The 101,541-nt window shown below is 58.5% G+C and carries 88 protein-coding genes, 4 tRNA genes and 1 CRISPR repeat array; of the genes, 45 read left to right on the plus strand and 47 right to left on the minus strand.

Annotated elements, in window-relative coordinates; all coding sequences use genetic code 11:
- Positions 1–151 precede the first annotated feature (151 nt).
- Both Q0U90_RS03685 and Q0U90_RS03690 read right to left on the minus strand, forming a co-directional pair.
- Positions 152–227, minus strand: a tRNA-Arg gene (locus tag Q0U90_RS03685).
- Between the two features lie 3 nt (positions 228–230).
- Positions 231–322, minus strand: a tRNA-Ser gene (locus Q0U90_RS03690).
- Positions 323–556: 234 nt separating this feature from the next.
- Here Q0U90_RS03690 and Q0U90_RS03695 point away from each other — a divergent pair.
- On the plus strand, positions 557–1,705 hold the full coding sequence (locus Q0U90_RS03695) for a histidinol-phosphate transaminase (RefSeq protein WP_297451805.1): 1,149 nt from the start codon (positions 557–559) through the stop codon (positions 1,703–1,705).
- 3 nt (positions 1,706–1,708) lie between these two features.
- Here the strand turns inward: Q0U90_RS03695 and Q0U90_RS03700 are convergent, their stop codons facing one another.
- The 5 genes from Q0U90_RS03700 to Q0U90_RS03720 form a co-directional block, all read right to left on the minus strand.
- Positions 1,709–2,608, minus strand: a complete 900-nt coding sequence (locus tag Q0U90_RS03700) for a hypothetical protein (RefSeq protein ID WP_297451808.1) — start codon at positions 2,606–2,608, stop codon at positions 1,709–1,711.
- The gene (locus Q0U90_RS03705; protein ID WP_297451811.1) at positions 2,601–3,347 is read right to left on the minus strand and encodes a hypothetical protein; all 747 of its coding nucleotides are present in this window, start codon (positions 3,345–3,347) and stop codon (positions 2,601–2,603) included. Before Q0U90_RS03705 ends, Q0U90_RS03700 begins: the two co-directional genes overlap by 8 nt.
- 255 nt (positions 3,348–3,602) lie before the next feature.
- On the minus strand, positions 3,603–4,331 hold the full coding sequence (locus Q0U90_RS03710; RefSeq protein ID WP_297451814.1) for a hypothetical protein: 729 nt from the start codon (positions 4,329–4,331) through the stop codon (positions 3,603–3,605).
- A 61-nt stretch (positions 4,332–4,392) separates the two neighbouring features.
- Positions 4,393–5,178, minus strand: coding sequence for a hypothetical protein (locus Q0U90_RS03715; RefSeq protein WP_297451817.1), 786 nt, complete (start codon positions 5,176–5,178; stop codon positions 4,393–4,395).
- Positions 5,179–5,711: 533 nt separating this feature from the next.
- Positions 5,712–5,796: transfer RNA gene (locus Q0U90_RS03720), tRNA-Ser, on the minus strand.
- 199 nt (positions 5,797–5,995) lie between these two features.
- Here Q0U90_RS03720 and Q0U90_RS03725 point away from each other — a divergent pair.
- A complete protein-coding gene (locus tag Q0U90_RS03725; RefSeq protein WP_297451820.1) occupies positions 5,996–6,964 on the plus strand; it encodes an NAD(P)H-quinone oxidoreductase in 969 nt (322 codons plus the stop codon).
- Between the two features lie 28 nt (positions 6,965–6,992).
- Here Q0U90_RS03725 and Q0U90_RS03730 read toward each other — a convergent pair whose 3' ends face one another.
- Positions 6,993–8,261, minus strand: a complete 1,269-nt coding sequence (locus tag Q0U90_RS03730) for an aminotransferase class V-fold PLP-dependent enzyme (protein ID WP_297451823.1) — start codon at positions 8,259–8,261, stop codon at positions 6,993–6,995.
- Between the two features lie 359 nt (positions 8,262–8,620).
- Between Q0U90_RS03730 and Q0U90_RS03735 the strand changes: the two genes are divergently transcribed.
- From Q0U90_RS03735 to Q0U90_RS03750, 4 genes are all read left to right on the plus strand, one after another.
- On the plus strand, positions 8,621–9,625 hold the full coding sequence (locus Q0U90_RS03735; RefSeq protein WP_297451825.1) for an ABC transporter permease: 1,005 nt from the start codon (positions 8,621–8,623) through the stop codon (positions 9,623–9,625).
- 46 nt (positions 9,626–9,671) lie between these two features.
- Positions 9,672–10,454, plus strand: a complete 783-nt coding sequence (locus Q0U90_RS03740) for an ABC transporter ATP-binding protein (RefSeq protein WP_297451828.1) — start codon at positions 9,672–9,674, stop codon at positions 10,452–10,454.
- A 198-nt stretch (positions 10,455–10,652) separates the two neighbouring features.
- Positions 10,653–11,756 (plus strand): glycosyltransferase family 2 protein, encoded by a 1,104-nt coding sequence (locus tag Q0U90_RS03745; protein WP_297451831.1) that lies wholly within the window; start codon positions 10,653–10,655, stop codon positions 11,754–11,756.
- Between the two features lie 217 nt (positions 11,757–11,973).
- A complete protein-coding gene (locus Q0U90_RS03750; RefSeq protein WP_297451834.1) occupies positions 11,974–12,225 on the plus strand; it encodes a hypothetical protein in 252 nt (83 codons plus the stop codon).
- Here Q0U90_RS03750 and Q0U90_RS03755 read toward each other — a convergent pair.
- Complete coding sequence (locus Q0U90_RS03755; RefSeq protein WP_297451837.1) at positions 12,208–12,624, minus strand: hypothetical protein; 417 nt, start codon at positions 12,622–12,624, stop codon at positions 12,208–12,210. The genes Q0U90_RS03750 and Q0U90_RS03755 overlap by 18 nt on opposite strands.
- A gap of 331 nt (positions 12,625–12,955) precedes the next feature.
- On the opposite strand from Q0U90_RS03755, the gene Q0U90_RS11615 reads away from it, so the two are divergent.
- Positions 12,956–13,192, plus strand: a complete 237-nt coding sequence (locus Q0U90_RS11615) for a ribbon-helix-helix protein, CopG family (protein WP_366516622.1) — start codon at positions 12,956–12,958, stop codon at positions 13,190–13,192.
- Positions 13,176–13,439, plus strand: a complete 264-nt coding sequence (locus Q0U90_RS03760; RefSeq protein WP_297451840.1) for a type II toxin-antitoxin system RelE/ParE family toxin — start codon at positions 13,176–13,178, stop codon at positions 13,437–13,439. The genes Q0U90_RS11615 and Q0U90_RS03760 overlap by 17 nt, the downstream gene beginning before the upstream one ends.
- A gap of 354 nt (positions 13,440–13,793) precedes the next feature.
- On the opposite strand, the gene Q0U90_RS03765 is transcribed toward Q0U90_RS03760, so the two are convergent.
- The 5 genes from Q0U90_RS03765 to Q0U90_RS03785 form a co-directional block, all read right to left on the minus strand.
- On the minus strand, positions 13,794–14,435 hold the full coding sequence (locus tag Q0U90_RS03765) for a hypothetical protein (protein WP_297451842.1): 642 nt from the start codon (positions 14,433–14,435) through the stop codon (positions 13,794–13,796).
- A gap of 10 nt (positions 14,436–14,445) precedes the next feature.
- On the minus strand, positions 14,446–16,368 hold the full coding sequence (locus Q0U90_RS03770; protein WP_297451845.1) for a glycosyltransferase: 1,923 nt from the start codon (positions 16,366–16,368) through the stop codon (positions 14,446–14,448).
- Between the two features lie 18 nt (positions 16,369–16,386).
- Positions 16,387–16,935, minus strand: a complete 549-nt coding sequence (locus Q0U90_RS03775) for a GtrA family protein (protein ID WP_297451848.1) — start codon at positions 16,933–16,935, stop codon at positions 16,387–16,389.
- A 79-nt stretch (positions 16,936–17,014) separates the two neighbouring features.
- The gene (locus Q0U90_RS03780; RefSeq protein WP_297451851.1) at positions 17,015–17,998 is read right to left on the minus strand and encodes a hypothetical protein; all 984 of its coding nucleotides are present in this window, start codon (positions 17,996–17,998) and stop codon (positions 17,015–17,017) included.
- 51 nt (positions 17,999–18,049) lie between these two features.
- Positions 18,050–18,670 (minus strand): hypothetical protein, encoded by a 621-nt coding sequence (locus Q0U90_RS03785; protein WP_297451854.1) that lies wholly within the window; start codon positions 18,668–18,670, stop codon positions 18,050–18,052.
- A gap of 19 nt (positions 18,671–18,689) precedes the next feature.
- On the opposite strand from Q0U90_RS03785, the gene Q0U90_RS03790 reads away from it, so the two are divergent.
- From Q0U90_RS03790 to Q0U90_RS03815, 6 genes are all read left to right on the plus strand, one after another.
- A complete protein-coding gene (locus Q0U90_RS03790; RefSeq protein WP_048761551.1) occupies positions 18,690–18,917 on the plus strand; it encodes a hypothetical protein in 228 nt (75 codons plus the stop codon).
- Positions 18,918–19,030: 113 nt separating this feature from the next.
- Positions 19,031–20,500 carry an FAD-binding oxidoreductase gene (locus Q0U90_RS03795; RefSeq protein ID WP_297451864.1) on the plus strand — a complete coding sequence of 490 codons (1,470 nt, stop codon included), beginning with the start codon at positions 19,031–19,033 and terminating at the stop codon, positions 20,498–20,500.
- Positions 20,501–20,525: 25 nt separating this feature from the next.
- The gene (locus Q0U90_RS03800; RefSeq protein ID WP_070642719.1) at positions 20,526–21,287 is read left to right on the plus strand and encodes a decaprenylphospho-beta-D-erythro-pentofuranosid-2-ulose 2-reductase; all 762 of its coding nucleotides are present in this window, start codon (positions 20,526–20,528) and stop codon (positions 21,285–21,287) included.
- 53 nt (positions 21,288–21,340) lie between these two features.
- Entirely contained in the window at positions 21,341–23,332 is a 1,992-nt protein-coding gene (locus Q0U90_RS03805) for a galactan 5-O-arabinofuranosyltransferase (protein ID WP_297451868.1), read from the plus strand.
- 131 nt (positions 23,333–23,463) lie between these two features.
- Entirely contained in the window at positions 23,464–26,862 is a 3,399-nt protein-coding gene (locus Q0U90_RS03810; RefSeq protein ID WP_297451871.1) for an arabinosyltransferase domain-containing protein, read from the plus strand.
- Between the two features lie 41 nt (positions 26,863–26,903).
- A complete protein-coding gene (locus Q0U90_RS03815; protein ID WP_297451874.1) occupies positions 26,904–27,932 on the plus strand; it encodes a TIGR00730 family Rossman fold protein in 1,029 nt (342 codons plus the stop codon).
- Positions 27,933–27,961: 29 nt separating this feature from the next.
- On the opposite strand, the gene Q0U90_RS03820 is transcribed toward Q0U90_RS03815, so the two are convergent.
- Positions 27,962–28,861, minus strand: a complete 900-nt coding sequence (locus Q0U90_RS03820) for a glycoside hydrolase family 25 protein (RefSeq protein ID WP_297451876.1) — start codon at positions 28,859–28,861, stop codon at positions 27,962–27,964.
- A 106-nt stretch (positions 28,862–28,967) separates the two neighbouring features.
- Between Q0U90_RS03820 and Q0U90_RS03825 the strand changes: the two genes are divergently transcribed.
- From Q0U90_RS03825 to Q0U90_RS03835, 3 genes are all read left to right on the plus strand, one after another.
- Positions 28,968–31,019, plus strand: coding sequence for a M13-type metalloendopeptidase (locus tag Q0U90_RS03825; RefSeq protein WP_297451879.1), 2,052 nt, complete (start codon positions 28,968–28,970; stop codon positions 31,017–31,019).
- A 207-nt stretch (positions 31,020–31,226) separates the two neighbouring features.
- The gene (locus Q0U90_RS03830; RefSeq protein ID WP_297451881.1) at positions 31,227–32,237 is read left to right on the plus strand and encodes a sugar-binding transcriptional regulator; all 1,011 of its coding nucleotides are present in this window, start codon (positions 31,227–31,229) and stop codon (positions 32,235–32,237) included.
- Positions 32,238–32,391: 154 nt separating this feature from the next.
- Complete coding sequence (locus Q0U90_RS03835) at positions 32,392–33,585, plus strand: YihY/virulence factor BrkB family protein (RefSeq protein ID WP_297451883.1); 1,194 nt, start codon at positions 32,392–32,394, stop codon at positions 33,583–33,585.
- Between the two features lie 45 nt (positions 33,586–33,630).
- On the opposite strand, the gene Q0U90_RS03840 is transcribed toward Q0U90_RS03835, so the two are convergent.
- Together Q0U90_RS03840 and Q0U90_RS03845 are read right to left on the minus strand one after the other, a co-directional pair.
- Entirely contained in the window at positions 33,631–34,848 is a 1,218-nt protein-coding gene (locus Q0U90_RS03840) for a nucleoside transporter C-terminal domain-containing protein (protein ID WP_297451885.1), read from the minus strand.
- 44 nt (positions 34,849–34,892) lie between these two features.
- The gene (locus Q0U90_RS03845) at positions 34,893–35,312 is read right to left on the minus strand and encodes a cytidine deaminase (protein ID WP_297451887.1); all 420 of its coding nucleotides are present in this window, start codon (positions 35,310–35,312) and stop codon (positions 34,893–34,895) included.
- A 170-nt stretch (positions 35,313–35,482) separates the two neighbouring features.
- Here Q0U90_RS03845 and Q0U90_RS03850 point away from each other — a divergent pair, with 170 nt between their 5' ends.
- The 5 genes from Q0U90_RS03850 (at position 35,483) to Q0U90_RS03870 (ending at position 41,649) form a co-directional block, all read left to right on the plus strand.
- Complete coding sequence (locus Q0U90_RS03850) at positions 35,483–36,769, plus strand: thymidine phosphorylase (protein ID WP_297451888.1); 1,287 nt, start codon at positions 35,483–35,485, stop codon at positions 36,767–36,769.
- Between the two features lie 117 nt (positions 36,770–36,886).
- The gene (gene deoC, locus Q0U90_RS03855; RefSeq protein WP_297451891.1) at positions 36,887–37,537 is read left to right on the plus strand and encodes a deoxyribose-phosphate aldolase; all 651 of its coding nucleotides are present in this window, start codon (positions 36,887–36,889) and stop codon (positions 37,535–37,537) included.
- A gap of 10 nt (positions 37,538–37,547) precedes the next feature.
- A complete protein-coding gene (locus Q0U90_RS03860) occupies positions 37,548–39,347 on the plus strand; it encodes a phospho-sugar mutase (protein ID WP_297451892.1) in 1,800 nt (599 codons plus the stop codon).
- 221 nt (positions 39,348–39,568) lie between these two features.
- Positions 39,569–40,765 carry an isocitrate/isopropylmalate family dehydrogenase gene (locus Q0U90_RS03865; RefSeq protein ID WP_297451894.1) on the plus strand — a complete coding sequence of 399 codons (1,197 nt, stop codon included), beginning with the start codon at positions 39,569–39,571 and terminating at the stop codon, positions 40,763–40,765.
- A 119-nt stretch (positions 40,766–40,884) separates the two neighbouring features.
- Entirely contained in the window at positions 40,885–41,649 is a 765-nt protein-coding gene (locus Q0U90_RS03870) for an NYN domain-containing protein (protein ID WP_297451896.1), read from the plus strand.
- A 3-nt stretch (positions 41,650–41,652) separates the two neighbouring features.
- Here the strand turns inward: Q0U90_RS03870 and Q0U90_RS03875 are convergent, their stop codons facing one another.
- Positions 41,653–42,534: a VOC family protein gene (locus Q0U90_RS03875; protein ID WP_297451898.1), complete on the minus strand. Its 882-nt coding sequence runs from the start codon at positions 42,532–42,534 to the stop codon at positions 41,653–41,655.
- Between the two features lie 3 nt (positions 42,535–42,537).
- Entirely contained in the window at positions 42,538–42,831 is a 294-nt protein-coding gene (locus Q0U90_RS03880; RefSeq protein WP_005510922.1) for an RNA-binding S4 domain-containing protein, read from the minus strand.
- 200 nt (positions 42,832–43,031) lie between these two features.
- Between Q0U90_RS03880 and Q0U90_RS03885 the strand changes: the two genes are divergently transcribed.
- The gene (locus Q0U90_RS03885) at positions 43,032–43,559 is read left to right on the plus strand and encodes an HPP family protein (protein ID WP_297451906.1); all 528 of its coding nucleotides are present in this window, start codon (positions 43,032–43,034) and stop codon (positions 43,557–43,559) included.
- A gap of 26 nt (positions 43,560–43,585) precedes the next feature.
- Here Q0U90_RS03885 and Q0U90_RS03890 read toward each other — a convergent pair whose 3' ends face one another.
- The 7 genes from Q0U90_RS03890 to Q0U90_RS03920 form a co-directional block, all read right to left on the minus strand.
- A complete protein-coding gene (locus tag Q0U90_RS03890; RefSeq protein ID WP_297451908.1) occupies positions 43,586–44,962 on the minus strand; it encodes a hypothetical protein in 1,377 nt (458 codons plus the stop codon).
- 96 nt (positions 44,963–45,058) lie between these two features.
- Positions 45,059–47,293, minus strand: coding sequence for an O-antigen polysaccharide polymerase Wzy family protein (locus Q0U90_RS03895; protein ID WP_297451910.1), 2,235 nt, complete (start codon positions 47,291–47,293; stop codon positions 45,059–45,061).
- Positions 47,286–49,184 (minus strand): sugar transferase, encoded by a 1,899-nt coding sequence (locus tag Q0U90_RS03900; protein ID WP_297451912.1) that lies wholly within the window; start codon positions 49,182–49,184, stop codon positions 47,286–47,288. The genes Q0U90_RS03895 and Q0U90_RS03900 overlap by 8 nt, the downstream gene beginning before the upstream one ends.
- 36 nt (positions 49,185–49,220) lie before the next feature.
- Positions 49,221–50,129 carry an NAD(P)-dependent oxidoreductase gene (locus Q0U90_RS03905; protein WP_297451914.1) on the minus strand — a complete coding sequence of 303 codons (909 nt, stop codon included), beginning with the start codon at positions 50,127–50,129 and terminating at the stop codon, positions 49,221–49,223.
- Positions 50,130–50,162: 33 nt separating this feature from the next.
- Positions 50,163–51,359 (minus strand): ATP-grasp domain-containing protein, encoded by a 1,197-nt coding sequence (locus tag Q0U90_RS03910; protein WP_297451917.1) that lies wholly within the window; start codon positions 51,357–51,359, stop codon positions 50,163–50,165.
- On the minus strand, positions 51,356–52,582 hold the full coding sequence (locus Q0U90_RS03915; protein ID WP_297451918.1) for a DegT/DnrJ/EryC1/StrS aminotransferase family protein: 1,227 nt from the start codon (positions 52,580–52,582) through the stop codon (positions 51,356–51,358). Before Q0U90_RS03915 ends, Q0U90_RS03910 begins: the two co-directional genes overlap by 4 nt.
- Entirely contained in the window at positions 52,582–54,426 is a 1,845-nt protein-coding gene (locus tag Q0U90_RS03920) for a polysaccharide biosynthesis protein (protein WP_297451920.1), read from the minus strand. The genes Q0U90_RS03915 and Q0U90_RS03920 overlap by 1 nt, the downstream gene beginning before the upstream one ends.
- A 360-nt stretch (positions 54,427–54,786) precedes the next feature.
- Between Q0U90_RS03920 and Q0U90_RS03925 the strand changes: the two genes are divergently transcribed.
- Positions 54,787–55,776 carry an LCP family protein gene (locus Q0U90_RS03925; protein ID WP_297451922.1) on the plus strand — a complete coding sequence of 330 codons (990 nt, stop codon included), beginning with the start codon at positions 54,787–54,789 and terminating at the stop codon, positions 55,774–55,776.
- Between the two features lie 25 nt (positions 55,777–55,801).
- On the opposite strand, the gene Q0U90_RS03930 is transcribed toward Q0U90_RS03925, so the two are convergent.
- Both Q0U90_RS03930 and gltB read right to left on the minus strand, forming a co-directional pair.
- Positions 55,802–57,343: a glutamate synthase subunit beta gene (locus tag Q0U90_RS03930; RefSeq protein ID WP_297451924.1), complete on the minus strand. Its 1,542-nt coding sequence runs from the start codon at positions 57,341–57,343 to the stop codon at positions 55,802–55,804.
- A complete protein-coding gene (gene gltB, locus Q0U90_RS03935) occupies positions 57,336–61,958 on the minus strand; it encodes a glutamate synthase large subunit (RefSeq protein ID WP_297452003.1) in 4,623 nt (1,540 codons plus the stop codon). The genes Q0U90_RS03930 and gltB overlap by 8 nt, the downstream gene beginning before the upstream one ends.
- Before the next feature lie 326 nt (positions 61,959–62,284).
- On the opposite strand from gltB, the gene Q0U90_RS03940 reads away from it, so the two are divergent.
- Positions 62,285–63,136, plus strand: coding sequence for a DUF1524 domain-containing protein (locus tag Q0U90_RS03940; RefSeq protein ID WP_297451926.1), 852 nt, complete (start codon positions 62,285–62,287; stop codon positions 63,134–63,136).
- A 538-nt stretch (positions 63,137–63,674) separates the two neighbouring features.
- Positions 63,675–65,372 carry an AMP-binding protein gene (locus Q0U90_RS03945; RefSeq protein WP_297451928.1) on the plus strand — a complete coding sequence of 566 codons (1,698 nt, stop codon included), beginning with the start codon at positions 63,675–63,677 and terminating at the stop codon, positions 65,370–65,372.
- A 15-nt stretch (positions 65,373–65,387) separates the two neighbouring features.
- On the opposite strand, the gene Q0U90_RS03950 is transcribed toward Q0U90_RS03945, so the two are convergent.
- A complete protein-coding gene (locus tag Q0U90_RS03950; protein WP_297451930.1) occupies positions 65,388–66,119 on the minus strand; it encodes an SDR family oxidoreductase in 732 nt (243 codons plus the stop codon).
- A 16-nt stretch (positions 66,120–66,135) separates the two neighbouring features.
- Positions 66,136–66,897 carry an SDR family oxidoreductase gene (locus Q0U90_RS03955; protein WP_297451932.1) on the minus strand — a complete coding sequence of 254 codons (762 nt, stop codon included), beginning with the start codon at positions 66,895–66,897 and terminating at the stop codon, positions 66,136–66,138.
- Between the two features lie 183 nt (positions 66,898–67,080).
- Here Q0U90_RS03955 and Q0U90_RS03960 point away from each other — a divergent pair, with 183 nt between their 5' ends.
- The gene (locus tag Q0U90_RS03960) at positions 67,081–69,141 is read left to right on the plus strand and encodes an NADPH-dependent 2,4-dienoyl-CoA reductase (protein ID WP_297451934.1); all 2,061 of its coding nucleotides are present in this window, start codon (positions 67,081–67,083) and stop codon (positions 69,139–69,141) included.
- Positions 69,142–69,158: 17 nt separating this feature from the next.
- Here the strand turns inward: Q0U90_RS03960 and Q0U90_RS03965 are convergent, their stop codons facing one another.
- From Q0U90_RS03965 to Q0U90_RS03980, 4 genes are all read right to left on the minus strand, one after another.
- Entirely contained in the window at positions 69,159–69,821 is a 663-nt protein-coding gene (locus Q0U90_RS03965) for a nitroreductase family protein (protein WP_297451936.1), read from the minus strand.
- 3 nt (positions 69,822–69,824) lie between these two features.
- A complete protein-coding gene (locus tag Q0U90_RS03970) occupies positions 69,825–70,325 on the minus strand; it encodes a methylated-DNA--[protein]-cysteine S-methyltransferase (protein ID WP_297451939.1) in 501 nt (166 codons plus the stop codon).
- Positions 70,326–70,339: 14 nt separating this feature from the next.
- On the minus strand, positions 70,340–71,287 hold the full coding sequence (locus Q0U90_RS03975; protein ID WP_297451941.1) for an alpha/beta fold hydrolase: 948 nt from the start codon (positions 71,285–71,287) through the stop codon (positions 70,340–70,342).
- A gap of 166 nt (positions 71,288–71,453) precedes the next feature.
- Positions 71,454–72,347 carry a cation diffusion facilitator family transporter gene (locus Q0U90_RS03980; RefSeq protein ID WP_297451943.1) on the minus strand — a complete coding sequence of 298 codons (894 nt, stop codon included), beginning with the start codon at positions 72,345–72,347 and terminating at the stop codon, positions 71,454–71,456.
- Positions 72,348–72,390: 43 nt separating this feature from the next.
- On the opposite strand from Q0U90_RS03980, the gene Q0U90_RS03985 reads away from it, so the two are divergent.
- Entirely contained in the window at positions 72,391–74,808 is a 2,418-nt protein-coding gene (locus tag Q0U90_RS03985; RefSeq protein WP_297451945.1) for an ATP-dependent RNA helicase, read from the plus strand.
- Here the strand turns inward: Q0U90_RS03985 and Q0U90_RS03990 are convergent.
- Entirely contained in the window at positions 74,780–75,991 is a 1,212-nt protein-coding gene (locus Q0U90_RS03990; RefSeq protein WP_297451947.1) for a glycosyltransferase 87 family protein, read from the minus strand. The genes Q0U90_RS03985 and Q0U90_RS03990 overlap by 29 nt on opposite strands.
- A 51-nt stretch (positions 75,992–76,042) precedes the next feature.
- Between Q0U90_RS03990 and Q0U90_RS03995 the strand changes: the two genes are divergently transcribed.
- Together Q0U90_RS03995 and Q0U90_RS04000 are read left to right on the plus strand one after the other, a co-directional pair.
- Positions 76,043–76,765: a YggS family pyridoxal phosphate-dependent enzyme gene (locus Q0U90_RS03995; RefSeq protein WP_297451949.1), complete on the plus strand. Its 723-nt coding sequence runs from the start codon at positions 76,043–76,045 to the stop codon at positions 76,763–76,765.
- A 30-nt stretch (positions 76,766–76,795) separates the two neighbouring features.
- Entirely contained in the window at positions 76,796–77,182 is a 387-nt protein-coding gene (locus Q0U90_RS04000) for a Rieske (2Fe-2S) protein (protein ID WP_297451951.1), read from the plus strand.
- 14 nt (positions 77,183–77,196) lie between these two features.
- Here Q0U90_RS04000 and Q0U90_RS04005 read toward each other — a convergent pair whose 3' ends face one another.
- Positions 77,197–78,411 (minus strand): Fic family protein, encoded by a 1,215-nt coding sequence (locus Q0U90_RS04005; protein ID WP_297451953.1) that lies wholly within the window; start codon positions 78,409–78,411, stop codon positions 77,197–77,199.
- Positions 78,412–78,595: 184 nt separating this feature from the next.
- Positions 78,596–79,804: an MFS transporter gene (locus tag Q0U90_RS04010; RefSeq protein ID WP_297451955.1), complete on the minus strand. Its 1,209-nt coding sequence runs from the start codon at positions 79,802–79,804 to the stop codon at positions 78,596–78,598.
- A 106-nt stretch (positions 79,805–79,910) separates the two neighbouring features.
- On the opposite strand from Q0U90_RS04010, the gene Q0U90_RS04015 reads away from it, so the two are divergent.
- Positions 79,911–81,128, plus strand: coding sequence for a saccharopine dehydrogenase NADP-binding domain-containing protein (locus Q0U90_RS04015; protein ID WP_297451957.1), 1,218 nt, complete (start codon positions 79,911–79,913; stop codon positions 81,126–81,128).
- Entirely contained in the window at positions 81,125–81,976 is an 852-nt protein-coding gene (locus Q0U90_RS04020; protein WP_297451959.1) for an SDR family NAD(P)-dependent oxidoreductase, read from the plus strand. Before Q0U90_RS04015 ends, Q0U90_RS04020 begins: the two co-directional genes overlap by 4 nt.
- 13 nt (positions 81,977–81,989) lie before the next feature.
- Here the strand turns inward: Q0U90_RS04020 and Q0U90_RS04025 are convergent, their stop codons facing one another.
- Positions 81,990–82,325 carry a YciI family protein gene (locus tag Q0U90_RS04025; protein ID WP_297451961.1) on the minus strand — a complete coding sequence of 112 codons (336 nt, stop codon included), beginning with the start codon at positions 82,323–82,325 and terminating at the stop codon, positions 81,990–81,992.
- Between the two features lie 304 nt (positions 82,326–82,629).
- Between Q0U90_RS04025 and Q0U90_RS04030 the strand changes: the two genes are divergently transcribed.
- Positions 82,630–82,965 carry a type II toxin-antitoxin system HicB family antitoxin gene (locus Q0U90_RS04030; protein WP_297451963.1) on the plus strand — a complete coding sequence of 112 codons (336 nt, stop codon included), beginning with the start codon at positions 82,630–82,632 and terminating at the stop codon, positions 82,963–82,965.
- A gap of 556 nt (positions 82,966–83,521) precedes the next feature.
- On the opposite strand, the gene Q0U90_RS04035 is transcribed toward Q0U90_RS04030, so the two are convergent.
- From Q0U90_RS04035 to Q0U90_RS04045, 3 genes are all read right to left on the minus strand, one after another.
- Positions 83,522–83,869 (minus strand): hypothetical protein, encoded by a 348-nt coding sequence (locus Q0U90_RS04035; protein ID WP_297451965.1) that lies wholly within the window; start codon positions 83,867–83,869, stop codon positions 83,522–83,524.
- 183 nt (positions 83,870–84,052) lie between these two features.
- The gene (locus tag Q0U90_RS04040; protein WP_255467764.1) at positions 84,053–84,298 is read right to left on the minus strand and encodes a hypothetical protein; all 246 of its coding nucleotides are present in this window, start codon (positions 84,296–84,298) and stop codon (positions 84,053–84,055) included.
- A complete protein-coding gene (locus Q0U90_RS04045; protein WP_297451969.1) occupies positions 84,298–84,444 on the minus strand; it encodes a hypothetical protein in 147 nt (48 codons plus the stop codon). Before Q0U90_RS04045 ends, Q0U90_RS04040 begins: the two co-directional genes overlap by 1 nt.
- Before the next feature lie 66 nt (positions 84,445–84,510).
- Positions 84,511–84,782: a CRISPR direct-repeat array (repeat unit 28 nt; unit sequence GGAACATCCCCGCTTACGCGGGGAAAAC).
- Positions 84,783–84,872: 90 nt separating this feature from the next.
- Here Q0U90_RS04045 and Q0U90_RS04050 point away from each other — a divergent pair.
- From Q0U90_RS04050 to Q0U90_RS04060, 3 genes are all read left to right on the plus strand, one after another.
- Positions 84,873–85,910: an aldo/keto reductase gene (locus tag Q0U90_RS04050; protein WP_297451971.1), complete on the plus strand. Its 1,038-nt coding sequence runs from the start codon at positions 84,873–84,875 to the stop codon at positions 85,908–85,910.
- Positions 85,911–86,002: 92 nt separating this feature from the next.
- Positions 86,003–86,401, plus strand: a complete 399-nt coding sequence (locus tag Q0U90_RS04055; RefSeq protein WP_297451973.1) for a helix-turn-helix domain-containing protein — start codon at positions 86,003–86,005, stop codon at positions 86,399–86,401.
- A 116-nt stretch (positions 86,402–86,517) separates the two neighbouring features.
- Complete coding sequence (locus Q0U90_RS04060; RefSeq protein WP_297451975.1) at positions 86,518–87,048, plus strand: PIN domain-containing protein; 531 nt, start codon at positions 86,518–86,520, stop codon at positions 87,046–87,048.
- A 7-nt stretch (positions 87,049–87,055) separates the two neighbouring features.
- Here Q0U90_RS04060 and Q0U90_RS04065 read toward each other — a convergent pair whose 3' ends face one another.
- The gene (locus Q0U90_RS04065) at positions 87,056–88,039 is read right to left on the minus strand and encodes an LLM class oxidoreductase (RefSeq protein ID WP_297451977.1); all 984 of its coding nucleotides are present in this window, start codon (positions 88,037–88,039) and stop codon (positions 87,056–87,058) included.
- 74 nt (positions 88,040–88,113) lie between these two features.
- Here Q0U90_RS04065 and Q0U90_RS04070 point away from each other — a divergent pair, with 74 nt between their 5' ends.
- Positions 88,114–88,983: an alpha/beta fold hydrolase gene (locus Q0U90_RS04070; protein WP_297451978.1), complete on the plus strand. Its 870-nt coding sequence runs from the start codon at positions 88,114–88,116 to the stop codon at positions 88,981–88,983.
- An 18-nt stretch (positions 88,984–89,001) separates the two neighbouring features.
- Here Q0U90_RS04070 and Q0U90_RS04075 read toward each other — a convergent pair whose 3' ends face one another.
- Positions 89,002–90,429 (minus strand): NAD(P)/FAD-dependent oxidoreductase, encoded by a 1,428-nt coding sequence (locus Q0U90_RS04075; protein WP_297451980.1) that lies wholly within the window; start codon positions 90,427–90,429, stop codon positions 89,002–89,004.
- Positions 90,430–90,599: 170 nt separating this feature from the next.
- Here Q0U90_RS04075 and Q0U90_RS04080 point away from each other — a divergent pair, with 170 nt between their 5' ends.
- On the plus strand, positions 90,600–91,553 hold the full coding sequence (locus Q0U90_RS04080; RefSeq protein WP_297451982.1) for an NAD(P)-binding domain-containing protein: 954 nt from the start codon (positions 90,600–90,602) through the stop codon (positions 91,551–91,553).
- Here the strand turns inward: Q0U90_RS04080 and Q0U90_RS04085 are convergent.
- Positions 91,510–92,031 (minus strand): GNAT family N-acetyltransferase, encoded by a 522-nt coding sequence (locus Q0U90_RS04085; RefSeq protein WP_297451984.1) that lies wholly within the window; start codon positions 92,029–92,031, stop codon positions 91,510–91,512. The two genes, Q0U90_RS04080 and Q0U90_RS04085, sit on opposite strands and share 44 nt — an antisense overlap.
- A 297-nt stretch (positions 92,032–92,328) precedes the next feature.
- Here Q0U90_RS04085 and Q0U90_RS04090 point away from each other — a divergent pair, with 297 nt between their 5' ends.
- From Q0U90_RS04090 to Q0U90_RS04100, 3 genes are read left to right on the plus strand one after another with little or no spacing between them, the layout of a single operon-like run.
- Entirely contained in the window at positions 92,329–93,558 is a 1,230-nt protein-coding gene (locus Q0U90_RS04090) for an HNH endonuclease signature motif containing protein (RefSeq protein WP_297451986.1), read from the plus strand.
- Positions 93,559–93,600: 42 nt separating this feature from the next.
- Positions 93,601–94,614: a phosphatase domain-containing protein gene (locus Q0U90_RS04095; RefSeq protein ID WP_297451988.1), complete on the plus strand. Its 1,014-nt coding sequence runs from the start codon at positions 93,601–93,603 to the stop codon at positions 94,612–94,614.
- The gene (locus Q0U90_RS04100) at positions 94,611–95,291 is read left to right on the plus strand and encodes an AAA family ATPase (protein ID WP_297451990.1); all 681 of its coding nucleotides are present in this window, start codon (positions 94,611–94,613) and stop codon (positions 95,289–95,291) included. Before Q0U90_RS04095 ends, Q0U90_RS04100 begins: the two co-directional genes overlap by 4 nt.
- On the opposite strand, the gene Q0U90_RS04105 is transcribed toward Q0U90_RS04100, so the two are convergent.
- Positions 95,275–96,657 carry a DHA2 family efflux MFS transporter permease subunit gene (locus Q0U90_RS04105; RefSeq protein WP_297451992.1) on the minus strand — a complete coding sequence of 461 codons (1,383 nt, stop codon included), beginning with the start codon at positions 96,655–96,657 and terminating at the stop codon, positions 95,275–95,277. The two genes, Q0U90_RS04100 and Q0U90_RS04105, sit on opposite strands and share 17 nt — an antisense overlap.
- Positions 96,658–96,665: 8 nt before the next feature.
- Between Q0U90_RS04105 and Q0U90_RS04110 the strand changes: the two genes are divergently transcribed.
- Complete coding sequence (locus Q0U90_RS04110; RefSeq protein ID WP_297451994.1) at positions 96,666–96,917, plus strand: hypothetical protein; 252 nt, start codon at positions 96,666–96,668, stop codon at positions 96,915–96,917.
- Between the two features lie 38 nt (positions 96,918–96,955).
- Here Q0U90_RS04110 and Q0U90_RS04115 read toward each other — a convergent pair whose 3' ends face one another.
- Complete coding sequence (locus Q0U90_RS04115; RefSeq protein WP_297451996.1) at positions 96,956–97,831, minus strand: hypothetical protein; 876 nt, start codon at positions 97,829–97,831, stop codon at positions 96,956–96,958.
- A 571-nt stretch (positions 97,832–98,402) separates the two neighbouring features.
- Positions 98,403–98,486: transfer RNA gene (locus Q0U90_RS04120), tRNA-Leu, on the minus strand.
- A 285-nt stretch (positions 98,487–98,771) separates the two neighbouring features.
- On the opposite strand from Q0U90_RS04120, the gene Q0U90_RS04125 reads away from it, so the two are divergent.
- From Q0U90_RS04125 to Q0U90_RS04135, 3 genes are all read left to right on the plus strand, one after another.
- Positions 98,772–99,671: a DUF3662 and FHA domain-containing protein gene (locus tag Q0U90_RS04125; RefSeq protein WP_297451998.1), complete on the plus strand. Its 900-nt coding sequence runs from the start codon at positions 98,772–98,774 to the stop codon at positions 99,669–99,671.
- Between the two features lie 136 nt (positions 99,672–99,807).
- Positions 99,808–100,269 (plus strand): FHA domain-containing protein, encoded by a 462-nt coding sequence (locus Q0U90_RS04130; RefSeq protein WP_297452000.1) that lies wholly within the window; start codon positions 99,808–99,810, stop codon positions 100,267–100,269.
- On the plus strand, positions 100,266–101,541 hold a 1,276-nt coding region (locus tag Q0U90_RS04135; RefSeq protein ID WP_297452001.1), incomplete at its 3' end, for a PP2C family serine/threonine-protein phosphatase. The genes Q0U90_RS04130 and Q0U90_RS04135, both read left to right, overlap by 4 nt.

Raw genomic sequence — 101,541 nt, forward strand, 5'->3', positions numbered from 1 at the left:
GTCTTATCGATGCATAGTTCACCCATCGATTCGCTATAGCCTGGCCACAAGTGAAGGACCGCGCTGCCCCGCCCCCGCAATGCCTCGGCTCGCGCTGCGCTGCCAGGTAATAAAAACAAAAAGACCCGCACCTACAAGGTGCGGGTCTGCATGGTGCGCCCGAAGGGATTCGAACCCCTAACCTTCTGATCCGTAGTCAGATGCTCTATCCGTTGAGCTACGGGCGCGTGTGGCGGAGGCGAGAGGATTCGAACCTCCGGCCCGTCGCAAGACAGGCAACTCCTTAGCAGGGAGCCCCATTCGGCCGCTCTGGCACGCCTCCAAAACCACTGGCATCGATCCCGCTTCAGCAAGGCTGCCCGCCATTGCATGAGCATTGCGTTCGCCATTGCGTGGACGAGACCAAATAACCGCAGCCAATCCTACAGAACACAAGAATTGAAAAGCAAAACACCCGCGAAGCCACCAAATACGGCACCACAAATAGCGACCACACCTTGGGATTTCGCCGGGATTCTGCACTGACCAATCCGGGTCATGTTCTACAGTTAGGCCTATGACCAACGATGCATCTTCAGTTCAGCCCCAAACCCGCGCCGACCTCGAACAGGTTCCTGCCTATGTCCCGGGCAAGGCAGTGCCCGGCGCGCTGAAGATTGCGTCCAATGAAATGACTCAGCCGCCGCTGCCCTCGGTGGTGAAGGCCATCTCGCAGACCATCTCTGACCCGGCTACCAGCCCGAACCGTTACCCGGACATGGGTGCGGTTGACCTGCGCACTAAGCTCGGCGAGCACCTGGGGCTGCCCATGGAGCAGGTCGCGGTCGGCTGCGGCTCCTCCGCTCTGTGCCTGCAGCTCGTGCAGGCTACCTGCGCAGATGGGGATGAGGTCGTTTTCCCGTGGCGCAGCTTCGAGGCCTACCCCATTCTCGCTCGCGTCGCCGGGGCCACTCCAGTGCCGGTGCCGCTGGATGCGCAGGGTCGCAATGATCTCTCAGCTATGGCCGCTGCTATCACCGACCGCACACGCCTGATTTTTGTATGTAACCCCAACAATCCAACGGGCACGACCGTCACTCGCGAGGCATTCGCGGAGTTCATGGCGCAGGTTCCGGGCGATGTTGTGGTTGCTCTCGACGAGGCCTACATCGAGCTGGTGGACGAGGCCACTCACGCCACTACCCCGTTGGCGCATGAGCTGCTGGATACCTACCCCAACCTGGTCGGTTTGCGCACGTTCTCCAAGGTCTACGGTCTGGCCGGCCTCCGCGTGGGCTACATGTTCGGCCCGGCGAAACTTGTGGAGGCCGTGAATAAGGTCGCCATCCCCTTCTCGGTAAACACTCTCGCGCAGATTGCCGCGCTCACGTCGCTGGACGCACAGGAGGAGCTCGCCGCCCGCATCGCTGAGGTCCGTGCGCAGCGCGTCGCCGTCACCGAGGCCATCAACGCCGCCACCGGCCGCGAGACAGTGCTGCCGAACTCGCAGGCCAACTTCATTTGGATCGGTGAGGATCGGATTGCGGATCTCTCTTCGCTTGACGACGTCTCGGTGACCACCACCACGGATCTCGGTGACTTCCTGGCAAAGCGCAACATTCTTATCCGCTGCTTTGCCGGTGAAGGCGCTCGCATCACCATCACCACCGAGGAAGAGACCTCGCAGCTCCTGACGGCTCTGGGAATCGCGCCCTTAAACAGCTAACAGCTAGCACGCGCCAGCGCGACCGTTGGTCGCGCCTCCGCTGTGCTCAATTGCGCGTGCGATGCGGTTAAGCATTTGCTGGCCGGTCTCATAGGTGCCGTCGTCCGGCTGGGCTGCGATAGCGACACCAACGAAGGTACCCGGCTTTTTACCCGGCAAGTAGCCGAACTGTCGCACGAGGTAGACACCCTCATCGTCGGGGCCCCAACCTCCCTTGAAGTGCGCTCCGGGAAGGCGTCCAAGGCCGTAGGACTGCTCGTCGGCAACTTTCCCCATAAGGTCAGCAACCTGTGGACCCGCCTTTATGCACTGCAAATTAGCACCGAAAGTCGCCTGGTCACGAAGATCCCACTGGGTCTGCCCGAACACTGTGTATTCCGCACGAATGCGGTCAGTGCCCATGACAGTGCGAGTGTCGTGGCCCTCTCGGAGAATCTCGTTAGTATTCGCACCTGCGGTCACATCATCGCCCAGTGAGTACCACATGGCCTCAGCCGCATCGTTGTCGGAAACGGTGATTGCGGCCTCTACCTGAGCGTCGACACCGAATTGGCGCACGTAGGCTACGGCGATTGGCACCTTGGAGGTCGACCAGGCCGGGCCAGTTTTAAAGTCACCCGTGGAGACCACCTGGGAGTCCTTATTCGGTGTGGCTAGTGCGGCACCGGCCAATCCACCGAATTCCTGCTGCGCGGACGTGACGGCCTCGACAACTTCGCGGGGCATCTCACCGGGCACAACTTTCCCATCGGGGGATGCGCCGCTGGGGCCGTCGTCAAGCGGGTTGGCAAGCGTTGGCGACGGCATGGCCGAGGAGTCGGAGTCCGTGTCGATGGTGCAGGCGCTGAGACCAAGCGTGACGACGGTAGTTGCGGCCAGGGCTACTCGGAGGCGCTTAGACAATATGCACCGTCGCATTCGTACCGCCGGTGCAGGTGACCACGTCGCCGTTGTCGCGGCAGGTCATGGTGTACGTCTTACCGGTCTTCGGACTATTGGCGGTGACGGTACCGTTGAGCTTCTTGGTGACTTGGTAGTGCTCAACAAAAGCATTGCGCACATTAGTGGCAAACGGGCAGGTCGTGATGTTGCCACCGACATTTTCTGCGTAGACCAGGTTCAAATCCCCTGGATCGCCAGAGCCGGAGCAAAGCTGCCAATTGGACGGCGGAGTGAAATCCTCAGCGCGACGCTTCTGCTCAGAGGTCGACGTCGTAGAGGTTTCCTCACTTGTCGTGGACTGCACCTGTTGGGATTCCGATGAGGTACCGCTGGCTGAATTCACGCCTTGAGAATTAGAGAAGTAGAAATAGGCCATCGCGCCTACGAGAAGCGCGACGGCAATGATTGCCAGGACGATGACAGCGATGGTCAGCCCTTTATTGTCATTGCTCGGCGCGGCAGCCGGACCAGCTTGCGGGGCGGGAACATAGGAAGCGGGTCGGTACGGCTCAGGCTGCTGCGGCACCTGCTGCGGCTGGAAGCTCTGCGTTTGGTACCCAGACGCGCCCACTCGAGATTCATCCACGGCGCTCCATGCATTTGCCGGGGTATCTGCAGAAGGCTGAGTGTCTGACTCGGACGGATCTACACTCCACTCGCCGAACGAGTCGTCCGAGTGGTTACTCCGATTCGTTGTCATTTCTCGACCTTTTCCCTCGATACCGTTCACCAGTTTGTCGCTGAATGTGTGTCACAGCAAATCCGAGCTTACCGGTTTTGGCAACTTCTCAATGCCGATTTGGGCGATAGCACGCATGGGGACCGGTCCATATAACGCATGGGGGCCAGTCCATGTAAACGACAAACTGCGGATTCACGGATACGCCTAACCCCCGGCCGCACGCGGCCGGGGGCGCATCTTCACCTCACCTGTTAGCGGTGGGGCGCTTATTCGTTAAAACGGCCACCACGACGGCTTTGCAGCCTTTTTCACGACTACCTTTTCGCCGCCGACAACCCAGTTTTCATTCGGATTAAGAACGGAGCCCACGTAGGCGTAGCCACCGTTATCGAACTCGCCCTCGTAGTCCGGTGCCTTGTAGGTGAAGTCCACGGCGACGGACTTGGAATTATTGACGGTCGGGTTGTCCTGGAAGTATCCGAGGAAGCCACCTTCCTTCCAGGACAGGCGCACCTGGCGATTGCCGTTGCGCTCGGTGTCTTCGTACTCCCCCTCCTTCAGCGTGTAAATACCGCCGCCGAGGACGTTGTCCTGCGACTGGCGAGTCACACGAACGAGCTTAAAATCAGCCGGGATGTTGTGACCGATCCCGCGCAGCTTGGCGTTGCCGTTGACACCGACGACCTCAATACGGATGGTGACCTCGTCACCCGGGCGGACCTCCTTGCCGCGGATGATCTGCGAGTACACATCGGCAGACCATGCCGGGCCACCGATGGTGCCGAGCTTCACCTTTGGAGCGCTCGATTCCGGCAGCTTCAGGCCAGGCGAGTTCAGACCTGGCGAGTTCAGACCCGGCGAGGAGAATCCCGGGGACTGAGCCATGGCCGGAGCGCCGAACCCGAAGGTAAGGCCAGCAGCGAGGGTTACCGCCGCAATGGCGGTGCGAGAACGGCGACGAGAACGAGGGGCCTTGACGTCGTGGGCGCGCATATTGTGCATGATTGAGAAGCTTTCTGTGAGAACCCGAGGTTTAGCGAACGTGGGCGAGAGCTGGAATTACTTACCGGTTAGCGCCCGGGGACTTCAGCCCCGGCGACTGGAGACCCAGGGAACCCGGCGACTGGAGCCCCGGGGACCCCAGCGAGCCACCCGGAACACCCGGAATGTCCGGAATGCCCGGAGCCGGAGCTTCCCGCTTCACGAAGAGCTTCGGCCCCATGTCATGCAGCTTCTCAATCTTGTTGCCCGGGTTGAAGTGGATTTCAGTTCCGGTATTCAACGAACCGTCGGCAATCTCATCGGTGACGCGGTACTGCCATGTGAAGCTCACAGACGAAATGGTTGGGGAACCCCATGCCTGGTCGATGCGGCCGGCCTTGAACTCCACCGCGCCGTTATTGACGAGCCCTATCCACTTGTCGGACTCGTTCGGGCTCGCCCAGTCCCCGTCGCCGACCTTGTATGTCGCCGAGTTGGCCACGTACTGCAGGCCATCCGGAATGACATCGGTCATACGCTGAATGTAGGACTTAAACAGCTTCGGATTGTTGTCCGTGTAGGTCAGGGTAAAGGTCACGACATCGCCAGGCTTGACGACGGCACCCGCGACACCATTAACCTCAACGGATCGCGTCACATTGGACTTCTTCCAGCTGTGCGTTGCGCTGGAGACAACAGTGGCGGAAGTTTCATCGATGGCATCGGTGACGGTCTTGACAATTGCGTCAGCACCCGGAAGTTCCTGAGCATGCGCAGTGGCGCCAAACCCTGCGAAGGTCATACCTGCGGCAAGGGAAAGCGCAGCGATGCGGGTAAGACTGCGATTACGAGAGATACGAGTTGCCATGAGTCATGGGCTCCTTTTAAACGATAAGGGCGGGAAAGCCTTGCGGCAGGAGAAGGCCAACGTAGCCTTCAGTTGCAATCGGAGTGCAATACGCTTGAAGCTAATTAATGCTTGAAGCTAATTAATACAGTGTTTATTAACGGTGGCAACCAGGAACTATTTTTCAGACAGCGACAAAATTAACGGAAATCACAACGACACAATAGTCACATCAGTCACACGCTCCTACATGTGTCACCGGCGCACAGCGGCCGGAATACTTTTAAACATAGAAATACCCAACGCCGTGAAGTGGCGCTTCTCTATCCCCACCTGAAACTGACACCCTTTCCCCTCCGCGAAGAACCACCCCTGTAACGCCATTGCAGGGCATCGCATTAACCCAATTACACACCCATTTTGACTACCCCATTCCGGGGTATCAATAAGAAGCTCCTGAGATCTCGCCGTTTTACCCTGAAAGCGCACACATCCAGCTTTAAAGAAAGATAAGGAAAACCCCCGGTAGAACAACTACCGAGGGTTCCCAACTGCGGAAGCAGGGGGATTTGAACCCCCGGAGGTGTGACCCTCGCTGGTTTTCAAGACCAGTGCATTCGGCCGCTCTGCCATACTTCCAGTGCCAACATCATAACCGCATACCGTCGCCAAGCGACAAACGCCCTCCACAACGGCTCGCGCCAGAGCCTTTCACCTACGCTCCGGCCCCGACACCCGCCCTCAATATCCGCCTCTGCGGACATAACTATTTTTGCTATTTACAAAAGAGTCGGAAATCCCGCGTGCGCAACCAGGTTTTGCATTACCTTTGAAAACTATGAAGGCAATCATTCAGACTGATCTTTCCAACCCCCGAGCCTTGGAATGGGCCGAAGCTCCGGATCCGACTCTCGAGGATGGGCAGGTACTGGTCAAGGTCAAGGCCGCTGGTGTAAATCGCGCTGACCTGCTACAGGCTGCCGGCCACTACCCGCCGCCGAAGGGCGTGACTGAGACTCTCGGTCTGGAGTGCGCGGGCGTGATTGAAGAGGTCAAGGGCGACTCCCAGGGCTGGAAGGTCGGCGACGAGGTCTGCTGTCTACTCTCCGGTGGCGCATACGCCGAAAAGGTCGCGGTTCCGGCTGGTCAGATTCTTCCACTGCCGGAGGGCTACTCCTTCACTGAGGCCGCGTCGATCGTCGAGGTTGCCTGCACGGTGTTCTCCAATGTCGTGATGATTGCAGGCCTGAAGGAAGACGATCTTCTGCTGGTCCACGGCGGTGCGGGCGGCATCGGCACCTTCGCTATTCAGATGGCCAAGCAGCTCGGCGCTCGCGTCGCCGTCACCGCCGGTTCGGCGGAGAAGCTGGCCAAGTGTAAGGAACTCGGCGCTGACATCCTTATCAACTACAAGGAAGATACCTTCGAGGACATCATCGCGGCTGAGGGCGGCGCCAATGTCATCCTGGACATCATGGGTGCAAAGTACCTCGACCGAAACGTCAAGGCTCTCGCTAAAGATGGCCACCTGGTCATCATCGGCATGCAGGGCGGCGTAAAGGGCGAGCTCAACATCGGTCGCCTGCTGAGCAAGCGCGGTTCAATTACCGCCACCGGTCTGCGTTACCGCGATTTCGCGGACAAGGCGCGCATTGTCAACGCCACCGAGGACACCGTCTGGCCAATGCTTGCCGACGGCTCCATCACCCCTCAAATTCATGAGGTCATGGAGATGCGCGACGCAGCCAAGGCCCATGAGCTGCTCGACAGCGGTGCGGTCAGCGGCAAGATCATCCTGACCGTCTAGTAATGACCGTCTAGCTACGGCCGCCTAGTTAACCGAGCGAGGCCACCGCGCGCACTAGCTGATCAATGTCGTGTGGTGTGTTGAACGGCTGCAAGCCCACACCCACGGCACCGCCGGCCTCATCGATTCCCATGGCATCCAGCAGGGGCGACTCATAGGCATCCACAATGCTGGTCACCAGGCCATTGTCCAACAGCCTGTCCACGACCACCTTCGCCGAAACACCGTCGACCAGGAAGCTAATGCGCGGAATGTGCTGTGCCCGCGACACGCTCGAGAAAGAATCATCTTCGGTATCCACACCGATGATGTACACCCGCGGTAGATTCATCAGCGCCGCAATGAGGCGCTCCGACAGCGTCGTCAAGTAGCGGGAGACCTGCGGCATTGCCGTTTCAATGCGATGCCTGCGCGACCCCCGCGCCGAGGCATCCAGCGATGCCAGGTGCAATACGGACTCCGACACACCGCCGAGCAGTGCCGGCGACACCGGAGAAACTTCGATTCGCTCGACCCCGCGCGCATTCGGCACATAGCTTAACGACGTCATACGCTCAAACATCTCAGTGTCCCGGAAAACCAGCGCGGAGACCTCGGGCCCTCCCAGCACCGACGCGTCAACCAACATGATGTCCGCGCCCAGCTTGTTCATCGACACATCGCGGTAGGCGGCAATATCCGATGCGTCGACGAGAACCCAGGCCTCAGACTTTGCATGTACGCGACGTGATATCTCGGCGACCGGTGCAATGGTGCCGACAAACGGATCCGCGGCCGGGACGACGACGAGACGAGTGTGCTCATCTACAAGATCGTCGAACTGCCAGGATGGCAATGCTCCCGTGGACAAGTCAGCCTCGGCGATGCGGACCTTTGCACCGTAGAGATCTGCAGCCCGGCGCAGGGGCGCGTGCACAACCTGCGAACCGATACGGGAAATCACCAGGTTGGAACCGAGCGTCAGCCGCCGATTCATAGCGGAGCTGAACTGCTGCATAAGTACCTCACGCGATGCACCCAGCACAACGCCAGCGACCGGACCGCCGGTGAGATCTGCGAAAGCCCGGCGCGCGCTGGTGGTCAGCTCAGCTGCAGCTGGAACACCCGAACTGCGAGACTGCCCATGAGCACCCACCCCGGCCTCACCTGGAAGGGATTTCGGTGCGCTGCGGAAGGAAGAACTCATCCCAGACAACACGCGTTCGGGCACTTGGGTACGTTTACCCGCGTTGAGGTATGTCCACCCGTCGGAAAGCGACGAGTATGCGCCCCTGGTTGTCGGCACATCGAAGGCCATGCGAACCCTTTCCCGGTTTCAAATTCACGCTGCGATATCTGTTTTCAGGATTAATTGTGCAATTAGCTGTACATCAAACCGTGCAATCACCCACGCATCTAACTGTGCGTCGATTGCCCATCTTAGTTACAGCGGCGATTGTATGTAAGTTTCTTGAGGTCGCATAACTGGTCGTGAAACCCGCCGCATAAACGATCGTATAACCCACCTCGGAAGCACTGTGCCCCACTGGCCCCACAGTTCGCGCCCAAGTTCCGAACCCTTTTTGTGGCCACCATTCGCCGCCACAGCGTGGAAGAATGGCTCGCCCGGCACTGTCGGTATTCAATCCAATCCGCCCTAGCTAGTAGTTTGGAGACGTGACTAACGCAGAAAATGATCGCCAACCCGCAGATGCAGTCGACCAGTCTGCCGATGCTGCGCGTAATGGCCTCAACGGCGACACAGGTCGCACTGACCGCACTGGTCTCACTGGCCGCACGGAGGAGACTCTCCGCCACGACATCGCGCGGATGATTGACGCGACGGGTGAGGCACCGGCCATCAAGTCACGCTCACGCACAATGAGCGCCGCCTGGCGGGATCTGGTGACAGGCTTTGGCCAGCGCGAACTGTGGCTGCAGCTGGGCTGGCAGGACATCAAGCAGCGATACCGCCGCTCTACGCTCGGCCCGCTGTGGATCACCATCGCCACCGGCGCCATGGCCCTGGCCCTCGGTCTGCTGTACTCCCTGCTGTTCCAGCAGGACCTGGCGTTCTTCCTGCCGCACGTGACCGTTGGTCTGATTATCTGGGGTTTCATCTCCGGCTGCGTACGTGAAGGCGCAACCGTCTTCATTGAAAATGAAGGTCTCATCAAACAGTTGCCCAGTGCGCTGAGCGTCCATGTCTACAGGTTGGTGTGGCGCCAACTGCTCTTCCTGGCCCACAACATGGTGATTTGGCTGATTCTCATTCTGGTCTTCCGGCCAGATTTGGGCTGGAATTTCTTCCTGGTCATCCCGGCATTGGCACTACTGGTGGTCAATGGTGTGTGGGTGACGATGTTCTTCGGCATCATCGCTACGCGCTACCGCGACGTAGCCCCCCTACTGGACTCCCTGATTCAGCTGGTGTTTTACATGACTCCGATTGTCTGGACCACGAAGACGCTGGAGGAACAGGGCGGTGCCGTGGCCGAGCGGGCACGCATCGCGGAAATCAACCCGCTGTTCCACTACCTCGAAATCATCCGCGCCCCACTGACCGGCCAGCCGGTGGATACCTACCACTGGTGGGTTGTCCTCGCCTGCACCGCAGTTGGCCTGCTGCTGGCACTCGGGGCCATGAAGCTGTGGCGCTCCCGCGTGAGCTACTGGGTTTAGGCCGCAAGGGCCGTCGTAAAGCGAATAGAACTAGCAAGGGATAAGCATGGTCAGCATTGATACTTACAACGCGTGCGTTGACTTCCCCATTTTCGACGCCAAATCGCGGTCGATGAAGAAGGCGTTTCTCGGCGCCGCGGGTGGTGCGATTGGCCGCAATGATTCCAACGTCGTGGTCATCGAGGCGCTGAAGGACATCAACATCCACCTGCGTGAAGGCGACCGCGTTGGCCTGGTCGGACACAACGGCGCGGGAAAGTCCACGCTGCTGCGGCTGCTGTCGGGCATTTATGAGCCCACGCGCGGTGCCGCCGATGTGCGTGGACGCGTGGCACCCGTGTTCGACCTCGGTGTCGGCATGGACCCGGAAATCTCGGGCATGGAGAACATCATCATCCGAGGCCTGTTCCTCGGACAGACTCGCAAGCAGATGAAATCCAAGCTCGACGAAATCGCGGAATTCACCGAACTCGGCGACTACCTACACATGCCACTGCGCACCTACTCCACTGGTATGCGCGTGCGCCTGGCGCTCGGCGTAGTCACATCCATTGAGCCGGAGATTCTGCTTCTCGACGAAGGCATCGGCGCCGTCGACGCCGCATTCATGGCGAAGGCCCGAACGAAGCTGACCGAATTGGTCGATCGCTCCGGTCTGCTGGTGTTCGCTTCGCACTCGAATGAGTTCCTGGCGCAGCTGTGCGACACCGCTCTGTGGATTGATCACGGAACGGTTCGACAGGCCGGGCTTGTCGACGAAGTGGTCGAAGCCTACGAAGGTAAAGAGGCCGCCGACCAGGTGCGCCACGTGCTGGCGCAGCGGCGGTAGTGGCCAAGCGGGAGTCTTGGCCGGGGTGCAGCTGAGAACTTGGCGGGGAATCGGTTGCGGTTCAGTAGTGGCCGGGCGAACGGCACGCGGGTAGCTCGGGTGGTCCGCGAATTGCCCACTCGAGGCAACATGGCAAGATAGACAGCAATAAAAACAGCGATAAACGGTATTTCCCCGTTGGAGAACGAAGTGAGCGAAGTGAGCGAAAAATCGGCTGCCCGCCCAAAGCACGATGAGGCGGCAACGGCCACAACGGCCGCAATCGTGGTAACTCACAACCGCATCGAGGACCTGCGTCAATCGCTTCCCATCGTTGCCGGCCAAACCCACATGCCGAAGTGGATCATCATTGTCGACAACGGCAACGACCCAAAGGTCAAAGAGCTCGCTGATGCGGTGGCGGCGCGGCAGTCGTCGGCAAGCGGATCGGCACCGGAGATTCACTACATCGGCTCCAAGACGAACCTCGGTGGTGCCGGTGGCTTCGCGCTGGGCATGCTGACCGCGCTGTCGCTGGGTGCCGAGTGGATTTGGTGCGCCGACGACGACGGCCGGCCGGAGGACTCCTACGTGCTGCAGGCGCTGCACAGCTGTGCGCGACGCCACCAGCTCGACGCTGTCTCGCCGGTGGTCTGCGATATCAAGGCCCCGAACAAGCTGGCATTCCCCCTGCGCCGCGGGCTGGTGTGGCGTCGTCAGCGCGAGGAGCTTTTCGAAAGCGGCATCAACCCCAAGCTCCCAGCCGTGCACGATGCCGAGGGCACGAAGTGGTTCACCAACTTCGCAGACCAGAAAGCTGCGACGGGGCTCGAACTGCCGAGCGACCTCGAAACCATCGACGGCAACCACGACCTCCTGCCCGGCATCGCATCCCTGTTCAACGGCGCGCTGTTTAGTGCCCACTCGCTGGAGCAGCTCGGCGTTCCCGACTACCGCCTATTCATCCGGGGCGACGAAGTCGAGTTCCACCGCCGTCTCGCCCGTTCCGGTCTCCGTTTCGGCACATGCTTGACGACGGCCTACCTGCACCCCTCCGGCTCGGGAGAATTTGTGCCCATTCTCGGTGGCAAGATGCACACGCAGTACCCGACCGATGACTTCAAGCGCTACTTCACCTACCGCAACCGCGGCTACCTGATGAGCCAGCCCGGCATGCGCAAGCTCATGCCACAGGAGTTCCTGCGCTTCGGCTGGTTCTTCCTGGTCCAGCGTCGCGATGTCCGTGGCTTCTACCGTTGGTTCAAGCTGCTGAAGCAGGGCCGTGCGGAGAATTTCGAGCGCTTCGACCCGAAGTCGAAGTAGTTCGCGCTTGTTACAGCTCGAGCTGGGGCTGGTGAGGCTGGGGCTGGCCTGCATATTTGACCTCGCTCGGGTCGTGTAGTCCGCATTTCGAGTTCTCAGTGCGCAAAAGTGTTAACTAAGCCCCTGGTTCCCTTCTCCTCCACTGACATGTCGATGAGGTATTCACTCATCGATGCGCTACAGCCTGCGCATAAGTGGATAGTCCTACGATAAGTGCGTGGGCCAGGCCAACAGCATGGCCATAAGTCCTGAAAAGTCATCGACAAGTGGCGGAAAGTCGGCCATAAGTGAGCACTACGGACAAAAAGCGTCGATGAGTCTTGAAAAACCGTCGATGAGTGAGGTGAAACTGGCCATAAGTCGCTGGAAATCCGAGCCAATCCGCTCGAAATCGTTCTTCGAAATCGTTCCAAGTCTTGTCAGCGCAATCGCAACAGATCAGCAGCTGAACTTAGCTGGCTTCGCGTGAGGTCGATGCGTTTTCCAAGAGCTGCAAACGCTGCTTACGCTGCTGGATTCTGGACTCACGGAGCTGCCGATCTTTGTACGGGACAGTGGCTTGATGAAAACGCCCAACCTCGGACGAAAATACCAACCCACCTGCCTGAATACGCTGACTCTGCCGAATAGCGAACTGTCGCAAGACCTCCACGCAGTCCCCATTAATGACCTGTGACCATTGGAAGCGGAGTACATCTAAGTGGAGGTTCCTCAGACGCTTCTCGCGAGCTTGCTCTTTCAGAAGTACAGTTTCCGTAGCTGCTACCCCGCCACCGGAATACTTAGTCAGCCCATCGAACTCGATGATCAAATTCAGATGAGGCACATAAAAATCGACGCGCCCATCCGCCGCGAAATTACTATGCAAATGCAGGGATTTGCCCTTAACTAGCCACAAGCTTTCAAAGTCCTTCACTTACATCTATAGATTTCAGGTGTTTTGGTGCATTTTTACATTTAGACGAGATGCATAAAACACATACCCCATTAAACAATCACGGGCAGCCGCACTGAGAACTTCGTGTAGTTCTACCTGCGGGTTTCTAGATTAACCAAGAAATGAAAGACGCCCTGTAAGCGTGATAAGTGCGTTCTCCACCATGTGCACGGAAGGGGGACACTCTTAGCATGGTGGATTTTATTTTGAATAACGGCGTTATAGGTGGACAAATCGCTCTACCTCATGTAAACATGTTTACATGAGTGGATCGGTAATTAGCTTGCGTGTTAATGCCCAGCAAAAGGAGCGCCTTGATGCGCTTGCTTCTCGAACAGGGCGATCTGGGGCGTTTTATCTTCGTAAGGCTCTTGATTCCTATTTAGATCAACTTGAGTACGTATACATACTTGAGGCAGAAGCTGAGGCAGCTCGACGCGGCGAGCTAGAGACAATTTCGCTCCAGGAACTAGAGGACGAGTGTGGCTTGGTCGATTAGGTTTACTCCGCGTGCTGCAAAATCTTTCCGGAAGCTTGATAAGCCAGTACAAAAACACATCGGTAAGTTTCTCCGTGAGGTAGCAGAGTTAGACGATCCTCGCGTGCGCGGTAAGGGACTCGTTGGAGACAAGTCTGGCTTGTGGCGGTGGAGAGTAGGAGACTACCGGGTAATTTCCTCTATTTACGAAGATGTCGTAGTCATTAACGTCATCGATGTTGGCCACCGGCGCAATATTTACCTGTAGGCATACCACTAACCACCGTCGCCCCTGACATATGTCTTTCCATATGGCGGGACATATGTCTCTCAGAAAGCAGTATCACCTGTACTTTCGGCGGCAACCAAATCTATTGATTTGGGCGGCAGCCCAACGAGCCGTAAGGCGAGGCGGGAGCATAAACCGTAACCCACATTGAACAGTTTTGTTGATTGATTGGCTAGGGATATAGATCTACAGGTATATAGATATAAGCCACCTGGGAAAATAAAGAAACCCGCAGGTAAACCCCTGTGGATAACTAGCCCTGTCATGTCTCATGACTTTTTGGACTCCATGTCCAAAATGTTCATGGACATAACAAGTGCAAGCTAGTTCAGGCTAATTCCTCGGCGCACTTTCGAGAACAATTCCAGAAGGAACTCCCGGGTCCGATGGCCAATAGTATTCATCATCGGCGAAGGTAATTGTTGTGTGCTCACCATCGTTGTGCAGAGCCGGGTTGACTACGGCTTTCTCAATCTCGCGCGTATCCAGGTCACCTCGCCCCGCGAGCCGCGCCGTAACCTTGGTCGGCTGATCCAAGATCAGGATTGCATACGGTCCTTTATCCTGCGCACCAGGATTCGGCTCTTGTCGCTGTTCATAGGCAAGAACCTCAGCTCTGGTCTGGAACACTTTCACAGTTCCCGTAATCGAGTTGGTTCCAGACGCTGTATCCGCGGGTTCCGAGCTTGAACTTGCGCTCGAGCGCGAACTCGAAGTCTCCGACGACCCCGATGCCGGCTGCCCCGCCGTCGGATTCGGGCCACCGTCGTCCCCAGCACCGGCATTGCTTTGGCTTGACGACGACTCCCCTCCCCCGGCAACCCCCACGTCGCTGTTTCGATCCCCGGAAACCTGGAGGAAAAGGAACAGAGCCAACGCCACAATGATGACCGTCAGCAGCACCACGATGGTGATGAGCTGTTTGCGCGTTTTGTCACCTGCGTTAGTGGAAGGCGTAGGCGTGGGTGTTGTCATGATTGAAAAGTTACTCTCCCTGGAAGAATTTATCCCAGTTCTCCTCGCTGGTCAGAGACGGCACTGCTGCACGCCACTGCTCAGCGATGTCATCCCACTTGGAGGACAGCTCACGCATGAGGCTGATGGTCTCAGCGCGCATGGACTTTTCCTTATCCAGGTTGCGGACCAGGTGACGCACACCGTTCTGGGAGGCGTCGGTGACCCAGACATCGTCGAAGGTGGAAATGTGCCACCAGAAGGAGTCCTCGAAGGCCACAGCCACCGGACCCGGGCGCTTCTTGCCCATCTGGGTGTACGCAAGCCGCTTTGCCAAGGTCTTGTTTTCGCTGGAAATTTCGTGTGACGGCGGGCGAACTGGGCTCAGTCCTCCCGGCATCTCGTGCATCGGCAGCAGCTCAGTCTCCGGGAAGTTCTTTCGACCAGCAGAAATGCGGGCAAAGTCACCTTGCGATGCGTTGCTCAGCACCTCCGGGCCACGCAGCAGATCGCGCACGGCTTCCATCTGCGTCCAGGCCAAGCCGTAGCGCATGGAGACCAGGTTCGAGAGGATTCGTCGTGAAGCGACGTTGACCATGTCCTTCGCGGAGACATCACCGTGCATAGAGGCGGCGATGAGGGAGTTGCGCAGGCCGAAGTACTGGGCGGCGTTTTCGATGTCCTTCCAGTAGAAATCGGCGTGCCAGACGGCTGCGCCCGGAAGAGTGTCTGTCGGGTAGCCGGCCTTAGCTGCGCGGAAGCCGTAGTCGATGTCGTCGTACTGGAAAAACAGCGGCAGTGCCAAGCCGATTTCCTTAATGACCTCCGACGGCACCAGGCAGGTCCACCAAGCGTTGTAGTCAACACCCAGGCGGCGCAACTGGTGGTATTCGCGCACGTCAACATCGGCGTGGCCGAACTTGGGGTCGTTCTCCTCGACGGTCAGAGTCTTCCAGTTGTAGGTTTCTCCGGTACGGAAAAGGCTGGTCGGGTTGAACAGGAAAAGCATCTGCGCGCCGAGCAACATCGGCTTTTCTGCACACACGGCCAGAGCGGACAGGCGCAGGGTGGTTTCGGGTTCGGGGCGGATATCGTCGTCGGTGAGCAGCACCATGCAGTCGCCTGCAGCGGTGGCGTCGCGCATACCGCGGGAGAAACCGCCTGCGCCGCCGAGGTTCGGCTGGTGGACAACGTTCAGGCGCTCGCCGAGGATTTCCTTCGCCTGGATGAAATCGGCCTCGTCAGCTGGGTGCTGTTCGCCCTGGTCAACGACGCGGATAGTGCGGACGCGTTCCAGTGCCGGCAAATCCTCAGCCAGCGTGGCGACGGTTCGAGCACAGTCAACCGGCCGGTTGTAGGAGCAGATGACCAGGTCGGTCGGAATATCGCGCTTGATAGCCGACTTGGGCACGACATAGCGGACATCGGAAATCTTTGCACCTGCGTCCTCGGTGTCGAAGCGCAGGTGAATGGCACCGCCGTCGGCGAAGCGATCCAGCGGAACAGTCAGACGTACCTCTTCATTTGCGGAGCCGGACATCGGCGAGTGCTCCCCGGTCCAGTTGCCATCGGCATCTGCGCCACCGGCTGCCCAGGAATCCTCAAGGCGGAGGTGTCCACCAATGTCCTCGGTGTAGGCCAACACACGCGCGGAACCGACCACGCGCGCACGGATTTCGACCTGCTTAATCGAGGTCCAGCGCTGCCAGTACGAAGCCCGGAAGCGACCGAAGTAGGTGTCGGTGCGCACCACGGTGTGGCGGCCCATCGTGATCGAGTTACGGGTGGCCTGCACGGAGCTGTCGTAGGCGCCAGCACCTTCGACTCGGTAGTACAAATCCGGCTCCACCCAGTCTGCGGGCGGAGCAAACAGCACGCGCTGAATAGTCAGCATGTCAACATCGGTTTCGGCGGTCAGCTGAGTGGATTCCTTATTAGAAGCAGTCGAAGTCACGCCCTCCAGCGTATCGCGCTACTTCACACGGAAGATGAATACACGCTGAATGATGAAGTTAATTACCGTCGCAACGCCCTGCGCGACAACGAATGCGCCGAACTGTGCCCACTGCGCATTCCAATCCCAGGTCTCCACAAGCCAGGGCTGCAACACGTTAAAGATGCCGACCTGTGTGGCGTACGTAATCAGGTACAGCACCGCAACTGCCAGCACCTTCTTCGCCGAGGACTTCGACTTGAATGTCCAGCGGCTGTTGATGATGTACGCCGTAATCGTGCCGAAGATCCAGCCGACCGTCTTGCCCCAGAAGTTGGTCGCCCCGAAGACGTTGAGCATGATGAACGTCAGGCCGAAGTCCACCACAGCCGCGATAACGCCGGAGATAATAAAGCGCATCATTTGCACTTTCAGACCGTGCTCGTCCTTGACATCCGTCGCCATCGGCACCGCGGCCGAATCCTCTACGACAAATCCGGTTTCGTAGGAGCCGGTTTCACCGTTGGGGGTTTCGCCGTTGGGGGTTTCGCCGTTGGCGTTCTCTTTTGCTGATTCATTTGCTGACACGCTTTGAAATTCTATGCCACCGGTCAATTCACAAACAGCCGGCGCAGGCACTATGAGGGCATCGAGGGAGGCAAGAGAGCTAGCGCCGCAGTGCCTCGCGCAGCAGGTCCAGTCGCTCCACCGGCGAGAGCGCATCCTCCCCGGCCAGCCCCAGCGCGCACATCTCCGCCCAGCTGGCCGCTGCCAATTCTTCGACGTCCTCACCGGACAGCGGAATGCCCTCATCGCTTTCCCAGCCGAGGCGCTCCATCACATGCGCCGCCACATCATGCCGCAAATCGTCCGAGGTCAGCGCCGCCAAACACAGCAGCTCCACCAACGCCGCATCGTGCCCGGCTGGGTTTGCCTCGGCATCCTCTACCGGCAGTGCACGCAATCGCTTGACGACGCTCTCCCCCACCTCCCCGTTCAACTCCAGCGTGGTTGATTCCGACCTCTGCAGGTCCAGAGCCTGTAGCAGGGGTACGAATTCAAACACCCCTGACCTCTCGATGATGTCGACAACATCGGCACGGGCGGTGGCCAACGTGCTTCGGATACATTCCTGCCCGGTCAATTCCCTATTGATTGCGGCGATGTCGACCGATTCCTCCGCGTCCACGTCCCCCAGTGCGCGAATGGTGCCCGAGCCACCGATGCACAGGGCATCCGGGGTGGCCTCATCGCGTGCAAATGCTTCTCTGACCTGCAGCGTATGTTCCCACAGACCCCATTGCCAGATAAGAGTATCGCCGGGGCTTTGCAGCACCTCGGCAACTGTGGTGGACAGGGGAACGTCAACGACTCCGGCCGCTGCGGGTTTGCCGCTGGTCGCAAATTGCGCCGCTGCCTCTACTGAGGAGCCGGGCAGGTGAAACTTCGTCGGCACGCTTTCATCACCCCACCCAAAAATCACCGCCAAGACATGGGACAGGCTCCGCAAATCCATCTGGTCATTAACACCGAAAACGCGGTGGGCACTGCACGGTTCTTCCTCCAAAGAGGCACCGATAATGAGCGTGGCCGGTTCCGTGGCCACGCGAACGCCTGGGAAGGCGATAACGTTATCGGTCTGTGCTGCCATACCCCACAGCGTACGCAGGAAAAATAAGGTGGGCTGGAGCGCGAAAACTCGCTACAATGCGGGCGTTTTTACCAACGGAATCTGGCGCGGCTCCGCACCCCAGGGCTCGGCCAAGTACTTGCGGCGCAGGCGCTGCGACTCTACGGCCATCCACTGCGCCACCAGCTCCTCCACACCACGAGCGAGCCCCAGTACCGGGCCAGCGACCTCTTCACCCACATGTGGAAAGTCAATGACCTCCACGTCGTTGACCTTGGGAAACCGCGGCTCCGTCAGATTTCCCTTGCCCGGCTTGGCCTTCTCTTCCTTCGCGGCAGCGCGCAGCTGCCCGATGTGCTCACGAATGCCGGCCACGGATGCCGACAGGTCCACCACCGTGGCACCCGCCTGCTCAATCGCCTGCGACAGCAGCTCCGCCCCCTCGCCACCTTCCTCCCCTGTCACCAGCGCAACAAAGCAACCGGTGAGCAGATTGGTGGCGGTCTCCAGGGCTCCGTCGTCAAGCGGACCCACCAGCCATGCCCCCGACAACCTCTCGCCGGCAAAGGACGGGGAGAGCTCCACATGCCAAATGACAACGGGCGATGTGGAACTACATACAGCAAGGGTCTGCGGCGTGGCAGCGGGCGTGGACGTCATGAGGTTGATGGTATCGCGGGTGGCGGATCCCACGCGGGGTAGCCTGTATCGCATGTTCGACTTTTTCAAGAAGAAGCCGCGCGAAACCATCAACATGGCCGCCGAGTACACCAACACCCCGCTGTCGAACCAGATGGTCATGCTGTTCGCCGAGGAACTGCCCATCCTCGACAGCGCAGAGCGCGCCCAGGTCTACCGCGCCCTCGAAGCTTACGATGGCCCGCAGATTACCTCGCAGGAAATGCTGCCGGAAGAGATCCGAAAAATTATGGATCTATAGCCTTTCGGCACATTTCGCTCGCTTGCCGACGGCTCGTGTGCCGCCCCAAGCGTGACCAACACCTCGGAGCGTCACAGGCGACGGGGCCCGTACAAAGGGGTAGCCTAGCCTTGATGTCCACTAACACTAACGGCAAGTCCAGCACCGATGCTTCGAACGGTGCCTACGGAGCCGTACACACAGAAGCCAGGACCCTAACCGGTTGGGGTCGTACCGCCCCCGCTAAGTCCCAGGTGCTGTCGACGCCGGACTTGGATGAAATTGTTAACGCCGTCAAGGCTGTCGCAGATCAGAACTCCGACAAGCCTGCCCACCTGCGCCGCGGTGTGATTGCCCGCGGTATGGGCCGCTCCTACGGCGACCCCGCTCAGAACTCGGGCGGCCTTGTCATCGACATGCAGAAGCTCAACCAGATCCACTCCATTGACCAGGAGTCGGCGATTGTTGATGTCGACGGCGGTGTCACGCTGGACCAGCTGATGAAGGCCGCACTGCCCTACGGCCTGTGGGTGCCGGTGCTGCCGGGTACTCGCCAGGTCACCATCGGTGGTGCCATTGGCCCGGATATTCACGGTAAGAACCACCACTCCGCAGGTTCCTTCGGCGACCATGTGCTGTCGATGGAGCTGCTAGTCGCCGATGGTCGTATCCTGCACCTCGAGCCGGAGGGCTCCGCGGATGACCCGGACGGCAAGCTGTTCTGGGCAACTGTCGGTGGCATGGGACTGACCGGCATTATTGTCCGCGCTCGGATCAAGATGACGAAGACCGAGACGGCGTACTTCATCGCCGATGGCGACATGACCCACACTCTGGACGAGACCATCGAGTTCCACTCCGATGGCTCCGAGGAGAACTTCACTTACTCCTCCGCGTGGTTCGATGCCATCTCGCCGGAGCCGAAGCTGGGACGCGCCGCAATCTCCCGCGGTTCGCTGGCAACCCTGGCTCAGCTGGAGGAATACGCCCCGAAGCTGGCCAAGGACCCGCTGAAGTTCAACGCTCCGCAGCTGGTGACCGTGCCGGATATCTTCCCGTCCTTCACCATGAACAAGCTGACCATGATCAGCATTGGTGAGCTGTGGTGGCTGAAGTCCGGTACCTACCGGAACCAGGTGCAGAACCTCACGCAGTTCTACCAGCCGCTGGATCTCATCGGTGAGTGGAACCGCGGCTATGGCTCCAAGGGCTTCCTGCAGTACCAGTTCGTTGTTCCGCGCGAGGCCGTCGAGCCGTTCAAGGAGATTGTCCGCGATATTCAGCGCTCCGGCCACTACTCGGCACTGAATGTGTTCAAGCTGTTCGGCGAGGGTAACCGCGCTCCGCTGTCCTACCCAATGCCGGGTTGGAACGTCTGCGTGGACTTCCCGATTAAGCCGGGTCTCGGCCAGTTCCTGGACGACCTCGACCGCCGCGTCATGGAGTTCGGCGGCCGCCTCTACTTAGCTAAGGAGTCGCGTACTTCCGCCGCTAACTTCCACCAGATGTACCCCGAGATGCAGAGCTGGCTGGACACCCGCAATGAGATCGACCCGCACGGTGTCTTCGCCTCTGACATGTCGCGTCGACTGGAACTGCACTAAGACAACCGAGAGGATTTAAGCCCCAATGATTAATGCTGTAGGCGCTGCCCAGTCCATCCTGCTGCTCGGCGGCACCAGTGAAATCGGTCTGGCGATCACCGCCGAGTTCCTGAAGAAGGGCTCGGCCAAGGTCATCCTGGCTTCCCTGCCAAACGACCCCCTGCGCGAAGCCTCCGCCGAGAAGATGAAGGCCGCCGGCGCTTCCGAGGTGGTCACCCTCGACTTCGACGCAACGGACTTCGACTCCCACCCGGAGGTCGTCGATAAGGCATTTGCCGACGGCGACGTGGACATCTGCATCGTCGCGTTCGGCATGCTTGGCGACGCCGAGGAGCTCTGGCAGAACCAGCGCAAGGCCGTCCTGGCTGCAAACATCAACTACACCGGCGCGGTGTCTATGGGTGTTCTGGTTGGTCAGAAGTTCAAGGCGCAGGGCCACGGCCAGTTCATTGCCATGTCCTCCGTCGCTGGTGAGCGCGTGCGCCGCTCCAACTTTGTCTACGGTTCCACCAAGGCCGGCCTGGACGGCTTCTACCTGAACCTGGGCGAGGCCCTGGAAGAGTACGGCGTGAAGACCCTGGTTATCCGCCCGGGTCAGGTCCGTACCCGCATGTCCGCGGACGTAGACGAGGCGCCACTGACTGTAAACAAGGAAGATGTTGCCAAGCTCGCAGTAAAGTCCGTCGAGGCCGGTAAGACCCTGGTTTGGGCTCCGCCAGCGTTCCAGCTGGTGATGATGGTGCTGAAGCACATCCCGCGCCCGATTTTCAAGAAGCTGCCGATTTAACAACGGGTTGAGTCGGTTCGTCGGAGTCCGGTTCCTGTGCGAAACTTGAGGGCATGGTAGACAAGCAGGCCGAAACCCCGAGCGCTGACACCACGGGCGCACGAACCTACAGTGGGCTGGTCGACGAAGACCGTTATGAGATCTTCAATGACGACCAGCTCTCCCTCAAGGCTGCCTTGATTTACCTGGTCGCAGCGCTTGTGGGCGGTTCAGTTATTGCCCTGGTGTCCTGGTTCGCCTTCCACCGCCTGTCGCTACCGGCCTTCGGTGGCTCGCAGCTGACCAGGGCAGTTGCGACAGCGCTGATTGTCATCACGCTGACACTCACCACCGTCCTGCTGTATTTCTTCGCCATCAAGGGCAAAGACAATCGCCCCCGGTGGCTAACGTGGCCAACCTACCTGATGGCCTACATGTCACCGGCCATTCTGGTGGTCTCTGCCGTCGGCCTGCCGCTGGGCTCGACCAAACTATGGCTGGACGGCCTTTCTGTCGACCAGGAATTCCGCACCGAATACCTCACCAGGATGGCCGCGGAGCCGGGCCTACACGACATGTCGTACATCGACATCCCGTCCTTCTACCCGGCCGGCTGGTTCTTCCTGGGCGGACGCCTGGCCAATATCCTGGGTATCCCGGGCTGGGAGGTCTTCCAGCCGTGGGCGTTGATAACACTGGCCGCTGCTGGCTGCGTTCTCGTTCCGGTGTGGCAGCGTCTGAGTGGTTCCCTGCCCGTGGCGGCTGGCATTGCACTGACAACCACAGCAGTCGCCCTGGCCACCGTCGCCGATGAGCCCTACGCCGCAGTCGTGGCTATGGGGCTTCCGGCCATGACTGTGATGGCCTGGCGCGGTCTCACCGGTGCCTGGTCCGCCATGTTTGGAGTGCTCGTCTTCCTGGGCATTTCTGCGACTTTCTACACTCTTTACACTGCCGTAGGCGCGCTTATTGTGGTCGTGTTGGCCGTGGTCGCGTGGACGTCGTCAAGCTCGTGGCTGCCCGCGATGCGCCTGCTCATCATGGGCGGCGGGTCGATGCTGATTGCGGCGACGGTGTGGGCTCCGTACCTGCTGGCAGTTGCAACGGGCGCGCCACGTTCGGGCGCGACGGCGACGCATTACCTACCACCGGAGGGTGCGCAGCTGCCGTTGCCGATGTTTGCCGCCAGCGTGATTGGTGTGCTGTGTTTCATCGGCGTTGTGCGCATGTTGGTCAGCGCGACGGAGCCGGATGCCCGCGCGCTCGGCCTGGGCACGCTGGTGCTCTACGGCTGGGTGGTGGCGTCGATGGTGGCAACACTGCTTGGGCGCACGCTGCTGGGGTTCCGTCTGACCGCACCGATTACGTTTATGCTGATCGCGGCTGGCGTGGTCGCGCTTGCCGACGCCCGTCTCAACGGAATCGAGAAGTACTGGCCGCAGGCGACACCACCTCATATCGCCAAGCGCGTCTCCGCGGTCATGGCGGCGGTTCTGCTGCTGGCTGGCATTGGCTACGCGCAGTCGATTCCGAATAAGCTGCATGGCGCTATCGACTTGGCGCATACCGACACCGACGGCAATGGCGAGCGCGCAGACCGCTTCCCGCCGAATGCCGGGGCCTGGTACTCGGCGGTGGATCATACGTTGAAGGATGCCGGCCTCGAACCGTCTCAGACAGTGGTGCTGTCGGATGAAAAGAACTTCCAGGCACTCTATCCCTGGTACGGATTCCAGGCGATGACGAGCCATTACGCCAATCCTTTGGGGGAGTTTGACCGTCGTAATCAGGCGTTGGAGGCATGGTCGGAGATCCGCGATCCCGACGAGCTTGTTCGCGCGATGGATGAGACACCGTGGCAGGGACCGGATGCCATTGTGCTACGTGGCACTGTGGAAAATTCCGGCGACGAGGATGCCACGCCACTGACGCTGGACATTGCGGATGATATCTATCCGAACAATCCGAATGTGGTCTTCCGGAGCTTGAATTTTTCCCGCTCTGCATTTGAGAAACACTGGGAGCTAAACCAGGTCGGACCGTTCGTGGTGGCGGTTCGGAAGTAGATATTGGGCAGTAGATATTGGGCGCTTATTTTCCTTGAAAAAGTGATTCCTGTTACTAATGAGAAAACTGCTATGTAACTTTCGCGTTGCAAACTCAAAGAAAAACGCCAATTACCGTAGTATTTTCCCTTGTGACTGCCGAAACTACAGAAATCAAGGGAAACGTCGATGCTTCACCTGACGTGACCATCGACCGCGTGGAGAGTCCGCCCATGGACGGGCCCTCTCCCACGGCGCTGACTCGCTGGACAGCAATCATCGCGGGAATCGTCGGTTTCATTTGCTTTGTCGTCGCACCGTTCCTCCCGGTGGTGAATACTCAGTCGTCGCTGTCCTGGCCACAGAACGGCTCACTGAACTCAGTGGACGCACCGCTTATGGCGCAGGCACCGCTGGATCTGAATATCGATCTGCCCCTGTCGCTGACAGAAGAGCTTTCCGGGAAGCGGACTACCCTGCTGTCGACTGTTCCTCCCACCGCGGAGAAGCCGACAGAGCGGGCCCTGATGGTGCGCGCCGGCGAGGACGGCCTTGACGTTATCCTGCGCGACAGCGTCGAACTGAGTCTGGATAAGAAGGAGCTTGCCGCTAACACGGACAAGGTTCTGAAGATCCGCTCCACCGAGGACAAGACCACCATCGGCATCGATGGCGCTAAGAGCTCGGATGGTGAAAAACTCGCCACCACGTTGGAAAACGACGTCCGTCCACAGGTCACCGGTATCTACACCGACTTGCCTGTCGACGGCGACGCAGCCAAGGCCGTGGCTGACGGGCTCAAGGTCGAGATGAACATCGACTCGCGCTACACCTCGCACCCCACGGTAGTGAAGTACATCGTCATGTACTTGGGCCTGCTTCTAACGCTGGCTTCTTTGGTTGCGCTTGCGCGCATTGACCACATCGACGGCTCTTCCCGCACCCCGCTGTTCAAGCGCGGTACGTGGAAGCCAACCCCGCTGGACTGGCTGGTTGGCGCAATTCTGGTCGTATGGCACTTCATGGGCGGCAACACCTCTGACGACGGCTATATCTTCACCATGGCGCGGGTGTCTGAGGGCTCGGGTTACATGGCGAACTACTACCGCTGGTTCGGTGCCCCTGAGTCACCGTTCGGCAGCCCCTACTACGACCTCCTGTCGCTGATGGTGAAGGTGTCCACCTCATCTGTGTGGATGCGCTTGCCCGCACTGGTGTCTGCACTGCTGGTGTGGTTCATCATTTCCCGCATGGTTATCCCAAGGCTCGGTGACAAGATCGCTCAGCGCCGGGTGGCCTACTGGTCTGCTGCTGGCGTATTGCTGGCCTTCTGGCTGCCGTACAACAACGGCCTGCGTCCGGAGCCGGTCATCGCCCTGGGCTCCCTGCTCACCTGGATCTTCATTGAGCGCGCAATTCTGACCCGACGTCTCCTGCCGGCAGCAGTAGCCGTCATTATTGCAACGCTGGCTCTCGGCTCAGGTCCGACCGGCCTGATGGCAGTTGCCGCCCTGCTCGCTGGTTTGCCGATGCTGGTGCGCATTGTCGTCGAGCGGCATAAGGCTCTCGGTGGTGGTTGGCAGGCCCCACTGATGCAGATTGCACCGTTCCTGGCAGCGGGCACCGCTATCTTGGTGGGCGTCTTCGGCGACCAGACGCTGGCCACAGTACGCGAGTCCATTCGTGTCCGTAGCATCATTGGCCCGTCGGAACCGTGGTACAACGAGTACGTCCGCTACTACTGGCTGGTGCTGCAGTCTGTCGACGGTGCCTTCCCGCGTCGCTTCCCGGTCCTTATTGCACTGGCGTGCTTGAGCATCACGATTGCCGCTCTGCTTCGCTACCGCACTGTCCCGGGGGCTCTGGCGGGTCCGTCGGCACGCCTGGTATTCATGTACATCGGCACCATGTTCTTCATGACCTTCACCCCGACGAAGTGGACTCACCACTTCGGTGTCTACGCGGGTATCGCAGCCTCTCTGGCAGCGTTGGCCGCCATGGCAATCAGCCACTGGGTCGTGGGCAATCCACGCAACCAGCTGTTTTTCGCCGGTGCCTTCACCTTCATCCTGGCGTTCTCCCTGATGGGAATTAACGGCTGGTGGTACGTGTCGTCCTACGGAGTGCCGTGGTTCGACAAGACCATTCAGTTCCGCGGTCACCAGCTGGGATCCCTCATTATGGTGCTGGCTCTTCTGTTGCTGCTGGCGGGTGCGGTGATGAATTTCGTCCAGGAATTCCGCACGAAGTCGGAGCCGCAGAAGCCATCGTCACGCATGCGCCGCATAAACGCGTTCGCGTCCTCCCCAATTGCAGTGACCACGCTCCTGGTGACGCTGTTCTCGGTCGCTTCACTGGGCAAGGGCGCCGTGTCCCAGTACCCGGCATACTCAATTGCTATGGGTAATCTGCGCTCCTTGACTGGTCAGACCTGTAATCTGGCGAGCGACGTGCTGATGGAAACCGACCCGAACAACGGCTTCTTAAACACCGTCGACGGCACCCCGCTGGAGAATTCCCTACAGGGCAATGACAAGGCCCGCGGCTTTGATCCGAACGGTGTGCCGTCCGATATGAAGGCCGAAGCTGTGAGCACCAGCCAGAGCCAGGCAAGTACTGCCGACAACGAAGAGTCGACTTCGGATTCCTCCATCACTGTTGAGGACAGTTCCACGTCCGGCACCTCTGGCGGCCAGCGCGCTGAAAAGGGTGTTAACGGCTCGCAGGTCGAGCTGCCATTTGGCCTGGACCCGGACAAGGTGCCGGTGCTCGGCTCCTACTCCAAGGACATTCAGCGTCCGGCGTACCTGGAAACATCCTGGTTCCAGCTGCCAGAGATTGATGATGATCACCCACTGCTCATCGTGTCGGCAGCCGGCCGTATTTTCCACCACGACTTCAACGGTGTGGCTCAGCAGGGCCGCAAACTCGTGGCGCAGTACGGGCGCACGGGCGGTGACGAGGACGGATTCGAGGTACTCGCTGAGGCAGAGCCAATCGATATTGGCCCCGCTCCGACCTGGCGTAATCTACGGTTCGTCACCGATGAAATTCCGGAGGGCGCTACCGCTGTGCGCCTGGTCGCTGAGGACAATGATGTCTCCGAGGACCAGTGGTTGGCGCTGACCCCGCCGCGCCTGGCGGAGCTGGAGTCTATGAACGATGTCATCTCACCGGAGACTCCGACCCTGCCGGACTGGCCGGTTGCTTTCCAGTTCCCGTGCCAGCGTCCGTTTGACCACTTTGCCGGTGTCGCGGAGCTTCCGAAGTACCGCATCACCCCGGACCGCGGCCTCAAGGTTGTCGGTGCGGATATCTGGATGCATGCCGACGGCGGTGGTCCGCTAGGATTCACCGAAGCCATCAATGAGATTACGGTTGTACCGGCTTACCTCAAGAACGATTGGCGCCGTGACTGGGGTTCCGTCGAGAAGCTCACGCCACGTCTGAATCAGGACGATGTGAAGCCGGATCTTGCCGAAATCCAGTATGAAGAAGTTACTCACTCGGGTCTATACTCGCCCGGAGAAATGTTCGTGAAGGAGCCCTAGGCGAAAGAGTCTCGGCGCTTCCCTCGCTTAAGGAGTTCCGAGTGATTGCACAAACCCGTTCCATCGTCGTCGCCGCAATGGTTGTGACTGACCCGGTGGGGCGGGTTTTGTGCGTCCGCAAGCGGGGTACGGACACGTTCATGCTGCCCGGCGGCAAGTTCGAGCCGGGCGAATCCGTCGATGCCCCGGAGGTCACTGCCGCCCGTGAGGTCTCCGAGGAGCTCGGCGTGGACATTGATCTGTCGCTGTTGCGACCGTGGAACGTCGCCCGTGCCGCCGCCGCCAACGAGGCGGGTTTCGAGGTCGTCGGCCATCATGTGCGCTATGTCGGCGAGTTCACCGACGAATTGGCGAATGTTCAGCCGCACGCCGAAATCGAGGAGGTTCGCTGGCTCGACCCCTGGCTGCCGACCGGAAAAATCGCTCCGATGCTGGCTGAAACCACGCTGCCGAAACTCCGTGAAGAGCTTACCGAGCTCGCCGCCCGTCGTGAACAGCCACAGCGCACACTGTCATCGCTGACCGTCTTCTGTGGCTCTGGTTTCGGCAACGACCCCGCTTGGCGCGTCACCGCCGAACACCTGGGCCAGACACTCGCGGAAAATCGGGTGGAGCTCGTCTACGGTGGCGCGGCGATCGGTCTTATGGGCACGGTTGCTAACGCGTCGCTTGACGACGGCGGCAGCGTCACCGGTGTCATCCCGGAGGTCCTGGTCAAGAAGGAAATTTCCCATCCGCGGCTGACTCACCTGGAAACTGTCGCGACGATGGCCGACCGAAAGTCGCGGATGTATGAGCTCGGGGATGCTTTTGTTGCACTCCCCGGAGGTGCGGGCACACTGGAGGAATTCTTCGAAGTGTGGACCCAGCAGCACCTGGGGATTCACTCCAAGCCGGTGGCACTTTTGGGGCCCGCGGGCTTCTGGGAGCCGCTGTTGGCGCTACTTCGCAGTGTTGTGGATGCGGGCTTTGTGCGGCCTGAGCTTCTCGATGCGCTTATTGTCGTCGACGACGTCGACAAGCTCCTGCCTGCGTTGATTCAGTGGCGTGCGGGGCGGACGAAGTTTTAGCCCGCCCCCCACAACGCGCTAGTGCGCAACTAGTGCGCAGCAGCCAGCTGCTGCAGCTCTGCTTCGGTGCCGTTGAAGACATCCTCATCGACGACGGTTGGAATGCCGTCGATGCGGCCGGTGGAGGAACGCTGCCAGAAGGTCATGCTCTTCCAGCCGCCCGGAAGCGAGGTCGGGGCATTGTTTTCGTATGCGGCCAGCCAGAGCGGGTAGTCGGTGAAGTCGGTGGAGTTACCCATCGGGTTCTGCCAGAACCAGCGGTAGGTGTAAATCATTGGGGTTTCGCCGGTCTTTTCCTCGACGCGCTCGAGGAAATCCTTGGTCCACTTCTGCAGTTGGGCCGGGTTGAGACCGTTGTCCAACTCGATGTCCAGAACCGGCGGCAGGGTTTTATCCGTGGAGACCTGCTCGTCGCGCTGCTGCAGTGCTTCCACATACTGGTCGGCCTGCGCAATCGCGGAGCGATCCGGGTGAGCCTTGTGGTAACTGCCCACGTACAGGCCGGCCTTCGCTGCTGCGATGGAGTCCTCAAGGAAGTATTTCTGGTGTCCCTCGACGCCGTCAGTGGCCTTGATGAAAGCGAACTTCTGGCCGCTGGCTGCAACCTTTTCCCAGTTCAGCGCGACGCCACCTGGACGCTGCCACTTGGAGACGTCCACGCCGTTCGGCCCCATGTAGAAACCGGTGCGCGCTGCTACCGACGAGCTCTCGGAGGATTGGGCCTCAGAGGATTGAGACTCAGAGCTGGGCACCCAGCCAATCGAGGATTCAGTGGACGGGCTGGAGTAGGAGGATCCATCCTGTGGTTGCGCTGCTGCCGGCGTAACAACACCCAAGGTGAGCGGGGCAACGGCCACGATGCCTGCCAGAGCAGCGAGACCCCGACGTCGCTTCGGCACCGCAGTCGCGGAAAGTGGAAGAAATTTCATGGTTTGCACCTTACCCCCGAAATCACTTCAGTCCCATTTGTAAGACTAAATACATTCCACCCCTCCAGTTACAGTCTCAATCCGGCCTTGCCCCTAGACTGGCGGCATGACAAATAGCACTAATACGGAACCCCAGTCCGCAACGTCCCCATCCTCAACGACGCCTCGCCCGCAGGATGACCTCTACTTGGCCACCAACGGCCAGTGGATTAGCAATCACGTCATTCCGGCTGACCGCCCTATCGATGGCGCTTTTTACAAGCTGAGGGATGAGGCCGAGGAAAACGTCCGCGAGCTCATCACCACTGCCGCCGACGCAGATCCGAATTCCCGCGTCGCTCGCTTGTACAACTCTTTTATGGACGAAGCCGCTATTAATGACGCCGGCGCTGCTCCGCTCGCGCAGGATTTAGAATTGATTGCCTCCGCCGAGAACGCGCATGAGCTGGCGTTGGCACTCGGCCGCCTCGACCGCCTTGGTGTCGGCGGCGCGCTCGGGTACTGGGTGGAGAAGGATTCCGGCTCGGATCTGGATGCTCTCTACCTGCTGCAGTCGGGCCTCGGTCTCCCGGATGAGGCTTACTACCGCGAGTCTGGTCACGCCGACACGCTTGCCGCCTATGAGCAGCATGTTGCCACTATGTTGAAGCTCCTCTCCTCGCGTGACGACGGCACGGGGGACCTCTCCACCGCCCTTTCTGCATTCGAGTTGGTGGACCCGGCCGCTGCGGCGGCGCGCATCGTGGCTTTTGAAAAGCGCATTGCCGCTGGTCACTGGAATGTGGTCGATACTCGCGACGCGCTGAAGACCTATAACAAGACAGCTATTGCAGACCTCCCCACCGGCTTCCCGGTCGCGGAATGGCTCGCGGCTACCGGCGTGAATGAGACGAACCAGACTGCCATCGACACCATCGTGGTGATGATGCCGTCGTACTTCGAGCACTTGAGCAAGCTGTGGCAGGACACTGACCTGGCAGATCTGCGCCTGTGGGCGCTGTGGCGCGTTCTCCACCAGCGTGCTGCCTACCTGTCGGATGACTTCTCTGCGGAGAATTTCAACTTCTATGGCCGCACCCTGCAGGGTTCGACCGAGCAGCGTGCACGCTGGAAGCGTGGAGTTGCCTTTGCGGACGGGGCGGTTGGACATGACGTCGGCAAGCTGTATGTGGAAAAGCACTTCCCGCCGGAGTACAAGGAACAGGTCCTGGAACTGGTGGACTACCTGCTGGCGGCATACCGAGAGCGTATTTCGAAGCTGCCGTGGATGACGAAGGCGACGCAGGAACGGGCGCTGGAGAAGCTGTCGTTGTTTAAGGCCAAAATTGGCTACCCGGAGCGCTGGCGTGATTACTCGGCGATGGAGCTCGGGGATTCGTTGATGGACAATGCCCGTGCTGCCAGCGCTTTTGCGCACGATTATGAGGTCGCAAAGCTGGGCACGCCGGCCAATCGCGATGAGTGGCATGGCACTCCGCAGACGGTCAATGCGTTCTACAATCCGGTGGTCAATGACATCACTTTCCCAGCTGCGATTTTGCAGTCGCCGTTCTTCTCGCCGGATGCTTCCCCGGCGGAGAACTTCGGCGGCATCGGCGCGGTTATTGGTCACGAGATTGGGCATGGTTTCGATGACCAGGGCTCACAGTATGACGGCCACGGCAACCTCCACCAGTGGTGGACCGATGAGGATCGCGCAGCGTTTGAGAAGCTGACCTCCGCACTGGTGGATCAGTACGAGGGGCTGGTGCCGCAGGCTCTGCGCGAGCAGGCTGAGGAGCGCGAAGAGCGCAAGAAGGACGCTGACCTGCCCGGTGTCAATGGCCGCTTCACCCTGGGCGAGAACATCGGTGACTTGGGTGGCCTCGGCATTGCCGTCGTCGCTTTCCGACGGTTCCTCGCTGCCCGCGGTGACGAACTCGGCCTGGAGGACACCCCGGAGACCTACCGTGACCTGTTCAAGCAGTGGGCGCTGGTCTGGCGTTCTAAGATTCGTCCGGAGTTCGCGCGCCAGCTGCTTGCGATTGACCCGCACTCACCGGCGGAGTTCCGCTGCAACGTCATTGCCAGCAATATCGATGAGTTCCACGAGGCCTTCGGTACCTCGGCGGGCGATGGCATGTGGCGGGAGCCGAGTGAGCGCGTGAATATCTGGTAGCGCTCCTAGGAAACCCAACGTCTCACCGTTTACTACAAATGCAAAAGCTCACTTTTTGTTTTTGCAAACGTGGAACTAAAATCACAGGTGAGGCGCACACTTTCCCGATGCCGCAGTCGGGCAGAGCCAGAGTCGGGCAGGAGTCCCATCAACCGGGTCTTCTTTCGTCAGTGCGCTTGCTCAGTGCACTCGATGGAGGAAGCCGCCGTGGACAATCGCGACATTCAAGCCCTCACCGCTGTCAAACTCTATTACGGCGAGGGGCTCACGCAGTCTCAGGTTGCGGAAGAGCTCGGAGTTTCCCGCCCAACGGTCTCTAAGCTGCTCAATCTCGGCCGCGAACGCGGATATGTGCGCATTGAAATCCACGATCCGCGCGAAGAAGCCTCAGAGACCGCCACACAGATGCGGGATCGTTACAAGCTCAACGATGTCCGCTTGGCGCAACCGGCACGCGCTGGCAATGCCGTGCTGCTCCGCGAGCTGGGGCGTGTGGGCGCCGAGCTTCTCGACGAGCTGGTGGTAGACGGTACCCTTCTCGGTGTTTCGTGGGGAAAGACCATGTACTCCGTATCCACGCAGCTGAAGCCCAAGGATGTCTCGGGCGTGGAAATTGTGCAGCTCAAGGGTGGCATGAGTCATTCCGATAAGTCCACGAATGATATCCGCACGATTGGCGCTTTCTGCCATGCCTTCCACGCCTACGCCCGTACGCTGCCGCTACCGGTGATTTTCGATTCGGTTGAGACGAAGCGCATCGTGGAACAAGATCGGTTCATCGCCAGCGTGTTGGCGCTCGGTCGGACGGTAGACATTGCAGTTTTCACTGTCGGTGCCGTTGACCAGGATTCGCTGGCCTTGAATTTGGGGCAGTTGTCGGAAGTCGAAAAGGAATTGCTTGTCGAGCGCGCAGTAGGCGATGCCTGTTCGCGGTTCTATCGCCCTGACGGCGGTATCGCCCTGCCTGAGGTCGATGCCCGCACGGTGGGAATCAGTCTTACGGATCTACGCCGGATTCCAACGCGTGTACTCATCGCCGGTGGCGCGCACAAGGCCGAGGCCATCGATGTGGCACTCCGAACGAACTTGGCTACTCACCTGGTCATCGATGACGCGACCGCAGAACGGCTGCTTGCGCTGGAGTCACCGGCTGCACCGGCTGCACCAGGCTCGCCAGACTCCCCTGATAGCTCCACCCCTCTTACTGCCACGGAATAACCGTCCCGGGACGCATCAGTACAAAGGACTGACACCCGGGCCCGAGAAGCGTCTTTGTCCTCTTCGACCGTTAGACTTAAGCGAGCCTGCATGTCAGTGCATATTCCGCACACGTACCGCAGCCGCTGCCCGGTCGGAGAGGACAATTCTTTAGGTGTCACCAGCACAGCAGATTAAGCACACGCTCCAGGCCTACGAGTCTGCGGACGCATCGTTTGCTCAGTCCGCGAAGAAGTTGCCGCCCGTGGGGTGGAAAGGGGCTCTTTACGCCCTCAAGCGTGCGGGTATCGAATTTTTCTTGGAGCTCGGTTTCGACGCGGCCGCGAAGTTGACCTACTACACGGTGCTGACCTTCGCACCGGCGCTGTTGGCGATTTACTCGATTGCCACACTGATGTTGGCCGGTTATACCGACGATCTCAACCGTCTGACTGAGGACTTCATCACCAGCTATGTCCCGGCTGAGTATGCCGATACAATCCGCAATGTCATTTCTACGATTATCGGCTCCGCCACCGGCGGTCTTGTCGCACTGACTATCGGTATTGTCCTTGCTCTGATTTCCTCGTCGGCGTATACGCGCGCTTTTTCGCGCACGGCTAATTCCATCTATGGCGTATCGGAAGGCCGCACACTGGTTCGTTACCACCTGCTTATGATCGCCATTACGCTGTTACTGCTAATTGGCACGGTGGTGCTGCTCATTTCGATCATTGTCAATGACCAGCTGGTTATCACCATCGTGGAGCCGATTGCCAGGCCCTTAGGTATTGAGTCAACCACGCGCCAGATTATTGATTTCTCCATCTCCGTCTGGAGCTGGGTACGGTGGCCCGTCATTATCTTGATGTCGATGATTCTGATTGGCTCACTGTACTACTTCACGCCGAACGTGCGGATGCGCAAATTCCGCTGGTTGAGCGCCGGTTCGGCACTGGCGATTATCAGCTCGCTGATTATTGGCAAAGCGCTGCAGCTGTACCTGTTTAACTTTGCGGCTTCGAACCCTTACGGCGCCATGGGTGCGGTTATCGCGCTGATGACCGCACTCTGGAGCATTAATGTGGTCGTGGTCTTCGGCTTCAAACTGGATGCTGAAATTGAGCGGATGCGCCAACTGCGCGCAGGCCTGCCCGCGGAGCGATACATCCTGCTGCCACCTCGGGCTATCGCGGCTGCTGAGGGCGAGCAGAAGATCCACCAGAACCTAGAAAACCAGGCGGCCGAGTTCCGAACTGAGGAACCCGACAGCCTGGATACACTGCCCGCAGAAGCGACCGATGAGCTTTCCTCGCAGCCTACTGCTGAGACCGACCCTCCTACCGATCCCTTCAAGAAGATTGACTAGCAGGGCCGTTACGTGGGGTTAAGTACCTAACCGCACGGCGTCTAGCTACAGCGCAATCACGCCCACAATCGCAGCGTTGAGCAGGTTGGTGCACAGACCCGCAATCAGCGCCAGCGGACCATTCTTGGCAATCTCACCGCGACGCTCCGGCGACAGCGCGCCGAAGGAACCAATCTGAATCGCAATCGACGACAGGTTGGCGAAGCCAGCCAGAGCGAAGGTTGCCAGCATGATGGACTTCGGATCCAGCGAATCGACATGCTCAGAGAACGAGGTGTAACCGACGAACTCGTTCAGAATCGTCTTCTCACCGATGAAGCTACCGACCAGCCCTGCGTTCTCCCATGGCACACCAATCAGCCAGGCAATCGGCGCGAAGATCAGACCAAACAGCCCCTCCAGTGACCAGTTGTCCTGACCGAACCAACCGCCAATGCCACCAATCATCGCCGACAGCATCGCAATGACAGCGATAAACGCAATCAGCAGACAGGCCACGACCACAGCGATCCGGCCACCGGCCAGCGCACCCGATCCGAGCGCATCAATGACATTCTTCGACTCGGTATCGCGGACATCCTTCACCGACGCATCCAGGTCGGATTCTTCGGTCTCCGGCCAGAAGGTCTTCGCAATCAGCAGAGAGCCCGGCGCGTTCATCACCGATGCCGCCAGCAGGTACTCCAGCGGCGCGCCGAGCAGGGAGTAACCAATCAACGTCGATCCGGCCACCGACGCAAAACCGCCCGACATACATGCGAATAGCTCCGACTTGGTCAGTTTCGGAATATACGGCTTGACGACGAGCGGAGCCTCCGACTGCCCGAGGAAAATCACCGTGGAAGCGAAGACGGACTCCACCTTCGATGTCCCCATAATGAACTTCAGCGCGGAACCGACATATTCGACGAAGTACTGCACTACCCGCAGGTAGTAGAGGGCACCGAGGACGGCGCCCAGGAAGATAATCACTGGCAACACGTTGAGCACGAAGACGAAGTTCTTACCCGTGCCGTCGAAAAGATTACCGAAGACAAATGAGGTGCCCTCATTTGTAAAGTCGATCATCTTCTCAATGGCACCGGCCACACTCTTCAGCGCCTGGAAGCCAGGTTCCCACTTCAGCACTACCAGCGCGAATACCGCTTGCAGCAGCAAGCCAACGCCGAGTGTGCGCCAGTTAATGGCCTTCTTGTTCTTTGAGATAGCAATGGCAAATCCGATGATGAGGATGATGCCCAGTAAGCCTTGCAATCTATCCATGGCTTAGGTCTTCTTTCTGATAAAAGAGGCTGTGGTGACGGTGCCTACAGGTCTTCGGGACCAAAGGCGTAGGGGAGAATTTTTTCGAAGTCAATGCTGATCGGAGCGCCCAAGCCGGCACCTGCAGGACGCTCGGACTCCACTATGACGCGCTTGCACCCGAACTCGTGCAGGGCCTGCCGGCAGGCACCGCATGGATGGCAGGGGGCCGCCTTTCGCCCGACAATGGCGCAGGCCGCAATCGTGTGGTTGCCACCGCGCTCCGCGACCATGCGGAACACCGCTGTGCGCTCTGCGCAGTTGGTCAACCCATAGGACGCATTTTCCACGTTGCAGCCGGTGACCACCGTGCCGTCGTCAAGCAAAAGTGCGGCACCGACGGGAAAACCTGAATAGGGGACATACGAGTTTTCCGTGGCAGCGTAGGCCTTGGCCAGCAGTTCTTCGTCTGAGATGTGGGACATTGTGCCCTCCCTCCCCGAGACTATTCGAGGTGTTTTATGCAAACATAATTATGTAGGTACAAATGGAAAGTTAGCTATTGACATTTGTTCTACAGCTGATGATAATCGGAATCAGCAGAGTTCACAAGACCAATATCGCTAAGCACAATCGCTAATAAAAGGAGCGAACAATGGCTGAAAAGTTCGATGTAGTTGACGTCATCAGAGTAAAGCGAGATGGCGGTGAACTCAGCCCGGAAGAGATCGCTTGGGTCATCGATGCCTACACTCGTGGTGTCGTGGGCGATGAGCAGATGGCGGCGCTGAACATGGCCATATTCATCCGCGGTATGAACCGCCGGGAGATTGTGGATTGGACGCAGGCGATGATTGACTCGGGCGAGACCATGAGTTTCGCATCGCTGAGCAAGCCCACCACGGACAAGCACTCCACCGGCGGTGTCGGCGACAAAATCACGCTGCCACTGGGCCCACTGGTGTCCTCCTACGGCGTGGCTGTCCCACAGCTGTCCGGCCGCGGCCTCGGTCACACTGGCGGCACCCTGGACAAGCTGGAGTCGATCCCGGGCTGGCAGGCAGATGTTTCAAATGACCGGTTGATGCAGATTCTGGAGGATTCCGGCGCTGTCGTCGCAGCAGCCGGGGCGGGCCTGGCACCTGCGGATAAGAAGATTTACGCGCTGCGTGACATCACCTCTACGGTGGACTGCATTCCGCTGATCGCCTCGTCGATCATGTCCAAGAAGATTGCGGAAGGCACCTCCAGCCTGGTGTTGGATGTCAAGGTCGGTTCGGGCGCGTTCATGAAGGACCTGGATCAGGCCCGTGAGCTGGCTCGCACCATGGTTGACTTGGGCAATGACGCGGGCGTGAACACCCGCGCGCTGCTCACCGACATGTCTACACCGCTGGGCCTGACCATCGGCAATGCCCTCGAAGTCCGCGAGTCGGTGGAGGTTCTCGCCGGCGGCGGCCCCGCAGACGTCGTGGAGCTGACCTGCGAGCTGGCCCGAAACATGCTGGAGCTGGCTGGTGTGCACGACGCCGACGTGGCGCAGGCTCTGAAGGACGGCCGCGCTATGGATTCGTGGAAGAAGATGATCCGCGCTCAGGGCGGCGACCCGGATGCCGCGCTGCCGGTGGCACCTCACACGCACGACGTGGTTGCGCAGGCCGACGGTTACCTGACCAAGTTGGATGCGCTGGCACTCGGCGTTGGTTCCTGGCGCTTGGGCGCGGGACGTGCCCGCAAGGACGATCCGGTGCAGGCCACGGCTGGTATTGAGATCTTCGCTAAGCCGGGCGACAAGGTGGTCAAGGGCCAGAAGCTGCTGACGCTGCACACTGAAACTCCGGATAAGTTCGAGCGCGCCCTAGAGTCCATCGAGCCGGGCATTGAAATCGGCGACAATGCGCCGACTGGCGAGCGTGAGATTATCCTCGATCGCGTGTCCTAAAAAAATTACTGGCGGGCCCCGGGGCTCCCCCTCGAATTCACCTCGAGCCCGCCGCCTATTTCCGCTACTCCCCCTTTAGTTTTTCTCTCAAACCTCCGAAAGGACTTGATTTCCCCCATGACTTCCCGCGCTGATGTTGCCAAGATGATTGACCACACCCTGCTCAAGCCAGAGGCCACCCCGGACCAGGTCAGGGCTCTTATCGACGAAGCCGCGAAGCTTGGCACCTACTCCATCTGCATCTCCCCCTCGCAGCTGCCGGTCGAGGTCCCGGAGGGTCTGCACGTCGCCACTGTCGTCGGCTTCCCCTCCGGTGCGGTGAAGGCCGAGGTCAAGGCCACCGAGGCCGCCCGCGCTGTAGTCGATGGCGCTGAAGAAATCGACATGGTCATCAACATCGCTTTGGCCAAGGAACATCGCTTCGACGACCTCGAGGCCGAAATCAAGACTGTTCGCGATTCCATTCCGGGCAAGATCCTGAAGGTCATCATCGAATCCGCCGCTCTGACTGATGAGGAAATCATCGCCGCCTGTAAGGCTTCCGAGGCCGCAGGCGCAGACTTCGTCAAGACCTCCACAGGCTTCCACCCGGCCGGCGGAGCTTCCGCTCACGCGGTGAAGCTCATGCGCGAAACTGTAGGCGACCGCCTGGGAGTCAAAGCCTCCGGTGGCATCCGCGATGCCGCAGCCGCCGAGGAAATGATCGCCGCCGGCGCCTCCCGCCTGGGCCTTTCCTCCACCGCCGCCGTCCTCGACGGTCTGAAGTAGGCGCACCCCCATGCTCTCCGAACAACTACAAGCCACCATCACCGACTGGATTGCCCACGACCCGGACGAGGCCGCCGCCGCCGAGCTCTCCTCGCTTTACGACGAAGCCAAGGCTACCAACCCCGATGCGATTGCCGAGTTGGAAAGCCGCTTTGCCGGTCCACTCAAATTCGGTACCGCAGGGCTCCGCGGTGTCGTTGCCGCTGGCCAGTCCCGCATGAACCGCGCCACGGTCATCCGTGCCACCGCTGGCCTGGTTGCGCATCTAAAGAACATTGTGGGCGACGACTTCACCGTGGTCATCGGCTGCGATGCCCGCCACGGCTCCGCTGATTTCCACCGCGATGCCGCAGCCGTTGTCGCCGCTGCCGGCGGCAAGGCCCTGGCCCTGCCACAGCAGTTGCCGACTCCGGTGACCGCCTTCGCCGTGCGCCACCTAAACGCGGATGCCGGCATTATGGTCACAGCCAGCCACAATCCACCGAAGGACAATGGCTACAAGGTCTACCTCGGTGGCCGCGCAGTTGAGTCGGACTCCCGCCGCGGTGTCCAGATCATTGCTCCTCATGACAAGCAAATTGCGGAAGCCATCGCCGCTGCCCCACCAGCTGATGAGGTCCCGCGCAACTTCGATGCCGTCGAGCAGGTTGGCCCGGAACTGCTGGATGCCTATGTGAAACGGGCGGCTGCGCTCGCAACGACGTCGTCAAGCGAAGAAAATCAGTCGGCGAAGATTGTCCTCACCCCGATGCATGGTGTCGGCGGCGAAACCATCGTGCGCACACTGAACGCGGCAGGTTTCTCGAATGTCCACGTGGTCGAGAAGCAGTTCGCACCGGATCCGGAGTTCCCGACAGTGTCGTTTCCAAACCCGGAGGAGGCCGGCGCGTTGGATCTTGCGTTTGAGCTGGCGCGTGCCGAAGACGCGGATGTGATCATCGCGGCTGACCCGGATGCGGACCGCTGCTCGGTAGCTATTCCGGACCGCAACGTCGACGGTGGCTGGCGACAGCTCTCCGGCGATGACATCGGCGCATTCCTGGGTGAGGTCATCGGTGCGGATGCCGAGGCCCGCGGGATTGTGACCGTGACCAATGATGAAGGTGCGGAGCTCCCGGCTACGATGGCCAACTCGATTGTGTCTTCGCGCCTGCTGGGCAAAATTGCCGCAGGTCATGGGCTCAATTACCGCGCTACCCTGACCGGCTTCAAGTGGATCGCAGGCGTGGACGGGCTCATCTTCGGCTACGAGGAGGCCATTGGCTACTGCACTGACCCGGCAGTCGTTCGCGACAAGGATGGTGTATCTGCGGCGGTGCGTGTCGCCGATGCCGTGGCGCGGCTGAAGGGCCATGGGCTGGGCATTCAAGACCTGCTGGATGATGTCGCCCGTGCCCACGGCCTCTACAAGACCGCCCCGCTGACCTTCCGCGTTGAGGACCGCTCGCTGATCACCAAGGGCATGGATACCCTGCGCGCCAACCCGCCTGCACAGCTGGCCGGATCGAAGGTCACGCAGGTCACGGACATGAATGACGGCCTAGACATGGTCGATGCCAAGGGCGAGAACTACCACATCCCGCCTACCGACGGCATCCTCATCCTCACCGAGGCCAACGACCGCGTCATTGCCCGACCTTCCGGCACGGAGCCGAAGCTGAAGTGCTACTTGGAGGTCGTGCTGCCGGTGGTTGATGGCGATGGTGGCACTAGTGGGGACACTGGCACCCAGGCCGCGATTCCTCACGCAGCCGCTGCCGAACGTCTCGACCAGATTAAGGCCGAGCTCAAGGGGACTCTGGGGATGTAGCCGCTGGTTGGCCAGGATGCAGCCCTGCGTCTCGGGTCGGCTCATAAGTTACTGACTTCGTTTATGACAAAAAGAAGCCAAAATTAGTGCCCGAACTGTCATAAACGCGCACACTTTCTTGAGGCTCGCCCCGAGGCTTACCACCTCATTTCGGAGCCCAGTCCTTACCAAAATAGACCAAACCACACACGCGCAGACGCTGCAGTCATAGGCTAAGTGCCATGACAACCGACCAGCCTACGCCTCAACCTACGACTGCCCCAGAAGCGGCACCGCGCCGCATCACACTCCTGCCCGGCGATGGCATCGGCCCCGAAATCACCGATGCCTGCCGAGGGCTCATCGCCGACATTTTCCCTCACTGGGAACTAACCGAGGCGCAGATTGGCTGGTCACAGTGGTGCGCTCGTGGCAATCCCGTCCCGCAGGAAACCTGGGAAACTCTTGCGCGCAGCGATGCCGCACTCCTCGCGGCGATTACCTCCAAACCCGCTCGCGAGGCCGAGGAAGAACTAGCGCCGCATCTGCGCGGCACCGGCCTGACCTACCGCTCCCCTGTTCTCCAGCTGCGCCAGCGCCTCGACCTTTTCGCCAACATCCGCCCGGTCACTCTGCCCGGCGCGGCTGCCGACTTCACCATCGTCCGCGAAAACACCGAGGGCCTCTACAGCCACGATTATCTCCTTCCGCCTCACGATGCCCCGGCGGACTCCCCGCACCACCACCTGTGGGCAGAGGTGGCGGAGGACTCGACGGTGGCTCGCGCCGTCGATAAGCGTGTCGACGTTGCGGTTTCTTTGCGCGTGACGACGTCCTTTGCGTGGCACCGCCTTGCGCAAGCGGCGGCCAAGCTGGCTCTCGTACAGCAGGCGGCGCACCCGGATTCGGGGGCCACGCCGACGGTGACGGTGGCGGACAAGCCGAATATCCTGCGGGAGTCTGCGCGTGTGATTCGCGGGGCGATTGAAGAGGTGGCGGAGGAATATCCGCAGGTCACGTTTGATTTTGCCAATGCGGATGCCGTGGCGATGCAGCTGGTGACCGACCCCGCGCGCTTTGATGTCATCATCGCGGAGAACCTTATCGGCGACATCCTCAGTGACATCAGTGCTGGACTGATTGGCGGGTTGGGGCTGGCGGCGTCGGCAAATGTGGGCGACAACTTCGCGGTGTTCGAGCCGGTGCACGGTTCGGCGCCTGACATTGCGGGGCGCGGCGTTGCTAACCCAGCTGCGTTTTTGCTCTCTGCGGCAATGTGCGCGGAGCACCTTGGGGCACCGGCCTCAGAGCTTGCGCCCGCAGCCAAGCTGCGCAAGGCCGTCTACGCCGCGACTCGCACCGCGCCGACGTTGGACCTCGGTGGTACCGCGACAACCAGTGAGTTTGTGACTGCAGTGCGGGCAGAGCTGGGGTTGTAGACATTGACTCAATTAAGAAGCGCAATTAAAGTGGTCGCTATCAATCCCAGCCGTTGACCCTCCGCCGATAAGGAGAGCGCCGATGACTGGGATTACTCATAGGGGGAGGGTCAAGAAGTATGAGTAAAAACAGGTATAACGCTGCGCAGGCTGTGCCTTTACGTGAAATCACTACAGCAGTGCTTGTTGATGGTGGCTTTTACCGCAAACGTGCGGCAACACTGTTTGGTCATAAGAACGCAGAGAATCGTGCTGATGAGCTGGTCAAATACTGCCATCGCCATATACGTGAATCGCGCGCTGGACTGTACCGAATCTTTTACTATGACTGCCCACCGTCACAACGGGTTGTTTATCACCCATTGCTCCGGCAACAAGTCAACCTTGGTAAAAGTGAACTTTTTACCTGGACCAATGACTTCTTCGCTGCATTGACTAAAAAACGAAAGGTTGCGATTAGAAGAGGAGAGCCTCTTGAAACTCAAGGTGGGTACACCCTAAAAGAGGCTCCGCTCAAGAAGCTTTGCCGTGGCGCAATCGATGTTTCACAGCTGACCGAAAATGATTTCACCCTTGATATTTCTCAGAAAGGAGTGGACATGCGAATCGGTCTCGACATCGCTTCTCTTGCTGAACAACGACATGTAAATCAAATCATCATGATTTCGGGCGACAGCGATTTCGTTCCTGCAGCCAAACATGCCCGCAGATCTGGGATAGATTTCATTCTCGACCCGATGTGGGCCCCGATTACCGAAAGCCTTAGCGAACACATTGATGGCATTCGCGAGTGCGTAAGCAAACCACCCAAAAACGAAGACGATCCTTTACACGTTAACTACACCGGAAAACAGGACCCCGAGGACGACGAAGAAGAGCTCTAGCTCCTACTGGAACTGGCTGAGGTCAATGCCTTCCAGCGGGTCGGACTCGCGGATGTCTTCCTCTGGTGGCAGCGGCACCTCACAGAGCACGACAGCCGCACCGCACGGATCCTGCACGGTTGCCAGCGGGCCGAACTCAGTGGCCTGCGGGGCGACGAGCACAGAGCCACCCAGCTCCTCAGCCTTGGCCACAGCGGTGTCGATGTTCTCCACACCGAGGTAGGCCAGCCAGCCGACGAAGCTCTTATCAGCCGCATCGGTCTGTGCGGCAACCGAGCTGGCTACCAAACCAGCGAACGGCGCGCCGTCTTCCATCGCGACTGCGAAAGTGCCGTGCTCATTCTTGTTACGCACTGCGATTTCCCAGCCAAAGAAGTTGCGGTAGAAGTCCGCGACCTGCTCAAAGGTCTCCTCCGGGCCTGCGACCAGCTCGAACCACACCGGGGTGCCTGGCTCACCCGCTGCGATGAAGGCCTGCTCTCCAGGCTGTTCCAGCAGCCCAATCAGGCCACCGGCGGGGTCGGAAATGACGGCCATCGTGGATCCGTCGACAAGCGGGGTCGGTTCCTGGAAGACCTCGGCGCCGAGCTCGCGCGCCTTTTCGACGGCACCTGCGGCGGAGTCAACATGGAAGTTCACACGCCACTGATTGACGAAAGCGTCCTCAGCGTCCTTATCGGCCTCCAGCAGCACTGACACCGGCATTCCGGACAGCATGGCGATGCGTCGACCAACGGAAGCTTCGCGGGCATCCTCATGAATCGGCGCGGTGTTGCGGTAAGCCCATCCGAGAACGCCGCGGTAGAAGCGCTCGGTCTTGCGCGGTGCAGCGGAGAGCAAATCTACGCGCAGGGGCATGCCAAATTCGGCGGGAAATGCGGGCATGAGTTACAGGTTCCTCCACTTTTCAGGATCAAAGTCATCATCGGCGGTGGCCTCATCAAAGTAGTCATCGTCGACTTCATCGGCAGTGGCCACGCGCGCCGACATACCGGCAACCGAGACAACGTCACCCGGGCGCAGCACCTTGCCACGGCGGGTGTCGACCTCACCGTTCACACTGACCTGTCCCTCAGCAATGAGTTCCTTGGCCAGACCGCCCGTTTCCACCAGGTTTGCCAACTTCAGGAATTGCCCAAGACGGATGGACTCATCTCGGATTGCGACATCGATAGGCTCCATGCCCTCAAGTGTGTCATACCGAGTGGAAATGGTTGAGTTTTGGTTCCGTTCGGGCGCTTGGAACACCTGAACTGAATGCTACGGAACAACGCTTCCGCCCCCGCTACTACCCCGCCTCCACTACCCCACAAAAGCCTCTATTTTCATTAAAACCTAGAAGCCCCTGCGCAGGCGGCGCGGCACGTCTTAACATGCTTTCCATGCCCTATTCACGGTCTCCGAAGCGTCCCCTCATCGCCAGCGAAGCGCCACCTCGGCCTCCTCTGCGCCATATTCTCGCCGCTTCGGTCGCCGTGAGTCTGCCGCTGATGACCTTGGCACTTATCTCAAACTCAGTCTCTGACCTGCTGTTTTTACCCCCTATTGGTGCCGCCATGGCGCTTATCGTCGGTGCCCCGAACCTGCCTCTGGCGCAGCCGAGAAATGTCGTACTTGGGCACCTCATCGGCTGCCTAACCGGCATTGTGGTCTCGCGCTTTTTGGGCTCCACAATCATCACTGCGGCGATTGCTGCCGGTGTTGCATTCGCGCTGATGCTCATTGCTCGGGCAGCTCACTCCCCGGCCACTGCCACCGCCATAGTCACCGTACTGTTGCCGCACAGCTCGGAGATTTTCAGCGACGTGCGACTTCTCGGCTTCGTATTCGCGTCCTCAATTATGATTGTGGTGCTGGGCATCCTTGCCAATCGACTGCGTGGCCTCCGCTATCCCACATATTGGTGGTGATGGGTGATGGGCAACTCCACAGTAAATTAAACGCCGCTAATTTCGCTCCGCTTTACGACGGCCCTGCGCCGCATACCAATAACAGATGCAGCCAGGTAGATTGCCAACAGCACTGCAAAAACCACAGTTGGAACCCATGTTTCGCTAAATAGTGTCGCCCACAGGAAAATGACTGAGAGCGCAACTTCAGCAGCAAGCTTTTTGTTTATTGGAAGCTGTAATGCATGTGTTGCCATGATCTCCAGCACGATAGCCCGGAATGCAACTGCAATTGTCAATGAGAGCACTGTCCACAGTGGACTTTGGACAACACCTGCGGCTATCCACGTCACAATGATCGCCAGCACCAAAGAGGAAATAGTGGCAGCTGACAGGCTCTTTTCTCTACGTGTTGACTGCAAAATCGGCACTGCCAACAAGCGCGACTTAGCTTCAGTCAGCAGCATCGGAAAAAGTGCGGCCAGGTAGATTGGCAGACTTTCATAGTCGGGCAACCACCACTTCATAATCCACGCGAGAATTGGGTAGGTTACGAATGCGCCGAGCATAACAACGCTAATTACATCGCGAGCTCGCAGAAATGCTGCACTCAAATCTCCCTGATACGTGCGAATCGAAGGAAGCAACGCCTGGCTCACGGAGTTCAGCACGGTCTGGAACATATTGACCAAGGAAAAAGCCAGTGCAATTTGGGCAAATACTGCAATGCCAAAAGCTACGTTTGCTCCCCACCGAGCGATACCAGCGACCAGCACCGTTGCGAAGGATGACGCCGCAATGAAAATGCCACCTGCAAATGTCAGCCAAATTTCGGAGCGGGCCTGACGCCACGGAACAGGTGTGGCAAAAATCAATGACCGTGCGACAAATATGCAGTAGCCGAGCCCTACTATTCGGGCTAGTAGATCCATCGACACGAGCACGATGACATCGGTGACGCCGACGATAATTAGACCGAACGTAGCCAAGAACAATATGGCTCGTTCAATCAGAAGCGACTTTGCGTACAGCTCCATATGATTGGCTGCTTGATACACAAAGGTAATGAAGACACGCAGGATATAGAAAACGTTACTCGTTACCGCTAATACAAAAATCAGCAGACGAGTCCTATCGTCCTCTACGGCCACGGCCACTGCTGCCAACAGTGCCATGGACATCACAATTGTTGGGATCAGGAATCGGAAATGCGAACTGATGAGCGCTGAAGGCATATCTTTGAGCGCTGTCCCGCTGTATCGCAGGTACAGGCCGTCGCCAATGCCCAGCGACACATAGCCGAGGTATGTCGCATAGAAGAGATACAGCTGCCAGTGACCATAGGATTCGACAGCTAGCAGTCGCGGAAGACCCAAAACCATCAGGCCGACTAGAGCTGTACCGCCCAGGTTTCCCAGCATCATCCACGAGACGCTGCGCCGAAGCCCAGCCCCTGCGTTTCCGGAACTCTTTGTCAATGTGATCCTACTTCTACTAGCTTCTGCGTAGCGTCTCGTTACCTAGCGTCTCGTCAATTTATCCACAAGCGTGGTGACAATCTTCCGCAAGACCTTTCCGAGGAGGGTCAGCGCGTATGCCACCATCAACTGGATGAGGGATTCACCCAAGGCGGTCAGCTTCATGCTGAGCGAAGATTTCGCGGCAGGTTCTGCAGCATGAACTGGCTCGTCAATACGAGACGGTTCACTAGTGAGAATCGGTTCCCTTACAAGGACAGGCTCTGCATCACGGAGCTGCTCAGCCTGACGGTACTCATCTTCGGCAGCCACCAAGGCTGGTTCCTCTATCGCCTCAGGCTCAAGCTCAGGCTCGGGCTCAAGCTCGAGCTCAGGCTCGGGCTCGGGCTCGTACTCTGGCAATAGCGCCGGTATTGCAGCCGGATTCTCTAGAAGCACCGGTTCAAACTCTTCGGTCGGTTCAGACTCAACCAGGGACTCAGACGAATCGACCGTTGGCTCAGGTTCGACCGTCTGTTCCGGAGCCTCTGGCTCCAACACCGGCACAGCAGTATCCAGTTTGCCAGCGGCAACAAGTTCCTCAGCGCCCTGACGATCCGCAATCTCCACATTCTCGTCCGAAGTGTCCCTGAGTTCCTCAGCGGACGGCTCCACTTCCACAGGGGCCTTGGATTCAGACCACTTCTTCTGGGCGTAAAGCACAGCCTCCAAGAAAATGACAAGAGCCACTAACCCGACAAGCACTCGAATGTTAAATGAAAGGAATGGTTCGGAGTAGGATGCCCGCGGAGTCCAGGGAATTCGCTGAACAATTAGTACCGAAATAAGTGACGGCCAAAATGGGCGGGTCAAAGAGCCCTGCAAAACCACAAAGAGAATTCCGTAAACGAGAGCACCAATTGCAACGCCAAGCATGCCCGCATCTACCCAAAGCTCAACAGGGGCTGACGACCCGAATCCCGCACCGCTAAGGTACGAATCACCCATGTAGTAATAAGAGAACGTATGCGCAAAAGAGTGCCCATGGAGGGCCTGTTCTGCCGATGACCCCTGTAGATAATCGAATCGGCCGTCGCCGTAGATTGGCCCTAGAATACGTGACTGGAAGAAAGTGATGAAAGGACCGAACGCATAGCCTCGTCCCTCAGGAATTTGCTCCAAATAGCCCTTTTCAGTCAACAGGATTGGGAGATTTCCTGTCACACCCAACTCCACCAGAGCTGCAGGGACTGCATCGCCACCCTGAACCTGGGTACCACGTGCCTCATTTACTCGAGAAATTGAGTTTATTCCAACTACTGCGAAGACCGCTACAACAGTGGCAAGCCCAGCAGAAACAAATGGATGTTGGCGAATCGCCTTCCAGTTAATCCCACGGGCCAAAAGGTAAATAACCACCGCAAGCAGCGGCAACATGACAGAATTTCGATTTCCTGTCAGGATTAAAACTGAGCGGGTTAGGAAAAACAGTACGAGCGGGAAAAAGAGATTTCGCATACGGGGCATTGTTGCCAAAAAGGCGAAGAAAGCGACTAGCGAAAACTCAGCACCATAGCTAAATATCGCTGGAGTAACTTGATTTCGCACTTGTGCATAGGCAAAGTAGCCATTCGCCCAAACATATGAAATTGCATACCATGCATTAATGAATGCAAATGGTACCGAAACATAAAAAGCATACTTTATGGCTTTTTGCGCAACAGGCTGAGCGTATCGGGGTGTTTTAGCAACTTCCTGGGTCGGCAGCTTCTTCGTACGCCAATACGAAGCTCCGTAGAATACAACGCAGTAGCTAATAATCAGCACTACGTTAAATATGAAGTAGAGTCCGAAAGAATTAATTACGTGCCCGGGATCTGTGCCGTAGGTTCCAGCTAAACCAATTTCCCCACCTTTATGGCCATAGGGAAGGTTTTTTGCGCCGAGAAACTGCACTGCAAAGACACGTCCATAAATAAATATGAAGTATCCCAACTCAAATGCCAGAAGCACACTGTGCTTGGTGCAGGCCAAAAGGGCCCACAGCATAATGGCAAAGGAGAAGTATATAGACCAATTCGCCATTGCCTCGGGCTGCTGGCTAGACCAGTAAAGAGAAATCGCCCCGGCAGCCACCAATGCAAATACGGCAATGAGTATCCGAATTACAGCTACAGTTTTTTCAACCTTCGTCGGCACACCTGCAGAACCTCGTTCTGATTCCGTGTGCGAGGCAACCTCAGTCGGCGACGAAATAGTATTGGTTGTAAGGCTAGCGCCCAGTTCAGTGCTACTCATCGTAGAAACCCTTCAGCTTCTTCGCAAAGGTCGTGAAATTTTTGGCTGCATTCCAATCCTTTTCCCACGTTTCAAATGCGCCAGCAGACAACCGTGCATAATCATCGTCACTAGTGAATAAGACGGACTCTACCGCATCGGCAATCTCGGTAACGGACGCGTTCTCAGCAACGAGTCGGCCATTTTCGCCATCATGAACGAGTTCTGCTGTACCGCCGACATCAGTTGCAATAACCGGAATAGCAGCAGCAATCGATTCCATAATGGACACCGGCACACCTTCAGAACTGGAAAGGTTTATGAAAGCAGCCACATCATTTCCTCGGTACCAAGAAAGCAAATCCGAGTTTGCAATATAGCCTGCAAAACGCACTGCCCCATGAGGGATATTTAGTGAATCAATCTCAGCACGAATCTTGTCTTCCATCGTTTTTGGACCGGCACCAAAGTGCACCCATTCAAGGTCGTGTCCTCGATTGGTCAGCTCCTTGACGACTGCCGCAACTAGCGGGAGGCGCTTTACCTCGTTGAAGGTTGAAACTGAAACCAGTCGCGCCGTATCTGGCAGCTTACGTGGTTCCACTGCATTCGCGGCTACGCCGAGATGCTCTACTGATACCCGATCTGCGTACTCGGGAAACTCCGCACGAACCACATCTGCGCCTTCTTCGGAGACTGCGTATAACTTGTCGCTGTGTTCGACGATGAAGCGCCTCTGGGGCAGGTAATTTAGCCTATTCTGCTCGGGTAGCACGTCATACCGGTGAGCACGAGTAATCATGCGAGTAGTGTCAGACCACTGGGCGTCGACAAGCAAACCTGCAAGGAATGCGGTCACATACATCCGATATGCATAGACCGCCACTTTCTCGGAACCAAGTTCAGCGCGAAGCTTTGGCTCGATCTGGCTCCAGAGCTGATTCGAACGAGCTGTAAAGTATGCATCAAATGCGAGTGCCGCTGGGTTCCAACGCATATCCTTGAGGGGCGAAAGTTGTCGCTTCAGCAGCATTTTCGGAAGCCAAGCCAGCGTGTACTTCAGCTTCGCCATCTTCCCGGTCGGGAGAGCCGAAGTAATAACGACTGTATCGGGGCCGGTATCAAATGAGCGCTTCATGCCCTTTTCGTACATCACGGGCACAATAACAATCTTAGAAAACTGCTGTTGCAGATACGGGAATTCAGACTCCAGGTACTCTTCACCTCGGTGATAAGGGAAGAAGTTTGTAAACATCACCAACGTCGACTCATCGTGCGAATCTTCTGACGATGACTGCTTGCTGCTGGTTTTAGCTGCTGAGTCTGAATTGATGCCCGATCGACGAAGCACCTTATCCACGCTCGAGAGCAAGATTTTAAAGTCATTGAGCAAACTCAAATTTTGTACGTACTCGATGTCAGTTCGGTACCGTTGGTCCAAGTTTGCAGAATTTCGGTAGCGGGCCTGCGCTAGACCAGTAACGCCTGGCCGTACGGTGAACTTTTCAAAGTACCACTCCGGATATGTGTCAACATTTCCAGTTGGCGAAGGCCGCGGCCCGACTAGTGACATGTCACCTTTGAACACGTTCCACAGCTGTGGCAGTTCGTCGATACTGGTGCTGCGGAGGAACTTTCCAACACGAGTAACACGAGAGTCGTTATCAGAGTTGAAGGTAGAACCATCAGCGTTGCGAATATCCGGAGCATTGACCTTCATCGTCCGGAACTTGAGCATGTCGAATTGCTGCATGCCACGCCCCAGTCGCCGCGATCGATAAAAGATAGGACCGCCATCGTCCGCCTTAATCGCAACAGCGACGGGCACACCAACTAGCGCGACCACTGGCAGGGCTAGACCCGATGCCACCAAATCAAATAGGCGCTTTCCGCCGGCAGTCAATTTGCGCATGAAGATTCCTTTGTCTGATAGAAGATTGGATTTAACTCAACTGTTGGATAAGTTCGAGGCCGCGAGAAGTCGATTCCGAATATCGGTGACACCCGAAACAAAGTCATATGCCGGTTGATACTTCAGTACCTCTACTGCCCGTGTGAGATCCATAAGACTTGGAATTGAGGTGTCAGCCCATTCATCGACGATCGTGGGCTCAGGGATATTAAATACCTCGCTGACAATCTGCGCGATTTCGAAATTTGAAACCGCCGCACCGGAACCAATATTAAAAGAACCTTCGACGTTATCCATCGGCTGATTCTCATCGCCCAATGCCAGCGCAATCGCCTCTGCTGCATCAGCTACGTACGTCATATCACGACGTTTCTCACTTGGGGGGCAAACCTTTAGCGGTTTCCCCTCCGCAGCTGTTTTAAGAAAAGTATTAATCATGTGAGGCGTATTTTCGAAAGCACCGTAGAGGTGGCCAAAACGCAGGGAAACGACCCTCGTCTTGCCTTCTCGCGCATGAATAGAGCCCAGTTGTTCAATCGCAAGTTTCGCAATGCCATACGAATTGCGTGGCGTACCCGTATGATCTTCACTCCATGGGAGTGTCAATGCCGGGTCATATACTGAAATAGATGATGCGAGTACGCAGGTCTGGACACCAGCTGCTTCGCAGCCACGAATAATGTTGTCGGCTGTCGTTATGTCGGCAACAAAATTCTCAATTGGTTCCTGGCCGCCCCGGCGAGCTGCAAGGTGCACAACCGCGTCCACGTCTGCGAGCAGGCCGTTGAAGCTATCAGAGCCATACACCGCAGGGACTACGCGGCAGCCAGCAACTTCGCCACTGTATGAACGAGACACCCCAAGAACCTGGTGCCCGCGAGATGTCAACACTGCTGCGGCTTCGGCACCTAGGAGGCCGGTAATTCCCGTGATTAAGACTCGCATCGTGTGTTCCTGCCTGCCAGTTTCTTGCCCTGATTAACTGACAGGGTCAAAGCGAATTTCATAACCTATCTTGTCAAAACGGCCATTAACTGGTCGAATATTCTGGCCTTCTTGGTAGTACCGAAAACCGGCGACTGGCTGATTCTCCGAGTTAGCAGTCGAGTCGACTTCCGCATAATGTTCCGGATATTCAGCGGGCGTATTCGGCTGCTGGCAGAGAAACTCCAAGGTAGCAGGATGAATCTGCAGCTCGTCGGGAAACTCTGGTTGCTCACCAAAAACAAGGTGGCGCAAAGTGATTTTCATCAAGTCCACGGATGTCGAGTAAGAGAGCAAGTGCCACATATGGCAACCATCAAGTCGGGGCGTAATTTCGATGATTCGTACATCCCCCTGGTCAATCTTGACCTGCGCATACACCGGACCATTCACAATGCCTAAGCGATCAGCAAATTTAGTAATACTCTCATGCAACCGCGCCGTAATGTTTGCATCGCCGCTGTATCGAGACGGAACGGTATGAGCACGAATAAGGCCGGTATATTGTGGCCACGTGACACGGTCGCTGACTACGAGGAATTTAATCTCGCCATTGACTAGGTAGCCATTGACTGAGACTTCTGTGCCTCCAATGTACTCTTCGACAATTGCACTGCTTGTCCGAGAAAAACTTGCTGCTTCAGCTGCCGCTGCAGGAATTTGCTTCTCATCATCGATGAGCTGAATTCCCCGCTGCCCTTGCGCGTCCGCAGGTTTAACAATCCACGGTCCAGAACCCGGTGCTACCACCGTCGGCTCGTTTGGCTTACCGTTGCCATCTTTTTCTTGGTCAGCAAAAGAACAGTGCGAGAAGCCGACGGCCCCGGGAAGATTTTGCGTGCGCTCACGCATTGCAATCTTGTTATTACAAGTAAGTGCCGTCTCTTTGCTCACAAAGTGAGGTAGCCCGAACTCTTCTGAAAGAGCCATCGACACAGGCATGGCTAAATCTGATCCGGTGGAATAGACCACATCAATCTTTTGGGAATTAAGAAGCTCCCGCATCTTGGCGAGATCCATAAAGTTCGCTTCCACAAACTTATCAGCAGACTCAGCTGCCGGCCCATCAGCGGCCTGCGCCGCTACCAGCACTTTGACGCCCATCTCCTGTGCCGCCAATACTGCATCATTCTGTACCGCGGCAGCGCCGAGAATCAATAGGGTTTTATCACTAGCGCAGGTGTTGGTCATGCTCCTACCGCTTTCCTCGATGCATCAAAGACATCAATGACAGTTTGGACATCTTCATCCGAGAGCTTTGTGTGCAAGGGGAACGAAATAACGCGGTCCGACAATGCTGCTGCATTCGGAAAATCACTGAGCTTAAAGCCCAAGTTTTTATATGCAGTCAGTGCTGGTAGCGGCTTGTAATGAACATTTGCTGCTACGCCACGTTTTGCCATCTCATCGATGATCTGATTTCGTTTATCACTTTCCGCTGGCGGCAGGACCGCCAAGAAGAGGTGGCAACTTGAAGCTTCTGGATAGCTATCGTGGTGCAGAAAATCTACGCCGTGTTCCTTCAATGCTTCGGCATAGCGTTGTGTTATCTCACGGCGCCGAGCGAGCGTCTCATCGTAACGCTGAAGCTGTGACAGCCCCAGCGCCGCAAGCACATCGGGCATGTTCGCCTTGTGACCGGCGAATTCGATGTCATATTCCCAGCCACCGAGCTTCGTTTTTGCAAGCGCATCCTTTGACTGCCCGTGGAGAATGCTGACGCGGAGATCGCGGTAGATTTTGGCGTTATCCAATCCAGGAATATCCCGCCAGAGTACGGCGCCGCCTTCCGCTGTTGTCAGATTCTTAACTGCGTGGAAGGAAACCGAACAGAAATCAGCATTAGCACCGATACCCAACCCCCTTGGGAGTTTTGCGCCAAGCGAATGGGCCGCATCACTAATTACTGCAATTCGTCCGAGAGCCTCTTGCACGCTATTGCTTGGCGAAAACTTCTTTTCAGCACTTTCACCAGCAGCAAACTTTTCCAGGGCTGAAACTAACTGGCCGTGGTCATAGATGACGCCACCGAGATCGACAGTGACAATTGCCTTTGTTTTCGGAGTGACTTTCTCCAAGATGGCATCGACACTTGGGGTGAAACTGTCTGGAGCGTTGTCCACCATCACAATATCCGCACCGACGTGCAGCGCTGCAGAAGCCGTTGCCGTATAGGTGTACGCAGGAACAATAACTTCATCACCAGGGCCAATCCCCAGGAATCGGAAAATGGTTTCTTCAGCGGTGGTTGCAGAACTTGTCAGAAGCGCACCTGCGGCATCTGTGTAAGATGCAAGCTCCTTTTCAAATTGAGCACCAACTGGACCAGTTGTAATCCATCCACTCTTCAAAACGTCAACGACAGCCTGGATGTCCTCTTCGCGAATATCTGGTGGAGAGAAAGGAATGCTCATTAGTTATCTCCGGCTTCTTCAACTACTGAATTCGATGAACTGCCGTGCTCAGCAAGCCAGCGGCGAGCTGCGTCGTGATCATGGGTGCAGGAGCCAATCTGCGGGTCCATCTCCTCCGCCTCGACACGGACCTCAGTGATTAATGGGTGACGGTCACCAATCTTGGGATCTTCGGTGTCATCAACCAGGTCTTCAGAAATCTTTTCACCGTCACGAAGACCGGTGTAGACGATTTCAACGTCTGCATCGTAAAGCTTGATGAGGTTCTTTGCCAGCTCAGCAATCTTGACCGGCTTACCCATCTCAAGCACCAGAGTCTCACCGGACTCAGCGATGACCGTAGCCTGCAGAACAAGCTGCGAAGCCTCCGGAATAGTCATGAAGTAGCGCTGGACATCACGGTGGGTCACCGTGACCGGGCCGCCCTCCTTAATCTGGCGCTGGAAAGTCGTAATGACCGAGCCACGCGATCCAAACACATTGCCAAAGCGGACAGATGCCCAAACGCCGTCATGGATTTGTCCCATGTGTGCGGTCAAACGCTCAGCAGCACGCTTGGACTCACCGAGAATCGAAGCCGGATTCGCTGCCTTATCTGTGGAGATATTGATAACAGTCGAAACGTTGGCCGCAGCAGATGCCTCCAACACATTCTGCGTACCAATAACATTGGTCTGTACTGCTTCAGCTGGGTAGCTCTCCAGCAGCGGCAGGTGCTTCAAAGCCGCAGCGTGGTAGACCACATCGGGCTTGCGTTCCGTGAAAATCTGCTTCAGCATTTCCGCATCACGGATATCGGCCAGAACGGTATCGGAGCCGTCGAGAAGCGCAGTGCCCTTCAGAGATAGCTGCGTGGCGTGCAGACCCCCCTCATCGCGATCAAGCATGATGAGTTCTGCTGGCCCGAAGCGATGTACCTGGCGGCAGATTTCGGAGCCGATAGACCCACCGGCGCCAGTGACCAAAACCTTCTTGCCCTGAATGATGGAAGCGACCTTGGACTCGTCCAAGTGCAACGGCTGGCGGCCGATAAGGTCAGCGATGTTAATTTCGCGCACCTGTGAAGCGGCAATGGCGCCGCGGTGGCGCTCATACTCCTCCACGGGAGGCAGGATGAGCAGACGCAGCGAGGCTTCCTCACAGATGTGATTGAGGACGTTGATGTACTCGGTAGACAGCGGCTCATCGGTAGCGATGATGACTGACTGAGCCATAGTGCGCGATGCGGCTTCACCCAGCTGGTCAATACCGCGAATCACACGCAAACCATGCATACGGGAAATATGGTTCTTGCCACTCTTGTCAGGATCCACGATTCCGACGACGTGGAAGCGGTTTTCGCGAGAAATACCGGAATCCGCGAGACTGTTGATGAAGAACTTGGCTCGTCGACCGGCACCGAGAATAATCAAGCGGTTTGCCGTCTGTTTGGAACCGAAGTTGTTGCTGATCCAGCGGGCGAGAGTACGAGTGTAGATACCCGCCAACGTGGCGGCACAGGCACCTGCGAAAGGTGCATGCCACGGAATAACTGGGTCAGTCTTAAAAACCTGGTCAAGAGCCAGCAGAGCAATGGCACCGCTGACATTCATGGTCAGCAGGACAATGTCTTCTGTTCGACTTCCAGGCCATACGCGCTGCGGGTTAGTGTATTCGCCGAGGAGAAGGCCCAACAGGACAATCACCACAACTGCGACGCCAATAACGATGAAATTGGCACCGGATATCTGAGAGATAGATATCAGCTGACCGCGGAAAATGCCATTTGCTGCAGATAGCGCAACTAACCAAGCTAGGACGTCAAATACGCACCAGGCGAGCTGCCTCCAGTCTCTGATAAACAATTCATGCCTCTTACTGCTGGCTAGATTTTCAAATTTTTCAAAAGGGTAATAAAACCCTGAGAATTAACATGATATTCAACCTGAACTATATTCACGTTTCCAGTGGAACGCCCCCCCTACCGCGGGGGTAGTTGATTCATTTACCTTTTACATTTAATAGGTTCTTCGTGTGTATTTATACTGAACCTTTAAACGCTCTTTTGCGCCTTCGCCGATGCGCAACCCCCATGCCAAACAAACCTCTAAAAGTGGCGTGTTCCGGGCTAGAGCGGTAAACGCACTTAACACCTAGGTAAGTTTTTGCCTAGGCGTCCCGTAAGGCATTCAAATAATCACTGATAAAAGGGTTACACTTTCCACATGGGCAAAACCTCGACCAGTCGGATACGCGCTTTCATTATCCGAAAGCCATTCCTCTCAGCACTGATTACTGCAGTCACCGTATTAGCAGTCATCTGTGTGCTGTTTGCTGCCCTGATGCTGGCCCAGACCCGAGTGGGGCAGTCCCCCACCAGCGCGAATGAATCAACCAAACAGCAAAAGACACTGCTAATTCTCGGCATCGATAGCCCAGATTCTTCCATGGTTGGACACCGCTCGGATGTCATCATGCTAATGCGTATGCGCGAGAATCCACCCTGGATTGATCTTGTCTCCATTCCGCGAGACTCCCTGGTGGACTTGCCCGAATGCGCTGGCTCTAACGCCACCAAGAACACCGGCGAGCAGGACAAGCTGAATTCCGCCTTTTCCTACGGGACGGTCGCTGACGCCAATAACCTAGGGGCAGTCCAGGCAGGCATGGACTGTGCGGCCAAGACCATTACCGCCGCATCGGGGATTCCCATCGATGGCACCATCGCCACAACTTTTAAGGGCGCTGCCGACATCATTGACAGCCTCGAGGGAGCAGACCTGCCTGTTGATAGTGACGGCCGTATTGTCCGCGATAGTGCCAATACTCAGCACTTCAACGGCCAAAGCGTGGTCACGCAGATTCGTACTCGCAAGACCGAAGCAGGCGGCAGTGACCTCTCACGCATTAACCACCAGCAAGAGATTCTGGGTGCCCTACTGGACTACTACCGCAACGAAGGAATCATCGACAGTAGTGGCACAGTGAACTCAGTGAGAGAGTTCAAGGCCCTCCTTACATCCGTGACCAACGGAACGGCCACCACCCTCAGTTTTAATGAAGTCCGCAATCTGGTACAACGCGCCGCGTCCACGCCCGTATCCACCGCGACACTGCCAACAAGGGCTGCCAGCGATGGCATCAATGTGGCCTGGACCGCACAGACCGCACAGTTCTGGGAAGCCTACGCCAGCGGCGTAGACCTCCCCAAGTAATCAGTTCCCAGATAGGTAACTGTTTTTACATCCTGATTGGCGCATCCTCCGGCTCCACTGCGCGGGGCAGATTGGACTCACCCATCAGGTAACGGTCAACAGCCTCGGCACATGCGCGGCCTTCGGCGATAGCCCACACAATCAGACTGGCACCGCGGCCATTGTCGCCGGCCACGAACACCGGACCGTCGAAGTTTTGCTCGATATCGTTGCGCACGGCGAGGTAGTCGTCGTCACGCATCATCACGCCGCGATCATTGAACTCAATGCCCAGCTCGTGCGGCAGACCACCGCGCTCTGGGCCGGAGAAGCCAAGGGCGATGAGAACCAGATCGGCATCCAGTTCGAAGTCCGTATCCTCCATGGGCACGCGCTTTCCATCGATGACCTCAACTTCGTTAGCGGAAAGGCCGGTCACGTGACCGTCTTCGCCGTGGAAGGAGACGGTGTTGACGTTGAAGACGCGCTTGCCCAGGGTCTCGCCGGTGACACGGGCATTGAGGCCGAGTGCCTCGGTGACCTCCGGTGGCTCAGAGCCGGTGATAGTGTACTCGCCCTCTTCATGAGCAGTTGCCACACGCCAGACCAGCGGGTACATCGGCCACGGGGTCGATGCCGCACGGGACTTCGGAGCACGCGGGCGGATATCGAACTGCGTGACGGACGCAGCGCCCTGACGCAGCGCAGTACCGAAGCAGTCGATACCCGTGTCGCCGCCGCCGATGACGACGACCTTCTTGCCTTTGGCATCAATTGGCGGGGTGTCGAGCTCGCCTACGGCAACGCGGTTGGCACCCGGCAGGTACTCCATAGCCTGATAGATACCCTGAAGGTCACGACCATCGACAGGTAGGTCACGGGCAAGTGACGCACCGGTAGCTAGAACAACCGCGTCGAATTCGGCCAGCTCAGCGGCGGTCGGTGAGACGTTGGTGCGGAACTCGGTGCCCTCAATCTCCATCTGCTCGAGACGACGATCGAGGAAGCGCTGCTCCATCTTGTAATCCGGTACGCCGTAGCGCATCAGACCACCGATCTTGTCATCGCGCTCGAAGACCGTGACATCGTGCCCGGCGCGAGTGAGCTGCTGCGCAGCCGCAAGGCCCGCCGGACCGGAGCCGATGACAGCGATGTGCTGGCCGGTGTCGAAAGTCGGGACGATTGGCTGCACCCAACCCTCGTCGAAACCGCGCTCGACGATAGTCAACTCAATGTTCTTAATAGTCACGGCATCGTCGTTGATGCCGAGCACACAACCGCCCTCACACGGCGCCGGGCACAGGCGGCCGGTCCACTCGGGGAAGTTGTTGGTAGCGTGCAGGCGCTCAAAAGCCTCGTGCCAGCGGTTCTGGCGAACTAGGTCATTCCACTCCGGAATAATGTTGCCCAGCGGGCAGGCTGAGTGGCAGAACGGCACGCCACAGTCCATACAGCGGGAGGCCTGCTGCTGCAGCTGCCCTTTGTCCTGCTCCTCATAGACCTCTTTCCAGTCCATCAGGCGCAGCGGAACCGGGCGATGAGCAGGCTCTTCGCGCTGGAATTTCATAAAACCCTTCGGATCAGCCATTGCTTACTGCCTCCATGATTGCCTCGTCGATATCGGCGTCGTTGTCCTTTGCCTTCGCGACTACGTCGAGAATTCGGGCGTAATCACGCGGCATGATCTTGATGAACTGTGCGGATGGGAACCGAGTCTTGGAACCCGTGAGCTTGCGGTGCTTCGACAGCGTGGCCTCCAGCCAGCTGATGTCCTCATCACCCAGCGGCATGATGTCGACCAGCTCGGTGTTGATGTTTGCCCGCGTTGCCTCGGTATCCAGCAGGTAGGCGATGCCGCCACTCATGCCGGCACCGAAGTTGTGGCCGACCGGCCCTGCCACCACGACGCGGCCACCAGTCATGTACTCACAACCGTGGTTACCGATGCCCTCGACTACGGCCGTCGCGCCGGAGTTACGCACGCAGAAGCGCTCACCAACGGTACCGCGAACGAAAATCTCACCGCTGGTGGCGCCGAAACCGATGACGTTACCGGCGATGGTGTCGGTAGCCAGATCCGCCGTCGGTGGGGCCGAACGCGAAGGTCGGACCACAATTTTACCACCACACAGGCCCTTGCCCACGAAGTCGTTGGCATCGCCCTCCAGCTTGATGGTCACACCGGCGGGAAGAAACGCACCCAGCGAGTTACCGGCGGAACCGAGCAGGTTGACGACGATGGAATCGTCGGCAAGCCCCTGCTTCCCTGCGACCTTGGTGACTTCGTATCCCAGCCGCGTGCCCACGGAACGGTTCACATTGCTGATGGCGTGGTGCAGCGCCACGGGTGTCGGCGCCAACCCGTTCGCACGTGCCGTGCGCAATGCAGGCTGCGCTTCGTCGATGAGGCGCTCGTCCAACGCACCCTCGAGGCCGTGGTCCTGCGCTTTGGTGCAGTAGGAATCCTGGTCCGCAAAGAAGGGGCTCTCAGCAACGTGCAGGATTCGCTCCAGGTCTAGCTTTGCGACGCGCGGAAGGTTGTCCAGATCCTTGCGCGGACGCAGGCACTCGGCATGCCCGACCGCTTCATCGATAGTGCGGAAGCCTAGCTCAGCGAGGTATTCACGGACCTGCTGGGCGATGAAGGTGAAGAAGTTGACCACGTGCTCGGCACGGCCGGTGAACTTGCTCCGCAACTTCGGGTTCTGGGTGGCAATACCGACTGGGCAGGTATCCAGGTGGCAGACGCGCATCATGACGCAGCCCTCCACCACCAGCGGAGCGGTGGCGAAACCGAACTCCTCTGCGCCGAGCAGCATCGCGACCACGACATCGCGGCCGGTCTTGAGCTGGCCGTCGCACTGCACGCGGATGCGGTCGCGCAGACCGTTGAGCATCAGGGTCTGCTGAGTCTCAGCGAGCCCCAGCTCCCACGGACCACCGGCATGCTTTAGGCTGGTCAGCGGCGAAGCGCCGGTGCCGCCATCGTGGCCGGAGATCAACACGACGTCGGCATGCGCCTTCGAAACACCAGCGGCGACGGTACCCACGCCCTGCTCGGAGACGAGCTTGACGTGAATGCGGGCGCGCGGATTGGCGTTCTTGAGATCGTAAATGAGCTGCGCCAAATCCTCGATTGAGTAGATGTCGTGGTGTGGCGGCGGCGAAATCAGGCCCACGCCCGGGGTGGTGATGCGGACTTCCGCAATCCACGGGTAGATCTTGTTCGGTGGCAGCTGGCCACCTTCGCCGGGCTTTGCGCCTTGGGCCATCTTGATCTGGATGTCGGTGCAGTTGGACAGGTAGTGGCTGGTCACGCCGAAGCGACCCGATGCGACCTGCTTGATGGCAGAGCGCTTCCAGTCGCCGTTGGCCTCCATCTCGAAGCGGTCCGGGTCCTCGCCGCCCTCGCCGGAGTTGGACATGCCACCCAGGCGGTTCATGGCGATAGCCAGCGTCTCGTGCGCCTCCGCGGAGATGGAACCGTAGCTCATCGCACCGGTGGAGAAACGCTTGACGATGCTGGAGACCGGCTCGACCTCCTCAATGTCGATCGGTTCGCGGTCCGAGGCGAACTCGAGCATGCCACGCAGAGTAGCCAGCTGCTTCGTCTGCTCATCGACCTTGTTGGTGTAGTCGCGGAACACCGCATACTGACCAGTGCGGGTCGCATGCTGCAGCGTGTAGATGGTCTCCGGGTTGAACAGGTGATACTCGCCCTCGCGACGCCACTTGTACTCACCGCCGAGATCCAGCTCGCGGTGCGCCTGCTCCTCCGGACGCGGCAGGAATGCGCTGCGGTGGCGAGCGGCGACATCTTCTGCGACCTCGTCGAGGCCAATTCCCTCCAGTGGGGAAACAGCGCCGGTGAAGTACTCGTCCAGGAACTCCTGCGACAAACCGACGGTGTCAGCCAGTTGAGCACCGCGGTAGGACTGCAGCGAAGCGATGCCCATCTTAGACATGACCTTCAGCACGCCCTTGGAGGCTGCCTTGCAGTAATTCGAGCAGGCCTGATCCAGTGTCAGCTCACCGAGCTGATCCTTCATGCGCAGCTCATCGATGGTTTCGAAAGCCATGTACGGGTTGATGGCATCGGCGCCAAAGCCCAGGAGCATGGCCATGTGGTGCACCTCGCGGGCATCACCAGCCTCAATGATGAGGCTGGCGCGCGTGCGAGTGCGCTCCTCCACCAGGTGATGGTGAACCGCGGAGGTCAAAAGCAGCGACGGGATGGGCGCAAAACGCTCATTGGACTCGCGGTCAGACAGCACAATCAGACGGGCACCGCGGTCGATGGCCTCAGAGACCTCACGGCGGACCCGGCGGATAGCGTTGCGCATGCCACGGCCGCCACGGGCGACCGGGTACAGGCCAGAGATGACCTCTGCACGGAACTCGGAGTACTCCTCATTCTTGCCTGCACGGCACAGGGTGACAAAGTCGTGGTTATCCAGGATTGGGTGCTCAAGCCGGATGCGACGGGCGGCATCAGCGGTGGGCTCCAGGATGTTGGTCTCCGCACCCAGCAACGTATTCATACTGGTAATGGACTTTTCGCGCAGGGAGTCCAACGGCGGGTTGGTCACCTGTGCGAACCGCTGTGAGAAGAAGTCGAACAGCATGCGAGGGCGGTTGGATAGAGCCGCAATCGGTGTATCCGAGCCCATCGAACCCAAACCTTCCGCGCCGGTGAGAGCCATCGGGCGGATGATGAGGTCAACGTCCTCCTCGGTGATACCGAAGACGCGCTGGCGCAACACCGCGCGAGCATGCGGCATGTACTGGTAGCGCTCTCGTGGCAGATCAGTGATGTCGACCAGACCCTCTTTGACCCATTCCTCGTACGGACCAGTGGCGGCCAGTGTGGATTTAATCTCCTTGTCCTCAATGATTCGACCGGCCTTCATGTCGACCAAGAACATCCGGCCTGGCTGCACGCGAGTTCGCTGCACAATTTGCTCCGGTGGGATGTTCAGGACACCGGCCTCGGAAGCCATGACCACCAGGCCCTCGTCGGTAACCCAGATGCGCCCCGGGCGCAGGCCATTGCGGTCCAGGGTGGCACCGATGACCTGGCCGTCGGTAAAGCAGATGGCGGCAGGGCCATCCCACGGCTCCATCAGGCAAGTGTGGTACTCGTAGAAGGCGCGGACCTCGGGGCTGAGGTTATCGTCATGCTCCCAGGCCTGCGGAACCATCATCATGACCGCATGCGGGAGACTGCGACCACCGAGATGTAGCAGCTCCAGGGCCTCGTCGAAACGCGCGGTGTCGGAACCGTTGGGGTCGCACACCGGCAGCGCGCGGTCGATATTGCCCAGCTTGCCAGAGCGAATCAGCGACTCGCGGGCGCGCATCCAGTTCTCGTTGCCGCGCACGGTGTTGATTTCACCGTTGTGGGCGACGTAGCGGTACGGGTGCGCCAGTGGCCAGGACGGGAAAGTGTTGGTGGAAAAGCGCGAGTGCACGATAGCCAGCGCAGAGGTGACTTCCTTCTGCTGCAGGTCAAGGTAGAAATCCTTCAACTGCGGGGTGGTCAGCATGCCCTTGTAGACGATTGTGCGACTGGACAGCGACGGGAAGTACACAGTGTCGCCACCGGAGCCCTCGCCAGCCCCCTGTTCACCAAGCTCGCGCTCGCAGCGCTTGCGCAGGAAGAACATCTTGCGGTCGAGGTCAATGTCGCTGAGCTGACGGCCCTCGTAGTTCTTCGCGGTGACGAAGAGCTGACGCAGCACCGGCATGGCCTGACGAGCCATCTGCCCAAGCCCCTCAGCGTTGATTGGCACATCGCGCCATGCCAGGATCTCAATGCCCTCTTCAGCGCAGATGTCCTCGATGGCGCGAATGGCGTCGAGAGTGGCCATGCGCGATTGCGGCAGGAATGCGATACCGGTGGCATAAGTGCCGGCCGGCGGCAGAATGATGCCTTCCTTGCTCAGCTCAGCACGGTAATAGGCATCCGGCACCTGAATGAGAATGCCGGCACCGTCGCCGGTGGTCTTCTCAGCGCCAGCAGCACCGCGGTGGTCGAGGTTGACCAGCGCCTGGATACCCTTTTCCACAATGTCGTGGGTCTGGCGACCGTAAATGTCGGCAACAAAGGCCACGCCACACGCATCGTGCTCGTTTGCCGGGTGATAGAGGCCTTCCCTCTGGTGACCACGAGGCAATGTGGTCGTTGTTTCGTTCAGCGTCATGGCTGTCTCGGCTGTCATAGCTGTTTTCCCCTTATAGGTGCAATGTGCCAATTGGGGGACACGGGTTATCTATATTTCCAACTGCTTTAACAATGCACTTTCATCTAGGCGTATCGCAATACGTAATTAGGGATTTAGCCATAGTTGCCCACCCCCGAAGGAGCTAGGTTGACAGTGCCATTCGATAAAAACCGGGCTTTTACTACCGGTTTTAACTTCAACTCCCCCTAATCGAGCTACCACCCCCGCAAACTGTGCACAAATGTTCGATTTACTTACCCGAATCCGCCAGCGTCCCATCCGCCTTCGCCGCTATGGTTAGCTCCATGCTCGCCAACTGTCGCCCCCACTCGCCCCTACACGGCATTGCCCTCCTCGCCGGCAGCGTCCTCGTCGGCGCTGCGACAATCCTCAGCGGTTGCACAACCCCCACTCCCCTCACCTCAGAGAGCCAGTCACACAGCCCCGCCCCGGCACCGACACCTGCATTCACGCCGGAACCCGTGGAGCCCGCGCCCGAGGTCTCCGAAGTCCCCGAGGTCCCCGAAGCGCCAGAACTGCTGCCTATCGACGGCATCCGCAGCGCCCTCACCCAGCTGGAAATAAAGGGGCGTGCGCCAAAAACTGGCTACTCGCGCGACCAGTTTGGGCAGCGCTGGAGCGATGATGTCTCGGCGGAGTTCGGGCATAACGGTTGCGACACGCGGAATGACATTTTGAATCGTGACCTTATTAATAAGGAGTACAAACCAAATACTCGCGATTGCGTCGTACTTTCGGGGCAATTGCTGGACCCCTACACCGGAGCGACGATTGAGTTCCAGCGCGGCCGCGACACCTCTTCGGCAGTACAGATTGACCATGTCGTGGCTTTAAGCGATGCCTGGCAGAAAGGCGCCCAGCAACTCCCGCCGGAGGTTCGACAGGACTTCGCCAATGACCCCCTCAACCTCCTGGCGGTCGACGGCCCAGCCAATCAACAAAAACGGGATAGCGATGCCGCATCATGGCTGCCCGCCAACAAACCATTTCGCTGTCAGTACGTCGCCCGCCAGGTAGCGGTTAAGCGGAAGTACAACCTGTGGGTCACCCAAGCAGAGCATGATGCCATGGACCGCTGGCTCTCCACCTGCACACCAGAAGACGAGCCGGCACTCGCCGCATTAACCCCTAATTAGGGCAGACCTTCCCAGCAGCCACCATGATCCCTTTTCCGGCCAAGCGGCAGGGAGCGCGCCACTATATGACTACACATCCGTAACCCATTCCTCCCCGGCAGCCGACACCTTTCCATTCCTAGGAGATTTCCTGGCCCCTAATTTTTGGGGGCGAGCAACATTCACTCCCTCATCGACAATCAACACGATCCAGGCGAAAACTTCGAGCCCTACAGCGTCGGAGGTACCAATGTCGAGGTTTATTTTCGACACCACTCCGTTATCATTTCGTTACACTTGGCCCTCTTGGCTGTTTATCGCCGCCTGGTAACACTGTATCCTTTGGCTCACACTCGGCAGGTCGTCAGTCGTAAGGCAGTGCGCACATAATTTGCGCATTATTTCGATTTCTTTGTGAAAACTATTTTTTAGCGAGGCTATGCTCTGTTAGAGTTTCATTGTTACAAAAGGGCACTATCGTGGCAGATGTTTTTCATGTGACCGATGTTGCGTAGTGTTGCTAATTTCGATAGTTCATCATTTTGGAGGATTCCCACTCATGGCAGCTGAAATGAAGGCTCCGCAAGTACCGCGAGGTCTCCAAATCAAGGCTCTTTTCCAATCGGTTGCACCTCTCATGCGCACCGGCGCCCTACACATGACGCCGAAGCAAGCCCCAAAGATGCTCGATTACCTGCGTCGCTTGAAGTTCTCCGTCGCCAGCCTGATTTCGATGGGCGCGTTGCGCTACCCAGATCGCCTGGCCCTAGTAGATGATGACGGCGAACTGACCTACACCCAGCTGCTGGACAACGCCCACGCATTGGCCCGCGCCATGATGGATCGCGGCATGACTGAAAAGTCCAGCTTCGGTGTCATCGCCCGCAACGGTCGCGGCATCATTCTGCCGATGGCCATTAAGGCATTTATCGGCTCGGAAATCATGCTGATGAACATCGGTTCCGGCCCGACTCAGATTCGTGGCGTTATCGACCAGAACAAGGCAAAGTTCCTCTTTGTCGATGATGAATTCCTGGACAATCTGCCAGAGGATATCGACGACGTCACGGTCGTGGTTACCTCTATCACCAATCCGGAAACTCGGAAGAACGCGCGCAAGAACTTCCTGTTCATGGAAGACCTCATCGAGGAAGGCCGCACGTCGACCACTCAGTTCGACCCCAAGCCGGACCAGGGTCGCATTATCATCATGTCCTCCGGCACCACCGGCATCCCGAAGGGTGTCCTGCGCAATGAGCCAAAGACCCCGGCCACGCTGGGCGCCATCGCCGACCGCATTCCGTGGCGCCGCAACATGGTCATCCATCAGTCCGCATCCATGTTCCACGCCTGGGGCTGGGCAAATGTGCTGATTGGCCTGGCCACCGGTTCGACCATCGTCACCATGCGTGTCTTCGACCCACAGAAGGCCGTCGACCAGTGCGAAAAGTACGGTTGCAACGGCATGATTTCCGCGGCCTTCTTCCTGCGCCAGATCAAGGACGTCCTGGATGAGCAGCCGAACCGCAAGATTGGTCCGTTCCACTTCATCGTCTCATCCGGTAACGCAATCCCAGCCTGGTTGGTGTCGTCGCTAACCCACCGCTTTGGTCCAGTGGTCTGCAACTTCTACGGCTCCACCGAGGCCGGCCTATGCTCTATTGCCTCCGGCACTGACCTTGCAGCCCGACCGGATTCCGCAGGTCGCCCGGCAATCGGCGCGAAGGTCCGCATTTTGGGCGATGACGGCCGCGAGGTGGAACCGGGTGAAATCGGCATGATTCACACCGCCCAGGAAATTTCCTTCATCGGCTACCTGAATAAGAAGGACAAGTTCACTACCGTCGACGGCCTCTACCAGATCGGTGACCTCGGTCGTATCGACCAGGACGGTTACCTATATATCTGCGGCCGCTCCGACGACATGGTAATCAAGGGCGGCGAGAACATCTTCCCGCGCGAAGTCGAAGAAATCCTGGGCCCGGTGCCGGGCATTGCTGATGTCTTCTGCCATGGCTCCAACGAGAACGATGAAATTTTCGCTGACCTCTTCCTCTACGTTGTCCGGGAAGACAATGAGGCAGGCAAGAATCTCAGCGAAGAGATGCTCCGCGACTACGTTCGCGAGACCCTGGCCGAGCACTCCACACCGGACCGCGTCTTCTTCGTCGACTCCCTGCCACGCAACGCCATCGGCAAGGTGGTCCCGCGTGAGGTCAAGGCAATGCACGAGCGCCTCAACCTCGACGCTCGGTAGGAAGCGCTTACACGCCTAGGCGCGTGGGCGCACCTGAATCTCATCCACGTTGGCATCCGCGCCGGTATCAACGGCCAGACGTACTGCGGCTGCGATCGATTCCGGCCGCATGAACTTCGTGCCGTCGTAACGCCAATCCGCATCATCCCGGTGCCAATTCGACTGCAGCTGAACCTGCATATCGGTATCGACGCGCCCGGGGTGCACCGAGCTGACGCGGACCGCGCCACGCTCTTCCTCGCGCAGCGCATCGGTGAAAGCACGCAGCGCGAACTTCGATGCAGCATACGGCGAAGTACCAGCTGACGCGCGGAATCCCGAGCCCGAATTGATAGTGACCAACGTGCCCTCCGCCTTGCGCAGCGCCGGCAGCAGCTGGCGCGTCAGGTCGGCGACGGCGACGACGTTGACATCCAAGATTCGCGACCAGTCCGCACGCGAAACCTCTGCCACATCCCCATCGACGTACACGCCCGCCGAGTGCACGAGCACGTCCAGCCCGCGCTCGCCGAGCACCTCCAGCAACTTTGCCACTTCCGCGTCGACGGTGTCGGCATCACCCAGGTCAGCAACAAATACGCTTGCCGACGGCAGCTGCGACGCCACCTTCTCGGCAGACTCAGCACTGGTAGCGCCCACAATGACGTGGTGATCGCGGGAGAGATCCCTAGCCACTGCCAGGCCGATACCACGGCTTGCGCCAGTGACCAGGGCAATCCTTCTATCAGCGGCGATATCGATGCTCATGTACAGCTCCTTTTGTTTACTTCTTCGGCTTGGCTCCGCCCACCTGGTCGATGGGAGTGACCTGCAGGAAGTCGATGTTGACGTGGCTCGGGCGGGTAGCTGCAAACACAATGATGTCGGCAATGTCATCGGCGGTCAGCGACTCAACACCGTCGTAGACCGCTGCGGCCTTGGTCTCGTCGCCGTCGAAACGCACGAGTGAGAAGTCAGTGTGGACGCGACCCGGGTCGATTTCGGTGACGCGCACGCCGTCGGCGGCAACCTCTTGACGCAGGACTTCCACCAGAGCGCGCTCCGCGTGCTTGGCGGCGTTGTAGCCGGCACCACCGGTGTAGACCTGACGGCCCGCAATCGAGCCAACGGTGAGCACAATGCCACTGGCGGCCTTCAGCGCGGGCAGCAACGCGCGGGTAACGCGCAGTGTGCCCAGCACGTTGACGTCGTACATCCAGCGCCACTTCTCCTCGACAGCGCCTTCCACCGACTCCATTCCCCAGGCGCCACCGGCGTTGTTAACCAGCACGTCGACGCGCGGTTCGGCCTTCGCCAACGCCGCGACATCCTCGTCAGAGGTGACATCGACCTTGTAGACCGCCGCTTCACCACCGGCTGCGCGAATCTCCTCCGCGACAGCCTCTAGCTTGTCCTCACGGCGGGCTCCCAGCACAACGCGGAAGCCTTCGGCTGCGAACTGCTTGGCAGTAGCTGCACCAATGCCGGAGGAAGCACCGGTAACTACAGCTACTTTCTTGCCATTAGTTGAAGTTTCAGAAGTCATGAGGGCTCATCTCCTTGCTGCATGCGTCTACTGATATTCCCGACTGTAGTCATACGCCACCCTCCCCCGCTGGAGACTGCGGATGCTTCACACCTGATGTTCCACGTGAAACGTATTTAAAACTGTTGAGGAATTTTTCCGATTCACCCCATGCATCGCCACGAAAACCGCGATACTGGTTTCATGTCTGACCAGCCTCACTTTCCGCATCTCCTCTCTCCTCTCGATGTCGGTCCTCTAACTCTGCGCAATCGCATCATCATGGGGTCAATGCACTCCGGCCTGGAAGACCGCACCCGTGACATTCCCAAGCTGGCCGCCTACCTGGGTCGTCGCGCCGAAGGTGGCGTGGGGCTCATCGTCACCGGCGGTTATGCTCCCAACATCGAAGGTTGGCTGACTCCAGCCGGTTCGATGATGGCGTCGAAGCGCATGGCGGACAATCACCGCCGCGTTACTGACCTCGTGCACTCCCACGGCAGCCACATTGTGCTGCAGGTTCTGCACGCCGGTCGTTACGGTTACAGCCCGCTGGCTCGTTCCGCTGACACCGGCCAGTCGCCAATTAGCCCGTTTAAGGCTCACCGCCTCACCGGCTTTGATGTCTCGCGCACCATCCGCGCTTATGTCCGCGCTGCCAAGCTCGCAAAGCGCGCCGGCTACGACGGCATCGAGATTATGGGGTCTGAGGGGTACCTGCTCAACCAGTTCCTGGCCGAGCGCACTAACCACCGCTCGGACAACTGGGGTGGCAGCGCCGAGGCTCGCATGCGTCTGCCCATCGAAATTGTCCGCCGCATTCGCGCCGAAGTGGGCAAAGACTTCCTTCTTCAGTACCGCATCTCACTGCTTGACCTGGTAGAAGAGGGCCAGACGTGGTCCGAGACCACCGAGCTGGCCCAGCGTCTGGTCGAGGCTGGCGTCGACGTCTTCAACACCGGTATCGGCTGGCACGAAGCACGCGTGCCCACCATCGTTACGTCCGTGCCGCGCGCCGCATTCACAGATCTGACGGGTCGTCTCCGTTCGCTTGTCGACGTCCCGGTGGCAGCCTCCAACCGAATTAATCGCCCCGAGGTTGCGGAGAAGATCCTCGCTGACGGCAACGCGGACCTGATTTCCATGGCCCGCCCGCTGCTGGCTGACCCGGACTTCGCCATCAAGGCCGGCGATGGTCGCGCTGATCAGATCAACACCTGTATCGCCTGTAATCAGGCTTGTCTGGACCACACCTTCGCTAACAAACGCTCCACCTGTTTGGTCAACCCGAAGGCAGCCTACGAAACCGAACTGGTTTCCGTGCCAGTCGAAAAGGACAAGGCCAAGCGCATCGCCGTCATCGGCGCTGGTGTTGCCGGACTCGCTTTCGCGGAAGCCGCAGCTCAGCGCGGTCACCACCCGGAGATTTTCGAGGCCGCCGACCAGATTGGTGGCCAGTTCAACCTCGCCGCACAGATCCCGGGCAAGGAGGACTACGGCGAGACGCTGAAGTACTTCTCCCGCCGCCTGGAGGTGCTCGAAGTTCCGGTTCACCTGAACACGCGTGCCGACGTCGACGAGCTCAAGGCCAAGTTCGACCACGTGATTGTGGCCACGGGTGTCACCCCACGTATCCCGGGCATTGACGGTATCGACCACGAGAAGGTCATTCGTTACGACGAGCTGCTCTCGGGTGCGAAGCAGGCCGGCAACAAGGTGGCCGTCATCGGCGCTGGTGGTATCGGTGTTGACGTATGTGAGTACCTCACTCGCAAGCCGAACCAGACTATCGAGGCCTGGAAGGACGCCTGGGGCGTCGGTGACCCGGCGGAGTTCCGCGCGGGCCTGACCGAGCCGGGCACGGTCTCCGGCGCGGCTGAGGAGTTCGAGGTCGAACGCGAGGTGCACCTGCTGCAGCGAAAGACCTCCCGCATTGGTAAGGGCCTCGGTAAGACCACTGGCTGGGTGCACCGTGCAGAGATTAAAAAGGCCGGTGTCAAGCAGTACACCGGCGTGACCTACAACCGCATTGATGACGAGGGCCTGCACATCACCATCGATGAAAAGCCACAGGTCATCGCAGTCGATAACGTGATTGTCTGTACTGGTCAGGTATCCAATCTGGACTGCCTGGGCGGTAAGGACCGCGAGAGCGTCACCGGTGATAACTCCAATGTCACCATCATCGGTGGCGCAGACGTGGCCGCTGAGCTGGACGCAAAGCGTGCCATCCGCCAGGCTGTCGAGGTCGCGCTAGCACTGTAGGCAGCACTAGCAAGGCTTTACGCCTCGTAACGGTCGGTGTAGGCGCGCTGCTCGAACTCGAAACGGCCCGGGTGAGCCGGGAACTCGCCCGGGACACCGATGGCCAGTAGCAGCGCCACCGTCACGTCGGTGTCACCGGCACCGATAGCTTCCTTGACCCCCTGCTCGCTGAAGCCTGTCATCGGGGAGCTGGCCCAGCCGAAGGCGCTGGCAGTCACCATTGCGAAGGAGGCGGCGATCATCGCGTCGCGGATAGCGAACTCGCGGGAGATACCCTTTTCCTCGCGAGCCTCATGGAAGGAGGTCATCGTGGCCTCCCGCTCGGCGGCGGCAACCTCATCCCACAGGCCAGTGGCCTTGTTGGCTTCGACCAGGCGTGGAATGCCACGCTTCCAGCCGGTCGGCTCACCAATGAAGGCGAGTAGCAGCGGTGCGTTGGCAACCTGCTGCTGGCCACCGGCAGCTTCCACTACCTTCTGACGCACCTCAGGGTCCTCGATACGCACGATTGCGCGGGACTGAATGTTAAAGGCGCTGGGAGCCTCCAGAGATAGCTCCAGGAGGCGGCGCACGTCGGCGTCGTCAAGCGGCTCGTCAGCATAGACGCGCGTGGCACGGCGGTTGCGGATGATGTTCTCAAATTCGGTGGCGAACTGGTCGCGCGGTGAATGCGAAGTCATGCCTTAGAGGTTAGCGGGTTGCCAACCTTCGAGCTCGAGTAGCCAGCGCTTCATTTCGCGGCCACCGGCATAGAATCCGAAAGACCCCACTCCCCCGCTGGCGGGAACCACGCGGTGACAGGGAATCAGAATACCCAGCGGATTGGTGGCACAGGCCGACCCGGCGGCTCTGGCGGCACGGGGAGAACCGGCCATCTCGGCGAGCTCGCCGTAGGTCACAACCTGGCCATACGGCACATCGCGCAGTGCGGCCAGCGCACGGGCGCGGAAAGAATCCTGGGTGAGAAAATCGCAGTCCAGCGGCAGCGCGAACTCACGGCGCTGCCCGGCAAAGTACTCGCGGAACTGCTGCGCAGCCAGTTCCGCCACCGCCTGCGCTTCGGGGCCGGCGGCGCTGGGGTCGTCGTCAAGCACGGGGCCTAGCAGATTGACTTCGACGACCCCGCGGGCGGAGGTGGCGATTCCAAGCGCGCCGAAAGGCGTTTCCACCTGGGCAATCGCCATGAGACCTCCTACTTTTAGCCCTTGTTGGCCTGGAACCAGTCCAGCAGCTCGTCCCACTCCTTCTCGTGACCGGAGCGGAAGTAACCACCGTACCCCACGCCCTTACCGCCAGCCGGCTGAGCCTGGCGCTTCTCAATCTTTTCAGCGGAGCTCATCACATTGGTGATCAGGTCTGCCGAGGACTCCTCAGTCCAATAGTCATCCGGAACGCGGATGGACAGGAACGGCTGCGGAGCCTTGGAGAAGCGGTTGGCAAAGTCGAACTCGGAGTCGTCGAAGAAGTAGCCTTCCTTACGAGCCCAGCGAGCCCACTGACGCATGACACCGTTCGGCGGCTCCACTGCCAGGTTCCATGCCGACGCCGGGATATGGCCAGTGATGAAACCGCTGATTGGGCCGAGAATGTTGAAGATGAAGAATGCGCGAATCTTGCCAGTGACTGACGGCACCTTGGAAATGCGCATACCGCGGCAGTTGACCAGCGCAGCTGCATCGTAGGTGCCCTCGGAGCCGGCGTAGGCGATGCCGTGACCACCAACCGCGTGGCCGACAGCGAAGTGCGGCACGTCCGGGTAGGTCTCCTTGGCCCACTCGATCACACCCGGAATGTCCTTGGTGATCCAGTCCGACATACGGATGTCTTCATTGTTCAGGTCAGTCTTCAGAGCGGACTGGCCAATTCCGCGGTAGTCATAGGTGATGACGCCGTAGCCCTTTTCTGCCACGGTCTCAGCGAAACGGTGGTAGAAACCCTGCGGCACACCAGTACCGGAGTGAACGGTGATGATGCCATTGGAAATGTTCTCCGGGTTCTCCTTCGGACGGAACATGGTTCCGCGCAGCAGGACGCGGTCATTAGCCGGAATAATGATGTCCTGGCGAGGGCACGGCTCCGGCAACTTTGGGCTCTTCGCGGAAAAACCGATATTTCCTGTGGGAGTAGTTGAGGCTTCGGAGGTCATTTATGCAGTTCCTTCAAGTGGACTTAAACAGTGCATGATTTTGTATACACAATCTTAAAGTGTAAGACGCATCACTTTCAGCACTTTCGTGGAATTTAGCTCACTTTGGGTACTGCTGAGTTATTTGCTCCCCTACCGAGCGTTCTACCGAGCGGCCTCGCGCGCGTTACAACTGCACATCCCCATAGGCGCGTTCATCCTCGATTGGCTCCAGATGCGAGGAGATGTGCACACCTGGGAAGCGCTCACGCAGCTCATCCTCCATCGCGGTAAGCACATCGTGGCCGTGTTCCACACTCCACGCGCCCGGCACCAGCACATGGAACTCAATGAACTGCTGATGCCCCGACACACGAGTGCGGATCTCGTGGACATCGATACCTCGACTTCGGTCGCGGTGAGAAGCCAGAATCTCGTCCACTGCCTCGCGGTCCTCGCCCTCCATGGCCTTGTCCATCAGGCCGTTGCCGGAATCGCGCAACAGTTTGTACCCGGTGATCAGGATGTTTACCGCCACGGCCAGCGCAATCATCGGGTCGAGCCACCACAGGCCAGTAACCCACACCAGCGCCACGCCTACCAGCACGCCGGCGGAGGTCCACACATCGGTCATCAGATGCTTGCCGTCGGCGGTCAGCGCTAGCGAGTTGTGCTTGCTCCCCGCCCGCAGCAGAATCAACGCCACCACACCATTAATCACCGAGGCCACGACGGTCACGATGAGGCCCAGACCGATCTGCTCAATCGGCTGCGGGTTCACCAGACGCTCAATGGAGACATAGATAATTGCTGCCGCCGCCACGAAAATCATGGCGCCTTCCAGCCCGGCAGAGAAGTACTCCGCCTTGGAATGGCCGAACTCATGGTCGCGGTCTGCAGGGCGCGCGATAACCTTGAGCACAATAATTGCGACAATTGCCGCAACCAGATTGACAATCGATTCCGTCGCGTCGGAAAGCAGGCCCACCGAACCAGTCAGGGTGTAGCCCCACAACTTCAGCGCGATGGTGACGACCGCCGCACCCACTGAAAGCCAACCAAAACGAGACAAGTCCTGCATATGCAGGCACTTTACCCGTCTTCCCGGAGTCACTACCAGTTCTATGAGCACCGCATTTCAGTTCAATTTGCAGAACATTTCTGCAGGCTTGCCGTTCGCGTCGCAGCTTTCCTCGCTTGCCGACGCCGTGCGCGACCACGACGTGGTAGTCCAGGCTCCACCGGGCACTGGCAAGACCACGCTGGTGCCACCCGCGGTGGCCAACGCCTTGGGCGGCCGCATTGTGGTCACGGCCCCTCGGCGCGTGGCGGTGCGTTCGGCAGCGCGGCGGTTGGCGCAGCTGTCGAGTACGAAGCTGGGTGAGGAAGTCGGCTACTCGGTGCGCGGCGACTCCCGCACCTCCCGCGCCACCCGCGTGGAGTTCGTCACTCCCGGAGTGCTACTGCGTCGCCTACTGCGCGATGGCGACGTGGACGCCAGCGCGGTGGTCATCGATGAGGTGCACGAGCGCGGCTTGGACACCGATCTGGTGCTGGCGATGGTGCGCGACCTACGGGATATTCGCGATGACCTGCGCCTGGTCGCGATGTCGGCGACGGTGGACGCGCCGAAGTTCGCAACTCTCCTCGGCGGCTCTACCCCGGCTCCCATCGTGGCGGCGGAGGCGGAGATCTTCCCGTTGGACATCCGCTACGCGCCCTTCCCGCGGCGGCTGGATGCTCGCGGTGTCACCGATGAGTTCCTGAAGCACGTGGCAACGCAGGCCAGCGCACTGATGGAAGAGGCCGCCGGTGATGTGCTGGTTTTCCTCCCCGGTATCCGCGAGGTGGAGCGCTGCGCAGCCTACATTGCGGACTCCTCGGACGCGACGGTGCTGACTCTGCACGGCCAGCAGAGTTCCGAGGAGCAGGACCGCGTGTTCCGTCGGCAAGCGGGCGGTAGGCGCGTGATTGTGTCCACTGCGATTGCAGAATCATCCGTGACCGTGCCCGGCGTGCGCGCCGTCGTCGACACCTGCCTCGCGCGCGGACCGCGACTCGACATCGCGCGCGGTTTCTCCGGGCTGGTCACCAGCTCGTGCGCGCAGTCCTCGGCGAACCAACGCGCGGGCCGTGCGGGACGTGAGGGCCCGGGCATCGTGGTGCGCTGCGTTTCCCAGTCCGAGTTCGCATCGTTGCCCGCCTGGCCCGCACCGGAGATTGAAGTCGCCGACCTTACCCAAGCGCTCCTCGATGCCGCCGCGTGGGGCACGCCGGGGATGCAGGGGCTGAAGCTTCTCGACGCCCCACCACCCCACCACGCGGAGGCCGCAACCCGAATTCTCGCTGGTCTGGGCGCTGTTGATGAGACCGGTGACATCACGGAGCTCGGCCGCACCCTGGCCACCCTGCCGGTGCATCCGCGCATGGGTCGCGCACTGCTGACCGCCACGGCCATGATGCCGGAGCACGCCGGCGAGGTTGCACGCGCGGTGGAGAAACTCACCGATGCCCGCGGTCTGGCCAAGCAGGTGCGCCGCATTGAGCTCGAAACTGAAGCACCCGCCAACCTGCTGCCCTCGGATATCCCCGCGCTGGTCACCACCCTTGCCTGGCCGGATTTCATCGGGCGACGCCGCAGCGCAAACTCCGACGAATACCTCTTCACAGGTGGCACCGCGGCCGAACTCGCCCGCGGCTCCAACCTGCACGGCCACGAGTGGATTGCGGCCGCCGACATCTCGCTACTCTCCCACGGCCGAGCGCTCATCCGCGCAGGCGAGGCGATTGACCTGGAAATCGCCATGCTCGCCGCCGGCCACCTCGCCCGCACGGAAACCACGGCGCGCGTCGAACAGGGTCGCGTTCGCGCCCGCGAGCGCGACCTGCTCGGCGCCATCGAACTATCCTCCCGCCAGGTCTCCCCGACGCCCGAGCAATGCATCGCCGCCAACTCCGCCTGGCTTACCGACGCGCTTGCCGACGCCACCCCCAACCTCGACCGCGACACCGAACAGCTCCGCCGCCGCATGGCTTTTCTCCACACTCATCGCGGTGATCCGTGGCCGGATGTCTCCCCCGCAGGGCTGGCGGCTCAAGCCGAGCTCCTCTTCGCCGGCGAACTGGATTGTCCGACCCCACCCAAGCTAGATGCCGAGCACCTACGTCGCCTACTGCCCTGGCCAGAGGCCACGGACTTCGACCGCCTGGTACCTGAGCGCATCGAGGTCCCCTCCGGTTCGAAGATTCGCCTGGAGTACCCGGAGGACCCCACCGATCCGGAGGCACAGATTGTGTTGGCGGTGAAGCTGCAGGAGTGCTTTGGCCTGGCGGAGACCCCGCAGGTATTGGAAAAGCCGGTGACAATGCATTTGCTGTCACCGGCTCAGCGACCGCTCGCGGTCACTGGAGACTTGGAAAGTTTTTGGAATGGGGCCTACGCACAGGTCCGCTCCGAGATGCGGGGCCGTTACCCCAAGCACCCATGGCCCGAGAACCCGTGGGAGGAGCAGGCTACTGCGAGAACGAAGCGCCGTCGTTAAGCCGTACGCGACTGGGGTTGCGCCAGAGGTAGATCGCGTAGCCCAGGCAGGTGAAGAAGAGCACGCCGCCCATGATTCCCTGCATGTTGCCGTAGAACCACTGCCCCACGCTCGCGGCGTAACCGAAGTCATTGCCGACGAAGACCTTGTACGGTGCCCACCAGTTGGCGATCAGGAACAAGACGCCGACAATAATGTGGCCCATCTCACGGACGAAGAGCACCAGCGGCACGAAGACCATCACGATCGACCAGTGGTGGCTGACCGCGTACGGTCCAGCGAAGCTGACTGCCAGCGCAACGAAACCGAGGGCTGCGACCTCATAGCCATTGCGGTGGTAGATCCACGCCACGAAAGCGGCGGCGATGGCACCAAAGAGGAAGAAACCGTAAATGCCGACATCGAGCGCGGTGCCCTCCACCCCGGCGCGGGCGAGCAGACCACTGAACGCCTGGTTGGCCTCATAGGCCGGGGCGCCACCGCGGTTGCCGGCGAAGAACTCATCGGTCCAGAAGTAGATGGACTCTTCAAAGCGCACGGCGAAACCAATAGCGACGGTCACCAGGAACCAGCAGAAGCTCTTGGCCACGGCCGCGAAGTCACGGCGCATGAGGAACACCAGCGCATATGCCGCGGGGGTGATCTTAATTCCCGCCGCGATACCCACGCCGAGTCCACGCAGCTTCTTGGGTAAAAAGCCCAGCACATCGGAGACCACCAGCAGCGCGAGGAAGACGTTGATTTGTCCGAAGAGCACGTTGGCGCGCAGCGGGTCGAGCAGCAACACAACACCGAGCAGGCAGGTGGCCATCAGCTTCGGGCGTTCAGAGCCGAGGCGAGTGAAAACCATCCACAGCATCGCCCACACCGCTGCCATTGTGGCAAGCGTCCAGATGATCTGCAGGGTCACCGGCCCCGCCCAGGTCAGCGGGTAAAACAGCAGCGCCGCAAACGGTGGGTAGATGAAGCGGAAACCCGATCTGGTGGGAAACTCTGGGGAGTAGAGATCCTGGTCTCGTCGTAAAGCCCAGCCGGCGTCTTGGAAGACCTCGAGGTCCATCATGTAGGCAGTTGCCGCAAGATAGATGAAGTCGATGACAACGACCAGCGACACCAGCCCAAATACAATTGCTAAAATCCGTCGCTGCATGACGGAAAGCGTCGAGAGTCTGTCGATGAGCATGATTCGACACTACCGCACTGTTCTTCCTACTCAGGCCTTAGAGTGGGAGGTATGTTCGTGGAAAACTATCGCATGGTCCGCTCCGAGATCGACGACGCTTGCCGACGAGCCGGGCGCCAGCCCTCCGAGGTTCGTCTGCTGCCCGTCAGCAAGACTGTGCCTGTCGACGCCTTGGTGGAATCCTGGCCGGAGCTCGCGGCAGCCGGTTGCGCTGACCTGGCGGAAAACCGCGTCCAGGAAGCGGTGGCCAAGGCGGAGGCATTCCGGGAGGCCTTCGGCGAAAAGGCACCGCATATGGCCATCATTGGTCCGCTGCAAACAAATAAGGCCGGCCACTTGGTCAGCTGTGCCGATGAGTTTCAGGCTCTGGATCGCCCGAAGGTGGCCGGGGCGCTGCAGCGTCGCTTGGCTGATGCCGAGCGCACACTTGATGTGTTGATTCAGGTCAATGTCTCCCGCGAGCCGCAGAAGTCGGGGCTGGCGCCGAGCCACGCGGCGGAGTTTGTCCGCATGTTCGGCCCCGATGGCGATTACCCGAACCTGCGCCTGCGCGGGTTTATGACCATCGCGGCCCAGAATGATCCGAATGTGCGCGAGACCTTCGCGGAGCTGCGGGAGCTGCGGGACAGTCTGCTCGGTGATGTGCCGGAGGGTGTCAGCCTCGACGAACTGTCAATGGGTATGTCCGGCGACTACCGCGAAGCCATCGCCGAGGGAGCGACCACCGTGCGTGTGGGACGCGCTATCTTCGGGGAACGCGTGTATCGCAAATAGAGGCCGCGAAATAGAGGTAATCTCAGTGCCATGAGTTCTGATGTCTCCCCGTGCTCCCGTCGTCGTTTCCTCCTGGGAACTGCCGCCACTGCAGCTGGCGCACTCGTAGCCGCTTGTGCACCAAAGTCTGCGGTGGAGAAGGTTGACGCTGCCGACATTCCGGTTGGCGGCGGTGTGGTTATCGGCGATTACGTCGTCACGCAGCCAGAGGAAGGAAAGTTCGCCGCTTTCTCCACTGCATGCCCGCACCAGAACGGTCGTATTTCTGAGGTCAGCAATGGTGTGATGATTTGCCCGAACCACAACTCCCACTTTGACATCGCTACTGGTCAGGTTGTTTCTGGCCCGTCGCGTAAGCCCGCTGGTCAGGCTCCGCTATCGGCCAACGGCACTGAGCTGATTGTGGGTCAGAAGTAGGCTCCGGAAGCAGATTAGTAATCGGTGGAGTCAAGGCCTAAAAGGTCTGCGCCTGCCGGTGCCAGCTGAAATCGCAACGGGCGGCGGCTCGTCGGCGTTGCCAACCCTTTCGCCTCTAATTCGGCGAGATACTTTCGCGCTGTCCGCTTTTCCTTGCCGATGGTGTCGGCGACGTGTTCGAGCTTGATCCCATAATCGGGTCCGAACAGCCGAACCTGTGCCAGGACAAACAACGTGCCAATTTCGTTGTCTGTCAGTGCCACAGACAGTGCCTGCTCGGGCGACTTGGTTAGCTCCGCTATCCGCCGTTCAAGCCTCTCGCACTGGTGGGACTTAATTTGCAGCTCTTCCAGTAGATACTGCTGTGCATTCAGAATGACATCAGCCATCACCTCGACGAAGAACGTGACTTCGCCCCGGTTCATCGGGTCTTCCGTAGTGGTAAAAGCCTTGTAGTACTTCGCTTTATCCTCAGCGAGTTGGCGAGAAATAGTCAGCGCTGTGGCGGTTGAGAGTGTCTCCCGCAATGCCACTGACAGTAGGAAACGTCCCATCCGGCCGTTGCCGTCATAAAACGGGTGAACGAATTCGAACATGAAATGGCTTGCCAAGAGTCGGATGAGCCGATTGTCCTCTGAGGAAGTCATCGTTTCCAGGAACTCATTGAGAAGTTGGTGAATGGCCGCTTCGCTCTCAACACCGCGGTGAACCTGTCGCTGCCCATCGGTAATCGTGACCGTTGATGCTCTGAAGAGTTCACCGTCTAACTCATCCTCGGCGGCAATTTCATCGCCGAGAAGTTGATCGTACTGCTGACGGATTCCTGTGAGCGTTGTCGGAAACTCAATCCGCTCATCATTGGCCAGCCGGAAATAGAGCTGGCTGAACTCATGGAACCGCTTGTGCTGGGTTCCGGAAGTGTTGTCCAACGCTTCGGCGACTTCTCGACGTGTGGAGTGAATCCCCTCAATTTCATTGGTGGCTACTACCTCGGCCAGGAGAAGATTGAAGAGATAGTGAGTCCGCGCGGCACCCGGCAGGCGATTCCACAACTGTGAAATCCGCAGCTCCAGAGACAGAATCTTTTCAACCTTGGCTGCGATATCGCTTGTAATGCAGCAAAAGAGCGGCCACTGCCCCAGCGGAAAGTTCCACTGAATCGTCGACGGGGAGTCTTTGCGTGACTGGTATTCGCTCTCCACTGCCTGCTCCGCTTCATTCGCAGACATGTGGAAGATCCTCTTAAGCGGATAGTGCTTCACGACGAGTCTCCCCCCTCTTTCCAATGCTTTTTACATGATGCTTTCTACATATAGTGCCCTAAAAACTAAACCTTAATGTAAAAAACAGCGATTTTTTACATTAAGGTTTCTTTTCGTGGTGTCTAAATGCACTTCGCTGCCGGTTGTGCCCCTACCGTCGCGGCTTCAACCCCGCCACGGCACATGCACCAGCGATGAAGGACAGCACCACCAGCCACGGAATCAGCCCTGCCCACTCGAAGTGGCTGAACACCATGCCGGAGACCCAACCGACAATGGACGAGCCCGCGTAGTAGCTGAACAGGTACATCGATGACGCCTCGGCGCGGTCGCGCTGCGCCACCAGCCCCACGCCGGACGAGGACAGCGAGTGCGCCACGAAGAACGAGGCCGTGAAAATCAGCACGCCCACAATCAGTGCGGGCAGCCACGGCAGCAGCGCCAGCCCCAGGCCCACGCACGCGGCCAGAGTCGCAATGGCAATGAGGCGACGGCGACTCACCGTCTTCGCCCACACACCCGCGCGTGCCGACGACCACGTACCCGACAGATAGAGAATAAATACGAACCCTGCCAGCGCCGGGGAGAGCCCAAACTTATCGCCCAGTCGGAAACCCAGGTAGTTGTACAGGGAGACAAACGAGCCCATGAACAGGAACGCCAGGGCACACAGCGCGAGGATGCGCGGGTCGCGCAAGTGCCGCGCAATGGCCTGCCCCTCCCCGGCAAATGACAGTTTCTTCGGCGTAAACCTGCGCTGCTGCGGCAGGAAGTACCAGGTCAGAATGGCGAAAACAAACGCAACCGTCGCCGAGACCGCAATCGCCACCCGCCAGGAGGCGAACTCCAACACAATGGACGGAATAATACGGCCGAGCAGACCACCGACCGTAGTACCCGAGATATACAGCCCCATCACGCGGCTGACATGGTCGGCGTGGACTTCCTCACTGACATAAGCCATAGCCACGGCGGGAACACCGGCAATGACAATGCCCTGCAGCAGGCGCAGCGCAATCATCGAACCGATGCCCGGCGCGATGGACACCACGAGCCCCAGTAGCGTTGCCACAAATGCACTGATGACAATCACACGTCTGCGTCCAAAGCGTTCGGACAATATGGATACCGGGATAATCGCACAGGCCAGACCACCTGTGGTGGCGGATACCGTCAGTGCGGCGGTGGCGGGGTCGACCGATAGCTCGTCGGAAAGCGTGGGCAGTAGCGCCTGCGTTGCGTAGAGCGCTTGGAACGATGCCAAGCCGGCGAAAAGCACAGCGATAAGCGCGCGGCGGAATCCGGGATCTTCTGGCCGTAGTCCTTCGATCTGTTCGGGGTTTTCGTTAGCGCTAGTCACTTGTCCTACGTTAGACCCCTTGTCAGGCCCTTCGCTGGATACCCGGATCTGAAAAACCTTTTTAATTCGCGCGCGGTATCGCGTTCGTTTTATTAGTTTCGTAGGCATGACTACTTCTTCCGCACAGCCGCAAAGTCGCAACCACGACCGCGAGTACGACATCGTCGTCTACGGTGCCACGGGTTTCGTGGGCCGCTTGATTGTGGATTTTCTGGCTAAACACGCTGGTCAGACGAAGGTAGCGCTCGCGGGCAGGAACGCTCAGAAGCTTGCCGACGTCGCGGAGAACGCAGGCGTATCGGACTGGCCGGTCATCGTTGCGGATGCCACCGACCAGCAGGCGGTAGCAAAGCTTGCGGCAAGTACAAAGGTGGTGCTGACCGTTGTTGGACCGTACGCGAAGTACGGGACCACCCTGGTGGCCGAGTGCGCCAAGGCCGGCACCCACTATGTCGATCTGTGTGGCGAGGTGCTGTTCGTCCACGACTCCATCGCGAATAATCACCAGGTAGCGCAGCAGACTGGGGCGAAGATTGTCCACTCCTGTGGCTTCGACTCAATTCCCTCCGATGTTGCTGTCCGGGAGCTCCACGAGGCGGCCCACACCAAGCTCGGTGAGACGACGTTGCTGTTCAAGCACGTCAACGGTGGTCTCTCTGGTGGCACTATCGATTCGGTCCGCATCCAGCTTGCACAGGCCAAGAATGACCCCAAGCTGCGTCGCATCATCGCCGATCAGTACGCACTGGCCGAGCCGGGCCCCGACCAGGGTAAGTTCGGCGTCGATCTGCGCCCGGCGCGCTTCCGCCGCCACTGGCGAGCACCCTTCTTCATGTCGCCTTTCAACACCCGCGTTGTTCAGCGCTCGGCAATGCTGGCGGATTACGGCGATTCCTTCCGCTACCGCGAACTGCTCAATGTCGGCCGTGGTCCGAAAGCTTTCGTGCGCGCAAATGTTTTCGCGGCTGTCTCACGGTTGGCGCTGGCGGCGATGGCATTTGGCCCGACGGCCAAGCTCATTGATAAGAAGCTGCCGAAGCCGGGCGAGGGCCCGAGCGCTGAAGCACGCGCCGAGGGCCGCTTCACCATAGAGGCCTACACCGTCGACACCTCTGGCATTCACTGGCGCTCCAGGGTGTCCCTTGAGGAAGACCCCGGATACGACGGCACCGCCATGATGATTTCCAGCGCCGCCCTCGCGCTCGTTCACGACGATCTGCCGGACACCACCGGCGTGCTCACTCCTACTGTCGCGCTTGGCGACGCCCTGTCCCGCCGTCTCCGCGCTGGCGGCATGACCATTGAGGCGGTGCAGGCTCGATGATTAGTGGCCTGACCGGGGCTTTTGCGAATCTCACCCGCGGACCGAAGCTGCCAGCTGTAGGTGGCGGTCGCGCGTTAGTGACCGGCGCTTCCTCCGGTATCGGCTGGGCATGCGCGGAGGCACTGGTCAGGGTCGGTTTCGAGGTCATTGGCACTTCCCGCAGGGGCGCCGAGGCACCACACCCCGAAGGCGTGGAGATGGTTGCGCTCGACATGTCCAGCGCAGACGACATCGCAAGCGTAGTCGCCCACGGGCCTTACGACGTCGTCGTCGCCAACGCCGGCGAGAGTCAGTCGGGCGCTTTCGAGGAGCTACCCCGCGAGGCGCTGGAGCGCCTCTTCCAGGTCAATGTTCTGGGACAGGTGGAGCTGTTGCAGCAACTGCTACCTGGCATGCGTGAGGCCGGGCGTGGCCGAATCGTGCTGATTGGCTCGATGCTCGGCGGGCTGCCGCTGTCCTACCGTTCTTCCTACGTAGCGACCAAGGCCGCTATCCGCGGCTTTGGACTCTCGCTGCGCGGTGAAGTCGCACAGTTCGGTATCGGCGTGACCGTTGTCGAGCCGGGTGCCATCAACACGGGGATTTCTGCACGGCGGACGACGTATAGCGATGAAGGTTCTGTCTATGCGAGCGATGTCCACCGCATGCTGACGAAGTTGAATGCCAATGAGGAAGGTGGCATTCCCGCTTCCGAGATTGCGGAGGTAGTGATGCGCGAGGTTGCTGCCGAGCGACCTTTGGCGCTGGTGGCGCGGGGGTCGTCGGCAAGCGTGGCGGTGCCCTTGATGCGCCGAATCCCGACGCAGGCGATGCTGACCATCATGCGCCGAGTGCACGGGCTGCGATGAGTTATTCGGCGTGCTATTCCGCGATGGCACGCACTTCGACGGCCTGCGCGCACGCCTCCGCGGCTTCGTAGGCCAGATTGATGGCCTCTTGCTCGTCTGCAACGTCGACGATCCAGAAAGCCGAGGGGAACGTCATCGAGTTGTAGTACGGCAAATCGCTGTGCGAACCATCCGGCAACACCGTCATGGCCTGCTCCGGCGGAACTAACCCGCCGGCCATAACCCAGTGGCCCTCGTCCTGCAGCTTCTGATTGAAGCGCCCAATGCGTTCGAAGGCAGCGTGCATTTCCTCATCAGAGTCATACGCGTTGATATCTCTGCGGCCATGAACCGTGAAAAAGTACTGCACACCAAGCTCCTGAGTTTCGTTTTGCTAAGTGTAACAGATTGGGCAGATTTGGCACCGGGATGTTTTGGGGAATTTGGAGGTTTGGTTGCTGTTTACCCCTTTGACCGAGGTGGTACTACAGGCGGTACCATCAAAGGTGTGGGGACAAAATAGAAAAAGCGCGGGGCAATCATGAAACATACAAAACACCATGGCGCGGCGACCCTCGAGTCAACATTCAAAATCGACATGGGAAAGCAAAGCCCTACCAGGTCAATCAAGTACTAGACGCCGTCGACAAACATCTACTCGAAGGAAAATAACAATGTCTTATCCTGCTGAAAAGTACACCTACCAGGTCTTCTGGTCAGAATCTGATCAAGAATATGTGGCGACGGTACTGGAGTTTCCTTCACTGTCGTGGGTAGCTGAAAACTCGTCGGAAGCGGAACAAAAACTTCGAGACCTCGTTACTGAAGTTCTTATGGATATGGAAGCCTCCGACGAAGCAGTCCCAGAGCCCTTCGGTCACCGTTCCTACTCGGGGCGATTCAACGTCCGAATCCCCAGTTCACTGCACCGGAAACTGGCAATGGCAGCTGCCCGCGAAGGAGTCTCGCTCAATGCTTACGTAGCGCAGACACTCGCAGGCGCTGAGTAGGTATTAATTCGGCCTTCTGCGATTGGCGACTAGCCCAATACCGTCGAGAAAGTCCAGCACCTGCTGCCCAAGATTTTCAAGGTGAACGCCCCTGATGGAATTGCGCTCATGTCTGCTTTACGAGCGCTATACGATTAAGAAATACCCCTATCTAAGTGGGGAAACACAATATTTACTGCTACGGCATAGGTAATACCCGCAGCGAAGATCGTCCATGCTAGTGGGCTGGCATCGAAGTAAATGAGCGCTGCACCGATAACGACGTAAAAGACGATGTCTCGCACCGCTTGCCCTTTCGGTTGAGTGAATACATTGGGAACATTCCGCGCTTACGCGGGAAACCATCACGGTTGTCTTCCAGGTCATCCAAGTTTGGCAGAAACGGAAACCGAGATACAAGGATAAAACACCGCAAATAGCCCAGCGGGACTGGATACCCAAATTACCCAGCCCTACGGGGTTTCCCCTTCACGATACCCCAAAAGGAGCAATGCCATGAACAATAAAGGGCGCACAAGAATATCCCCGCTGACACGGAGAAAACTCGGAAACGGTGCTACAGAATCTGAAAGCCAAATCCAGCAGCGGTCAGCGCGATACAGCAGTGGCCGAGCAGCGCTTCATGCTCCGACCGTGACAGGCCGGTGGCTGCCATGCACTCCGCGTCGTCCGCATAGCGGACCAGGGTAGCCGCTCCTAGCTGCTCGGCCATATCGAGTACATCTGCTACTCGGTCGACGTAGAGCCCGATACGGTCGGTCACCCACTCGGCGACATCGTTGGGCGGGGTGTGGGTGGATTCCCAGCGCTGTGCGGTGCGGTGGTTTACTTCGAAAATTTGCGCGATGTCGACTGTGGTGAGCCCCAGGGCTCTGCGCTGGATGCGTAGCTCTGTCGGTGTCATGAGGTCTCCTAAGATATGAGTAGGCCCCGCTCTGTGTCGGGGGGGTGATTAGTCATCGGACCATCTCCGCTTACGCAGGGAAAACCCGCCCAACGCTGCAGATTGGCACCCGTGCCCAGGAACATCCCCGCTTACGCGGGGAAAACGACGCGCCACCCATAACCGCGTAATTTCTTGTATTTTTTAATGCTTGCCATGGCTGGTGGGGTGGTTTTTGACGGGTGAGCCTGGTCGGTTTTGGTGCCAGGTTTTGATTTCTTCGGCGTCCCAGAGTGGTGTTCTGCCGTCGAGGTGGGCGACTGGTTCTGGGGTGCGGTGGTTGGCTACATAGTTTGTCCAGGTGCGTGGCGTGATGCCGACGTGGGTGGCGCAGTCTGTGACGCGCCAGAGTTCACGGCCGGTATCGGTGTCGATGATGGTGGGGCGCATTAGGAGATGTTCTTTCGGTTGATGATAGCGGCGCGGGTGTCGAGTATGAGGGCCCAGATTGTGCAGGCTGAGACAATTCCGATGGCCCATGGTGCGGCGCCTGTGATTATGAGGGTGATGGTAAGGATTGTGAGTAGTGCTGTCATGGTGAACTCCTTTTAGTAGCGTGTGGGGTGAGACCCCGGCCACCCTTCTCGTGGCCGGGATTTCACGGAACATCCCCGCTTACGCGGGGAAAACGGCGAAATCGTTGCCTTTTTCGGTGCGGTGCTCGGAACATCCCCGCTTACGCGGGGAAAACCGCTCCATCGGCACTTGGCCGTTGCCAGACAAAGGAACATCCCCGCTTACGCGGGGAAAACTGCGCGCCACTGCCGGGCGATGTCGGAGAGTTCGGAACATCCCCGCTTACGCGGGGAAAACCGTCTGTGTCCTGAGCGGGATTGTCCAGACTGAGGAACATCCCCGCTTACGCGGGGAAAACCAAGGCGATAAGACCTACACTACAGCCACGCCCATTCCCGGCCACCTCGTGCGCAACTATCCGTCGTCAAGCCCGCGTACCCTCGAACACATGGCTTATCCAGACGTGTACCGCGCCGATGACAACCGCTACGAAACGATGCCGTACAACCGCTCCGGCAGTACGGGCCTGAAACTTCCAGCCATTACGCTGGGGCTTTGGCATAACTTTGGTGATGACCGGCCGCTCGAGACGCAGCGCGAGATTCTGCGCACTGCGTTCGACCACGGCGTCACGCACTTCGACCTCGCCAACAATTACGGCCCACCGCAGGGTTCTGCGGAGGCAAACTTCGGTCGCATTATGGCCAAGGATTTCGCTCCCTACCGCGATGAAATGATCATTTCCTCCAAGGCCGGTTGGTACATGCAGGAAGGCCCCTACGGTTTCGGTGGCTCGCGGAAATACCTCGTGGCCAGCTGCGATGCCTCGCTGAAGCGCATGGGCCTGGATTATGTGGACATTTTCTACCACCACCGCCCCGACCCGGATACGCCTATCGAGGAAACCATCGCCGCCCTCGACTTCCTCGTCCGCTCGGGTCGCGCGCTCTACGTCGGCGTCAGCTCCTACTCCCCCGAGCTCACTCGCCGTGCACAGAAAATCGCGCGTGAACTGGGCACACCGCTGACCATTCACCAGCCGAGCTACTCCATGTTCAACCGTTGGATTGAGGACGAGCTGCTGGAAACCTGCGCCGACGAAGGCATGGGCGTCATCGCCTTTTCCGCGCTTGCGCAGGGTCTTCTCACCGACCGCTACTTGGACGGCGTGCCGGAGTCCTCGCGTCTCGGGGCGCACAAGATGAACTCGGGGTTCCTCAACGACGACACGCTCACCGCCATCCGCAAGCTCAACGCCATTGCTTTACGACGAGGCCAGTCCCTGGCACAGATGGCCATTTCGTGGGTTCTCCGCCGTGACGAAGTGACCTCGGCCCTGATTGGTGCATCGTCGGTGGAGCAGCTGAAAAACAGCCTCGGAGCTCTGGACGCTGCACCGTTTAGCGTTGAAGAACTCGCGGAGATCGACAAGTGGGCCGTTGACCGCGGGATTAATCAGTGGCAGGGCGCTACGGATTCTGTGTAAGACCTTTTCCACACAACTTGGGGGTTGCACTTATATTCGCAACCCCGTAGTGTCCGAGATAACCGGACGATGCACACAGAAGGGAGCTCACCATGACAGCCAACACGCTTCACCTTAGCGCTGACGACGCCCAGGTTATTAACGCATTTCACCGCCAGCTCAATGGTGCTCCCGCGAAGATTTCTTCCAAGAGTGGCGCCGAAGCGCCCGACGCACTTATTCAGATTCTGAATGAAGTTCTGCGTGCAGTAGCGGAAGGAAGAACAGTGAGCATTGCACAGCTACCGGAGCAGATTACTACCAGCACGGCAGCCTCCCTCCTCGGAGTATCTCGCCCGACAGTTATGAAGTACATCCGCCAGGGCAAACTTAACGCTTCGAAAGTAGGATCTCACCACCGCCTTAGCGCATCTGAAGTACTTTCCTTTCAGGAGCGGCGCAAACAGCAAATGCGGGAATCGGTTTTCGAAGTCCTCGATTTAGAGAACTAGATTGCCTTAAGCGGCACAGGAGGTTAACTATGATTCGCCCTGGGGATTCCACTGATAACTACACTCCTGTGCCCAACTCCGTCCTCCCGGATGCCAATATTTAGTTTTCCGCAACATTGCATGCCTGGTTCGGATTACTCGCAGCCGAAACTCTCGGCAGTTGGAGTTTTCACTGGACAGAGGACATTCTTGCTGAGACTCTTTACCACAAGCGGAGAGAGTATCCAGACTCATCCAGCGCTCAAATTGAAGCAATTCGCAAGCGACTAATGTCGGTAATACCAGACAATGAAATATCGAATTTTCCGCACGGCGCTTCCGTCAATTATCCCGATATAAACGACGCCCACGTTCACAGCGCCGCAATTTATATAAAAATCCAATACATAGTTACTAATGACCGAAAGGGCTTCGTCGATATCTATGACGACCCTGATGACTGCCCTTACGAGGTCTATACTGCCGATGAATTTTTGATGCTAGCCGCAGAGTCGACACCTGGAGCGATCGATAAAGTTTTACATCAGCAATTGAATTACTACCGCGATAAAGGTAAGCCTTTCAACCTCGTAAAGAGACTCAAAAGCGCTGGTTGTCCAGATTTTTCCGAGTATATTCGTGTACGGCTTCAAGAAGTCGTCTTCTGACTCATCACTACAACATCACTATCTCCGGCAGCACATACTCAATCAGCTCATCAATCTGCTCTTCCGCATCCCGTTTAGAGGTGCGGAAGTTGATGCTGACGTGATTGATGCCGAGCTGTCGCTGGGATTGCAGCAGTTCGATGAGCTTGTTGCGGCCAAGACGGTACCCGAAGTGGCCACCCTGCGGGGGTGCGTCGGGGTCTTCATGCAGGTCAATCCACAGTGATTCCAGGAAGGGCTTGAACACGTCCTCACCACACTCCTTGGCCACCGCCTCCTGCCAGTTGGCGATGTTTTTCTTCTGCATCTCCAGACCTTTGTGGTACATGAACCACCCGTCGGTATGCGCGGCCTTCCACTCCAGGCTCTGCTGACAGGAGCCGGTGGCCAACAGCGGAACTCGACGTGCCAGCGGCTTGGGCACCACATCGGATCCGCCCATCTTGCCCTCGGACCACCGGATTGGCCGGTAGGTAGTGCTGAGGGCCTTTTCATAGACCTCGATGTGCTCGCGGAAACGCTCACCGCGCTTGCCTTTGTCCTGGTTGAAGGCGGGGAATTCCTCGGGTCGGTCGCCGGTGGCGATGCCGAAGAGGAAACGGCCGTCGGAAAGCCTGTCCAGCGTGGCAGCGCGCTTGGCCATCACCAGCGGATGCTGGAAGGGCACGACGATTGCGCCGGTGCCGAGTGCGATGTCAGTGGTGTGTGCGGCGATGTAGCTGAGGTACATCCAGGGGTCGTAGACCTGGCCGACGTCGCCGAACGTTTCCACGCGCAGCGGAATGTCGCGTGCCCACACCGCCGCGATGCCAGCGCGTTCGGCTTTCTGAATCAGCCGAATCTGATTGCTCAGCGCGTCCTTGGGTTCGGCTTCGGCGTCCTGTTCGATGGGCAGGCTGAGCCCCACCGTGAGTCGGCCCGGCGCGAATGTGCGCTGGTAACCGGGCAGTTCGTCGATGGGCTTGTCCGAAAGATCAAACAGCGAGCTCATGGTTCTCCACGGTAGTACAGCTGACTTCGCGAAAACCGGGGAATTTTTAGTTTTGCCCAGTGTATTATCGGTGAATGGATTCCACGTCTTATAACTTCCTCACCACGAATCACCACTCGGATAAAACAGCGATTGTCTACTCGCTACACCAGCAGCACGGTTCCAACCTCCCGGTCTTAGTACTAATTCATGGTGTGTGCCATTCGCGGCATGCCTGGGATGACGTGATTACGCACTTGGTCAACGACTTTCGCGTCATCACTGTGGATTTGCCCGGGCATGGCGAATCGGGGCGACCAACAGTCGAAACCTCCGCAGACAAGGACATGGGCAAGCGCATGCTGGCCGAACTGCGCGCTTTCTTAGACGAGCTATCCGCCACGCTTCCCGACGCCGATACAAAACCACATATTGCAGGAAACTCCCTCGGCGGTTACTTTGCCCTTGAACTTGCGCGTCAGGGATATGCCGCATCAGCGGTAGCTTTTAACCCTGCCGGCTTTTTCCACAGCAAACTGGACCAAATCCGCACCGCCGGCCAATTCGTTGTTCTATATAGCACCGCCAAGGTGCTTCGGAAGCTGCTTCCGACGATGGCCAAAACTAAAGTGGGCCGTACAGCGATGTTCGGCATGTTTTCCGCGCGCCCCTGGAAATTGTCGCCTGAGCAGGTCAGCCGGGATGCCGCGGGGATGCTCAAAAATAATATTTTTCTGTCCGCGCTTGGCACGAACTTTTCTTTTTCCGCCGATACCGGCGAGGCAGCTCAGAGCTGCTATTGGGGTACCACGGACCTGACTCTCATTCGCGGTTGGAAGCGTCATCATGACGTGCTTCCCAACGCTGAGCTCCACCTATTACCCAAGCTCGGCCACGTGCCCATGGTTGATGATGCTCGGCAGGTAGCGGCTGCCATTATGGCCAGTGCACAGCCGCGACCGTAGCTACCGGCTGAGCTCGAACTAACGGCTGAGCACGTAAGCTTCATCGTCGAACTTCCTGGTCTTGGCCCTAAATAGCCAAGTCCAGCTCGGCCATACGGCCGGGGCATTGCCATGGGCATCGCGGTACCAGGAACCGCAGCCGGTGATCCAGACTGTCGTCTTCACTCGCTCCCGTACCCAGTCATTCCATTTATTAAATGCCTGCTCACGGACTTCCGCGACTTTCACACCGGCGTGCTTTTTGGCTTTGAGCATTTCGACAAAGTACTTCACCTGCGACTCAATCATATAAATCATGGACGAATGCCCAAGCCCTGTGGCGGGTCCCATGATCATTGTCATGTTGGGGAAACCAGGCACGGTGGCACCCTTGTAGGCGCTCATACCCTCACGCTGCCATTTGGTGGCTAGGGACTGCCCCTTTCCGTCGTGTACCAGGTCAAACGCCGGCGAGTCCGTCACATGGAATCCGGTGCAAATGATGAGCACATCGATCGTGCGCTCAGTGCCGCCGACAGTAGTAATTGAATGCGGACCGACCTTGTCGATCGGACTCGTGACAAGCTCCACATTGTCCCGAGCGATTGCTGGAAAATACGTATTCGAAATCAGCATCCGCTTGCAGCCGATAGTGAATTTCGGCGTCAGTTTTTCGCGCAACTCAGGATCTTTTACCTGCATGCGCAGCATCCCCTGCGACAGAAATTTAATCGGCGCCATAAAACGGCTGTCCCGCGTTAACCCGGGAATCTGGAGCTCGCGGAAAAACCAGTCTTGAGCACGCACAACTCGGCGTAGCCCAGGGATTTTACGAAGCGCCATACGTTCAATACTGGTGTAATTCCGATCCAGGCGCGGAATCACGTAGGGCGCAGTGCGCTGATAGACATCGAGGCGGCCAACAATGGGCGCAATCTTGGGGATAATCTGAATTGCCGAGGCACCAGTGCCGATGATGGCGACTCGCTTTCCGCGCAGATCAACATCGTGATCCCAGCGCGAGGAGTGGAAAACCTCCCCAGCAAAGGTCTCAATGCCTTGGATGTCAGGCATACGCGGCTCGCATAGAGCGCCCACTCCCAGCACCAGCTCCTTGGCCGCCCATGTGGTTCGGACACCAGAGTCGATGTCTTCAGTTACCACGACCCAGCGGGCAGCGTCGTTATCCCAGCGGGCATCGACCATCTCGGTTTTAAAGTGAGCGCTGCTGTACAGCCCATGGTTCCTTGCGACCTCACGCTGATACTCATAAATCTCAGGCTGCGTGCCGAAGCTGCGTGACCAGTCGAAATCCTGTGCAAACGAGAGTGAATACAAATGGCTCGGAACATCGCAGGCAGCTCCCGGGTAGGAATTATCCCGCCACGTGCCACCGAAATCATGACCTCGGTCAATGATGTGGAAGTCGCTAATCCCCTCTTTTTGCAACGCAACGGCTGTTGCCATGCCGGAAAAGCCCCCACCAACAATTAACACATTCGTTTCTTTATCGAAATTATCCATGGGGCAAGCTTAACCATCATCCAAACCGCCAAAGCCAATATTTAAAAACTTTTCTTCACTGCCACAGAATTACTGCGGCGGATTACCACAGCGTTCGTCGTTAAGCTGGAGGCATGCTTGAGGATGTCATCATCGTCGGCGGCGGCCAAGCTGCCCTCGCTACTGCCTACTACCTGCGCAAACACGGCATTGATCCGCTCATCCTGGACAATCAGCCCACTCCCGGCGGCTCCTGGCGCAGCGTCTGGCCCTCGATGACACTCTTTTCTACCCCAGGTTTCTCCAACCTTCCGGGCATCCAAATGCCCGATTGTGACGGCTTCCCGCCCGCTTCCCATGTGATTGATTACCTCAGCTCCTATGAAAAGCGCTACGAACTGCGCGTTCAGCGCCCGATTAACGTCACCCATGTCACTCACGACGGCACCTTCCACCTCACCAGCGATGCTGGTGACTTCGAATCCCGCCAGCTCATCGCCGCCACCGGCAACCGCCCCTTCGTCCCGCACTACCCCGGCACGACCTCCGCAAAGCAGTGGCATTCGGCCAACTACCCAGGCCCCGAACCCTTCGACGGTTCCCGCGTTGCCGTCGTTGGCGCGGCGAACTCGGGCGCCCAAATCGCCGCTGAACTGGTACTTTCCGGTATCGACGCCACCTGGTTCACCCGCCACGAACCGCGCTGGATGCCCGACGACGTCGACGGCCGCGTCCTGTTCAAACGCAACCGTCAGCGAGCACTCGCCATCGCACGTGGCGAACCTGACCCCGGCCCCTCCGACAGTATCGGCGACATCGTTGTCCTGCCGTCCGTCCGCAAAGCCCGCGACTCCGGTGCCCTCACCTGGACACCCATGTTCTCTTCGCTTGACGACGTCCACGCGGACCACCTCATCTGGTGCACCGGTTTCCGCCCCGCGCTCAGCCCCTTCCGCAGCGTCGACTCCGACCTCATCGAGTTCGTCGGCTACGGCGACTGGGTTGGCCCCGGTGCAGCCACGATTATGGGTGTTGGCCCCTTCGCTAAGCGCGCGGCTGAGCGGGTGGCTGCCCGCCTGTCAACATGACCTGCATCAACATCATGTCCAACCAACGCCCGTTCTTCGTCCCCACCTGTGGCAACAGTCCAACACGCTGAAAGCCGTACTTTTCGTGCAGCGCAATTGACCCCTCATTTCTGCCGTCAATTGCTGCAACCAAAACATGCTTTCCCGCCTCCCGGGCAGCATCAATGGTTTTGTTCAATAGTGCCCCACCAATGCCCCGGCCCTGAAAGTTCGGATGCACGTAGATGGAGTTTTCCACCGTGTACCGAAACCCATCGAAGTCACGGAAGTCACTAAAGGTGGCATACCCAGCGACTTCGTCGTCAAGCGTGGCGACGAAAACCGGGTAGCCCTTGCCCCAGTGAGCTTCCATCCATGCAATGCGATTCTCCGCGCTGACCGTGTCATCGTTCCAGATGGCGACGGTGTTGATTACGGCCTCGTTGTAGATTTCCGCGATTGCCGCGACGTCCTCCCGCGTTGCTTGCCGGATGATCATGGTTTTGCCCCGTTTTCTGCGCTGGTTTCTACACTCCGCTTTTATGAGAGCGAGATTACCAAGCTTTCGTTTTCGAATGGGTGTTTTAGTTATATTTTTCTGTCCGCTAGCTCGCATACAGCTCGCACTCCTCCCTTAAATATGCAGATAGATAGCGCTTTACCGCCTCCACCCACCACCGTCAAAATCTTTTCAAAATTCCTTTTTCAAACCCCTTTACAGGCCCGAGGCGCGCCTGTACGATAGCAAGTAAGTTCGAAAGAAAACCGACAACCATTGGAACACCAGGGGGATCCAATGAAGTCCGAACAAGTACCCGAACCATATTGGGCTCATGAAAATCCTGAAGATGATCTCTCAGCGCTCGCGCGGGCTACCAACCGCGCCCACCTTGAGTTGATTGAAGCCTGCTGCCCTGCAGGCGATGATGACGTTGAAAACCATGCCGCTCGCATCAGCGTTCGGCTGGGAATCACCCGCAGTGAAGCACTGCGTATCTGTGACATTGGCCTGTTACTGGAGCAAATGCCGCAGTTGGCGGCCTACGCCCGGGAAAGCTGCGCATTATCTATGCGGCAACTCGGCATAATTGCACATGGCGTGGTCGGCATCGAGCCTGATCAAATACCCGATGCGGAGAAGAAGATTCTGGCATTGGTTACGCCACGGAAGCGTCGTCAAGCGATGATTGGCCCTCGTACGCTCACCACCAAAATTGGTGATATTGCTGCGGACTTGGATGACCGTGCTCGCGCCGACGGCACAATTCCTACCATCACCGATACGGAATCGGTGAGTCTGGTGGAACGTCCCGACAACTACTCCCAAATCATTCTCACACTGCGGCCGGACCGCGCCTATTTCGCCATGTGCGCAATTGAAACGGTCTTCCGCGCGAATGAAGAAATGACGCAGGCGGATGCATTCGTGGAACTGATCCACCAGCGCACCAATGCGGAAGTGGTGCTCAATGTTTTCCGCGAGCCCCACAGTGATGATGCCTGGCTGGACGGCGCCGGCTGGCTCGGCGCACTAGTCACGGAAGAGTGGATGCAAAAGGTGACACATATCCGCCTCTCAGCAGACAGCGCCACCAATGGTTACCGCCCAACCCCAGCGCAGGTTGCGCGCGTCCACGGTCGCGACGGCACATGTCGCTTCCCCGGTTGCGAAGTCCCAGCGTATAAGTGCGATATTGACCATATCGCGCCGTACAACCAGGAAGACCCCGAAGCCGGTGGCCCCACCGACACGCAGAATCTGCACTGCCTATGCCGGAAGCACCACAACCTGAAAACCCACAAGCTCTGGGATATCACCGCTTATGAGGACGGCTCAGAGTTGTGGTCCTCAACCGACGGCGTTACCGCGGCGACCGTCCCGGCCGGACCGCTAGCCGGGTTCGGGCGACAGACTTTTGACAAACGCGCAACCCAGAAGACGAAAGCACGCCATGACCACTACATGAAGTGGTGGCTGTCATTCGCGGCGGTGCCAGATCTGGTCTTTGATGATGGGGAGGATTAACCCAGCGGGTCCCCCACGCTGTCAACCCGTATCCTGGAAAGTATGTCCGTGGCAGATGTCGTCCGCAAGACCGAGAGAAGAATCAACGCACTGGCCGCCAAGCGTTCCAAAAACGCTGGTTGGAAACCGGAAATCATTGGATACACCGGGTACGGAAACGCAGAGCGCATCCGTGTATTCGGCCGTGTCCTCATGAAGGATCCAGCCAAAAAACGAGACGAGGAACAAAACAAAAAACGCGGCTTCTGGCAGTTTTTCACCGTCGAACTCGCGGACTTTCCAGTCACCATCACGGCCGGCAACCGCACGGTGGAAACCACCACGGATAGCAACGGCTATATCGAGGTGCTGATTAGGAATCACGGCCTCGAACCCGGCTGGCACGAGATTAAAATCAATGACACTCCGGCCGAGGTCCTCATCCTCTCCCCGGAGACCAAATACGGCATCGTCTCCGATATTGATGACACGGTGCTGGTCACCATGCTGCCGCGCGCCCTCATCGCTGCCTACAACTCCTGGGTTAAGGAGACGGACGAGCGCAAGGCCGTCGCTGGATTCAGCGAGTTCTATGCGCAACTTCGCCGTCGTTACGCGAGCAAAACTGACGAGGACACGGACGTTCCCGTCATCTACCTCTCCACCGGCGCGTGGAATACCTTCACTACGCTGCAAAAATTCCTGCACCGCAACAAGCTGCCGAAGGGTCCACTACTGCTCACCGACTGGGGGCCAACGCCCACCGGCCTGTTCCGCTCGGGTAAGGAACACAAGAAGGTGCGACTGCGGGACCTGTTTATTGACTTCCCCGAAATCAACTGGATTTTCGTGGGCGATGATGGCCAGTACGACCCGCTCATCTACGGCACGGCAGCGGCGGAGCATCCGGACAAGGTCGCGGCCATCGCGATCCGCAACCTCACTCCCAGCGAGCACGTGCTCTCCCACGGCACCACAGTGCCGATTGAAAAACTGGAGAACAAGGAGGTTCCGTTCATCGAGGGTGCCGACGGCTTTGAGCTGCTCAAACAAATCGACCAGCTGCCGCAACCATGATCTACCTCCGCCATGCCCGTATTCACGATGATGCCGAGCTCCCGGCGTACGTCGTAAAGCTCGCCCTGCCCTTCCCCATGACCTTCACCACGCCAATTACCATCCTGACCGGCGAAAACGGCAAGGGAAAGTCGACGGTGCTGGAGGCGCTGGCATCGGCGATGGGTGTCGATACGGACGGCGGCTCGCGGTACAAGACGCAGGAGCGCACCTCCCCGGTTCCCCTGGTGCTGACCAGGCGCAATCCCCCGGACACCTTCTTCTTTCGCGGCGACGCGCACCTGAACCTCGCGCGCTATTACGAGTCGCTTGGGGATCCCTCCCTGTCCGACCTCACCCAGATGAGCCACGGCCAATCCATCATGGCGCTGGCCGAACGCCGCTTCGGTGCCGAATCGCTGATCTTCCTCGACGAACCCGAAGCCGGCCTGTCGGTACTGCGCCAGCTGGAACTCCTCGGCCGCCTCGGCGCGCTCGCAGAAGCCGGCGCACAGATCATCATGGCGACGCATTCCCCCATCCTGCTCGCCGCACCGGAAGCAACAATCATTTCGCTTGACGACGCCGACACCACCCACTTCGAAGACACCCTCGCGGTACGGGCGACCAGGGATTTCCTAGCTGATCCCGTCGGTATCGCGGACTACATGGTGGAGCGTTTTACTTCGGATTCTTAAGCCCCAGCGCCGCTATAACACCCAGGGCCGACAGTGCTACCGGCAACCACATGGCGTTACTCATTGCGGTGGTGAAGTCGCCACGGTTGCTGCTGAGCGCCGCAGCCATGACGGTGGCAATCAGCGCGCTGCCCAGCACACTGCCGATCTGGCGGATGGTGTTGTACACACCGGAGGCGGCACCGGCGAGGGACGGATCAATGTTGCGGGTCGCGGCCGTCGACAGTGTGCCCCAAATAAACGCGTTGGCCACACCGAACGCAGCACCCGGCAGTAGCAGCCACAGCACGGAGAGGTCCTCGTGGATGAGGTAGTGGAACCCGAGCATGCCCACCAGAGAGGACCCAAAACCGATTAGTGCGAACTCACGGAACTTCAGGCGGTCCAGCATTCGCCCGGTCCACGGCGCCATGACACCGGAAATGAGTGCCTGTGGCACCAGCAGCAGTGAGGCTTGAATGGTCGACAGGTCGCGGGCATTCTGGGCGAAGAGGATAATCGGGAAACCAACCGCGACCACCAGCGCTCCCATCACGGCAATGGCCAGCGAGGAAATGGTGAAGTTGCGATCCTTAAAAAGGGACAGCGGCATCAGCGGTTCGGCCGTCGTTTTGGCCTCCCACAGGGTGAACAGGCCAAGAACCACCACACCACCGGCAATCAGTGCCCAAATCCAACCGGACCAACCGGCGCTTTCCCCCTCCTGGATACCGAAGACCAGCAGGAACATACCAATCGCGCTGAGCACAACGCCCAGATAGTCGATCTTGTTGCGGTGCGTCTCGAAAGCCGGCAGATAGCGAAATGCGAAGACGAGCCCGACTACGCCGATTGGCACATTAATAAGGAAAATCCAACGCCAGCTCAGCAGCTGAATCAACACGCCACCGGCCAGCGGCCCCGTCAGCGAGGCAATTCCGGCCGCCGCTCCCCAAAGGCCCATCGCCGCACCGCGATGCGCCGGTGGAAACATCTGCGTAATCAGCGCCATCGTCTGCGGTGTCAGCAGCGCGGCCCCCAGTCCCTGCACCACGCGGGCAATGATCAGCATGCTTAACGACGGCGCCAACCCACACGCCAGCGATGCCAACACGAAGATAACCAGGCCCGCTACATAGGTGTGCTTGACTCCCCAGAGGTCACCGAGCCTGCCGGTAATAAGCAACGGCACCGCATAGGCCAGCAGATAACCACTGGTCACCCACATGACCTGGTTGAGCTCACCGCCCAGTTCATGCTGGATGGTGTTGATGCCAACGGTGACAATGGTGGCGTCGACCAGAATCATGAAGAAGCCGAGCAAAACGGTCCACAGCGCTGGCCACGCCTTTTTGGGATCAAACTGAGTATTCAAATCTGTAGCCACTCGGAGTCATGTTAGTTGACGGCACTTTCATCATCGGTTTTTCCTACGCCAAAAAGCACATATCGATTGCCCCGGAACGTAATGGGATTGTGAAGTTCTCCGACGACTTCGATGCCCGCGGCCTCTCCTACGGGAAAATGATAGTCCGCTTCCCTTGGTCGAAGGACGGCAAGGCCGAGCCCATGCCGCTCGACCTGTTGGCCAAGATGATTGAGTTCAACATGGAGGACAAGCGCGGGATGACCAAGTTCTGGCGATAGGTCGCGGTCGATTGCCAGGCCTGGAAGCTGTCACGCACTTAATGAGCATTCCTTTCCTCAGCGAGATCGCGCAGGAATGTGTCTTTGTCGTCGCAGTAAATCTCAATCGAGGAAACCATCATTGGTCCCTTGTAAAAATCTTCTGCCATGACTTGCGAATCCACTTCTAACCTAACATTCACTTCACTCAAAACAGGCACCCTGAGATTGCCGTCCTCGTCAATTGCTACGTCCCCTCCTTCACCTGCCGTTACGGAGCTCACATGACGTAAGTGTGACCACGGAATTTCGCAAATAAGCCTTCGCCCATTTCGCAGTACGAGTCCCTGCGGTGTTATGAGATGTGGATGGTCCCGAACAGTTACGTAAAATCCAGATAAAAGAACTACGGCATAAACACTAATTACCAGCAATAAATATCGCCAAAATGCATTAGAAATAGCAAAATGCACTATGCTGATTTCTGCAACACTCAGCGCCAGTATCATAAAAACAACAGTTCGAAGGTTTTTATGTACAGTGAAGGCCCTGACTTCACTGTCGACATTCTTCTGAGGTCTAAAGAAGGTGAAAGCAGCTAGCAGCGAACCAACTTCCGAAACAAGTAGCGCTAGTATTTTTCGAGGTACGCCAAAATTCTTTGACGTCTCGGACAGCGAAGCAGCCCATGACCTACCATTTCTGAGATAGTCTTGCCGCATACCTCCAAACAGTAAGAGAAGAGCCGCAACTACAACGGCAAGTGGTAACAGGAATACCCAACCCGGCAAACCAGATACCACTTTCATAAGAAGGAAAAGAACTCCTTCAAAAATAATTGCGGTAACCAGAATTGTTCTGAATATAATTTTCATACTTGTCTTCCAGTTATAAATCGGCAGAATTTCCTCAGTCAGGGATTCTTTGCCAAGCAAACTTTCCCTTAACATTTCTTACATATTCGCGTATTCACTTTTCCCCGATATAAACATATAGAAAATAATCATCGAAGCATGACCGTAGAGCAAGTTCGTAATTAAATAATGCTATATCAATGTCCAGCTGAGGCGCGCACCGCACTTCAGCCAGCTAATCGATGGGTCCGGGTACCCCATGCACATCTCAAAACTATTCATATTTTCTTCCACTTTCAATACAAAATCAGTTTTTGAGATTTATACTTCTCTTCTTGCGAACCGGTTGCAATGCCAGCTGGCCAACACATCCGACGACTTATGGCCACGCTATTCACCTATCGATGCGCTGCAGCGTCGCCACAAGTGAATAGCGCATCGACAAGTGAGAGGGCCTGGCCCACAGCGTGCGCATAAGTGCTGAAAAAACATCAATAAGTCCCCGAAACCTGGCCATAAGTCCCGGACAGGGTTAAAGGAGGGTTAAAGGACATGCCAACAACCTGCCTCTGCTTCAACCCCACCCCACTCCAACCATCACCACAAAAGAAAAAATCCTCGGAAGCTTTTACACTTCCGAGGATCTTCGCTGTGGGCGAAGGGGGACTTGAACCCCCACGTCCGTAAAGGACACTGGCACCTGAAGCCAGCGCGTCTGCCATTCCGCCACTCGCCCGTGGGAACGAATAGAACTATAACACCCCGCGCTAATACACCACCAAATCGGCAGGCCAGGGTGCGTTTTTGACCACTTTTCAACGGTTTTTAAGCCACTTTTCGTTGCTCAGTACCAGCCACAAACTCCACAATCAGCATCACTATTTGATAAACCTGAACAGTTCCTTGTCTTCAACTGAAGGTGCAGGGCCTTATACTGTCTCTTAAGTATCGATAATTATTTGTGCACATTTTCACGTAACCCGCCGCGGTTTGGCGGGAGAAGGCGAATTTCTTTAGTCATATGGATTTCCTAGGACGCATCCGCAAGCTCGATAGCTCGCTTCAGCGTGGGCTCGACAACAGCTTTGCGCGCGTGTTCGGCGGCAAGGTTGTCCCGAATGAGTTAGAAGAATGCCTGAAGCAGGAAATTGAAGACTTCCTGATGCAGGACGCCAACGGTCAGTACTTGGCCCCCAATGATTTCCGCATTGGAATCAGCGCTGCCGATTACAAGAACCTTTCTGTCTCCGAGCCGAACCTGCCGAATCAGTTGGCCGACCGCATGACGCGCTACTGCCGAAACAACGGCTGGGGTTTCACCGGTTCCATCAGCGTCCACCTGCAGGCAGTGGAGTCGCTCCACACCGGCCAGTTGAAGACGGCCAGTACTTTCACCGAGGACACCGTGGGCACTTCGGAGTTCGTGCCTTTCGTTGACAGTGCTGATGATGCCGACACTGACGCAGCCCCGTCGCAAAGCGATGACGAACCCCAAGCCGCAGAGACCTCTGCCGCCTACCACCCGCAGCCGGAAGCCGAAGAGTTCCCCACTGCTTCCCGTCCCGTCCCCGCCGCTGACCCTGAGGCTGCAACTGAGCTGAGCAACGCAGCCGTGGGCGAGGAACAGCCGCGGGAAAACACTGTCACCCTGCTATTGCAGGACGGCTCCTCGCGCGTGTTTGAAGTACGCAATGGCTCGAACATCATCGGCCGCGGCACCGCTTCCGACTTCCGCCTCCCGGACACCGGTGTTTCCCGCCAGCATGCTGAGATCACGTGGGATGGCCAGGACGCGGTGCTCGTCGATTTGCATTCGACGAACGGAACCATTGTCAATGGCGAACCCATTGACAACTGGCTGCTGGCCGATGGCGACGAAATCTCGCTCGGGCATTCTGTTCTCGAAGTTCAGATTCGCTGATTCAGATCCGCTAAGTAGTGAGGTTCACCAGGTTCAAACGCCACTGCCCCTATGTTTGTCAGCACATTCCTGGAATAATTGCGTCCGTGTGTTCGGTTGCGGACCCACCAGCTCTATATAAGGAGGTTCCTCGGACGTGGAAGCTATCGTTTTTCTGCTTTCGCGCATCGGCGTGCTAGTCGTCCTGTGGTTTTTCATTTGGATGACACTTCGCACCCTGCGTACAGAAACAACAGGCTCGGCTCCGCTGCGCCCGGTTCGCCAAACCAGCAGCGCTCCGGCCAAGCGTTTCCAGCGCTCGCAGACTCCGCATCAGCTCCTTGTCACCTCGGGGCCGCTGGCGGGTTCGCGCATGAACTTGGATAGTCAACGGGACATCACTATTGGCCGTTCGGAGTCGAATGCTTTCGTTCTCAACGATGATTTCGCCTCGGGCCAGCACGCTCGCGTCATCAACCGCGATGGCATCTGGTACTTGGAGGATTTGGACTCTCGCAATGGCACATTCCTCAATGGCCAGCGCGTGGAACAGCCGGAACGCCTGGCACCGGGTATGGAATTTCGCATTGGCCGTACAACTTTGAGGTTGCAACCATGAGTCTTGCACTGAATTACACGGCCCGCTCTGACCGCGGCCTCATTCGACAGAACAACGAGGACTCCGCCTATGCGGGTTCGCGTCTGCTCGCGCTTGCCGACGGCATGGGTGGCCACGCCGCCGGAGAAATCGCATCCCAGCTGATGATTGCGGCCATCTCTCGGCTGGACAATGATCAGCCCGATGCCGATTTACTCGAGTCCCTGCGCCGCGCCTGCATCGAGGGCAACAACTCCATCGCCGATGAAATTGATCAGAACCCCTCCACGCAGGGCATGGGCACCACGCTGACTGCTCTGCTTTTCGACGGCACCCGGTTGGGCATGTGCCATGTCGGTGACTCACGTGGCTATTTGCTGCGCGACGGGGAGCTCATTCGCATTACCCGGGATGACACCTATGTGCAGTCTCTGGTGGACGAGGGCAATATCACCGAAGAAGAAGCGGCAATTCACCCGCAGCGCTCACTGATTTTGAAGGCTCTTACCGGTCGTCCGGTGGAGCCTACTTTGTCGTATCGCGATGTCCACGAGGGCGATCGCTACTTGCTGTGCTCGGATGGCCTGTCCGATCCGGTGTCCGCGGAGACCATCAAGGACGTGCTCTCGGAGGGCACTCCGGACGAAGCCGCTACCAAGCTCATTGACTACGCATTGAAGTCCGGTGGCCCGGATAACGTCACCGTGGTGATTGCCGATGTTGTCGATTCGTCGACACGCACGCCTTACGAGCCCGCCCTGGCCGGTGCCCTGCAGGGCGCGGAGGAAGAGCTCCCCCGCCCCAACACCGCAGCGGGGCGCGCCGCGGCACTGCGGCCGCGGAAGTCCCAGGAAATCGCTGTGACGTCAGAGCCGGAGGAGAAAGCCTCCAAGGGCAAGTGGCTGGTTGTCTCTGTGGTTCTGTTGCTGGTTGCCGGTTTGGTCGGCGTCGGTATCTGGGGCTGGCAGAAGAAAGAGTCGATGTACCACCTCGCGGTGGTCGATGAGCAGGTGCAGTTGATGCACGGCGTGCCCGGAAGTCTGCTGGGTGTTGATTTGCAGGAGCCGCACCAGTTCATCTGTCTGACTGATGACAACAAGGTTCAGCTTCCTCCGGCAGGCACCCCGAAGGAGAAGGTCAACTGCCACATCATGACGCCGGATGATCTCTCGCCAGCGGCACGCAATTCGCTGGATGGTCTGCCGGCTGATTCCTACGACGGTGTCAGCGACCAGATTGGCCGTTTGGCAGAGTCGGCACTGCCGGTATGTCTGTCCGTTTCCGACGATGACA

Source organism: uncultured Corynebacterium sp. (assembly GCF_946998835.1).
GTDB lineage: Bacteria > Actinomycetota > Actinomycetes > Mycobacteriales > Mycobacteriaceae > Corynebacterium.

Bases quoted from the DNA above. Each gene is read 5' to 3' on its own strand.
- Q0U90_RS03820 (WP_297451876.1), bottom strand. From the start codon at position 28,861: ATGAAATTTCTTCCACTTTCCGCGACTGCGGTGCCGAAGCGACGTCGG.
- Q0U90_RS03995 (WP_297451949.1), top strand. From the start codon at position 76,043: ATGTTCGTGGAAAACTATCGCATGGTCCGCTCCGAGATCGACGACGCT.
- deoC (WP_297451891.1), top strand. From the start codon at position 36,887: ATGACTTCCCGCGCTGATGTTGCCAAGATGATTGACCACACCCTGCTC.
- Q0U90_RS04035 (WP_297451965.1), bottom strand. From the start codon at position 83,869: ATGACACCGACAGAGCTACGCATCCAGCGCAGAGCCCTGGGGCTCACC.
- Q0U90_RS03705 (WP_297451811.1), bottom strand. From the start codon at position 3,347: ATGACAACGAATCGGAGTAACCACTCGGACGACTCGTTCGGCGAGTGG.
- Q0U90_RS03875 (WP_297451898.1), bottom strand. From the start codon at position 42,534: ATGCCCGCATTTCCCGCCGAATTTGGCATGCCCCTGCGCGTAGATTTG.
- Q0U90_RS04055 (WP_297451973.1), top strand. From the start codon at position 86,003: ATGACAGCCAACACGCTTCACCTTAGCGCTGACGACGCCCAGGTTATT.
- Q0U90_RS03860 (WP_297451892.1), top strand. From the start codon at position 37,548: ATGCTCTCCGAACAACTACAAGCCACCATCACCGACTGGATTGCCCAC.
- Q0U90_RS04030 (WP_297451963.1), top strand. From the start codon at position 82,630: ATGTCTTATCCTGCTGAAAAGTACACCTACCAGGTCTTCTGGTCAGAA.
- Q0U90_RS03960 (WP_297451934.1), top strand. From the start codon at position 67,081: ATGTCTGACCAGCCTCACTTTCCGCATCTCCTCTCTCCTCTCGATGTC.
- Q0U90_RS04075 (WP_297451980.1), bottom strand. From the start codon at position 90,429: ATGGCAACAGCCGTTGCGTTGCAAAAAGAGGGGATTAGCGACTTCCAC.
- Q0U90_RS03955 (WP_297451932.1), bottom strand. From the start codon at position 66,897: ATGACTTCTGAAACTTCAACTAATGGCAAGAAAGTAGCTGTAGTTACC.
- Q0U90_RS03895 (WP_297451910.1), bottom strand. From the start codon at position 47,293: ATGAGTAGCACTGAACTGGGCGCTAGCCTTACAACCAATACTATTTCG.
- Q0U90_RS03850 (WP_297451888.1), top strand. From the start codon at position 35,483: ATGGCTGAAAAGTTCGATGTAGTTGACGTCATCAGAGTAAAGCGAGAT.
- Q0U90_RS03825 (WP_297451879.1), top strand. From the start codon at position 28,968: ATGACAAATAGCACTAATACGGAACCCCAGTCCGCAACGTCCCCATCC.
- Q0U90_RS03950 (WP_297451930.1), bottom strand. From the start codon at position 66,119: ATGAGCATCGATATCGCCGCTGATAGAAGGATTGCCCTGGTCACTGGC.
- Q0U90_RS04095 (WP_297451988.1), top strand. From the start codon at position 93,601: ATGTCCGTGGCAGATGTCGTCCGCAAGACCGAGAGAAGAATCAACGCA.
- Q0U90_RS03890 (WP_297451908.1), bottom strand. From the start codon at position 44,962: ATGATGCTGGGAAACCTGGGCGGTACAGCTCTAGTCGGCCTGATGGTT.
- Q0U90_RS04090 (WP_297451986.1), top strand. From the start codon at position 92,329: ATGAAGTCCGAACAAGTACCCGAACCATATTGGGCTCATGAAAATCCT.
- Q0U90_RS03800 (WP_070642719.1), top strand. From the start codon at position 20,526: ATGATTAATGCTGTAGGCGCTGCCCAGTCCATCCTGCTGCTCGGCGGC.
- Q0U90_RS03710 (WP_297451814.1), bottom strand. From the start codon at position 4,331: ATGCACAATATGCGCGCCCACGACGTCAAGGCCCCTCGTTCTCGTCGC.
- Q0U90_RS03925 (WP_297451922.1), top strand. From the start codon at position 54,787: ATGGGCAAAACCTCGACCAGTCGGATACGCGCTTTCATTATCCGAAAG.
- Q0U90_RS04070 (WP_297451978.1), top strand. From the start codon at position 88,114: ATGGATTCCACGTCTTATAACTTCCTCACCACGAATCACCACTCGGAT.
- Q0U90_RS04045 (WP_297451969.1), bottom strand. From the start codon at position 84,444: ATGACAGCACTACTCACAATCCTTACCATCACCCTCATAATCACAGGC.
- Q0U90_RS04040 (WP_255467764.1), bottom strand. From the start codon at position 84,298: ATGCGCCCCACCATCATCGACACCGATACCGGCCGTGAACTCTGGCGC.
- Q0U90_RS03985 (WP_297451945.1), top strand. From the start codon at position 72,391: ATGAGCACCGCATTTCAGTTCAATTTGCAGAACATTTCTGCAGGCTTG.
- Q0U90_RS03730 (WP_297451823.1), bottom strand. From the start codon at position 8,261: ATGGCCTTCGATGTGCCGACAACCAGGGGCGCATACTCGTCGCTTTCC.
- Q0U90_RS04050 (WP_297451971.1), top strand. From the start codon at position 84,873: ATGGCTTATCCAGACGTGTACCGCGCCGATGACAACCGCTACGAAACG.
- Q0U90_RS04110 (WP_297451994.1), top strand. From the start codon at position 96,666: ATGTTAGTTGACGGCACTTTCATCATCGGTTTTTCCTACGCCAAAAAG.
- Q0U90_RS03695 (WP_297451805.1), top strand. From the start codon at position 557: ATGACCAACGATGCATCTTCAGTTCAGCCCCAAACCCGCGCCGACCTC.
- gltB (WP_297452003.1), bottom strand. From the start codon at position 61,958: ATGACGCTGAACGAAACAACGACCACATTGCCTCGTGGTCACCAGAGG.
- Q0U90_RS03905 (WP_297451914.1), bottom strand. From the start codon at position 50,129: ATGCGAGTCTTAATCACGGGAATTACCGGCCTCCTAGGTGCCGAAGCC.
- Q0U90_RS04100 (WP_297451990.1), top strand. From the start codon at position 94,611: ATGATCTACCTCCGCCATGCCCGTATTCACGATGATGCCGAGCTCCCG.
- Q0U90_RS03915 (WP_297451918.1), bottom strand. From the start codon at position 52,582: ATGAGCATTCCTTTCTCTCCACCAGATATTCGCGAAGAGGACATCCAG.
- Q0U90_RS03930 (WP_297451924.1), bottom strand. From the start codon at position 57,343: ATGGCTGATCCGAAGGGTTTTATGAAATTCCAGCGCGAAGAGCCTGCT.
- Q0U90_RS03870 (WP_297451896.1), top strand. From the start codon at position 40,885: ATGAGTAAAAACAGGTATAACGCTGCGCAGGCTGTGCCTTTACGTGAA.
- Q0U90_RS03945 (WP_297451928.1), top strand. From the start codon at position 63,675: ATGGCAGCTGAAATGAAGGCTCCGCAAGTACCGCGAGGTCTCCAAATC.
- Q0U90_RS04080 (WP_297451982.1), top strand. From the start codon at position 90,600: ATGCTTGAGGATGTCATCATCGTCGGCGGCGGCCAAGCTGCCCTCGCT.
- Q0U90_RS04065 (WP_297451977.1), bottom strand. From the start codon at position 88,039: ATGAGCTCGCTGTTTGATCTTTCGGACAAGCCCATCGACGAACTGCCC.
- Q0U90_RS03725 (WP_297451820.1), top strand. From the start codon at position 5,996: ATGAAGGCAATCATTCAGACTGATCTTTCCAACCCCCGAGCCTTGGAA.
- Q0U90_RS03910 (WP_297451917.1), bottom strand. From the start codon at position 51,359: ATGACCAACACCTGCGCTAGTGATAAAACCCTATTGATTCTCGGCGCT.
- Q0U90_RS03975 (WP_297451941.1), bottom strand. From the start codon at position 71,287: ATGACCTCCGAAGCCTCAACTACTCCCACAGGAAATATCGGTTTTTCC.
- Q0U90_RS03970 (WP_297451939.1), bottom strand. From the start codon at position 70,325: ATGGCGATTGCCCAGGTGGAAACGCCTTTCGGCGCGCTTGGAATCGCC.
- Q0U90_RS03940 (WP_297451926.1), top strand. From the start codon at position 62,285: ATGCTCGCCAACTGTCGCCCCCACTCGCCCCTACACGGCATTGCCCTC.
- Q0U90_RS03805 (WP_297451868.1), top strand. From the start codon at position 21,341: ATGGTAGACAAGCAGGCCGAAACCCCGAGCGCTGACACCACGGGCGCA.
- Q0U90_RS03780 (WP_297451851.1), bottom strand. From the start codon at position 17,998: ATGGCAGCACAGACCGATAACGTTATCGCCTTCCCAGGCGTTCGCGTG.
- Q0U90_RS04020 (WP_297451959.1), top strand. From the start codon at position 81,125: ATGATTAGTGGCCTGACCGGGGCTTTTGCGAATCTCACCCGCGGACCG.
- Q0U90_RS03990 (WP_297451947.1), bottom strand. From the start codon at position 75,991: ATGCTCATCGACAGACTCTCGACGCTTTCCGTCATGCAGCGACGGATT.
- Q0U90_RS03900 (WP_297451912.1), bottom strand. From the start codon at position 49,184: ATGCGCAAATTGACTGCCGGCGGAAAGCGCCTATTTGATTTGGTGGCA.
- Q0U90_RS03740 (WP_297451828.1), top strand. From the start codon at position 9,672: ATGGTCAGCATTGATACTTACAACGCGTGCGTTGACTTCCCCATTTTC.
- Q0U90_RS03885 (WP_297451906.1), top strand. From the start codon at position 43,032: ATGCCCTATTCACGGTCTCCGAAGCGTCCCCTCATCGCCAGCGAAGCG.
- Q0U90_RS03845 (WP_297451887.1), bottom strand. From the start codon at position 35,312: ATGTCCCACATCTCAGACGAAGAACTGCTGGCCAAGGCCTACGCTGCC.
- Q0U90_RS04005 (WP_297451953.1), bottom strand. From the start codon at position 78,411: ATGTCTGCGAATGAAGCGGAGCAGGCAGTGGAGAGCGAATACCAGTCA.
- Q0U90_RS04000 (WP_297451951.1), top strand. From the start codon at position 76,796: ATGAGTTCTGATGTCTCCCCGTGCTCCCGTCGTCGTTTCCTCCTGGGA.
- Q0U90_RS04015 (WP_297451957.1), top strand. From the start codon at position 79,911: ATGACTACTTCTTCCGCACAGCCGCAAAGTCGCAACCACGACCGCGAG.
- Q0U90_RS03795 (WP_297451864.1), top strand. From the start codon at position 19,031: ATGTCCACTAACACTAACGGCAAGTCCAGCACCGATGCTTCGAACGGT.
- Q0U90_RS03765 (WP_297451842.1), bottom strand. From the start codon at position 14,435: ATGACAACACCCACGCCTACGCCTTCCACTAACGCAGGTGACAAAACG.
- Q0U90_RS03840 (WP_297451885.1), bottom strand. From the start codon at position 34,848: ATGGATAGATTGCAAGGCTTACTGGGCATCATCCTCATCATCGGATTT.
- Q0U90_RS04085 (WP_297451984.1), bottom strand. From the start codon at position 92,031: ATGATCATCCGGCAAGCAACGCGGGAGGACGTCGCGGCAATCGCGGAA.
- Q0U90_RS03965 (WP_297451936.1), bottom strand. From the start codon at position 69,821: ATGACTTCGCATTCACCGCGCGACCAGTTCGCCACCGAATTTGAGAAC.
- Q0U90_RS04125 (WP_297451998.1), top strand. From the start codon at position 98,772: ATGGATTTCCTAGGACGCATCCGCAAGCTCGATAGCTCGCTTCAGCGT.
- Q0U90_RS03980 (WP_297451943.1), bottom strand. From the start codon at position 72,347: ATGCAGGACTTGTCTCGTTTTGGTTGGCTTTCAGTGGGTGCGGCGGTC.
- Q0U90_RS03790 (WP_048761551.1), top strand. From the start codon at position 18,690: ATGTTCGACTTTTTCAAGAAGAAGCCGCGCGAAACCATCAACATGGCC.
- Q0U90_RS11615 (WP_366516622.1), top strand. From the start codon at position 12,956: ATGAGTGGATCGGTAATTAGCTTGCGTGTTAATGCCCAGCAAAAGGAG.
- Q0U90_RS03715 (WP_297451817.1), bottom strand. From the start codon at position 5,178: ATGGCAACTCGTATCTCTCGTAATCGCAGTCTTACCCGCATCGCTGCG.
- Q0U90_RS03880 (WP_005510922.1), bottom strand. From the start codon at position 42,831: ATGGAGCCTATCGATGTCGCAATCCGAGATGAGTCCATCCGTCTTGGG.
- Q0U90_RS03865 (WP_297451894.1), top strand. From the start codon at position 39,569: ATGACAACCGACCAGCCTACGCCTCAACCTACGACTGCCCCAGAAGCG.